This window comes from Pedobacter sp. MR22-3 (assembly GCF_026240075.1).
In the GTDB taxonomy this organism is placed as follows: Bacteria; Bacteroidota; Bacteroidia; order Sphingobacteriales; family Sphingobacteriaceae; genus Pedobacter.
Genome location: NZ_JAPIVF010000004.1, coordinates 519,043 through 634,385, shown reverse-complemented (window position 1 = coordinate 634,385; position 115,343 = coordinate 519,043). Strand labels below are relative to the sequence as shown.

Genomic DNA, 115,343 nt, shown 5'->3' with positions numbered 1-115,343 from the left:
CCCTCAGCCTAGTCGTCATTCCAACCCGCAGTGGAGAAACTTTTCAGGTTGAAGAACGGTATGATTCAAAGATCTCTCCATTTCGCTACGCTCCAGTCGAGAGGACGGTGGCGCGATGGTTGTAGCTCCATCATCAGCATCGTCGTCATTCCGACCGCAGTGGAGGAATCTTTTCAGCTTGAAGAATGGTATGGTTCAAAGATCTCTCCATTCCGTTGCACTCCAGTCGGGAGGACGGTGGCACAATGGTGCTCACTTCGTCATCAGCATCGTCGTCATTCCGACCGCAGTGGGGGAATCTTTTCAGGTTGAAGAATGGTATGGTTCAAAGATCTATCCATTCCGTTACACTCCAGTCGAGAGGACGGTGGCGCGATGGTTGTAGCTCCGCCATCAACCCGGTCGTCATTCTGACCACAGTGGAGAAATCTTTTAAAGTTGCAGTTTGCATGGTTCAAAGACATAGCTGACCAGCTTAGCATTATTGCCCGAAGATTTCCGGTTTAGTTTTCTGCTTTAAGCTTTAAATAATATCTTTGTATTTTATGAAATCGAAGTATCGACAATTATCTCGATACATGATACTCACTACTTGATACTTACAAATGAAAATATCCTATAACTGGTTAAAACAATTCGTTCAGCTAAACAAAACGCCTCAGGAGCTTTCCCTGATCTTAACCGATATTGGCCTGGAAGTAGAAAGTGTAGATAAAGTGCAGCCTGTAGTGGGTGGATTAGAGGGCCTGGTGATTGGCGAAGTTTTAACCTGCATGACCCATCCTAATGCCGATCGCTTGCGCATCACTACCGTAAATATTGGCGGAAAAGAAAATCTTCAGATTGTTTGCGGCGCGCCAAATGTAGGTGCCGGTCAGAAAGTAGTGGTTGCCCCGGTTGGCACTACTGTTTATCCACTGGAAGGTGAGCCTTTTAAAATTAAAGAATCTAAAATCAGGGGAGAGGTTTCGCAGGGCATGATCTGTGCTGAGGATGAAATTGGTTTAGGAAAGTCTCATGATGGAATTATGGTTCTGGCTGAAGATACTGAAATCGGAATCCGCGCCAAAGACCATTTCAAAATGGACGATGATTTTGTTTTCGAAATTGGTTTAACACCAAACCGTGCCGATGCGGCTTCTCATCTAGGTGTAGCCAGAGATTTGGCTGCTTATTTCAGAAGCGACTATGAAATGCCCGACCTTTCTGCCTTTAAAACCGATAACGAAAATTTAGTGATTCCGGTTGAAGTGGAAGATATGGACGCCTGTCCGCGTTACAGCAGTGTAACCATTTCTGGTGTTACCGTTGCAGCGTCTCCGGATTGGTTAAAAGATAAATTAAAAGTAATTGGCCTCCGCTCGGTTAATAATGTAGTGGATATTACCAATTACGTTTTACATGGATTAGGTCAGCCTTTACATGCTTTTGATGCAGATAAAATTGCTGGCGGCAGGGTGATCGTAAAGAAAGTTGCCGAAGGAACACCTTTTGTAACCCTTGATGATGCAGAGCGTAAATTGAGTGCAGACGATTTAATGATTTGCAACACTGAAGCACCGATGTGTATTGCCGGTGTATTTGGTGGAAAAACTTCGGGCGTTGATGCCGATACGAAGAACATATTCCTCGAAAGTGCCTACTTCAATTCGGTTTCAGTCCGTAAAACAGCAAAACGCCATGGTTTAAAAACTGATGCCTCTTTCCGTTTTGAGCGTGGAACCGATCCGGAAATTACGGTTACGGCCTTGAAATACGCCGCTATTTTAATTAAAGAACTGGCCGGGGGAGAAATTTCTTCATCAGTTTCTGATATTTATCCTGAGCCCATTCGTCCGTTTGAATTTGAAGTAAGCTACACCAATATCAATCAATTAATTGGCGCACAGATTCCTGCTGCAGAGATTAAACATATTATTACCGCTTTGGGTATTACGGCCACCAGCACTTCTGATGATACACTGGCTTTAAGGGTTCCGTCGTTTAAGGTGGATGTAACCCGGGAGTGTGATATTACCGAAGAAGTATTGCGCATTTACGGCTATAACAATATCGAAATTCCATCGAAGGTAAATGCATCATTGTCATATAGTGTGAAGCCGGAGAAAGAAAATACGCAAAATGTAATTGCAGATGTATTAACGGCTAACGGATATGCGGAAATCATGTGTAACTCGTTAACTAAATCAGCCTATTCAAAACAACCAGATGAGGCCGTATTTATTTTAAATCCTTTAAGCAGTGATTTGAATGTGATGCGCCAGGAGTTATTAATGCCAGCCCTCGAAAGCGTTGCGTATAACCAGAACCGTAAAAATGCTGATGTGAAGTTTTACGAATTTGGTAAAACCTATCATTTGATCAATGAACGCTATGTAGAGCGGCAACGGTTATTGTTGCTGATTTCTGGTGCAAAACAAAGTGAGCAGTGGAATCATCATGCCAAACCAGCTACCTTTTACAACCTGAAGGCAGCGGTTGATGGCATCATATCCCGTTTAGGCATCTCGGGTTATCAGACAGATACTTTAAATGATGTGCACTTTGCCTATGGTATTAAATATTTCCGTGGAGATAAAGCCATTGTAAGTTTTGGTGCTGCCACAAAAGCCGACCGTAAGCTGGCCGATGTTCATGCAGAAGTTTTTTATGCCGATTTTGACTGGGCTGCTATTTTAGATATCGTCAAGAAAAATAAAATAGTGAATAAGGAGCTGTCAAAATACCCGCAGGTGCGCCGCGATTTGTCTTTATTGATTGATCAGGCAGTAACCTTTGATACTTTAAAAGGAATTGCCTTTAAAACCGATAAAAAGCTGATTAAAGAAGTAGGGGTTTTTGATGTGTATGTGGGAGACAAATTGCCTGAAGGTAAAAAATCTTATGCCTTGAATTTCATTTTGCAGGATGAGGAGCAAACTTTAACTGATAAGCAAATAGAAAGTACGATGCAGAAGCTCATTGCAAATTTAACGCAGCAAGCAGGGGCAGAAATTAGGAAATAAAATATAAATTCGTATTTTTAGAAATAAATTCATGACTTCTGTTGCTGATCAATTAGATAAGGTATTACAAAAAACGGCTCGTTTAATCGAGTTATGTGATGCCTTACAGGAAGAAAATGATTTATTAAAGCTTGAAAATCAATCGTTAAAAGTAGCCGTTGATACTTCGAAAGCAAAGACCGTAGATCTTGAAGAAAAATTAAGAGTTACGAAACTGGCTAAAAGTATAGAAGGGGCGAGTGAGAAATCACTTGATATTAAACAGAAAATTAACGATTTTGTGCGGGAGATTGATAAAAGTATCGCATTGTTAAAAAAATAAATGATGCGGAGAAATCAGAAACTAAGCTAACAAATGGGAGAAATCTCGATTAAAATAACCATTTCCGACCGTATTTACCCTTTAAAGGTGAATACAGAAGAGGAAGAAATTGTGAGACGGGCAGCTAAAATGATCAATGAGCGCATAAAAGATTATCAGGATAATTATGCGGTTAGGGATAAGCAGGATCTTCTTTCTATGGCTGTATTGCATTATGCAACGGCTGTATTAAGAACGGAAAACCAGGTGCAAAACCAGGATACTGCAGTTGCCGATAAAGTTGAAGAGTTGGATATTTTACTTAATGGTTTTTTCAAAAAATAAAGGATCGTTCTTTGGCGATTCGTCGCGCTGAACTTGTTTCAGTGCCTTTTTAACAAGATTCTGAAATAGATTCAGGATGACGAGTCTCTATCATTAGCATAAAGACATAGCCGCGGCTAGTTTTTGAGTTTCAAAATTTATAAAACTTAACACTTCAATATCTATGGGGTTAAGAGGGCGTATTTCATCTGCTTTAAGCACCTGAAAATGGCTTAAATCCCAATTATGCTTAGTTGAGGTTTAAAATAATGAGGCTTTAAAAATTAGTTGCGGTTTTTTTTTACTTAAAAAACAAAATGGAGATAACGGAAATTCTAGGATACATATTTGCCTTAATAGCAGGCTTAGGTATCGGTATAGCGGTAGGGAGGTTCCTACTACGCAACTTGCTTAAAGGGCAGGAAGTTGCCGCTCAAAACAAGGTTAAAAAGATTTTGAAAGACGCAGAGAATAATGCGGAAATCTTAAAGAAGAATAAACTTTTGGAAGCAAAAGAGAAATTTTTGCAATTAAAAGCAGAGCATGAGCAGGAAGTAAATGCTAAAAACAATACCATTAACCAGCGCGAAAACACGATGAAACAGAAAGAACAATCTGTTAATCAGCGCATGGAAAACTTCAACAAAAAAGAGCAGGAGCTGGATAAGCAAAAGGCAAATCTTGAAAAACAAACCGATTTAGCTGTTAAAAAGCAGGAAGAAGTTGAAGTATTAAAAAATCAGCACCTGAAACAACTGGAAACCATTGCCGGACTTTCTGCTGAAGAAGCGAAAGAACAATTGGTAGAAAACCTGAAACAAGAGGCCCGCACGCAGGCCATGATGCAGGTCAAAGATATTGTGGATGAAGCAAAATTGACGGCGAGTAAAGAAGCCAAAAAGGTGGTTATTCAAACCATTCAACGTACGGCAACTGAAGCGGCAATTGAAAATTCAGTTTCGATTTTCCATATCGAAAGTGATGAGATTAAAGGCCGTGTAATTGGTAGAGAGGGTAGAAATATCCGTGCTTTAGAGGCCGCTACCGGTATCGAAATTATTGTGGATGATACACCGGAAGCAATTATTTTATCTGGTTTTGATCCGGTAAGAAGGGAAATTGCCCGTTTGGCTTTACACCGTCTGGTGACAGATGGACGGATTCACCCGGCCCGTATTGAAGAAATTGTGGCGAAGACCAAAAAGCAAATTGAAGATGAAATTGTAGAAATTGGTGAGCGTACCGTCATTGATTTAGGCATTCATGGTTTACACCCTGAACTGATTCGTATGGTTGGACGGATGCGTTACCGCTCTTCTTATGGTCAGAACTTGTTACATCACTCGCGCGAGGTGGCTAATTTCTGTGCGACCATGGCAGCAGAATTAGGCTTAAATGCAAAGATGGCTAAACGTGCAGGACTGTTACATGATATCGGTAAGGTGCCTGATGACAATCCGGAATTGCCTCACGCCATTTTAGGGATGCAACTGGCAGAAAAATATAAGGAACATCCTGAAATTTGCAATGCCATTGGTGCCCACCACGATGAAATCGAAATGACTTCAATGATTTCGCCGATTATTCAGGCTTGTGATGCCATTTCTGGTGCCCGTCCGGGTGCCCGTAGGGAAGTGGTGGAAAGCTATATTAAACGTTTAAAGGATTTAGAAGAACTGGCTTTATCTTATCCGGGAGTAGAAAAAACATTTGCAATCCAGGCTGGTAGAGAGCTGCGGGTAATTGTAGAAAGTGAAAGAATTACAGATGCACAGGCTGAATTACTGGCTGCTGATATCTCTACTCGTATCCAAACGGAGATGACTTATCCGGGTCAGATTAAGGTTACCGTAATTCGTGAAACCCGTTCTGTTGCCTTTGCAAAATAACTACAATGATTGTGCAGATTTACACTAAAGTGTTTGATTAAATAGATTAAACTAAAGTAATTTACACTAAAGTGGTTGATTACACAGATTAAGGATGATACAGATTATATTAAGCGATGGAATATCCATCGCTTTTTTTATTTTTACATCATGAGCAAGCCAACCATACCTGTAGAGCCCAAGCGCCCTGTTGATGTCCTTTTTGATCAATATGCAGAAAGTCATCAAAACCATACCAATAAGATGGTGCACTGGATTTGTGTTCCTTTAATTGTGTTTAGTTTGCTTGGTCTGGTATGGCAGATTCCTTTTCCGCATATTGGTTTTCTGGGGAGTTATAATGGATTTTTCAATTGGGCTTCATTTCTGCTGGCTTTTAGTTTATATTATTACTTTACACTTTCACCCGTATTATTTTTTATGATGATCTGGGTGGTGGGTTTAATGAGTTATGTCATTGTTAAGATTGAACAGGCCGTGGGTTTAGGCAGTGGAACGGCATATGCCATTTATGCCGTTATTTTTATTGCAGCCTGGATCGGGCAATTTATCGGGCATAAAATTGAAGGCAAGAAGCCTTCTTTTTTAGATGATGTTAAGTTTTTGTTAATAGGTCCGATCTGGTTATTGCACTTCATCTGCAAGAAAACCGGTATCCGTTACTGACATAAAAAATCAGTTAACTTTTAGTTAACCTTAAAGTAAAGGAATGTTAATTAACACCTAACCTGCGGTTAACACTGTGGTAATAGCTTTGCCCTTATCAAATAAAGGCAAATTGGACTTACTAAACTCTTTTAAAAGAGCAGCACTTACTGTGTTCGCTTTGACGATCAGCATGCTCTCGTATGCGCAGACAGGAAAAATTTCTGGTAAAATAACGGATAAAACTACGGGGCAAACCTTAGTTGGGTTATCAGTATTAATAGAAGGCACATCGATCGGTACAACGAGTGATGCAGACGGGAATTATATTCTCAATACCGTAAAGCCTGGTACTTACAGGATAAGCTTTTCGTTTATTTCTTTTAAGAAACAAATTATTCCAAATGTAAAGGTTACTCCAGGAAAAACAACAGTTGTAGATGTTGTCATGGAGGATGATCAATCCACACTTAACGATGTTGTAGTAACCGGCTCCAGAAAAACTGGTACTGAGGTTTCATTGCTCGCAGAATTAAAAAAATCTCAGTCAATAGCAAATGGCGTTTCGTCTCAAACCATTCAAAGATCTGGTGATACGGATGCCGCACAAGTAGTGAAACGTGTTCCGGGCATTACCATTGTTGACAATCGTTTTATTAATATCAGGGGGCTAGCTGAGCGATACAATAATGTTCAACTCAATAATGTCACTGCTCCAAGTTTGGAAACTGATGTCAGATCTTTCTCTTTTGATTTAATTCCAAGCAATCAAATTGATCGGGTATTGGTTTATAAAAGTCCTTCTGCAGATATTCCTGCGGATTTCGCAGGAGGTGTGGTAAAGGTTTTTCTCAAGAGTATTCCCGATGACGACCGGTTAACTATTGATTATGGAACGAGTTATCGCCAGAATGCAACATTTAAAGATTTCAAAAGAACCAATACCGGAAGTTTATACTTTACTGGTTTTAATACAGGTGATAATGATCTGCCTGTAAATTTCCCTTCCAATTTGAATAGTGTCAGTGCGAGCAAGTTAAACGCAGCAGGTCATGCACTTAGAAATAACTGGTTACCAGATGTAAATACGGCAAATCTGGATCAGAAGTTAAATATTTATGGTAGTAAACGCTTTAACATCAACAATAAATTATTAGGAAATATTACAGCAATCACTTACAGTAACAGCAAGACAAATAACGCGGTTTTTAGAGGGAATTATGAAGTTTATGATCCTGTTTCGCAAATTGCTGAGGAAAATTACAGATATAATGATGATCAGTATACCTATAATGTACGTTTAGGCATTGTTCACAATTGGGCTTTCAAGTTAGATAATAACAATACATTTGAATTTAAAAATCTTTATAACCAGTTAAGTACTTCTCAGTATGTAAGCCGCTTTGGTTCTGAAAAGCAACAGGATTATGCCAATTTTGCTTCTAACGTGCTATACCGGGGGATTTATTCTGGTCAGTTATCCGGCGTGCATAAATTCAATAACGAGCATACTAAGTTTGATTGGGTTTTTGGTTATAGTAAATCTTTCAGAGATCAGCCCGATTATTCACGTTACAGAACATTGGCTAATGGGGATGGTACTTTTAACATTTTCGTGCCAACAGGTGGTGCTCAGCCAGAATTTTTGGGAAGATTCTTTTCTAAAATGAATGAAGACATTAAAACAGGTGCATTTAATATTGAACAAGCACTTGCCCCAAAATCAGAAGGGTTTAAACCTTCATTAAAAGTTGGTGGTTATTATGAGGATAAACAAAGAACCTTTACTTCGAGAAACATTGGTTACGTACGGGCAAACTCATTAAATTTTGATCAATCCTTGCTGAAAGGTACTATAGAAGAACTTTTCGATTGGAAAAATATCAATACGACCACAGGAATTAGATTGGATGAAAAATCAAATCCATATGATAACTATGATGCTTCAAATAAATTACTCGCAGGGTTTGCAAATTTTGTGCTACCTTATAAAGATAAGCTAACCATAGTTGCAGGTGCGAGAGTTGAAAATAACGTTCAAAAATTAAATAGTTTTGATACTGATGGGCCTGTTAATGTAAACAACGATATCACGAGAATACTCCCTTCTGCTAACGTACAGTTTAATGTGAATGAAAAATCTTTATTCAGATTGGCTTATGGTAAAACCCTGAACAGGCCTGAATTCAGAGAGATTGCACCTTTCTCATTTTATGATTTTGATCAGAATTTCAATGTGGCTGGTAACCCTAATTTAAAAACAGCAAAGATTGATAATTTTGATTTAAAATATGAATTCTACCCATCGTCAGGCGAATTGATTAGTATTTCAGGTTTTTATAAAAAGTTTAAAGATGCGATTGAGATGACGGCGATACCAGGGTCTAATGCGCAGTCTTTCAATTTTAATAACGCCCAAAAGGTCAGAAACGTTGGCGTAGAATTGGAAATGCGTAAATCATTGGCAGGTTTAAGTGAAAGCCAGTTCTTAAATGATTTGACCGTCTTATTAAATGCATCTTACATCAATAGTAAAGTAATGTTTGATGGTGCAAGTGCAATAGGGCAATCCAATAATCGTCCAATGCAAGGCCAGTCGCCATATATCCTTAATGCGGCTATATTCTATAATAATATCAAATCTAAGTTCCAGGTTAACCTCCTTTACAATGTGGCAGGCAAGCGCATCGCTTTTGTAGGTACTGATCTGATCAGGGATATTTATGAGATGCCTAGAAATGTTGTGGATTTGGTCGTTACTAAAAATTTTACCAACAAGCTCTCCTTAAAAGCAAACTTCAATGATTTGCTGAATCAGAATTTTACCCTGATGCAGGACGGAAATCAAGATGGAAATTTTGATCAGTCAGTTGAACAGGTTACGGCGCAATTTAAAAGTGGCCGTCAGTTCGGATTAACACTTTCATACAAATTATTTTAATCAATAATAAAAAGACATAAAAAACAAGAAATGAATATGAAAAAGCGCTACAAACCAAAATTTGGTACTAACGGACTTAAAGCAATGGCATTTGTTTTGGCAGGAACATTAATTTTTAGTTCATGCAAAAAAACAACTGTGATAGAATATAATGAAGCTGGATACAATTCAGGTAATGGAGGTGGAACCACTCCTAATCCAGCTACCGGGTTTACCAAGCCGGTTGTGGAAGTAGCAGCCGGCAGTATTACAACGAACACAAAATGGACCAAAGATAACATTTACAGGCTTAATGGCTTTGTGAGGGTTGGGAGAGATCCTAAAAATAAAGCTGGTTTAGCAGCGGTTGAGGGCATTACCTTAACAATTGAAGCTGGTACAACAATCATCGGTGATCGGGAAACGAAAGGTACTTTGGTGGTACAAAGAGGCAATAAACTAATTGCAGAAGGAACAGCATCTCAACCGATTATCTTTACATCGGAACGAGCTGCTGGTTTGCGTGAGCCGGGAGACTGGGGTGGTGTTGTATTGTGTGGAAAGGCAACCAACAATCAATCTGGAGGCGAAGCAGAATTGGAAGGTGCTTATGAAGGATGGCATGGTGGAACAGTTGATACTGATAATTCCGGAATTCTAAAGTATGTTAGAATTGATTATGCCGGCACACCAATTAATCCAAACCAGGAGGTGAACTCTTTAACAATGGGTTCTGTTGGTTCCGGAACCGTGATTGATTATGTACAATGTTCATATGGTTTAGATGACGCTTTTGAATGGTTTGGCGGAACGGTAAATGCAAAACACTTAATTGCCTATCGTGGTCTTGATGATGATTTCGATGTTGATTTTGGTTTCCGCGGTACGGTACAGTTCGCGGTTGGTATTCGCGATGCCAACTCTGCTGACCAGTCTGGATCCAATGGTTTTGAGGTTGATAATGACGGTACCGGATCAAGTGTTGCTCCTTTCACGTCGGCTCAGTTTTCTAACGTGACGATTATCGGTCCAAAGAAAGATAGAACTAAAACCATTTCAACACAATTTCAAAATGCAATGCATTTGAGAAGAAACAATAAAATTAAGATCTATAATTCTGTATTTACAGCCTATCCAAATGGATTGTTCATAGATGGATCTACCACTCTTGCGAATGCAGCTAATGGTGAATTGGTGCTCAAAAATAATGTTCTTGCGGGTGTAGATGGTTGGGGAGCTAATGGTTACGGTACTGGTGGTACGACAACATTCCCAAATCCAATCGGAGTGGAAACAAAATCAACTGCTAATGTTGGTACTCAAACCATTGATGCCTGGTTCAAAACGGCTTCATTTGGAAACGAGACTTATGCCAAATGGGAAGATTTAGGTATTGACGGAAGTATTTTTGATTTAGGTGCTACGCCAAAATTCACATTGAATACTGGATCGATACTTTTAGCTGGTGCGAGTTTTACAGGTTTAACTGGTTTCGATGTGGTGAGTCACCGTGGTGCATTTGGCACTACAGATTGGACAGCAGGCTGGGCCAATTTCACACCACAAACTAATGTATACTAAGAGTTGATAGCTCAGTTTTAGAAAGGCCAGATAGCGATATCTGGCCTTTTTGCATTTTATTAATTATTTAAAAGTAAACTTAATTGTTAATAAATGTATTATTAATAATTATATGTTTACAGTGATTTAATATGTTAATACTATTATTGATCTATGGAAAATTTAAAAAGCAAAACACTCAAAATTACAATGATTGTTGTTTTAGGAGTTGCAACCTTTATGTTCGGTTGCAAAAAAGAAATTAAACCCATTTTAGCAACTGCCAACCTAAAGATACCTGATAAAATGGCAGTTATTCCAACTCATGTATTTGACTGGGAAACAGCTGATTATATGCCAACTCCATCTGGTTCAAGCCCTATTCTGGTTCCATGGGCATCTGGAAGTAATCAGTTGTTCCCCAATGAGATCGCTTTCGATTTTAAAAAGGCTGATGGCTGGAACTTGGTGTACAATACATTTAGTCCGACACAATTGACCACACCTAATTTTTTTGCACTTTATAATAAGTACAGAGGGATAATACGTTTTTACCTTTATCTCCCTCCGGGAAGCCCTTATGCATCCTCTTACTTCAGTGATGGATTAGGGATATCTGGAGAATTTCCATCTTCAATAATGAATTTTTCTAAAGAAATTATTGATCCTGAAAATGTTCAAAAATCTGTAACTAAAATTCAAAATTATCAAATTTTATCAACTGGCGCTTGGTATGCTTGTCAATACGAAGTAGCATATGATCCAACTATTGTGAATTCAAATCATGAGAATTTAAATTTCGTTTGGAATGTATCTTCAACGAATTTATCACAAATTGTCCTAAATGGAGTTTCTAACGGAACTCTAAACGGTACTGTAGGTACAGCTACATCTGGCGGATTTAATTTGGGTAGCCTATTAGGAAATTTAGGAAACACGGCTATACATGTTGCTGGTTTTAAAGCTATAGATAAGCTAAAATTACCTAAATCAAAAATATTTGGAACGGATGTAACAAAAGCTATAGAAGATGGCGTGAAAGGGGGATTATCAGGTGCGGTAAAAGGTTTTTTCAGCGCAATATTAGGAGGCAGTGCTACTAGTCCACAAGTTGTAGATTTAAAATTGAAAGTAGAGACAAATTTAACTGGATCAATAACAAGTAACAGTGGTATCGTAAGTACAACCTTGGCTATGCCCGGATCTGCAAATGCCAATACGCCAGGATACCTCCCTAGCTACAACAAAGTCTTAGGCGTAGTGGATTTTTCATTAGCCCCTGAACTATTTGTAACAAATCAAAAGGTAATAACGTATGAGTCTGGATCATCTAGCACAAATCCAAAATACATTGTTGATTACAGTGTTGCTTTACACCATGGATTGCTTGGATATCAACCACCAACAAATCCAGAAGTTACAAGCGATGGGACCACCGTCAAAGTTACCAGGATTGATGTACTTGTTCCCTACAAACAAAGATATGAAAGCAATGGCCCTCCCTCCGAAAAAACTACGATAGAGCGATTTTTGGATAGAACAGATCCAGCGTATGGCTTGCCAGAAAATTACGGAAAAGAAATTATCGGAGATGAAATCTATGCATATGGTAGCAATACTAGCACAGGAACTAAAACTTCGATCCAGTTTAAGGTTCAGCACCGTCAGGATTATACTATGGGAACAACCTACTATAATGCTAGCGATCTTGAGGGAATCCGAATTCGCTATACCATCTTAGTAACACCAAGCAACGGTTCCCAACCAGTAACCATAATAAAAACAGTTAAGCCAACCATAAATTTCGTTTAGTAGTTTTAAAGAAGTAATATTTCGTTATAATAGATGTTTACCTTATTGATTTCATAGATTATAAAATTAGTCTCATAATCTGTAAAGGAATATGAAATAAATATTGGCACTACTGCGACTATAGGTTTATGTTGGGATCTAAGAACTTAGGGGGGCATAAGTAATCAAGTCAACGTCTGATCTTAGATTATCAACTATTAAGACAAATATCTATTTTTAATTATTTAACAAATTAAATAAAAATCATATTTTAGAATTACAGAATCTCACTGAAAGAGGATTAGAAATAAATATGAATAATGCTATTTAATAGAGAGCAAGTGCTCTGAGTTTAAAGCCGAAACTTCCATGTTTCGGCTTTTTTTGTTCAAAGTGCAACATAAAAAGCTATCAAACCGAGATTTGGTTTTGATACTTTGGGAAAAATTCAATCTTCATGAAATCTTCATCTTTCAAAAGTAGTTTTAGTCCTTCATATAACCCGCTTTTAGGTCGCCCAATCGGGTGTTAAGAAACTGTGTCCCATGTATTTCTGAATTATTTATTTAATGTTAAATAAGACGTAATAATTAATTTTTAATTAACATTAGGTTAACATCACTGTTGTTGCTTTGTACCAAACAAAAACAACAGAAAATGAAATCGCGTTTACTATTTTTATTTAGTATTTTAGTGTTGTTTGTTACCGCTGCTCATGCACAGGTCACAACAGCCAGTTTAAATGGAAAAATTAAAGATGAGAAAGGGATTATTCCGGGGGCTACCATTGTGGTTGTTCATGTCCCTACCGGAACAGTCTCTAAAGCTTCATCAAATGAAACAGGGCTATACCGCATCGGAAACTTAAATCCCGGTGGTCCCTATAAAATCACCGTAACTTATGTAGGTTACAGTCCGGTAGTGAAAGACAATATCTATTTAGCGCTGGGTGCTGATCAGAAACTGGATATTGATATTCAGGAACAGGGCAGTCAGCTGGCTGATGTGAGTGTAAAAGGACAAAAAGGCCCGACAAAATCCGGTGCCGGTACTAGCATTGGTGAAGGTCAGATTAAAACAATGCCAACCATGAACCGGAGTTTACAGGATGTTACCCGGGTAACCCCACAAGGCAGTAAAGACAATACCTTTGGCGGAACCAATTTCAGGTATAATAACGTCACTATTGATGGTGCGATTAACAATGATGCCATTGGTTTTAGCCCATCTCTGGGCGGACAAAGTGGTAGTTCGGGCATGCCGGGAAGCAGTACCCGTACCAATCCGGTATCGTTAGATGCGATTCAGGATGTAACTGTACTTTTATCTCCTTATGATGTGAAAGTAGGTAACTTTTTAGGGGGAAGTATCAATGCCGTAACCCGTGGTGGTACAAATGATGTCACCGGATCTGTTTATGGTTATGGCCGTAATGCTTCATTAATCGGCAGAAATAAAATAGGGGATAACAGCAAAGAGCCTTCTGCTTTTCACGATTATCAAACTGGCTTCCGTGTAGGCTTCCCAATTATTAAAGATAAATTGTTCTTTTTTACCAATGAGGAAATTACCCGCCGTCAGGATCCGGTAATTTTAGGTGCAGGTTCTCCTGATGGTATTATTTCATTATCTCAGGCCCAACAAATTTCAGATCGCATGAAAAATGCATATGGTTTAGATGCTGGTGCTTATGGTGATTATAACATTTACTCTCAATCTAACAAGTTCTTTAATCGTTTAGATTGGAACATCAGTGAGAGTACACAGTTGACCATCAGAAACAATACCATCGTTTCAAAGGCAACCAATTTAGAAAGAGATCAGTCTAACTTCAGGTTTGGAGGAATTGATTTTAAACAGAACAATAATCAGAGTTCAACCGTTGCTGATTTAAAAACAAGGTTTAACAATTCTGCTACCAATAACCTGATTTTAGGTTATTCAACTGTACACGATTTCCGTACACCTCTTTCTGATCCTGCTATTCCACAAATTGAGATTGGCTCTAGTGGTGGTACTATTTTCCTGGGTACAGATAGAGAAGCAAGTATTTTTAATATGAAACAAAATACTTTTGAGTTAACGGATAACTATTCATTCAGCAAAGGCATCCATAATTTTACGGTAGGTACGCACAATGAATTTTATAAAATAAACTACGGTTTTGTGAATGCATGGAATGGTAGGGTAGCTTATGATACGGTTGACGACTTTCTGAATAACAGACCGAAAAGGGTTCGTACCAGCTTTGATTATGCTGATAACTCACGCGATAATATTATTGCCAATCCGACTGCTAAATTCAATGTTAATCTTTATAGCGCTTACGGACAGGATGAAATGCGTTTAAGTGATAAATTTAAACTTACCTTAGGTTTGCGTTTCGATATGGCTGATTTACCAACCATGCCAACTTTGAGTAATAAAACGACCAACTCACCAGTTGATCCAAATTATGGTACAACCTATACTTATACGCAACCCTCAGCCATTAATAACAAGTTTCTAAACAAAATTCAGATTTCACCAAGATTAGGTTTTAATTTCGATGCATTGGGTGATCAAAGCTTGATTGTACGCGGTGGTAGTGGTTTATTTACCAGTCGTGTACCTTTTGCCTGGTTAGGTTACGCTTATTACAATAATGGTGTAAATTATGGTGCTTATGATCTTAAACCTGCAAGCGGAAATAAATCTGTAACCCAGGTTGCAGGTAGTGATCCGATTAAAGATGCTTTAAACGGAAACGGCGAAGCCGGATATGCAGCCAAGCAGGGTGTAAATATCAATGATGCCAATGGTGCAACTCAGGTTGATTTAGTGGATAATAATTTCAAAATGCCTAAGGCCTGGAGAACTAACTTAGCCTTTGATTTCAAAACCCAGGATAACTGGAAGTTTACTGTAGAGGGTATTTACAGCAAGGTTATTCAGGATGTTGCTTTCCAGCAAATTAACTATGTAGATAATCCAACTTATATGGCTTATGATACACAGCACCAGCAGCCCATTTATTCCGGAGCAAAAATTAATTCAAAATATACAAACGCTTATCTATTGTCAAATACCGATAAAGGATATAAATATTCCTTAACTGGTCAGGTAAGTAAATCTTTACCTTTTGGTTTAGATGTAATGGTTGCCTACACTTATGGTCAGTCTAAAGATATTGCCAACGGTATCCGTAACTCCATGGAATCTAACTGGCAGTTAAATCAGGCCTTAAGTCCGAATAACCCAGGTTTGGCTTATTCTAACTTTGATGTACGTAACCGGATTATTTCAACCTTAAATTACAGGTTAGACTGGGCTAAAAACAATAAGTATGTAAGTAACTTCTCCATCTTCTTTAGTGCACAGTCCGGTGCTCCTTATTCTTTAGGATTTGTAAATGCTACGGTAAATAATACTGGACAAACAGTTGGTTTAGTTTATATCCCGGCTGTTGGTGAAACTTCGAAATTCTTTTCTTCAGCCAATCAGGCACAGGCAGCAGCATTTGATGCATACATAGACGGAGATAAATATCTGAGTACCCGCAGGGGCCAGTTCACAGAGCGTAACGGTGCACGTACACCATGGAACGTTCAGGCTGATTTCAGATTCTCTCAGGATATTCAGGTCGCACAAGGAAAACATCCTCATGTTTTAACCTTAACTTATGATATTGTGAACTTAACCAATCTGGTAAATAAGAATTGGGGTATCCAGTATTTCTCTCCGAATACATTCAATTCAATGGCGAATGTTGGATTATCTCTTGAGAAAGATGCTGCTGGAAAAGTAATTTCTGCAGGTAATGCAACTACTTATCCTAGTTACACATTTAATAAGGGGAACGTTACTTCTTATTCGAGAGACTTTTTTGCATCACGTTATCAGATGCAACTGGGATTGAGATATAGTTTCTAATAGCTGATTATAAACAAAAATGCCCTGCTGATTAAAACCAGCAGGGCATTTTTTATGCTTTTAATTCCGGCGCTTCCACTACCGGCGTTTTTATTTTTTTTGCTATGGCGGGCTTAACCGCTTTTTCTTTCACTACAACATCTACTTCTTCTTTTATAAATGGTTCGATCGAATCATCTGCAGGTTTCAGGTTGATTTTTTTTGAAAGACGTTTGGCGAATTTCTCTATTACCTGCTCCGTTTTCTTTGCCTTTCCAAACTGCGCCAGAACCTCGTTAAATGCAGTTGTTAGTTTAGTTTCTATTTCTTTACGTACTTTCTTGTTTGCCGAAATATTCTTCGACTTAGATTTGTGCTTTTTCATTTAACTTAATTAGGATTTATGCAAAGATAAAATATCGCTAAGTTAAATTAACATTATGATTATGTTAACAAAACCAGCTGAAGTTAACATGTAAAATATTTACTAAAGATTACTGAAAACCATTTATCGGCTCAGCATTAATACAAGAAAATGCGAAAAAATAATTAAAACTTGGTCCCTTCAGCGATACTGCCACCTAAATCCATCGTATTTTGAAAGGCGTCTAAATATCCTAATAAATGCCTTTCGGCAGTGGCATACGAGGTAAATGTAGAATTTGGAATATTTGCATCTGCACTACTATTGTTTTTAAAATGCAAACTGATTTGAAAAGTAAAGCTATTTTCATCATTCACTGGTGACATAATTCTTGCCTTAACCGGATGTTCATGGATGAGGACAAAAAACTCTTTTAGTATGTTATATATAATAGCCGACATTGCAATTAATTTAAGTAAGGGCTAAAGTAGATTAAAAGGCGAACAGTTCAGTCTTCTTAGTAATAAGATAACTTTGAGTTAACATAAAATTAAAGTTAATTTTATGTTGGTCTGCTTAATTAGCAGTTCTTTTTGGTTCATAAGCATATACAATTTCATATTTGCTATGCTTCAGACTGGAGGAAATCTGTCCGATTTTTAAATCCCGAATTTGCGGTGTAGGTTCACAAAATGAATACTGCCGGCCATTATAGTAAAGGGTATTGCCCACAGGCTTATCCAGGTTTACAGCAATGGTTAAATGTTCAGGATAAAGTACGGCCACCATGGGTAAGTTATAGATCTCTTTAACCAGGTAAAAGAAAAGGGCAGCCCGGTCATCACAATCACTGTATTGACTTAGCAGGGTTTGTTCAGGGGCATTGCGTTTCTCCTTTCCTAAATTTTCTCCGTCATCTTCATATAAAAATGCATAACGGGTAAAACGCATCAGGTAATCGATGCCGTTTTTTTGATCCATTTTCTTTAGGTTTTCCTTTAAAGTAGGAATTAAAGAACTATAGGTTTCTCTGCTTAACGGGATGTTAAAGTAACTTTCAAAATCTACGACGGGGTAATTCTTGAAAATGTTTTGTACTTCTTTGTTTACTTTTAATTTAAAGTGATAATTTTTTTGCCTGTAACTAAATTCGATGTTCTTATCCTCATAACCTTCCGGCTTGAAATCAGGCATCCGGGTTACTTTATATGAAAACTGATTTTTTGCTCCAGGGATTGCAATATCTATTGGTTTATAGGCATCAGCCTGTTTAAACAATTTCCCATAATCATGATAGTTTAAACACATATATTTTTTACGGTCGATCATAAAAAAAGGAATGTCACTGATGTCTTCCTCATTCCTGATATAAAATATTACCTGATTATTTCCTGTAGCCAACCGGGCGTCATAACCACATTTATTTAAAATAAACCATTTATATAATGTATAACGAAAATAGTTCTCTGATTTAGGACTGATTTGCTCAGCCACTTTACGGATGAGCTGGTAATAAATCCAGTCATTCAGGTGATGTTTTTCCTGGTAAGATTTAAGATTAGAAATTAAATCATCATAATGGGCTGTAGCTATCCTGGCGTAAAACTGCTTTACTTCGCCTGCTGAAGCCATTTCAGAAACGGGTACAGATAAAGAAGAATCGGCATTGAAATTAAAGGTGCCCTCATAAAAATCGAAAGAATAGTTTTGTCCCTTTACCGTAACGAGATTCATCGCAAGGCAAATGAACAAAAAGGTCTTTATAAAATATGTTGATATCCCGCTTTTCAAACCGCTCCATATTTGGTTATATTGAATTTACATATAATTAACCTAAAAGCAACAATTTCTTTATGTTAAACTGTTAGGCGAACTTAATAAGAAATTAATACAGGAATAGTTCAAGCATTTATTTATTCCCTTTTAAGGAATAAAGGCTGTTTCTAAGGTATTTTAATAATGAATGATTGCAATTTTTATAATCAATATCAATGAGTTTAATTGGTTTACCGATACTGATTTTTAATTGATGTCCGTTTTTATTAAATAATTCAGAGATGAGTTTAGCTGTTTGTAATGATGGATGGATTAATTTCAACAAGCTAAAGAAAATTCCATTATTACCATGAAAATAGATCGGTAAAACAGGAACATTTGCCTTCGAAATAATTTTGCCTACTACCGGATGCCATTCCTTGTCTGTAATTTGATTTTTTCTGAATTTATACGAAGAAACTTCACCTGCTGGAAAAATAGCCACCGGACTTCCATCTTTCAGCACTTTCAACGTTATTTTTAATCCGCTGATACTTGATGAATCCTGCACTTTTTCAAATGGATTAACAGCGATGATACATTTTTCCAGATTAGGTATTTTCTTTAGCAAAAAATTACCCATAAACATAGTGTCAGGGCGATGATTGGCAAGGGTACTTAATAAGGCTAAAGATTCTATCGCACCATATGGATGGTTTGCAATAGCGATAAAAGCACCATCCTTTGGGATATGCGCTAAATCTTCGTCACTCATTTGAATGCTTACCCCTAAAACATTTAGAATATGTTTAGCAAATTTTTCTCCTTCTAAAGAATTTGCATCCCTGATCATTCCATTGAAATTATTAATTTTCAAAAACCGCATTAAAAAGGAAGCAAGACCCGGAATAGGAACATTGCAAATGCCGGTTGCCTTAGCGAAATTTTCTTTTGAAATTACGTTCATAAATTACAGTTCAAAGTTTATTCAATTTGAAAACCAGATCTATAAAAATGATTTTTAATTTGAGCCATATAGAGGAAAAGGAACCCGTTATACTGATTAATAACTGGTTTAATCTAGCTCATGCAGCGTGATTAAAGATAGGAGAATAAGTGGGGTGATCAAGTTAATTCTTTGATAAGAAATTAATACAGCATATTTAATAAATAACATTTCATTAATACCAATTTAACAAGCCAGCTATACTTTTGTGATATAAATATTTGGTTAGTATTTATAAAGTTTAGGTTAGTTGATAATAAAAAACCCAGATGGATGTCTGGGTTTTTTATTTTATAAATTCTTTCCAAGTTTTTCAATCATCTCGGGTGGGATGTTATGGGTATCAACTACCAGGAAGCCATCTAAACAATCTGAAAATTTAGGATCAATATTAAAGGAGATAATTTTTGCATTTAAATTCATGTATTGCCTTAACAAAACCGGAATTTTAATGTGTGAATTTTCAATGTCGCCAATTATACTATCCAGGTCTTTAAAAGATTCGCTGCTATCCACCAAAGTGTCTGTAGAAATGGGTAAAAGATCTGCTTTAAATTTATTCCGTGGTTTTACATATTTGGCCATTTCATAATCGAAATGATTTTTAGTAATGTAATCCACAATCAAAGCTTTACTAAATTTAGAAAAGTTGTTGCTGATACTTACCGGACCAAACATATAACGGTATTGCGGATTATCCAGCAGGTATTTTAAAATCCCCTTCCATAACAAAAAGAGGGGCAGGGGTTTGCCCTGATATTCTTTTCTGATCCAGGATCTGCCCAGTTCAATACCCTGTTTCAGCATGGGATAAAACTGATCTTTTATTTTAAAAAGCTCAGAAAGGTAAAAACCCCGGCGACCCATGCTTTCTAAAATCTCATCGCCTTTGCCAATACGATAGGCACCAACAATATTTTCTAAATCGCGGTCCCAGATAAATAAGTGATTGTAATAGATATCATAGTTATCGAGATCTATTTTTTTGTTTGTCCCTTCTCCAACTTCGCGGAAAGTGATTTCCCTTAAACGCCCGATTTCCCTTAAAATATTGGGGATTTTAAGCGTAGGCACAATATAAACTTCATAATTTTTTTCAGTCCATACTTTAAAATCCTCAAGTGTTTCCACTTCGGCTTTAATTAAAACCCTGGAAGTTTCTTCGATCACTTCAGCAGGTTTCTTTCTAATTTTAAAAAGGTTGAGCGGATTAAAAAGTTTCTTTTCGGTATCCAACCCGATGCCCAGTGCATAAGTACGGGCCCTTAAAAAATCCATCAACTTATTGCTGCTGTTCATATGTGATACTTCAGCCGGCGCAATTGGTTTTCCGATTCTCACCTTAATGGTTAAACCTTGTTTATTTAAAAATTCTGATGGGAGCTTCGCTGTTCTTAAAGTAGGATGAATGAAACTCAGGATATTAAATAGGACACCGTTATTGCCATGAAAATAGATGGGAACAACCGGAACCTTTGCTTTCGCAATCAGTTTTCCAACCACAGGATGCCACATTCTATCGGTAACCTGCTGGGCATCCAGTTTAAAAGTTGATACTTCGCCGGCAGGAAAAATGCCGATTGGTGTGCCGCTTCTCAGTAAATCAAAAGTGGTTTTTAGTCCGCTGATACTTGATGAATGCTGTACATTTTCGAAAGGATTAACCGCAACGAAAAATTCATCGAGATTGGGGATCTTTTTTAAAATAAAATTAACCATAACCTTTGCATCAGGCCGAACGGTACATAACAATTTAACGAGTGCAAGTCCTTCCACACCGCCATAAGGGTGATTGGCAATGGCAATAAATGGTCCTGTTTTTGGAATGCAGTTTAAGTCATCTTCATCAAACTCAATGGCCACACCAATAGTTTCCAATATTTTATCTACAAATTCTAGTCCTTTAAAATGTTGATTTTGAGCAAAAACATCGTTAATGTCATTCAGTTTCATGAGTTCCATCATTAAGCCTGCTAAACCCGGCACACCGAGCTTATCGATCTTAGTTGCTTTGGCAAACTCAGATGTAGTTATGATCTTCATATAAAATATAGGTAGTTGACAGGCAAAATCCAAATTGTTTTGCGATCCCAAAAATAAGATTTATATTCAAATAAAAATGTCATAACATCAATCATCATGAGAATTTGGCTGAATAAGTATTTCGGTTTTAGTAAAAGCGAATTTAACGGATTGCTTTTTTTGCTGTTAATTTTATGCCTTATTAAAAGCATACCTTATATATATGATTATTTTAAACCGGTTGAAAAAGATCATCCCGGCCTGCTTGCACAGCTTCAGAAAATTAAACTAACCGAAGACAAAAAAATTGATGCCGGTAAATATGCGAATGGTGTTGAATGGAAAAAACGAAAGGAAAACCTCTTTAATTTTGATCCGAATACACTAAGTACGGATGGTTGGCAAAGCTTAGGTTTGTCGCTGAAACAGGCGAAATCTATTGTTAATTATACCCAAAAGGGCGGGAAGTTTTACAAACCGGAAGATTTACAGAAAATGTATGTCATTTCGCCGGAACGATATGCCAAACTCCTTCCCTTCGTTCAGATAAAAAAGAATGCTGTTGCTGATTTGCAAAAGAATATGGTTGATGAAAGAAAGGTATACGTGAAAAAGCCATTACAAATTATTGATATCAATACGGCTGATTCGGCCCAACTGGATGAGATTAAGGGGATAGGTGGCGTATTTGCCACGCGGATTTTAAAGTATCGGGAACGATTGGGCGGTTTCCATAAAAAGGAACAGCTTCTGGAAATATACGGCCTGGATTCTATTAAATACAATGAAATTAAAGATCAGGTTTCATTAAGCCGTATTGCTTTAAAAGTGGTCAATATCAATACTGCACAATTTAACGACTTAAAAACAAATCCATACCTTTCCTATAGGCAGATTAATGCCATCATTCAATACCGAAAACAACATGGCGACTATGCTGATATCTCCGATTTAAAAAAGATTGCGATTCTGAATCAAAAGGTAATTGATCAGATCACACCTTATCTATCCTTTTAATTTTTTGAATTTTGGGGATTAAAATCCTGTAAAACCAAAAAGCAGGTTTCAGATTTTATTTACCTGAACCCTGGATTTATCAGCTTATTTAGCCCGGGTTGTAAAATAATTAAAAAAACTTTTCCGCTTAATTTCAAGCTTTAAAATTCATCAATAAACAAATTGTACTAAATACCATTTCATTATGTAACAGCACAAATATTTAATGGTATTTAACCATCAGATATTTGTTTATCATTGCTGTAAACTAACTTAAATATAAACTCAATGAGTGTAAGCTTTAATTTTTCAGAGACAGAAACGCAGCAAAGTGTGAAGGCGATGGTTCGCGATTTTGCAGAGAAGAATATTCGCCCAAATATTATGGAATGGGATGAAGCGCAACACTTTCCCGTAGCGCTTTTTAAACAGCTTGGCGATTTAGGGTTAATGGGCGTTTTGGTTCCGGAAGAATACGGTGGTTCAGGTTTGGGCTACCAGGAATATGTAGATGTGATTGTAGAGGTGGCCAGGGTTTGTGGTTCTATCGGTTTATCATTGGCGGCACATAATTCACTTTGTACCGGTCATATTATGGCTTTTGCAAATGAAGAACAGAAACAAAAGTGGCTGCCAAAATTGGCTACCGCTGAATGGATTGGTGCCTGGGGGCTAACCGAGGCCAACACGGGTTCTGATGCTTTACGAATGATGACTACTGCCGTAGAAGATGGTGACGATTACATTATAAATGGTGCGAAAAACTGGATTACCCATGGAAAAAGCGGAGATATTGCGGTGGTGATGGTGAGAACGGGTGAGCAGGGAAGTTCAAAAGGAATTTCCGCCATTGCAGTGGAGCGTGGTACACCGGGTTTTTCTGCCGGGAAAAAAGAAAACAAACTGGGCATGCGGGCATCAGAAACCACAGAAATGATTTTTGATAACTGCAGGGTGCCTAAAGCCAATCTTTTAGGTCATGTGGGGGAAGGTTTTAAACAAGCCATGAAAGTTTTAGACGGCGGAAGAATATCTATTGCAGCATTGGCTTTAGGAATTGCAAAAGGTGCTTTTGATGCGGCCGTAGATTACTCCAAGCAACGTCAGCAATTTGGTCAGCCGATCTCCAGCTTTCAGGCGATTAGTTTTAAACTTGCTGATATGGCTACAGAGATTGAAGCAGCCGAGTTATTGATCCGGCAGGCAGCAGATTTAAAGAACAGGCATTTACCCATGACAAAGGAATCGGCGATGGCGAAATATTTTGCCTCAGAAGTTTCGGTAAGAGTGGCAACAGAGGCGGTACAGATTTTTGGTGGTTACGGCTATACAAAAGATTTTCCGGTAGAGAAATTTTATCGCGACAGTAAATTATGTACGATAGGCGAGGGCACGTCAGAAATTCAGAAGATTGTGATCGCCAGGGAAATATTATCGAGGTAGAGGGTTTGAAGGTAGAAGGTTTAGGGCCATATAGTGTTGAACCTTATCCCTAAGCCTTACGCTTTAAACCTTATTAATAAAAAGACCAAATATATAATACCTAATCCGGACGGTTTAATTACCTCCGGATTTTTTGTTTTTCTAAAACCAAGTTGCCTTCATCATGTTTTGGACTAAAGACTAAAGACTAAAGACTAAAGACTAAAGACTAAAGACTAAAGACTATTGCGGCATCTCTTTGGAAGAGATGATTCGATCAACGACATATACACTGAAACCTCGCCAAGGCAATGTGTTTTTATATTCTTTATAGTGCAGTTCATAAAACTTGCCGCTATTGGCCATCATCTGGTTCGCGATTTCATCGTTTGATATGGAGAACTCAAATTCATTGTTTTGAAGGGTGCCCATCTGTTTGGACCGGATGCCGCTCTGGATGAGTTTTCCTTCATACGTTTTAAAGAGGTAACCTTTTTTAACTACATAGTTTAGCTCACCTGCCTTCACGCCTTCTCCAAAAACGAAAAAATAGCGATAGTAGCAAATGGCTGCAATTACAATTACCAGCAGAACCCCAACAATAGCGATCACTTTTTTACCTGTTGTCATATATATCATGTATGTATAAATAAATGTAGTGAAACAAGGGAATAAATCACTGGCTAAAAAGAAATAAAATGTGATCAAAAATTTTCCTCATTATCAAATAATTACTTACATTTGCAACCCCGATAGGTAGGGGAAATTAAAAGACCACGAGAGGAGGTATTTCAGCGTTATGATCATTATCAACATTAAAGACGGCGAATCATTAGATAAAGCCCTAAAACGTTTCAAGAAAAAGTTTGAAAAAACTGGTGTATTGAGAGAACTGCGTAGTCGCCAGGCATACGAGAAGAAATCTGTTGCCCGTCGTACTGAAATTAAACATGCTGTTTACATTCAGAATATGAATCAAGACACAACTTCATAGTTGTTCAAGATATTTTTGTAAGAGCCTTTTGATGTTGCATCAAAAGGCTTTTTTTGTTTTATGGCCTTATTCATCATCTTATCTAAACAATTCATTAATCATTTCTTTATATCAAAACAATTTGTAACTTCATATTTATAGGCCTAAATGATGTGGAATGTTTATAGATAGTTTTATTACATATTTAACCCACGAGAAACGTTATTCCAAGCATACCGTTTCTTCCTACCTGGCTGATCTCAAACAGTTTGAATCTTATATCAGCATCACATACCAGTTAACGGTTCCTGAAATAAAATATAGTCATCTCCGGAGCTTCATGGTGGAGTTAATGGAAGAGAAGAGATCAGAAACCACCATTAACAGAAAAATATCGGCCCTGAAAAGTTTTTATAAGTTTTTGGTAAGGGAGGGGAAGCTGGAACAAAATCCCACGCTGCTGCTAAAAGCGCCGAAAATCCCAAAGCGGCTTCCTGTTTTTGTTGATGCGCTGAAAATGGATCAGCTGCTGGACTCTGAACATTATTTTGATGAAAGCTTTCCTTCTTTAAGGGATCACCTTGTGATAGAGCTACTTTTTGGCACGGGGATTCGTTTGTCTGAACTCCTATCACTGAAAGAAACAGATTTGGATGTTTATACAGGTACAATTAAAGTGTTGGGTAAACGGAATAAAGAAAGAATTATCCCTGTAAATAAACCGCTTATTAATCAGTTAAATACCTATATAGCACAAAAAAAGTTACAGGATTTTGATAACAATTTGTCAAACTTAATCGTTACCAATACAGGAGCTGCGGCTTATTCAAAATTAATATACCGCATTGTAACCTCATACCTAAACTACATATCCACCCATGAGAAAAGAAGTCCACACGTTCTGCGGCACAGTTACGCCACTTCTCTGTTAAATGCAGGAGCAGATTTAAATGCCATTAAAGAACTTTTGGGGCATGCCAGTTTAGCTGCAACCCAGGTTTACACACACAATTCAATCGAAAGATTAAAAACAATTTATAAACAAGCCCATCCAAAGGCATAAAAAAAAGGAGGAAAAATGAAAATCGGAGTTCAATCAATCCACTTCAGTGCAGATAGTAAGTTGTTAGCATTTATTCAGAAGAAAGCAAACAAGCTGGATCAGTTTTTTGACCAGATTATTAGCGGAGAAGTGTATTTAAAGCTAGAGAATGTAGAGGACGAGGCCAATAAAATCAGTGAGATTAAATTGATTGTGCCGGGGGGGACCCTCTTTGCTAAGGAACAATGTAAATCATTTGAAGAGGCTACCGATTTGGCAATTGAGTCGTTGAGGAAGCAGATTACGAAACACAAAGATAAAACGCGCGCAAAATTAAGTGAGCATAAAGCAATTTTAAGTGAAAGCGAAGCATCTGATTACTAAGTAAGTATTGCTTTAAAACATAAAATACAGAAATAGCGGACTAAAAAGTTCGCTATTTTTTTTCAAATTTATTTTGAACTGAAATATAAGTGTGTATATTTGCATTCCCTTTCGGAAACGGTGTTAAGCCAATCACAAAAGGGTTAGTTCTTTAAAAAGATAAACTTTTAAAAAAACACGTTAATAGTATGAAAAATGAAGATTTTTCGTATCATTGCACAAATTTAAAAGCCTCCTTAGCTCAGCTGGTAGAGCAACTGACTTGTAATCAGTAGGTCATTGGTTCGATTCCGATAGGAGGCTCTTTTTATTTTAAAGTGTTACATTTTAAGATAAAGTTGGGGAGATTCCAGAGCGGCCAAATGGGACAGACTGTAACTCTGTTATCGCAAGATTTCGAAGGTTCGAATCCTTCTCTCCCCACACCGAAAGGTTTGAATTTTGAATGAAAGATTGATAGAATGCTTGCCGTTCTTCATGGAGACATTCACTCATACAAGCATTTGGAAAAAGCGGAAGTAGCTCAGTTGGTAGAGCGATAGCCTTCCAAGCTATAGGTCGCGAGTTCGAACCTCGTCTTCCGCTCTTAAATAAGTTGAGTAGTTGGCAATTGGCAATTGGCGGTTTGCAGTTACTGTAACTGACGGCTGAAAACTGGGAACTAAATTAGCCGACTTAGCTCAGCGGTAGAGCACTTCCTTGGTAAGGAAGAGGTCATGGGTTCAATTCCCATAGTTGGCTCAGGTATAATAAAGCTTTGTTAAATCTGTTAAAGATACAGAAGAGGCAAGGTTTTTTGTGTTGGAAAAACAATAAATAAAAATAATAAAAAGTTAACCTACTAATTAGTTATAAATAAAATGGCAAAAGAAAAATTTGACCGCAGTAAACCGCACTTAAACATCGGTACAATCGGTCACGTCGATCACGGTAAAACAACTTTAACAGCAGCTATTACAAAAGTTTTGGCTGATGCAGGTTTATCTGAGGCACGTTCATTCGATTCAATTGACTCTGCTCCAGAGGAAAAAGAAAGAGGTATTACAATCAATACAGCTCACGTTGAGTATTCAACAGCTAACCGTCACTATGCACACGTTGACTGTCCAGGTCACGCGGATTACGTGAAAAACATGGTTACAGGTGCTGCTCAAATGGACGGTGCAATTATCGTTGTTGCTGCTACTGATGGTCCAATGCCACAAACCCGCGAGCACATCTTATTGGCTCGTCAGGTAGGTGTTCCTTCATTAGTTGTATTCATGAATAAAGTGGATATGGTTGATGATCCTGAATTATTAGAATTAGTTGAAATGGAAGTTCGTGAATTATTATCATTCTACGATTTCCCTGGAGATGACATTCCTGTAATCCAAGGTTCTGCATTAGGTGGATTAAACGGTGATGCTAAATGGGTGGAAAAAATTATGGAATTAATGGCTGCAGTTGATAGCTACATTCCAATTCCTCCACGTTTAACTGATCTTCCTTTCTTAATGCCTGTTGAAGATGTATTCTCAATTACTGGTCGTGGTACTGTTGCTACTGGTCGTATTGAGCGTGGTGTAATCAACTCCGGAGATCCGGTTGAGATCTTAGGTATGGGTGCTGAGAACTTAAAATCTACCGTAACTGGTGTAGAGATGTTCCGTAAAATTTTAGATTACGGTGAAGCTGGTGATAACGTAGGTTTATTATTACGTGGTATTGAGAAAACTGATATCCGTCGTGGTATGGTAATCTGTAAACCAGGTTCAGTAACTCCTCACACTGATTTCAAAGCTGAGATCTATGTATTATCAAAAGCAGAAGGTGGTCGTCACACGCCATTCTTCAACAAATATCGTCCTCAATTCTATTTCCGTACCACAGACGTAACTGGTGAGATTTCACTAGCTGAAGGAACTGAAATGGTAATGCCAGGTGATAACGTTACAATCACAGTTAAATTAATTAACGCGATTGCAATGGAAAAAGGTCTACGTTTCGCTATCCGTGAAGGTGGTAGAACAGTAGGTGCTGGTCAGGTAACTGAAATCTTAGCTTAATTTAAGCTAACAATAATATAAAAAGAGCTAGTTAAGGCTAGCTCTTTTTTATACACACGGGAATAGTTCAACGGTAGAATAGAGGTCTCCAAAACCTTTGATCAGGGTTCGAATCCTTGTTCCCGTGCTTAACATAATGATTGAGTTCTAGAATGAGTGAATGATTGAATTTGAAGGACAGCTTTCAAGACAATATCATTCACTCATTTACTCATTCTCTCATTCAATAATTTGATATGGCTAAAGTAGTTGAGTTTATAAAAGAATCATACGATGAAATGACCAGTAAGGTTACATGGCCTACCTGGGGCGAGTTGCAAAGCTCTGCGATTCTTGTTTTAGTAGCTTCTCTAATCATTGCATTGGTTATTTTTGCAATGGATAAGGGATCTACCTTTGTGTTAGATACTTTTTATAAATCACTTTCTAATTAATATTTACTAATGAGCGATCTAAAGTGGTACGTTGTAAGGGCGGTTAGCGGTAAAGAAAAGAAGGTAAAACAATACATTGATGCTGAGATCAGCCGTTTAGGTTTCTCTCATTTGGTTCCACAGGTGTTAATCCCTATGGAGAAATATTACCAGATGAAGGATGGGAAAAAGATTGCCAAAGAACGTAACTTTTATCCTGGTTATGTTTTAATCGAAGCAACATTAGATGGCGAGTTAGAGCACATCATTAAAGGGATTAATAGTGTGATTGGTTTCTTAGGTGATAAAGCTGGTAACCCAATCCCAATGCGCCAGGCAGAAGTAAACCGTATTTTAGGGGTGGTTGATGAAATGAGCGAACAGGGTGAAACCATGAATGTTCCTTATTATGTTGGTGAAGGTATTAAAGTTATGGATGGACCATTTAACGGTTTCTCTGGTGTGATTGAAGAAGTGAACGAAGAGAAGAAAAAATTAAAAGTGATGGTTAAGATTTTTGGTCGTAAAACGCCACTGGAACTTAACTATATGCAGGTAGAAAAAGAATAATAAGATTTACGATATAAAAAAATTAAACCTCCGGATTTATTTTCGGAGGTTTTTTTATGTAATTAGAGTTATTTATTTTTATTTAGATTAAATAAAAATGATAATTTTGAAAGAAAAATATGCATAGACATTATTTAAGCTTTAGAATAGTTTTAATTATAATTTGTTTTGCTTTTTATGGATGTAAAAAGGATGAAAATTATAAAGAAGAAATTATCAGAAATTCAAAAGCAAAATTTTTAAAGGAATTTAAAAATTTGCATCACAGAAAAGATTATTTAGCAATTGTAGACTGGAACAATTACCGGTTAGTAGAAAATGCTTACAGCAAAATTTATATATTTTCATTTAATAATGAAAGTATTGGAGTAAATTCATATTATTATTACAGTGTTGATTCAGATAATAATATAAGTGCTTTTGTTCGTATTGCTACGGCTATACTCAATTATGATAATATTGTTGGAATAATAAAAACTAGGCCAGATAGTTTAGTCCAGATTTACTCGACAGGCAAGTTTGGAATCTCTACATTTAATGTTTCGGGTAAAAATGGTAGACTAATGTCATTGAACGGAGGTATTCGTGATAATAAGATTAGTTTAGGCGGTTGGAAAGGAATTTCTTACTGTAATAACTGTCATAATGGAATTCCTTTAAATGATGTAATTATAACTGCCCCTGGAAATCCTGATCCCACTTGGAATCCATTTCCCGTAGTACCTCCTGGGCCAGGAGGAGGTACTGGTAATACAAGTAGTGTAGGTAATTTTATTATAGATAAATCAACACAGGATAAATATCCTAAATTTACTGATTTAATAAAGAGACTAGAAAGTTTTGTAGCTAATGATAAAAAAGTTATGGATGCTTTAATAAAGTGGTCAGGCTATAATCGGGAACAAATATTAGAAAAAGTAAAATTTGGTCAAGGCCCAACAATTACTGTTAAAGAATTGACAGGGAAATATGGTTATTTTGATAGAGCAGAAAATCCTGATGTGATAAATATTGATGCAAGTTGGGTAAGAGGTTTAGAAACTGCTAATTTACTTGAAACACAGGAAGCGACAGGTTTTTTACTTGCAGTTACTGCTTTGCATGAATTTGTGCATCAGTCGCGTGCTGCGAATGGATTAGATCGTAATTATGAATATGGTTATGGCTTTGAACAGTCTGCTTTTGGTTTAATAATTGAAAACGATGGAGCGGCTCCTTATAATTATAGATTTAGACTTTATAAAAAATGAGAAAAATAATCATATTAGATATTTGTTTTTGCCTAATAACCATAATTCTTTACTGTTCATGTAAGAGGTATGAAACGAAAAGCATAAATAATAGAGATTCAGTTTTAATACTAAATGTAGCACTAAATCACATTTTAAAACAGAATGTCTTACCAAAAGAATATTATAGTCAGCCTTTACAACTTATTCAACCTAAAGGATTTAATAAAGATGTTAAAATAGTAGTCAATGGAAAAGGGTGTGTCATGCTGCCTGAGGGTACTAAAATCATGGATATTTTAAGTAGAAAAAATATTTATAACCCTATTCCATTTACAGAGGTGATACAATTAGAACTTAAGAATGGGTTAATATACATAGAGATTATTTTCAGATCAACAGGACACGATTTTCAATTGAGAATAAAAAAGAAGGAAGACAGTGGTTTTGAGGTTATTGGAATAAATGAAAGAACTATCTAAGAATTAAAATATTATTTTACTTAATCTATTGTATGACTGCAAGATTATCCATATCTTTGCAGTCCTTTAAGCTTTATAGGAGCTTGAAGGAATTAAATGTTACATGCTTCCAATATTTAACATTGAGTTTTAAATAAACAAAAAACACAAAATGGCAAAAGAAGTCAGTGCAATGATCAAATTACAGATCAAAGGCGGAGCGGCAAATCCATCGCCACCAGTAGGACCTGCATTAGGTGCTAAAGGGGTGAACATTATGGAGTTTTGCAAACAGTACAACGCTCGTACCCAAGATAAAGCAGGTAAAGTATTGCCAGTTGTAATTACTGTTTATGCTGATAAGTCATTCGATTTCATCATCAAAACCCCTCCGGTAGCTATCCAGTTAAAAGATGCTACTAAATTACAGAGTGGTTCTGCTGAGCCTAACCGTAAGAAAGTTGGGTCGGTGACCTGGGACCAGATTAAAGTTATTGCTGAAGATAAAATGCCTGATTTAAATGCATTTACAATCGAATCTGCAATGAGTATGGTTGCTGGAACAGCACGCAGTATGGGAATCACCGTTTCTGGTGACGCACCCTGGAACAATTAATTAAAAAACAGTTTACAACAGTGGCGAAATTAACTAAAAATCAAAAAAAGGCACATGCTAAGATAGAAGCTGGTAAAGCTTATACTTTACAGGCTGCTGCTGCTTTGGTAAAAGAAATCACTACCACTAAGTTCGATGCATCAGTAGATATTGATGTATCTTTAGGTGTAGATCCGCGTAAAGCCAATCAAATGGTACGTGGGATTGCTACTTTACCACACGGAACAGGTAAAACTGTACGTGTTTTAGCTTTGGTAACTCCTGATAAGGAAGAAGAAGCAAAAGCAGCTGGCGCAGACTTCGTAGGTTTAGACGAGTATGTAGCTAAAATTGAAGGTGGTTGGACCGATGTAGACATTATTATCACGACACCAGCTTGTATGGCTAAGGTAGGTAAATTGGGCCGTGTTTTAGGTCCAAGGAACTTAATGCCTAATCCAAAATCAGGTACAGTAACTAACGATGTTGGTAAAGCTGTAACTGAAGTTAAAGCAGGTAAGATTGATTTTAAAGTAGACAAAACGGGTATCATACACGCCTCGATAGGAAAAGTATCATTCCCAGCAGACAAAATTTATGAGAATGCACTTGAAATTATTCAGGTGATCTCTAAATTAAAACCATCTGCTGCAAAAGGAACTTATTTTAAAAGCATTCACGTGTCTTCTACAATGAGTCCTGGAATTGCAATTGAAACTAAATCAGTAGCGGGGATTTAATCATGAACAGAGAAGAAAAAAACGAAGTAGTTTTAGAACTACAAGGACAAATGCAAGAGTATGGCAATTTCTATATTGCTGATACCTCTAGCCTTTCTGTTGAGCAGATTAATAACATCCGCCGCAAATGTTTCGAAGATGATATCATCATGAAAGTTGCCAAGAACTCTTTAATCCGCAAAGCGATTGAAGGTTTAGATGGCGATGCTTCTGAGATATACGAAGCCCTTAAAGGTTCATCATCATTATTATTCTCAAAAACAGCAAACGCTCCGGCTAAGTTGATTAAAGCTTTGAGAAGAACATCTGATAAACCATTGCTTAAAGCAGCATTTATAGATTCATCAGTATACGTTGGCGATGACCAGTTGAATAACTTAGTAAGCTTAAAATCGAGAGAAGAGCTTATTGGCGATATCATTGGATTATTACAATCACCAGCGAAAAATGTTGTATCTGCGCTTAAATCAAGTGGAGGCAAAATTGCAGGAATTGTTAAAACTCTTCAGGAAAGAGAAGGTTAACGAACACCTTAAGTTCGCAAATAAAACAAAATTATTTTACGTAAAAATTTAAAATCTTAATAAAATGGCAGATTTAAAATCGTTTGCTGAGCAATTAGTAAACTTAACCGTTAAAGAAGTTAACGAATTAGCTCAAATCTTAAAAGACGAGTATGGTATCGAGCCTGCAGCTGCTGCTGTAGTTGCTGGTCCTGCTGCTGGTGGTGATGCACCTGCTGCTGCTGCAGAAAAAACATCTTTTGATGTTATCTTAAAAGAAGCTGGTGGCGCTAAATTAGCAGTTGTTAAACTTGTAAAAGACTTAACTGGCCTTGGTTTGAAAGAAGCAAAAGACTTAGTTGATGGCGCACCAAAAGAATTAAAAGCTGGTGTTACTAAAGACGAAGCAGAAGCGCTTAAAAAACAATTAGAAGAAGCTGGAGCAGTAGTTGAAATTAAGTAATCACTTAATTTAGCTTAGCTAAAAATGTATTAGACACCGACTGAAAATGTCGGTGTCTTTACCTGTTTATAAACACCTCATTTTGTTTGGTTAATGAGAATGTTTCAAACCCGAACCAAGCAAATAGTTTATTCTTAAACTAAAATCTTTTAGTCCATTGGCAAAGACAGTCGAACAAAGAGTAAATTTTGCAACTAGTAAGCACATTATAGACTATCCGGATTTTCTGGATGTGCAATTGCAATCATTCAGAGAATTTTTCCAGATAGATACCACATCAGACGATCGCTCTAGCGAAGGTTTGTTTAAAGTGTTTGCTGAGAACTTTCCAATAACAGATTCAAGAAATATCTTCGTATTAGAATTTCTTGATTATTTTGTTGATCCGCCACGTTACGATATACACGAGTGTATTGAGCGTGGATTAACCTACAATGTTCCATTAAAAGCAAAGCTAAAGCTTTCTTGTAACGATGTTGAACATGAAGACTTTGAAACCATTATCCAGGATGTGTATTTAGGTACCATCCCGTATATGACACCAAAAGGTACATTTGTGATTAACGGTGCTGAACGTGTAATCGTTTCGCAATTACACCGTTCTCCTGGTGTGTTTTTCGGCCAAAGCCGTCACACTAACGGAACCAAATTGTATTCTGCACGTGTAATTCCTTTTAAAGGTTCATGGATCGAGTTTGCTACAGACGTAAATAACGTGATGTATGCTTATATCGATCGTAAGAAAAAATTCCCGGTTACCACTTTATTACGTGCCATCGGTTACGATTCTGATAAAGACATCTTAGAACTTTTTGATCTTGCTGACGAAGTAAAAGTTAGTAAATCAGGTTTAAAGAAATATATTGGTCGTAAACTGGCTGCTAGAGTTTTAAAGAAATGGGTCGAAGATTTTGTAGATGAAGATACAGGTGAGGTAGTTTCTATCGACCGTAATGAAGTGATTCTCGAAAGAGAAACCGTTCTTGAAGACGAACACATTGATATGGTAATTGAAGCGGGTGTAAAAACCATTATCCTTTCTAAGGAAGATGGTGCCAGCCAGGCCGATTATACCATTATTTATAATACATTACAAAAGGATACATCAAACTCAGAAAAAGAGGCTGTAGAAAACATCTATCGTGCTTTGCGTAACGCAGAACCACCTGATGAGGAAACTGCACGTGGTATCATTGACCGTTTATTCTTCTCGGATAAACGTTACGATTTAGGAGATGTTGGTCGTTACCGCATCAACCGTAAATTGAAAATGAATACTCCTGATGATGTAAAAGTATTAACAAAAGCGGATATTATCGCAATTGTTAAATACCTGATCAAACTGATCAACTCTAAAGAAGAAGTGGATGATATTGACCACTTATCTAACCGTCGTGTACGTACGGTAGGTGAGCAGTTGTACGCACAGTTCGGTGTTGGTTTAGCTCGTATGGCCAGAACCATCCGTGAGCGGATGAACATTCGCGATAACGAGGTTTTTACACCAACTGATTTGATTAACGCCCGTACGTTATCATCAGTAATCAACTCTTTCTTTGGTACCAATCAGTTATCTCAGTTCATGGATCAAACGAATCCATTGGCAGAGATTACACACAAACGTCGTTTATCAGCTTTAGGCCCAGGTGGTTTATCACGTGAAAGAGCTGGTTTCGAGGTACGTGACGTTCACTACACGCACTACGGTCGTTTATGTACAATTGAAACACCGGAGGGACCAAACATTGGTTTGATTTCATCACTTTGTGTGCATGCAAAAATCAATAACCTAGGTTTCATTGAAACACCATACAAACGTGTTGAAGATGGTAAAGTAGTTGTAGATTCAGACGTGATTTATTTATCTGCAGAAGATGAAGATGGTAAAACCATTGCTCAGGCGAATGCAGAATATGATGATAAAGGTAACTTCATTACACCACGCGTTAAAGCACGTTATGAGGGTGACTTCCCGATTATTGAGCCTGAGAAATTAGACTTGATGGATGTTGCGCCTAACCAGATTACTTCAATTGCTGCATCGTTGATTCCGTTCTTAGAACATGATGATGCGAACAGGGCTTTGATGGGATCGAACATGCAACGTCAGGCCGTGCCATTGTTACGTCCTGAAGCGCCAATTGTTGGTACAGGTTTGGAAGGTCGCGTTGCCCGTGACTCTAGAACGCTGATCAATGCAGAAGGCGACGGTGTGGTAGAATATGTAGATGCAAATGAAATCACCATTAAATATGAGCGTAACGAAGATGATCGTTTGGTTTCATTTGAAGGCGATAGCAAAACTTACCGTTTAATTAAGTTCAAAAAAACCAATCAGAATACTTGTATCAACTTAAAACCAATCGTTAAGAAAGGTCAGAAAGTTACTAAAGGACAGGTTCTTTGCGAAGGATATGCTACTGAAAATGGTGAATTGGCATTGGGTAGAAACCTGAAAGTGGCTTTCATGCCTTGGCAAGGTTTCAACTTTGAGGATGCGATTGTAATCAATGAGCGTATTGTTCGTGATGACGTTTTCACTTCATTGCATATTGAAGAATTTGAATTAGAAGTACGTGATACTAAACGTGGAGAAGAGGAATTAACACCAGATATCCCGAACGTTTCTGAAGAGGCTACAAAAGACCTTGATGAAAACGGTATTATCCGTGTTGGTGCTGATGTAAAAGAAGGTGATATTTTAATTGGTAAGATTACGCCAAAAGGTGAATCTGATCCTTCACCGGAAGAGAAATTACTACGTGCAATCTTTGGTGATAAAGCAGGTGATGTGAAAGATGCATCTTTAAAAACGCCTCCTTCCATTCAGGGTGTAGTAATTGATACCAAATTATTCAGCCGTGCTAAGAAAACAACAAAAGCGGAAGAGAAATCAGCGATTGAAAAATTAGACAAAGATTATAATCAGATCACTGAGAAGTTAAAAGCAGAATTAGTTGACAAGTTATTCACCATTGTAAATGGAAAAACCTCACAGGGTGTATTCAACATTTACAAAGAATTATTGGTGGCTAAAGGCGCGAAATTTACACAGAAAATTTTAGCTGATCTTGAATTTGCACACATTAGCCCTAACAAATGGACTACTGATGATGACAAAAACGAGATGATTAAAATGTTGCTCCACAACTACGGTATCCGTGTGAATGAAGAACTTGGCGCTTACAAACGCGATAAATTTGCGATCAGTGTAGGTGATGAGCTTCCTTCAGGAATCGTACAGATGGCAAAAGTTTATGTGGCTAAGAAACGTAAATTAAAAGTAGGTGATAAGATGGCAGGTCGCCACGGTAACAAAGGTATTGTTGCACGTATTGTACGTGATGAGGATATGCCTTTCTTGGCCGATGGTACACCGGTTGATATTGTGTTGAACCCACTGGGTGTACCTTCACGTATGAACTTGGGTCAGATTTATGAAACTATTCTGGCATGGGCTGGTCAGGAATTGGGTGTGAAATTTGCTACGCCGATTTTTGATGGTGCAACCCATGATGAAGTAGAAGAGTGGATCGCTAAAGCAGGTGTTCCGGCTTCCGGAAAAACCTACTTATACAATGGTTTAACAGGTGAGCGCTTCGATCAGACGACCACAGTAGGTATTATTTATATGCTGAAACTTGGTCACATGGTTGATGATAAGATGCACGCCCGTTCAATCGGACCATATTCATTAATTACACAACAGCCATTGGGTGGTAAAGCTCAGTTTGGTGGTCAGCGTTTTGGTGAGATGGAGGTTTGGGCATTAGAGGCATTCGGTGCTGCTAATATTCTTCAGGAGATCTTAACCGTTAAATCGGATGATGTGATCGGAAGGGCCAAAACTTACGAAGCCATTGTTAAAGGTGAAAACCTGCCAACTCCAGGTGTACCGGAATCGTTTAACGTATTGGTACATGAGTTACGCGGTTTAGGTTTAGATATTACGTTAGACTAATTGAATGAAAGAATGAGTGAATGAGCGAATGATGGGTAACTGTCATTCAATCATTCAATCACTCAATCCTTCAATCATTAAAGAAAGAGATATGTCTTACAAAAAGGATAATAAATTAAAAAGCAATTTCACATCAATCACGATTAGCTTATCGTCTCCGGAAATTATTCTGGAACGTTCAAGCGGTGAGGTGTTGAAACCTGAAACCATTAACTACCGTACTTACAAACCTGAACGTGATGGTTTGTTTTGTGAGCGTATTTTTGGTCCGGTAAAAGATTACGAATGTCATTGCGGTAAATACAAACGTATCCGTTATAAAGGTATTGTTTGTGATCGTTGTGGTGTTGAAGTAACAGAGAAGAAAGTACGTCGTGAGCGTATGGGACACATCGCATTGGTGGTGCCTGTTGCGCACATCTGGTATTTCCGTTCGTTACCAAACAAAATCGGTTATTTATTAGGTTTACCTACTAAAAAATTAGATTTAATTATCTATTACGAGCGTTACGTAGTGATCCAATCAGGCTTAATGGCTGAAGAAGGGATCAACTATATGGACTTCTTAACAGAGGAAGAATATTTAGATATCTTAGATAAATTACCTAAAGAAAACCAATACTTAGACGATAAAGATCCTAATAAATTCATCGCCAAAATGGGTGCTGAAGCATTAGAAGACTTATTGAAGCGTATTAACTTAGATACCTTATCTTACGATTTACGTCACCAGGCTGCTAATGAAACTTCTCAACAACGTAAAAATGAGGCTTTAAAACGTCTGCAGGTTGTTGAAGCTTTCCGTGGTGCCAATACCCGTATCGAAAATCGCCCTGAGTGGATGATTGTTAAAATCGTTCCGGTTATTCCACCAGAATTGCGTCCATTAGTTCCATTAGAAGGTGGTCGTTTCGCTACTTCAGATTTAAATGATTTATACCGTCGTGTAATTATCCGTAACAACCGTTTAAAACGTTTGATCGAGATTAAAGCACCAGAGGTAATTTTACGTAATGAAAAACGGATGTTGCAGGAAGCTGTAGATTCGTTATTTGATAACTCACGTAAAGTTAATGCGGTTAAAACTGAAGGTAACCGTGCTTTGAAATCACTTTCAGATATCCTGAAAGGTAAACAAGGTCGTTTCCGTCAGAACTTATTAGGTAAACGTGTGGATTATTCAGCCCGTTCTGTAATTGTTGTAGGGCCCAGCCTAAAATTACATGAGTGCGGTATCCCTAAAGATATGGCTGCCGAGCTTTACAAACCGTTCATTATTCGCAAGATGATTGAGCGTGGTGTGGTAAAAACAGTTAAATCTGCCAAGAAAATCGTTGATCGAAAAGATCCGTTGGTTTGGGATATTTTAGAAAATGTATTAAAAGGTCACCCGGTATTATTAAACCGTGCACCTACACTACACAGGCTGGGTATCCAGGCTTTCCAGCCAAAATTAATTGAAGGAAAAGCCATCCAGTTACACCCGTTAGTGTGTACCGCATTCAACGCCGATTTTGATGGTGACCAGATGGCTGTCCACTTACCGTTAGGTAATGCAGCAATTTTGGAAGCCCAGGTATTAATGTTGGCCGCACATAACATCTTGAATCCTGCAAACGGTACGCCAATTACAGTACCATCTCAGGATATGGTTTTGGGTCTTTATTATATTACTAAAGGCCGCAGAACAGATGAAACGAGGGTTGTAAAAGGTCAGGATTCAAATTTCTATTCTCCGGAAGAAGTGATTATCGCTTATAATGAGAAAGAATTAGACCTGCATGCTTTCATTAAAGTAAGAGTAAATGTGAAGCAAAACGATGGTTCCATCATTAATAAATTAACTGAAACTACTGTTGGTAGGGTATTATTTAACCAATTGGTTCCTGAAGAAGTAGGTTATATCAATGAGTTATTAACTAAAAAATCGTTAAGAGATATTATCGGTGAAGTAGTTAAAATGACTGGTATGGCCCGTGCTTCTCAATTCCTGGATGACATCAAAGAATTAGGTTTCAAAATGGCTTTCCAGGGAGGTTTATCGTTCAACTTACAAGACGTAAACATTCCGGTAGAGAAACATACTTTGTTAGAACAGGCAGCTGCTGAAGTTGAAGAGGTAAGAAACAACTATAATATGGGTTTCATTACTAACAACGAACGTTACAACCAGATTATCGATATCTGGACCCGTATCAACAACAGGTTAACTACTTTCGTTATGACTCAGTTATCGTCAGATAACCAAGGTTTTAACTCAGTTTACATGATGCTTGATTCAGGTGCACGTGGTTCGAAAGAGCAGATTCGTCAGCTTTGCGGCATGCGTGGTTTGATGGCGAAACCTCAGAAATCAGGATCAGGTGGTGATATCATTGAAAACCCTATCTTATCAAACTTTAAAGAAGGCTTATCGGTATTAGAGTATTTTATCTCTACTCACGGTGCGCGTAAAGGTTTGGCAGATACGGCGTTAAAAACGGCAGATGCGGGTTACTTAACCCGTCGTTTACATGACGTTGCACAGGATATGATTGTGAATGATAACGATTGTGGTACTTTAAGAGGTATGTATACTACTGCTTTAAAAGATCAGGAAGATATCGTTGAGCCATTATACGACAGGATTTTAGGCCGTACTTCATTACATGATGTGTATAATCCTCTGGATAATACATTATTAGTAGGTGCGGGCGAAGATATAAACGAGGAAGTTGCTAAATTGATCGAAGAATCGCCTTTAGAAGGTATTGAGATTCGTTCAGTATTAACTTGCGAGGCAAAACGTGGTGTTTGTGCATTATGTTATGGTCGTAACCTGGCATCTGGTAAACGCGTTCAAAGAGGTGAGGCAGTTGGTGTAATTGCAGCACAATCAATCGGTGAGCCGGGTACACAGTTAACACTTCGTACTTTCCACGTGGGTGGTACTGCATCTAACATTGCGGCAGAATCAAACATCGTAGCTAAGTTTGATGGTGTGATCGAATTCGAAAATATCCGTACTGTTGATACACAAACAGAAGATGGTACAGTTCAGGTGGTATTGGGTCGTTCAGGTGAGTTCAAAATTGTTGAACCAGGAACAGGGCGTATCATTGTAACCAATAATATTCCTTATGGTGCATTCTTATTCGTTAAAGAAGGAGATAAGTTATCAAAAGGCGACAAAATCTGTTCTTGGGATCCGTACAACGCGGTTATTCTTTCAGAATTTGCCGGTAAAGCACAATTTGATGCCATTATTGAAGGTGTTACCTTCCGTGAAGAATCAGATGAGCAAACTGGTCACCGTGAAAAAGTGATTATTGATACCCGTGATAAAACTAAAAACCCTTCTGTTCAGATTGTGGATAAGAAAGGTGAATTTATCAAAGGTTATAACATTCCGGTAGGTGCTCACGTTTCGGTTGATGAAGGTGAAAGCATCCAAACTGGTCAGATTATCGCTAAGATTCCTCGTGCTACTGGTAAAACCAGGGATATTACGGGTGGTTTGCCTCGTGTAACAGAGTTATTTGAAGCACGTAATCCTTCAAACCCAGCTGTAGTAACTGAGATTGATGGTGTGGTAACTTTAGGTGGCGTGAAACGTGGTAACCGTGAGATTACCATCGAATCTAAAGATGGTGAAGTTAAAAAATACCTGGTTCCATTATCTAAACACATCCTTGTACAGGATAATGACTTTGTAAAAGCGGGTATGCCTTTATCTGATGGTTCAATTTCTCCAGCGGATATCTTATCTATTAAAGGTCCGGCAGCGGTTCAGGAATACTTAGTAAATGGTATTCAAGAGGTTTACCGTTTACAAGGGGTAAAAATTAATGATAAGCACTTCGAGGTAATTGTTCACCAGATGATGCAAAAAGTTCACATTGAAGATCCGGGTGATACGATTTTCTTAGAAAACAATGCCGTTGACCGTTGGGATTTTGCTGACGAAAACGATGCGATGTATGACAAGAAAGTTGTGGAAGATGCAGGTGATTCTAACGATTTCAAACCAGGTCAGATTGTTTCATTACGTAGATTAAGAGATGAAAATTCTCAATTGAAACGTAAGGATTTAAAACAGATCACGGTTAGAGATGCAAGACCAGCGACAGCAAGTTCTATCTTACAGGGTATTACAAGAGCTTCATTGGGTACTAAATCGTTCATTTCTGCGGCTTCGTTCCAGGAAACTACGAAAGTATTAAATGAGGCGGCGATTGCAGGTAAACGCGATAATATGTTAGGCTTGAAAGAAAATGTGATCGTTGGTCACTTAATCCCTTCAGGTACTGGTGTACGTGGTTACGAAAGAATCATCGTGGGTTCTCAGGAAGAATACGATAAATTATTGGCTTCGAAACAAGAAGAAGTAGAAGCTTAAAATTTAAATACTTTAAATCAAGTCCTCCACCAAAAGTGGGGGACTTTTTTGTTTGGAATAGATTTTTTGTTTTCTATAAAAATAAAATAATGAGCGTAACAGAAATTCAACTCTTTCAGCTTTTAAAAGCTAAGCTTGGAGAACAGGAAGCTGAACAGTTGGTTTCTTTTGTGAAGGAAGAAGTTAGATCTGAATTTGATAATAAGAGAGAAACCTTAGCTACTAAGGAAGATATCGCAAATACAAAAGAATATATTTTACAGGTAAAATCTGAGCTTTCAAAATTTATTTACTTGGTTGGACTTATTCAATTTTTAGCTATTGTTGGTGCTGTAATAGGTTTCATTAATTTTATGATGAAATAAATTATAAAAGAACTTATTTTTAATATTACATTTAATTCCGCTATCAAGTAGCGGAATTTTTTATTTTTGATCTATTATGGAAGAACAACAAAACGAAAACCAACTAAATATAGAGCTATCAGAAGAAATTGCAGAAGGTATTTTCTCTAATCTGGCTATCATCACACATTCTAATACCGAATTTGTACTGGATTTTATCCGGGTAATGCCGGGCATTCCTAAAGCGAAGGTGAAATCACGTATTATTTTAACACCTGAACATGCTAAACGATTATTAAGTGCACTTGATGATAACATTCAAAAATTTGAAGCCATAAATGGCCGGATTAAAACACAGGAAGAGCCGCCATTTCCAATGGGCTTTGGCGGACCAACTGCGCAGGCTTAATATAATTTCTTATTCTAAATATTTGCTTGCTATGCCAGCATAATATATATTTGTGTATAACCATATATAAAAATGAAAAAAATTTTATTGAGCGTAGTACTTTCTGTCCCGCTGTGGGTGTTTGGACAGGGTTTCCAGGTTAACTTACAAGGGCAAAAGCAGATTGGTATGGCTGGTGCAGGATCTGCATTGGCTTTAGATGAAGCTTCAGTCTTTTATAATCCGGGGGCTGTTTCTTTTCTGGAAAAGAACTCTATTTCTGCCGGCGTAAATCCTTTGTTATTTAAATCGGCATTTAAACAAACGGGATCAAATATCACGGAGAACGTTAAAAATAAAATTGCCCCTCCTTTCGAAGCTTACGCTGTATGGGGTCCCAAGTCCAATAAATGGAAATTAGGATTGGGCGTTTATACACCTTTTGGTGGTTTGGTCGATTGGGGTAACGATTGGTCCGGAAGATATGCATTAACCTCTTTGAATTTAAAGGCCATATATTTCCAGCCGACCTTAAGTGTAAAAATTACAGAAAACATTGGTATTGGAGCAGGGTTTGTTTATAACCATGGAGAGGTAAATCTTCAAAGGGCATTACCCGTAAATTATCCTGACGGAAGATCTGGCCATGCAACATTAGAAGGCACGGGTAGTGGTTATGGATGGAATGCAGGTTTATATATTAAAACGCAAAGTAACATTACCTTCGCTGTCGTTCATAAATCAAAGGTAATTACAAAGTTAGAAGGAGGATCTGCAACATTTGATGTGCCTGAATCATTAAGGGGCGCATTTCCTGCAGGGAATACTTTTAATGCTGAATTGCCATTACCTTCTACTACGTCTTTAGGTATAGGTGTGCCTTTATCAAAAAATACTGTTCTGGCCTTCGATGCCAGTTGGGTACAATGGCATATTTATCAGGATTTAACATTTGATTATGCAATCAATACACCTCAGTTAACAGATAGACCTTCAGAAAGAAATTACCGTGACGGATCATCATTTAAATTGGGTATTAATCACCAGGCTTCAGAAAAACTGGCATTACGTGCAGGAGTGGGGTATGCATTTTCTCCCGTTCAGGATGGTTATGTTACACCGGAAGCACCGGATGCTGACCGTTATATCTTAAGTGCAGGTGTGGGTTATGCACCAACAAGACATTTTGAACTGAATGCATCATTCTTTTTTGAAGACGTTAAATCACGTCAGCAAAAGAACAAAGAAACCGGATTAGATGGTACGTTCAAAACATTGGTTTATGCACCAGGTCTTTCATTAACTTATAAATGGTAGGAGATATCAACATGAAAAAAATTATATTCAATAGTCTTGTTGCTGCTACCATATTGTTCGCAGCATCTTGTAAGCCTGAAATTGAAACACCAGCTGCAACAACAGCAGGTACAGCTAATTTTAGCAAGTATATTGCCATAGGTAATTCCTTAACCTCTGGCTATGCTGATGGTGGTTTGTATTTAGAAGGCCAGAAAGTGGCTTACCCAAATTTATTGGCAGCCCAAATGGCTACCGTTGGGGGTGGAAGCTTTACTTCTCCATTTTTTAGTGATAGTCAACCTAATGGCTCTGGTTATGCAAGTTTAACGGCACTAACCAATGGTAGTCCGACCATTAGCCAGGTTACTACTGGTACAGCTTATGTAGGGGCTGGCAAACTGGCTAAATACTCAGGAGAAATTCAAAATTTAGGTATTCCAGGAATGCGTTTGGATTTAGCTTTTGACCCGACATTTACCTTTAGTGCGGCAAATATGTTTTTTGAGCGTTTGCTTACGGATGCCCAGGTGGGTAAAGTAAATTATGCAGCTTATATTCAGGGCAGAAATCATACTTTTTTCTCTTTATGGTTAGGTAATAATGATGTGTTGGGTTATGCGCTGAATGGTGGTGTTACTACAGACGCGACAACTGTGCTTACTGAAAAAGCAACTTTCTCTTTCTTGTATACCAATATGCTTAATATTTTAACTGCTGGCGGACAAAAAGGTGTAGTGGCAACCATTCCGGATGTTACGGCTGTACCTTATTTTAATACGGTAACGCCTGCGGCTTTATTAGCTGCTGCCAAAGCCATTAACCCTGCCGCTGCAGCAATATATATTCGAACAGGTGCTGGTGCGGTAAGGGTTGCAACCAGTGAAGATTTAATCAGATTGCCTTTTCAAACTGCCGGATTGTTGGGTACCGGAAGTATACCCTATGGCTTACATCCATTAAATCCTATAGCTAATAATTGGGTGTTAGACAAAGATGAAGTGGCAAAGGTTAAAGATTATGTAAACAGCTATAACAGTACTATTAAATCACTGGCCAATAACAAAGGCTTAGCCATTGCCGATACCTATACTTATTTCAATACGGTGAAAGCAGGGATTAATGTTCAAGGGGTTAATATCAATGCTGCATTTATTACCGGAGGTGCTTTTTCTTTAGACGGTATCCATTTAACACCACGTGGAAATGCTGTCATTGCCAATGTATTTGTTGATGCCATTAATACGAAATATGGTTCAACCATTCCAAACATTGATATTACTAAATACAGAGGTGTGAAATTTCCGGATTCAAAATAAGATTACATCTAGATATTTTAAAGGGGTTTGCCATTTAGCAAATCCCTTTTTTATTTCATCACACTTTCAATATATTTAATGACCACTTGCTGTTGGTTTGGCTCAAACCACCTGATTTCCTCATCCCGCCTGAACCAGGTAAGCTGTCGTTTGGCAAACCTGCGTGTATTTTGTTTAATATTTGAAACCGCTTCTTCAATTGGCAGCTTTTGATCTAAATAATCAAATATTTCACTATAACCCACTGTATTTAGTGCATTATAAGATCTAAATTCAGTTAATGATTTCACTTCTTCTACCAGTCCATCATGTATCATCTTATCCACTCTGCTATTAATTCGATTGTATAAGGTTGCCCGCTCTGTATTTAAACCTATTTTGATGATGTTAAAAGGCCGTTCTTTCTTTGTGGCAGATAACATGGATGAAAGTTTTTGTCCGGTTGATAAAAAGACTTCCAGTCCGCGGATCATTCTTTGGGGGTTTTGCTGATCTACTTTGGCATAATATTCAGGATCATGTTTTGCAAGTTGTTCCCGGATAGGGGAAATCCCCTCTGTTTTGAAAAGATTATTGAGTTGATCTCTGACAGCCAGATCTATTTCCGGCATTTCATCCAGACCATTAATTAGCGCATTTACATATAATCCCGATCCACCCACCATAATGGCTAAATCATGCGTTTTAAAAATTTCATCCAGCACTTTTAAACCCTCGATTTCAAAATCTCCTGTACTAAATAATTGATTAACAGAATGGGAATTTATGAAGTGATGTTTTGCAGCTGCCAGTTCAGTTTGAGTAGGCTTAGCGGTACCTATTTCCATTTCTTTATAAAACTGTCGCGAATCTGCAGAAATAATTTCTGTTTGAAAATGATTAGCCAGTTCAATAGCCAGTGCAGTTTTGCCAATAGCAGTTGGCCCTACAATGGAAATTAATGTTTTTAAATTAGACATGAGGAGCTGTATAAAATAAAAGCTGCCAATTTTAATGTTTGACAGCTTTTATAATTGCATATAAGTTGGTATTAATTAATAATCATCTTTGGTATCGTCTTCAAAATGATCATTATCTGAAAATTCATCTCCAAATTCATCATCTTCAGATTCTTCATCATCGTCTCGTTCTTTCTCATTGATACCCATTTCACCCATCGCTTCGAGTTCATCTGTATCTTCAGGAACAAAGTTTAATTCGTTTAAAAAATCGAACTCACCTACAGCTGTAGCCGAATTTTCGGCATCATCAACACTCACTGCATTTTTTTCAAATATTTTGGGTGCCTCGCCTGAACTCTTGGCTAAAAATGGATATTCTATATTTGGATCAGCATCCAGAACGATTTTAACCAGTTCCACATGAAAATCAAAGGGGCGTTCAAAATTATAAATGTAATAGAATTTCTGATGCGGATCTTCTATAAAGCCACTTAGTTTAGAGTTTTCCATCAACACTACACGATCCTTTTTTCTCTCATTGGGTAAGTAGGCAATTTCGTCACCTTTTAACCAGTTATCTGTACTGACATAAAATGAAGAAGGTTTTTCAGCATTGTATCCTGTAGATTTATGGATAGCCTTGTGCAGGTCTTCAAATGTTTGGTTTGATTTAATGTCGATCTCTCTCACCACATCATCAAAATCTTCGAAAGTAATTCTAAACTTATAAATAGCCATTATTGTATTTTGGAAACCGTAAAAATAAAATTAATTATATTAACGACAAACATCATCTCTTCTCAGCAGCACCTCAAAGATGGTATTTGGTCAATTAAATTATTTAAGAACAGGATTTAATCCCATTTGTTTTGCCTGATTCAGCATAAAATCAAATGCTTCCTGGTAGTCATTTTTAATCTCTCCTTCCAGAATAGCTTCGCGAATGGCATTTTTAATCAAGCCCACTTCCTTGCCGGCATCAAGTCCAAAAGTAACCATAATATCGTTTCCGGTGATAGGAGGCTGCCAATTCCGGATTTTATCGCGCTCTTCTACATCTTTAAGCTTTTGTTTAACTAACTCAAAGTTGTTCCTGTATTTGGTTTTTTTGTATTCATTTTTGGTTGTAACATCGGCATTACAGAGCAGCATTAAGCTTTCTATTTCTTCGCCGGCATCAAACAAGAGCCTTCTTACCGCAGAATCTGTAACCGTTTCCTGTGCCAGCACAATTGGCCTTAGGTGTAACTGAACGAGTTTCTGAACGAATTTCATTTTTTCATTCAGCGGAAGTTTTAGTTGCGCAAAGATTTTCGGAACCATTCTGGCACCTTTATCTTCGTGCCCGTGAAAGGTCCAGCCATGGCCTTCCTCAAAACGTTTGGTTGCCGGCTTGGCAATGTCGTGAAGAATAGCTGCCCAGCGTAACCATAAATCATCGGTATACATACAGATATTATCCAATACTTCTAAGGTATGGTAAAAATTATCCTTATGACCTTTGCCTTTGATGATTTCGACGCCGTACAGCTGTGCCATTTGCGGAAAAATGATTTGTAACAGGCCGGTATCAAAAAGATGTTTAAACCCGATGGATGGTTTGGCGGATAAAATAATTTTATTCAGCTCATCGGTGATCCGTTCTTTGGATACGATGGCAATCCGTTCTTTTTGTGTTTTGATGGCATTTAATGCCGCCGGATCTATTTTGAAATCAAGCTGTGAAGCGAAACGAATTGCCCTCATCATCCTCAAGGGATCGTCAGAAAAAGTAATTTCAGGATCAAGCGGTGTGCGGATGAATTTACTTCTTAAATCTGTTAAGCCGTCAAAGGGATCCAGTAATTGGCCAAAATGAGCAGCATTGAGGTTAATGGCCAATGCGTTAATGGTGAAGTCACGACGCAGCTGGTCATCTTCCAGCGTTCCATCTTCCACTATTGGTTTCCGTGATTCTGACCTGTAAGATTCTTTCCGCGCACCCACAAATTCAACCTCTAAATCCTGGAACTTAATATTGGCTGTACCAAAATTTTTAAAAACAGCTACTTTGGTGTTCAATTTTTTAGCTACAGCCTCTGCATAGGTTATTCCGCTCCCTACCACTACAACATCAATATCTTTAGAAGGGCGGTTCAGAAAAAGATCACGAACAAAACCTCCAATGACATAAGCTTCAATATGGTATTGATCGGCTATAGCGGAAAGGGTTTTAAATATTGGATTTTGTAAGTGTTGTTGCATGGATATTTATAGTAGCTGTTAAAAGCATTTGTTTGTTATGAAACAAATCTTTAAAACCAGGATAAAAAAACAAAAGTAATAAAATTACTTACGAATAAATTCAAATTGCCCGCCAGCTGAAAGTTTCATGATGGTAGATGGCTTCTTGTGACTTCTGTTTTCCTGTTCGAAATCGACGACGTAATCTACTGCTGCTAAAATTTCAGGATCAATGTCGTCGAAATATTTTGGTGAGGGTTTTCCGCTTAAATTGGCAGAGGTGGAGACAATGGGTTTACGAAAACGCTGGAGCAATGGGGTACAGAAATCGTGTTTCACTATACGGATACCCACACTGCCATCGGCATTGATGACATTGGCTGCTAAATTCTTGGCGTCGGAGAAAATAATGGTAAGCGGATTTTCAGCGTATTCCATCAAATCATACGCCACATCCGGAATTTCCTTCACATAACTTTGAATTTTACTGTCCACATCGAGCAATACAATCAGGCTTTTTTCTGCCGGGCGGTTTTTAATTTTAAGTAATTTATCTACAGCTTCCTGATTAGTTGCATCGCAGCCTAAACCCCAGATGGTATCTGTAGGATAAAGAATTACCCCACCATTTTTCAGCACTTCCAACGCTTTATTAATTTCCTCTCTTAGCATATACAAAGGTAATTTTTTAGTTGAAATGTTAAATATTGATCAATCGTTAATTATTTAACATTTGCCTTAAAACTTTCTGTTTTATCACACGTTCTATCCAAACAATCTGATTGTAAAATTATACCTGTTTTAAAGAAATTAACATTAAATTTTATTATTTTTAATATCGGTTATTTAAATGAAACAACACAAATGAAAACAATTAAAAATGTATTAATGCTGTTTACTGTCGTAATCGCATTAGCCGGATGTTCGAGTCTCCGTACTGCATCTGATTATGATAAAAATGCTGACTTCAATCGTTATAAAACGTATAACTTTTATGATAAGGGAATCGCAAGAGTGAAATTAAATAATCTGGATAAAAGGCGCCTGATGGCTGCTGTAGAAACCGAGATGAATGCCAAAGGGTTTACAAAATCTGACCGCCCTGATATGCTGGTGAATTTAGTGGTTGTTGCCAGAGAAAAAACCGACGTTTACGGTCCTGCCTATTACGGTGGCTGGGGTTGGGGCGGCGGCTGGGGCTGGCGTGGTGGTTGGGGTTCTCCTTTCTGGGGTGGTGGCAACTATGTTAACCAATACATTGAAGGTACCATTATCATCGATTTCTTAGATCCGGCTAAAAAAGAGTTATTCTGGCATGGAAGAGGAAGCGGGTTTAATTTAGATAACTTAAAGAAAAGAGAAGAACGCCTGTATACAGGGGTTAAAGAAATTTTAGCGCAATATCCACCAAATGCATTGGCGGCTAAGTAGTGGAAGGGCTTAACAAATTGATATAGCAATCCATTAATTGCTGCGTAACATTAGGGCTGTTGAATTTTTGAACAAATTCCAGCCCTTTTTCTTTCATCTCTTTTTGTAGTGCAGGATTACCCAATACACAGTTAATTGCAGTGCTTAAGTCATTCACATTTGTTGGATCGACATAAATGCTGTCAGGGCCACCGGCTTCTTCCAAACAGGAACCTGTAGCAGCAATAACCGGCACACCTGAATATAAGGCTTCGATAATCGGAATGCCGAAACCTTCATAAAAGGACGGATAAACAAATAAATCTGCCAGTTGGTAAATGCCCGGTAAATCTGCAAAAGGAATGTTCTGTAGAAAAATGACCCTTTTGTTCAGGCCGAGTTTTTCAATTTCCTTTTTAACGGTTTTGAAATAGCCTGTCTTTTTTCCAATTACAACCAGCTTATAATCTTCATCCACATTTTTTAATGCCTGAACGATTAGGTTAAGGTTTTTACGTTCCTCAATTGTTCCTACATTTAAAATGAATTTTTCAGGAAGTTTATACTTTAAACTAATTCTTTTCAGTGTTGAATCATCAAATGGGTTTTTGAATATATCATCGCAGCTCTGATAAATTACCTCAATTTTATCTGGGTTGATGTTGTAAAATTCAATGATGTCGGCCTTTGTTTTCTCACTGATGGCGATGATCTGATCTGCCCTTTTGCAAGCAGATTTACTTTTCCATTTGTAGAGTTTACTGTCGATAAACTGATAGTATTGCGGGAAACGGAGGAAAATTAAATCATGAATGGTAACGACGGATTTAATCCGGGTATGCTGAATGGCGAAAGGTATTTCGTGACTTAAACCATGAAACAATTGTACCTGATCGCGGGCAAGGTCTTTAACAATATTCAGACTTCTCCACAGAAAACCACCATCTTGAGGTAGTTTTAGCCTAATGTTTTCTTTTTCGAGGAAGGTATCAATTTGACCGGCACTTTTTACTTTAGGGGAATAAACCAAATATTGATGCTCAGGATACTGGCGGGCAAGAGATTCAATTAAAGAACGGCTATAATTACCCAGTCCGGTTAAATTATTTGCGGCACGTTTACCATCGAAACCGATTTTCATAAGGGTGAAAGGTTTAAGGTAGAAGGCTTAAGGCTTTGGGTGTTGCCTTACACCCTAAACCCCATACCTTAAACCATTTTATACTGCTACATTATTTTCTCTCAACGCATCGTTAAGTGAGGTTTTCTTATCTGTACTTTCTTTACGTTTACCAATGATTAAAGCACAAGGAACCTGGTATTCGCCTGAAGGGAATTTCTTCGTATAACTACCTGGAATCACGACAGAACGTGCTGGTACCACACCTTTATATTCCACCGGCGTTGGACCAGTTACATCTATAATTTTAGTAGATGCGGTTAATACTACGTTAGCACCCAATACCGCCTCGCGCTCTACTTTAACACCTTCAACAACAATTGCTCTTGAACCTAAAAATGCATCATCTTCGATAATCACTGGCGCAGCCTGAACAGGTTCTAAAACACCGCCAATACCTACACCACCACTTAAGTGAACACGTTTGCCAATTTGTGCACATGAGCCTACCGTAGCCCAGGTATCAACCATTGTACCCTCGTCTACATAAGCGCCAATATTAATGTAAGATGGCATCATAATCACACCTTTTGCTAAATACGAACCGTAACGGGCACTGGCCATTGGCACCACACGTACACCGGTTGCTTTATAATCGGTTTTTAAATCCATTTTATCATGGTATACAAAAGGACCGCTCTTAATTTCCTTCATCTCACGAATCGGGAAGTATAGGATTACAGCTTTCTTTACCCACTCATTAATGCCCCATGAATTTAGAACTGGTTCAGCGACACGAATTTCACCTTTATCCAAACCCTGAATAATGGTTTCGATCGCTTCGCAATAATTGCTATATTTTAAAAGGGTTCTATCTTCCCAGGCGGCTTCAATTAATTTCTTTAAATCTGAATACATGATGTTTTTAAATTTTACGCAAAATAAATCAATTTTTGCTTATTAAAGGGCTAATTGTTTAAATTGTTTGTTCCTTGTTAAGGTGAAAGATTGCTAAATTGTCAGATTGTTGGAATTGCTGCCCAGGGAAAAAGATTTTAGAGGTTGTTAGCGTTAAGGATTTAACAATAAATCAATTTAACAATTTTACCGTATTTTTGAATTTTATGGGAGAGACAGAGAAACTTAGAATTGATAAATATTTATGGGCGATCAGGTTGTTCAAAACCCGAAGTCTGGCTACAGATGCCTGTAAGGCAGGGCGCGTAAAACTGAAAGGGCAAAATATCAAGCCATCAGCGATTGTTAAAATCGGCGATGTTTATCAGGTATCAAAAGGAATAGAAAAAAAAGTAATTGAGGTGGTAGACTTTTCTTATAACAGAACAGATTCTCCGACAGCTTTAACCAAGTACAAAGATTTAACTCCGGTTGAAGAAACCCATGCTTTTAAATCTGCCTTTCATGCGCCTAGCTTAAAGCGTGATCGTGGTGCGGGCCGTCCGACAAAAAAGGATAGGCGTGAGACCGATGATCTGATCAGTGGAATGTTTGAAGAAGAAGATTAGTTAGCCATCAGTCTGGAGTCCGAAATTCATAGGCATGAGACTAGGAAAATCAATTCCCTTTTGTGATTTTGAAATTGCTGGTTGGCTCATGACTTAAAGTTATAGACTGAAGATTAAAATAACGCATGCGATAACTCATCATGGCAGTTTTGCCCAGTTTCTCGATCAGTTTATAATTTGCAACTGCTCCAACTGCGGCACCAATAAAGGGTAACATCTGCGCCAGTTTCGCCAGATCAATATAGTCACGATATTGCTGTTGGAAGGTAAGCCAGTCAAATTCATCGATATTTGTGGGTAATTGATGCGCTTTATCGTCCCAGTCCTGCATTTTCAAAAATATGTTCATACTTTCTTCCTTACTGGAAAAAGCCAGTTGAAAGACGTGTAGAATGTACAGTCGTTCACGGTAATCTTTCACATCGTAGCCATACAAGGCAGCAATATCAAAAAGCATTTTCATTTTAATGCCCAATAGCAAAGGGAAATCAGCCAGACTCATTAAAAAGCCACCTGCACCGGTAATGCCACCTTCGGCAGCACCGGTTTTTTTGTAGGTGTCTATTTTCTGATTAATTAAGGCCTCACGGTGCATCAGTGTTAAATCGGTAACAGGCTTTGCGGTTGTAAAAGTTGATCCAAAAAGCACCGCCTTCACCATTTGTTTTATAGCCGTGGTAATGGCACTATGAATTTTATCCGGAATATAACTGTTGATCCTCTTCTGAACGGTATCCGTAACTTTATTCAAAAATGAAGATTTCTGTAAAGTTTTAAATTTCCAAAAATCCAGTTCACTGGTTATCTTTTGTTCGTAAGTCATGGGTCATATTTAATATTCAGACATTAACTGGCGCGAATTGTTTCTGTATCAGGTTAATATTTGATGCTTAGCGGTGAAGTTTCCCAAAGCTTAAATGCCTGTAAAGCTTCGTTGCGCATCATTTGAACCAATGGTAATGATCTTTTTTCCATTGGCTTATCCAGTTCTTCATAGATAAATTTATCGCTAAAACCGATATTTTCTGCGTCAGTTTTGGTATTGGCATAATAAATAGTGTCAATTTTTGCCCAGTAAATGGCACCTAGACACATGGGGCAAGGTTCGCAACTGGTATAAATGACACAGCCATCCAAATCAAAAGTATTGAGTTGAGCACAAGCCAAACGAATGGCAGAAACCTCGGCATGTGCAGTTGGATCATTGGTTGACGTCACTTTATTGGCTGAGCCTGCAATAAATTTTCCGTCTTTTACAATAACAGCACCAAACGGCCCGCCAATATTTTCTGTTACATTTTCAACAGATAACGCAATGGCCATCTTCATAAATTCTTCGTGTTTTTGATTCTCCATATTAAATGATGACACAAAAAAAATGCCCCGATTACCCGGAGCATTTTTTATTAGATATATTAGTAATTATTTTTTAGTGTATTCGGCATTCAATCCTTTAATTACATCAGAAGTAATATCAAGAGATTCATCTGCAAAAAGAATTGCACTGTTACCTTTAGAGTAAGTTAACACCATTTTATAACCTTTTTCTTTCGAGTAGGTTTTTAAGTAACCTGCTACTTTATCATAAAGTTTTTCAGTTTCTACAGCCTGCTCATTTTGTAAAGCACCGCCAGCATTTTGCTGATAAGCCTGTAATTCCTGACCTTTTCTGCCTAAACGCTCCTCAGTAGTTTTGCGCTGATCAGCTGAAAGTGTGCCTGCAGACTGTTGGTATTGCGTTACTTCACGTTGGTATGCTTGTTGTTTTGATTGCAGATCTGACTGCGCATCTTTGGTTTTTTTCTCAAATTTATTTTTAAGGTCTTTATAATATTCGTACTTGGTTAATAAAGAATCCTGGTTAACAAATACTATTTTTTCGTTAACAGAAACTGCTGCAGTAGTGCTATCTGTCTTTTTAGTTTCAGTGGTTTTAGTGTCTTTGTTTTGGCATGCAGAAAATGCTGTGATTAAAGCAGCTGTAGCAAATAAACCAAAGGTTTTAAAGGTTTTTCTTTCCATTATTGTTTAATAAATTTTAACAAACTTATAGAAATTAGTTTTTAAATGCAATTAAGAGTTATGTATAGGGCCAGCCGAATTAAATTAATGGCTAAAGATGATTTGGAAAGCAGGTATGTTTTTCCTGTTTCCGCTAATTGCTTTATGTTGCTCGTCAACTTTAAAAGGCAGGAGTGCGAGTTCGTTTTTACTGCATTTAGGTGCTTGGTTGAAGCTAATTGCCGGGCGTATCGCGGCTAAAATTATTTTTTAATGAGAGCTGAAATTTGAGGCGGAATTAAAGCATAGGTTAGTGCTTAAAAATCTGTTAACGGCTAGTGATAAGTAGGTTAAAGAAAATATTTATGATGTTGCACATTTGGATTTATGGATATATTCTTAGCTTTACTTTAAATAAAAAACAATGAAAACATTCTTCACCTTTTTGATTGCGCTGGGAGTGGGCATCTCTGTGCAGGCACAAACCTATAAGCCTGTAACCAGTAAAAACAAAACCTATTTGGCTACCGTAAAAGGATTAACTTATACTTATAAGAATGGGGTAGTCACTTTAAAAAATAACGGTCAGTATGATTTAGGTACGGTTAGTATTACTGCTACGTCTAAGACAGATCCAAACCTGTTTGGAATTGCCCTATTTGAAGATGGCCTTGATAAGGGGGTGGAAGTAAAGTCAGAAGTTTATTTCACCACAGTTAAAGGCGTCAAAACCATCGAAATTCCGTTAAATAAAATTGATCAGAAAAATTTGGTTTTCACCTTTGACAAAGCAACAAGGGCGCAACGCTAATTTGGTTAACACGCAATTTATAAATCTTTCCATATTACAAAGCTGAGTATACCGTATGAAAACAACATTTAACCTGGATACCATCATATTTTATGTACAGGATGTAGAAAATTTAAAGACCTTTTATTCTGCTATTTTTGGTTTTGAAGTGGTAGAAGCATTCGAATCTACCTGGGCACTGCTTTCTGCTGGAGATGGTAAAATAGGTCTTCATCAAATCGGAGCAGATTACCTGGATAAAAGTAAAGGCGCATTTAAGTTTGACAGCAATACAAAAATTGTTTTTAACATTGATCAGGATATTCATGCACTCCGAACTCATTTGATGGATCAGGGTGTGGAGATGAGGGAGGTTAAAACTTTTGATGCTTATGATTATTGGTTATGTGACGGGGTAGATCCGGAAGGAAATGTTTTCCAGTTGAAACAGCAGAAATAATCTGCCACGATGCTCATCTTCATCATCTGTGGGGGATATATGGGTTCATAAAACCTTTTTTAACTGAGGGTACATTTATCCACATATTAGTTTAAATGCCAAATATTCCGTATTTTTGATACTTATAGTTTTTAAATAAAATATGAGCGAAGAACAGGATTTAAAGTCAAATTATTCGGCAGATAATATACAGGTTTTAGAAGGTTTGGAAGCAGTGCGGAAGCGCCCTTCGATGTATATAGGTGATACGGGTGTGAAGGGTTTACACCACTTGGTTTACGAGGTTGTGGATAACTCTATTGATGAGGCTTTAGCCGGTCATGCAGATACAATCGACGTTAGAATTTTAGAAGGAAATGCCATCCGGGTTGAAGATAACGGTCGTGGTATTCCTACAGGAATTAATACAAAAGAAAATAAATCGGCGTTGGAAATCGTAATGACGGTTTTGCATGCGGGTGGTAAATTTGATAAAGATACCTACAAAGTTTCCGGTGGTTTACACGGTGTGGGGGTAAGTTGTGTGAATGCATTATCTACCGACTTAAAAGCCGAAGTACACCGTGAAGGTAAAATCTGGATGCAGGAATATAAAATTGGTGTTCCGCAGTATGACGTTAAAGAAGTTGGAACAACTGATAAACGGGGTACGATTGTAACTTTTAGTCCGGATCCAACTATTTTTACCCAGACAACTGAATACAAATACGATACTTTAGCCAGTCGTTTACGCGAACTGGCATTTTTAAATAAAGGAATAAAATTAACCTTAACGGATGAGCGTGAAGCTTTGGAAGACGGCACATTCTTATCAGAAGTTTTTCAATCTGAAGGTGGTTTAAAAGAATTTGTTTCCTTTTTAGATGGAACAAGAGCTTCATTCTTACCGGAACCGATTTATATCGATGGCATTAAAAACGGGGTTCCGGTTGAACTGGCTTTCCAGTATAATGACAGTTATTCAGAAAATGTGCACTCTTATGTAAACAACATTAATACACATGAGGGCGGAACACATATTGCTGGTTTCCGGAGGGGTTTAACCCGTACTTTAAAAAGTTATGCAGATAAGTCAGGTTTGTTAAAGAACCTGAAAATGGAAATTACCGGCGATGACTTTAGAGAAGGGTTAACAGCTGTCGTTTCTGTAAAAGTGCAGGAGCCGCAGTTTGAAGGGCAAACTAAAACCAAACTGGGTAACAGTGAGGTGATGGGTGCTGTAGATATTGCTGTTGGTGAGGCATTGGGTGCTTATCTGGAAGAAAATCCGAAGGAAGCTAAAATGATTGTTAACAAGGTGATTTTAGCGGCAACGGCTCGTGCTGCGGCACGTAAAGCCCGCGAGATGGTTCAGCGTAAGAGCGTAATGGGTGGTTCTGGCTTGCCAGGTAAACTTGCCGATTGCTCTGACAGTGATCCTGTAAAATGTGAAATTTACCTGGTAGAGGGTGACTCGGCGGGTGGTACTGCTAAACAAGGCAGAGATAGAAACATTCAGGCCATTTTACCGCTAAAGGGTAAAATTTTGAACGTAGAGAAGGCTATGGAGCACAAAATCTACGAAAACGATGAGATTAAGAATATGTTCACGGCCATTGGTGTGAGCATTGGTACGCCAGAAGATGATAAGGCTTTGAACTTAACGAAACTGCGTTACCATAAAATCGTGATCATGACGGATGCGGATATCGACGGATCACACATCACCACCCTGATTTTAACATTCTTCTACCGTTATATGAGGGCTTTGATTGAAGCCGGTTATGTTTATATTGCATCACCACCGCTTTATCAGGTTAAAAAAGGTAAAGAATTTGAATATTGCTGGAATGACATACAACGTGATGCGGCTGTACAGCGTTTAAAAGGTGCAGGTAAAGAAGATAGTGTGCACATTCAACGCTATAAAGGTTTGGGTGAAATGAATGCCGAACAACTTTGGGATACCACTTTGAATCCGGCTACGCGTACCTTGTTGCAGGCCACCATTGAAAGTGCTGCAGAGTGTGATCATACTTTCTCTATGTTGATGGGCGATGAAGTGGCCCCACGCAGAGAATTTATTGAGCGCAATGCAAAATATGCAAAGATTGACGCTTAACAAGAGCTGAAAGCTTAGACATAAAACTGATAAAACCCTCTTCAAGTTAAAACTTGGAGAGGGTTTTTTATTTATCAGGCGCTATTAAAATAAATTGGCAACGATAAATGCAAGAACTAAATTGATTTCCAATCTGTTCCCTGCATAGCGGTAAGAAACGTTGTTCTCGGCTCTAAATTTAAATAGGGATAAGTAACCTTCGAGAGGTATAAGCCGGTGGGATGTGCCGGATTTAATGTTTTAGGTGTTTCCAGGTTGATTAAAAGACTTTCGAATTCATCCAGACTCAATTCACCTTTGCCAATTCGGAGTAATTTACCCATCAAGATTCTAATCATTTTGCTCAGGAAACGGTTGCTTGCAATATGAAACCGAATGCGATCGCCCTTTGCGTTCATGAATAAATCTGCCTCCATCACGTTGCAAATGGTATGTTCGTATTTATTCGGCTGGGTACAAAAAGCCCGGTAATCCTTATAAATTGGTAATAAACTAACCGCCTTTTTCATGCTGAGCAAGTCAAGGTTTGATTCTAAATAAAGAGAACTCTGATTAGCCAGGAAAGGATCTTTGTACGTGTGGATAAAATAATCATATCTACGCTGAACGGCATCAAAACGGGCATGCGGCAAACCTTCCATTTTAAAAATATCAAAAATGGCAATGTTTTGTGGTAAGGCTTTATTCAGACGATAGGCCAGATCAAATTCAAATTCCTGTTGAATATCTGCATGAAAGAAAAACTGACTGGCATGTACATGGGCATCCGTTCTTCCACAACCAATTATGGCGATAGGGGTTTTGAAAATTTTCAGCAGTGCCTTTTCAATTACCTCTTGTACACTAATGGCACCCGGCTGTTTTTGCCATCCATTATAGTGTTGTCCCTGGTAGGCAATATGGAAGAAATATCTCATTTTTACATTGCAATTTTAATCAAATTTTATCAGAGCAGGTATTAAAATCCTAATTTTGCAATTCACATTAAGTTATGAATGTTATAAAATGCCCTTGCAGTAGTGGCCTGGATTACAAAAACTGTTGTCAGCCTTATCATCTCAGGGCTGTTGCGGCACCCACCGTAACGGCTTTAATGCGTTCGAGATATGCTGCTTTTGTATTGGCTGATGCAGATTATCTTTTTGAAACGACACACTTCAGTAAACGTAAAGGGAATTCAAGAGATTCCTATCTGAAAAGTGCAAAAAATACCAAATGGGTGAAACTGGAAATTATTGCAGCTGATTCTACTACTGTAGAATTTAAAGCTTTCTATCTCAATAAAAGGTTTCAAACAGCCGTGCTTCATGAAAAATCAAGCTTCAAATTAGAAGATGGGAAATGGTATTATGTTGATGGAATTTTCTATTAATACATCTTTCAGTTATTTTTCTCCTAATGTCCATTGAATAGCCTGCGCTTTGGTTGCTTTAAAAATGCTATCATGCTGTTCATCGGGTTCATCAGCATAATGCCATTTCAGGTGCCTGTAATTTTCAGCCTTTAACAAAGCCGCCAACTTTCGCGTATTTTCAGCAATGCCTTTCGTGCCTGAGCCTGCAAACCATAACCTTTTTTCAGGCCGTGTTAATTTGCTTAAACGATTGTCTGCCATCCTGATCAGGTATTGGTTATTCCACCAGAATGAAGGATCAAAGGCAATATAATTATCAAACATTTCAGGTTTAAGCATTAATGTTTCCATCACAAATAAGCCGGCAAGCGATTCGCCCATTATTCCTCTTTTGCGGGATATGCGATATCGTTTAGCGATTTCAGGAAAAAGCTCATCCTGAATAAAGGCCCTGAATTTTTCAGCACCACCTACAACAGTTGCAATTGTTTTATCTTCTGCAACCTCTGTAAAACCGGTCAGGTCTCTTCTTCTCTGTGTGTTTTCAATCCCAACAAGAATAGTTGGGGGTATACTTTTGGCTTTGATCAGTTTGGCAAATGTTTCCGCTATATGCAGAAAATCTTCCTTTATACCACCGTCTGCCATGTACATCACCGGGAGGTAATCCTTTTTTTTAGTATAGCTTTCAGGAACCCAAACATTAATGGTTCTGGTTTCTCCCATCTTCTCTGTTGTTATGGTGAAAGTATCATGGATGGGAACGGAGTCTCGGAGCAACGAAGCTTTTACATGGCTGATCGGTAAAATGATGATCAGAAAGGTGTAGTAGAAAAATTTCATCTTTATTGATAAGCGTAATGCTGAATATTTAAGCGTCTATATCTAAAGTAATTTCAATTTTTCCGGTAGCTGTTTTGTAAATGTCTAAAGCCACCAGATCTACATTATGGCCCTTGAAAGATTCATTTTCCTGATCTGAAAGTTCCAGAAACTTCTCACGGATTTCGATTAACAATAATTTTCTGGAAAAACCGATGGATGAGTACAAATGAAAAGTCTCAGGATGTTGAAGCGGATAATCTATAGAAATTGCAATATCATGTTCAGGAATTACAATTTCATCCGCATCTGCCAGGTTCAGAATCTCCTCATTTGCACGCAATATATTCACCCATGGAACAATGCCACCAGCTAGGCTTTTCGTATCTGTAACATTGAAAGTGATAATATTCACCAGGTTTCCAGGTGTTGGATGATCATTAAATTCAGGATTCATATCTATAATTTCTTTGCTTCATTCCAATAAATGTCCATCTCAGCAAGTGTCATTTCGGCCAAAGCTTTACCATTTTCTTTGGCTTTATTTTCCAGATACTGAAAGCGTTTAATGAATTTTTTATTGGTTTTCTCCAGGGCATTTTCCGGATTGATGTTTATAAACCGGGCATAATTAATGAGGGAAAAAAGTACATCACCAAATTCTGATTCAGCCTTTTCAATATCTATTGCCGTGTGATCGGTTACATTAAATTCTGCCTTAAATTCCTGAAGTTCTTCTTCTATTTTTTCCCATACCTGGTTTTTATCTTCCCAGTCAAAACCTACTCCGCGTGCTTTTTCCTGAATACGGGAAGCTTTTACCAAAGCAGGAAGTGAAGCCGGAACACCCGCGAGGACAGATTTATTTCCCTCTTTCAGCTTAATTTGCTCCCAATTGCGTTTTACATCTTCTTCATTCTGTACTTCAACATCACCATAAATATGCGGATGGCGATTCACCAATTTATCACAAACCCCATTTAAAACGTCAGTAATGTTAAAGGCACCGGTTTCTGATGCAATACGTGAATAGAAAACCAGGTGCATCATCACATCACCCAGCTCTTTTTTAATTTCATCCAGGTCACCTTCTAAAATGGCATCACTTAATTCATAGGTTTCTTCTATTGTTAAATGACGTAAGGTTTCCATGGTCTGTTTCTTATCCCAGGGGCATTGTGTACGCAGTGTATCCAGTACGGTAAGTAATCTGTCGAAGGCATCGGCCGGTGTATTAGCCGTTGCAGGAATGGGATGATTTGGCATATTGGTTTTTATCTGATGCTAAAGTACCAAACCCAGGCGATTAAGAAAAATTGAAATGGAATTCTAAACCATAAATATTTAATCCCTGGGCCAGACTTAAATAAATTTTCGTAATTAATCCGGTTTTTAGCTGCATAAATATTGGCTGGCAGAATGGTGAACAAAAATATAACTAGTACGATGCCTGTGTACTGGCGGGTACTTTCTACACTTAAACCAATGGCAAATAAAATTTCCAGCACGCCTGTAAATATCACGATTTCTACTTTTTTCGGGATAAATAGCGGAATCATGGCGGCCATAGCCGTTTTAAATTTAAAATGCCCGATAGCCGTAAAGAACAGCATGACCGACATAGCGATATTTCCTGCAAAAATATTTCCTTTATCGAAGGTGGCATGGCCATTAAATGCTAATATGGCCACGTATACCACTATTAAAACAAATAAGGGTTTCATTCAGTAAGTTTTACAATTAATCTTTTTCCTCTAGCTTAATCTTTTTTGTGATCTGATACACGCGCTTTTTCTTTTCAGGCTTATGCTCTTCACCCATTAAAATTCCCCAGGCCTTGAGGTTGTCTACCCGGTCAAATATAATCTTTAACATGGCCAGGTATGGAATACATAAAAACATGCCGGAGATACCCCAGATCATCTCGCCCACAATAATACCAAGAAAAGCAAAAAGGGCATTGATTTTTACTTTGGAGCCTACAACCAATGGCATCAGGATGTTACCATCGATGGCATGGACGCCGATAAATGCAATTAAAACCAGTAAAACTTTACCTGCACCTGCCGTGGCGAAGGTGATTAAACAGCTGACCAGCAAGGCAAAAAAGATGCCCAAATAGGGAACAACATTGAATATGCCTGCCACTAAGCCCAATAGAACTGCATATTTAACGCCCAATAAACTTAAAATGGCAATCATCAAAACGGTTACAATAAGCATTTGCAAAAACAAACCAATGATGTATTTTTTGATGATGTATTGAATCTGACTTACAATTTCAGTTACTTTTTCCTTGTGTTCTTCTTTAAAAACCGAGGTTAAAAAAGTAAACAATACCCTGCGGTAATTTAAAATGAAAAAGGTAAATAATAAGGTAAAGCCTAAAAAGAGCAGGGTAGAAGATAAAGTAGCCAGTGTAGTGGCTACAATCGTTGCGCTGGTGGCCAGTGCTTTTTCTGTACTGTCATTCAGATAAGCCAGTTGCTTTTCTGTATTCACGTGAAAAGTGGTGGAAATCCAATGCTGCAATTCATGAAAAGAAACATTAGCCTTTTGTTTAAGTAAAGGCCAATCTGCCCACAAATCACTTAATTGATTTCCAAAGAAATAAATAATCCCGCTAATAACGGCAATCATCAGAATTACGGCCACTACAGTAGCCAAACCTCTTTTAAGCCTGAACTTATGTTCTAAAAAATGACCAACCGGAAGCAGGAGGATTGCCATCAGGAAAGAAAAAAGTAGAGGTGCCAGAAGCGATTGTCCCAAAATCGCAATATAGGTTAGGCTGATCAGGCAAAAGAGTACCAGGGCCAGCTTAGGCAGAAAGGTAAGTTTTTCTTTCATCGTGTTTTAAATTCAGTTTAATACAAAATGCCCGATTAATTGTTTTGATTAATCGGGCATTTAAATATAAAGGATTATTTATTAATAAACACTTGCCTTGTTCAGCAGGGAAATATCCTCAGGCATCAACTTCAGATTGGCTGCTGAGGTAAAAGATTTTAACTGATTCAGATCCGTTACACTGGCAATAGGTGCAGTGATGGAAGGATGATGGATAAGCCAGGCCAAAGCCACGGATGCCTGCTCTGTGTGGTATTTATCTGCTACCTGATCCAATGCATCCAGAATTTTAAAGCCTCTTTCATTTAAGAATTTCCTGACGCCGCCACCACGCTGGCTTTTCTTCAAGTCTTCTTCATTGCGGTACTTTCCGGTGAGGAAACCACTGGCCAGAGAATAGTAAGTGATAACACCTAAGTCGTTTTCCAGGCAGATCTTTTCATGATCGCGTTCAAATTCTGCCCGGTCAAATAAATTATATCCGGGCTGGTAAACTTCGTAACGTGGAAGATGATGTTGCGCAGAGAAAAGCAGGGATTCTTTCAACCTTTCTGCAGAAAAGTTAGATGCGCCAATCCAACGTACTTTTCCGTCCCTGATTAAGGTTTCGTAAGCACTCAGCGTTTCTTCAACAGGTGTGCTTTCATCATCAAAATGTGAAAAGTATAAATCAATATAATCCGTTTGCAATCGGGAAAGCGAATGTTCAACTTCATTGATAATATAATCTTTTTTTAAAGACTTGCCTTGCCCCATGTCTGAACCTACTTTTGTGGCAATAACTACATCATGGCGTTGATTGCGTTTTTTCAGCCAGTTGCCTATAATTGTCTCTGATTCTCCTCCTTTATTTTCAGGTACCCAGCGTGAATATACATCAGCCGTGTCGATAAAGTTGAAGCCGTTATCTACAAAATGATCCAGTATCTCAAATGATTGCTGTTCGTTGATGGTCCAGCCAAAAACGTTTCCTCCAAATACAATGGGCGCAATATTTAAATCTGTTTTACCTAATATTCTTTTTTCCATGATATTTGTTTTTATAAATTAACAAACGAATAGAAAGGTGGTTTTGGCATGCCGTCTCCTTTTTGTCAGATTTTTATTGCCCGAAGCATTTCACGTTTACCGGGTGCACCAGGAAGTTTTTCGATATTGAAACCAGCTGCTTTAACCGCACGTTTCAGGTTTCCTGTGATGGCATAGGTAACGAAAACACCGCCAGGCTTTAAGAAATTACAGGCATGGGCAATGATTTCATTTGTCCACATTTCAGGCTGGTGCTGTACGGAGAAGGCATCATAATAAATCAGGTCAAATCTTTTTTCTGTGGTAAAGTTATCCAGTGTTGTATGTGGAATTTCAAGCATACAGTATTCAGATAGAATTTTTGGTGTTTCTAATGCCTCATCATAATTTTTAATAAAGCTATCCCAGATTTCTGATGGAACAAATGCCGAATAACCCGTCTGATTAATGACGTCACTGGTAAGTGGAAAAGCTTCAATACTCGTGTAACCTAAATCAATATTATGCTGCGTGCAATAATCATAACTCAGGATAAAGTTTAAACCTGTTCCAAAACCAACTTCCAGAATGGAAATATCTGATTTTCTTGCTGAAGCAAATTTTAATCCGGCATCAATAAAAACATGTTTACTTTCTTGCAAAGCGCCATGTTTGCTATGGTAATGTTCGCCGATGGTTTCATTGTAGAGGGTGTTTGAACCGTCGGCAGTTGGGGTGATAATATTCATGGTTTGGATGATGTGGATTAACGAGTTTAAGATAATAGTTCAAAATTTATTATTTTCGTAAATCAAAAATTTATGATCATGCAAACATAGTACTTCTATTCTAGTTTCACCTAACCACCTAACCACCTAACCACCCCATGAACATTGAATCTTTTAGAGAATACTGCTTAAGTTTGCCTGGTACAACTGAGGGAATGAAATGGGATCATTTGTGTTTTATGATCGAAGAAAAAATCTACATCATCATTGCCATTGATGAGGGATGCCGGTTTTCGATTAAATGCAACCCTGAAGATTTTGATGAATTAACGGCAAGAGATGGAATTGCACAAGCTTATCATCTGGCAAAAAGACAGTGGATTATGGTTGAAAATCTGGAGGTTTTTAATGATCAGGAACTAAAAGCGAGGGTTGCCGATTCACGTGCGATGGTTTTGGCTAAGCTGCCCAAGAAAACGCAGGCAAAATATAGTTAACTTAAACCCGTTTTTTAAGTGCCCTGATGTAACCAGTGTGCATGCCTTCGTGAAAAGGATACAGTTGATGGCATGTTCAATGGTTTTTAATTTTATTTCATCGCAATAGAGATCAAGTTTATTGCTTCGCTGCGTCTTTCTTCGTTTCGTCTTTCTTTATTCCTTTATCTGCATTCAACTCTTTAGATTTCATAATATTGAAATTGTACATTTCTTCAATTCCTACAAGTTTTCTGGTGCACTTTTCAATATCCGTGCCTTGTTCCCACAGATAAGGCCTGAAACTGTAAGTTTTGGTATCGGCTAAGTTGCCAATAAACTGATCCCAAGAGCTCCAGCGTAAACCTTTATAAAATTTAGAAAGGTCACTATCGAAGCAAAAAATCAGAAATTCACCGTAGCCGGCACCAAGTGGCTGCCAGGTTAGCGTATTGGGTTCCAGGTAATATACGTTTTTAACATCAGGGCCTAAGCCACCATAATTAATAGCGAAGAAACCACCTACGGCATCATCTGCAATTAACAGATAGGGAACGTTGTCTCCGTATTCTTTAATGGTTTTCCCTTTATTCCATTCGGCAATGTTGCGTGTTAACCTTTCGCTGCCTGAACCCAGGATCCTGATCCAGCCATTATCTACCATAATACCGCCAGTGTTGTAAATGACTGATCCGAGTGTAGCATATGTCGTCATCTGTGCATTATACAATACTTCTTTCGCTTTGGATGAATCAACAGGCAAAACTTCCACTTTATTTTTAGCAGAATCAATCCACTTTTGAACCAATGGCCAGGCAGGGTCAGTTTTATTAATGAGTTTGTCTAAACTGATCAATTTATTCTGCGCGGAAAGATTAAATGAGAACAGGCTTAAAGCGATTAATGAAACTAATTTGATTTTACCTTTCATGGTTGAAGATGGATGCATTTATTTTATCAAAGATATAATGATTCTCATGGATTTTAGTTTTACCTAAATTAAATCTCCATGAATAATAAAGCGAAACGCTCCCATGATTATAGGAGCGTTCGCAATAATATATGAATGAATAGCGTGGATAGTCTTAGTTCAAATGAGGGATAGCCTTAGGTTTTCTACCTTTCAGTTCTTCACCTGAATTTACCACATTCTGATTCTGTCTTCTGGTTTTTTATATAATTTATCACCAGGTTTTACGTCAAACGCCGTGTACCAGGCATCCATGTTAACTGGTGCACCAATGGTACGGTAAGGACCGGGTGAATGCGGATCTGTTTTGATCAGCTGTGCTGCAGTTTCAGGTAAGATGTTACCTCTCCAAACCTGCGCCCATGAAAGGAAGAAACGCTGATCTGGCGTAAAACCATCAATTTTCTCATTGCCCTGACCTTGTTTGGTCATTTTGAAGGCTGTATAAGCAGCGTTTAAGCCGCCTAAATCGCCAATGTTTTCACCCATGGTTAATTTACCGATTACATGAACAGTGTCTAAAACCGTATAAGCATCAAACTGCTCGCCCAATGCTTTGGTTTTTGCATCAAATTTAGCCTTGTCTTCAGCAGTCCACCAGTTTTTCAGGTTACCCTGAGCATCATACTGGCTTCCGCTATCATCAAAACCGTGGCTCATCTCGTGTCCGATTACGGCACCAATTCCACCATAATTTACAGCATCGTCAGCATTAGGATCGAAAAATGGAAACTGTAAAATTCCTGCCGGGAAAGTAATATCATTCATGGTAGGGCTATAGGAAGCATTAACTGTAGGAGGTGTCATCCCGAAACGGTTACGGTCAACTGGCTTCCCTAATCTGTTTATATTTTCATTATAACTCCAGATGCTTGCATTGCGTAAATTCTGGAAATAAGTATCTCTTTTAATATCTAAGCCGGTATAAGTTTCCCACTTGGTGGTATAACCTACTTTTGGTTTAAATGCCGCAAGTTTTTCCAAAGCTTTTTGCTTGGTTTCTGCGCTCATCCATTCCAGTCCGTTAATTCTGATTTCGAAGGCCTTGCGCAGGTTCACAATCATGGCATCCATGCGGGCCTTTGCCTCAGGCTTAAAATATTTCGCTACATAAAGCTGACCTAAAAGCTCACCAATGGTACCATCTGTTAGAGATGACATGCGCTGCCAGCGTGGGGTCTGTACTTTCTGGCCAGTTTGTGCCTGTGTAAATGCGAAACTGGCTTTTACAAATGAAGAACTTAAGCTGCCTGCAGAATTTTTCAATACATTCCACTGTAAATAAGTTTTCCAATCTGCCAATGGAACCGATTTAAGCATTCCATCTAAACTGGTTAAAAATTTAGGTGAGGAGACTAAAACGGTATCCTGTGCTTTAATTTGAAATTTTGGTAAAAAGGCAGCCCAGTTAATATCAGGTGTTTTTTTATTAAGGTCGCTTACGGTAAGTTTATTATAAGTAGCATATGGATCACGCATTTCCATCCGGCTCATTTGTGCTTCTGCCAGTTGTTTTTCAATTTTGAAAACGGTAGCAGCCTTTTGTTTTGCCGCTTCTGCATCACTTCCGGTTAAGCTAAACAGGGTAGTCATATAAGTGTTGTAAGCCTCACGGATTTTAACACTTCTGGTGTCATCTTTCAGATAATAATCACGATCTGGCAAAGTGGTACCGCCCTGACCGATGTTTACCATATATTTGCTCACATTTTTGCGATCCTGGCCTACGCCTACACCAAACATCGGACTAGCAATGCCACTTACTCGCATGTAAGCCACTTGGTCAAGAACGCCCTGAATATCTTTGATCTGGTTGATTTTCTCCAGATCTGCCTTTATAGGCGTATAGCCCAGCTTTTCAATGGCTACAGTATCCATAGCAGCGGCAAAAAAATCGCCCACGCGGCGTTTAACTGAACCCGCAGGTGCAGATTTATCAGCGGCTGCATCTTCTACTAAAGTTTTTACGGCATTGATATTGAAATCGCGAAGTTCATTAAAAGAACCCCATCTTGTTTCTTTGGCCGGAACAGGGTTGTTTTTAATCCAGTTGCCACTCGCATAGGTATAAAAATCATCGCCTGGTTTTACAGATAAATCCATATTTGCCGGATCAATAAATTTTCTGGTGGTTTGTGCGTTGGCAGAAAGGCCGGCAGCAACTATACCCAGGGCGGCAAAATATGTTTTCAGATTTTGGTATTTCATTCGCTTTAATCAGTTAGTTATTACTGCGAAATTTATGAAATACTAATTAATCCTGAAACAATATACCAAGAATATTACTTGTTAAACCAATAATAAATTTTTGCGAGACCCAGACGTCGGATAATTTCGGATGCTGAAAATGTGATTTTAATAGATTTCATGATTTTCAATCTTTTATACAGTATTAACATTTTTTAACATTATTTATTGTGTGCTTGTCAAAAAAAAACACTATCTAGAATGATTCAGCATAAAGCATTTAATTTTCTCTAAATTTGGTTGCCGGTTGTTGAAAGATATGAAATGGAGGTTTACGAGACATTATCGTTTGTTGTTACCCATATCTTTTTTGCAGGCATTAACATCAAGATAAAATAATAATGAGTCATATCCACGATCATGAAGATAGTTGCTGTAGTAGTAAAGCCAAGTCTAAACCCCGCCACGATCATGATCACTTGCCTGAAGATGGTGATGATCATAATCATGATGGCGATGCCTCTGCATTTAAGACTTATCTGCCAGCTATTGTTACGCTGGTGATGTTGCTTAGCGGCATTGCTTTCGATAATCTTTTTAAAGTAGAGGCTTCTCAGATCATTCGTCCTTACTGGTACATCGTGGCTTATTTGCCCGTAGGCATTCCTGTGTTACGAGAGGTTTGGGAAACATTTAAAGCCGGGGATTTTTTTACAGAGTTTTCACTCATGTCTATCGCCACCATCGGTGCCTTTGCCATTGGTGAATATCCCGAGGGTGTTACCGTTATGCTTTTCTACACCATAGGTGAGTTGTTTCAAATGGCTGCGGTAAATCGTGCAAAAAGAAATATTTCTGCTCTGCTGGATGTTCGTGCTGATATTGCACATGTGTTTCGGAATGGAAAATATGAAAACATTGATCCTGAGAAGGTGTTGGTTGGCGAAACCATTCAGATTAAAGCAGGTGAAAAGATTCCTTTGGATGGAAAAATGCTGACCGAAAAAAGCAGCTTTAATACGGCGGCATTAACCGGGGAGAGCAAACCAAAAACCATTTATAAAGGGGAAAGCGTTTTGGCCGGCATGCTGAATCTGGACATGGTAATTGAGATCACCGTTACCAAAATTTTTGCTGACAGTGCACTTTCACGGATTTTAGAGATGGTGCAGAATGCCACCGCCCGCAAAGCAAAAACCGAATTATTCATCAGAAAATTTGCGAAAGTTTATACCCCAATTGTTTTCTTTTTAGCCCTTGCTTTGGTGCTTATTCCTATTTTAATTTTAGGGAATGCCTATCATTTTCAGACCTGGCTATATCGTGCATTGGTTTTTCTGGTTATTTCCTGTCCCTGTGCATTGGTTATTTCTATTCCGCTTGGTTATTTCGGTGGTATTGGTGCCGCCTCATCTCATGGGATTTTGTTTAAAGGCTCTAATTTTCTGGACCTGATTACAAAATTAAACACGGTGGTGATGGATAAAACCGGAACCCTCACTAAGGGGATTTTTCAGGTTCAGAAAATAAAATCAAGCCTTGCTGAGGAAGACTTTTTGAGTTATTTAGTGGCGCTGGAAGCAAAATCTACGCATCCCATTGCTAAAGCAATAGTAGCTTATGCCGGTGCAAAAGAAATTCGCCCTGCAGAAAGCATTGAGGAAATTGCCGGAATGGGATTAAAAGGACGGGTAAACGGAAGTGAAGTTTTGGCCGGGAATGTTAGGTTGTTAGAGAAGTATCACATCGCTTTTGATTTGGAAATAAAAGCCATTGAAGAAAGTATTGTACTGATGGCCGTAGATGGAAAATATGCCGGCTATGTTGTGATTGCAGATGAAATTAAGGAAGATGCCGCCGAAGCGATCAAACAACTTTACGCCAATGGCGTAAACCAGGTGGTGATGCTGAGTGGTGATAAAATTTCAATTGTAAAAAATGTAGCAGGCCTTTTAGGTATAAAATCTTTTTATGGTGATCTGCTTCCTGAAGATAAGGTCGCCAGGCTGGAAGAAATTAAAAAAGATAAAACCAGAACAGTGGCGTTTGTAGGCGATGGAATCAATGATACACCTGTTTTGGCCATTAGTGATATTGGTATTGCTATGGGGGCAATGGGTAGTGATGCGGCTATTGAAACGGCTGATGTAGTGATTCAGACTGATCAGCCTTCAAAAATTGTAACTGCTATAAAAATTGGTAAGGCAACCAAAAATGTAGTTGTTCAGAATATTACATTGGCATTTGCAGTTAAGGCATTGGTGTTAATTTTAGGTGCAGGCGGTATTGCAACCATGTGGGAAGCTGTTTTTGCGGATGTTGGAGTAGCTTTGCTGGCCATTTTAAATGCCGTCAGGATTCAGAAAATGAAGTTTTAATTTACTATAAAAATTAGTATATTTGGTTATGAATAAGCCAGTTCCATATCCGGATTTACATGATAAGCCTGTCCATGAACTCAATGATATTGATGCATCATTAACGTATAGCTACGCGAATTATTTAAACTGGCTTTTTCATGATCGGGTAGAGCTCATTAAAGGTAAAATCTTTAAGATGAGTCCTGCGCCATCACGCATACATCAAAAAATATCAATCAGGATTTCTAATCCATTGGTGAATTTTTTAAAAAATAAATCTTGTGAGGTTTATGCTGCACCTTTCGACGTCCGATTTCCAAAGGAAAGTAAAGAAGATAAAGATGTGTTTACCGTATTGCAGCCAGATATTTGCGTGGTCTGCGATAAAAGTAAACTGGACGATCGGGGTTGTATCGGTGCACCTGATTTGATTGTAGAAATCCTTTCTCCCGGAAATACCAAGGTAGAGTTATTGCATAAATATCAGGTTTACCAGGAGTTTGGTGTAAAAGAATATTGGGTGGTGAGCCAAAGCGATCAAAGTATTTTGATCTATACCCTAAATGATTTAGGTAAATTTCAACCTTCTAAGCTATTTACTTTAAGCGAAAGAGTCACTTCAACAGTTTTACCAGGCTTTGAACTCGAATTGGATGATGTGTTCCACGACCTGGATTAACCCATTAAAAAACAACAGGAGAAAACTGAAAAGCACTTTCATTATTTTTTTGCATACTACAAATTTTAGTATATTTGGTTATGAATAAGCCTGTTCCATATCCAGATTTACATGAAGAGCCTGTTCATGAACTCAATGATATTGATGCATCATTAACATACAGCTACGCGAATTATTTAAACTGGCTTTTTCATGATCGGGTAGAGCTCATTAGAGGTAAGATCTTTAAGATGAGTCCTGCGCCTTCAAGGGTTCATCAGGAAATTTCCGGAAATATTTTCAATCCGATTGCTAATTTTTTAAAAAGTAAATCGTGTAAAGTTTATGCTGCACCTTTCGACGTCCGATTTCCAAAGGAAAGTAAAGAAGATAAAGACGTGTTTACCGTATTGCAGCCTGATATTTGTGTGGTTTGTGATAGAAGTAAATTAGATGATCGGGGTTGTATCGGTGCACCTGATTTGGTTGTAGAAATTCTCTCTCCCGGAAATACCAAGGTAGAGTTATTGCATAAATATCAGGTTTACCAGGAGTTTGGTGTAAAAGAATATTGGGTAGTGAGCCAAAGTGATCAAAGTATTTTGATCTATACCTTAAATGAGTTTGGCAAATTTCAACCCTCAAAAATATATTCTCTGAGCGAAAAAGTATTTTCATCGGTTTTGCCAGGCTTTGAACTGGCATTGGATGATGTTTTTGGTGATTTGGATTAATCCGAAGTCTAAAGATTTAATCGTAATATTGTATTGCAATCACTTAATTTTCCTTTTCTCTGATAAGAATTAATTATTTCGCTTTCTAAACTCATCAACTGCTTCTTTTAATGTCTTTCCTTCGTTCTCTTTGAACCAATTCATAAAGATTCGATTGTTTTTCCAGTTTTCTCCAAAATGTGACTGGAAATAACGCCTTACGTTTTGTGTATTTTTAAAATCTTTCGTAATTATCGTTTGATCAGTTAAGGTTTCGGAATGCCAGTTGAATTTACTCATTCACAAAATTTCTAAAATTTATTGAGATTTTAAGCAGGTTATAATGATTTGAACTAGTAGAAAATGAATTTAAATATGAAGTTTTCAGTTCTTGTTTTACACGATTTCACTTATAAAGAAATATTTTTTAATGAAGATCATGCGCTGTAACTCAGTTTCTGCATTTATCTTTCCGCTTTAATCTTTTAGCTTTGCGCTTAATTAGCTATTTTTGGGCTTTTATATTAATTTTTCATGAGCATTTCCACTAAGTATAATCCTGCAGAAACAGAAGATAAATGGTATAGCTACTGGTTATCGAAAAAATTTTTTCATTCAGAGCCTGATGAACGCGAGCCTTATACCATTGTCATTCCGCCACCAAATGTGACTGGAGTATTGCACATGGGGCATATGCTGAACAATACGATTCAGGATGTGCTGATTCGTAAAGCACGTATGCAGGGCAAAAATGCCTGCTGGGTTCCTGGAACAGATCATGCATCTATTGCTACCGAGGCGAAAGTTGCAGCCATGTTAAGGGAACAGGGTATTGATAAAAAAGACCTTTCACGCGAGGAATTTTTAAAATATGCCTGGGAATGGAAAGAAAAATACGGAGGCATTATCCTGGAGCAACTGAAAAAACTTGGTGCAAGCTGCGACTGGGACCGTACACGCTTTACCATGGAAGAAGATCTTTCTGAGGCTGTAATTGATTCGTTTATCCATCTGTACAAAAAAGGCTGGATTTATCGTGGCATCCGTATGGTTAACTGGGATCCTGCTGGTAAAACTGCCGTATCTGATGAGGAAGTGATCCGTAAGGAGGTTAATCAAAAGCTGTATTACATTCGCTATACTATTGTTGATGACAAGACTTCAGACTCAGGACTGTCGACTCCCGACTATCTGGTTGTTGCCACTACTCGTCCGGAGACGATTATGGCTGATGCGGCCATTTGTATTAATCCTAACGATGAGCGTTTTACACATTTAAAAGGGAAAAAAGTTTTTGTTCCACTGGTTAATCATGAAATTCCAGTAATTGAAGATGATTATGTAGATATTGAATTTGGTACCGGTTGCTTAAAAGTTACTCCGGCACATGATTTAAACGATTACGAACTGGGTGTAAAACACCATTTGCCGGTTACCGATATTTTAAATGATGATGGTACCTTAAATGAACTGGCCGTGATCCTGGTAGGTGAAGACCGGTTTGTAGCCCGTAAAAAGATTGCCAAAATGCTGGAAGAGGCGGGGCATCTGGATAAGGTTGAAGATTATAAATCGCAGGTAGGCTTTTCTGAGCGTACTGATGCCGCCATTGAGCCTAAACTTTCCATGCAGTGGTTTGTAAAGATGAAAGAAATGGCGCAGCCGGCATTGGATGATGTTTTAAATGGCGAAGTTAACCTGATTCCGAATAAATTTGAAAACACGTACCGCCACTGGATGGAAAATGTTCGCGACTGGAATATTTCCCGTCAGCTTTGGTGGGGACAACAAATTCCGGCCTGGTATGATGACAAAGGAAACTGGGTGGTTGCCAAAACCAAAGACGAAGCTTTAGAAGAGTTCTGGAAGAAAAAGCATTTAGATGATGGGGGTGTGGAAGCAGATAAGGCTGGTTTTAAACATCAGCTGGAGCCGTTTATTAAACAGGATGAAGATGTCATGGATACCTGGTTTTCTTCCTGGTTATGGCCGATTTCTGTATTTGACGGGTTTAAAAATCCTGAAAATAAAGATATCAATTACTATTATCCTACCAATGACCTGGTTACCGCCCCGGAAATTTTGTTCTTTTGGGTGGCCCGGATGATCATGGCCGGACATGAGTTTATGGGTAAAAAACCCTTTACCAATGTGTACTTAACGGGGATCGTTCGCGATAAGTTAGGTCGTAAAATGTCTAAATCATTAGGTAACTCTCCTGATCCGATTGGGCTGATTGAAAAATATGGTGCCGATGCCGTTCGTGTAGGGATGTTGATGTCATCACCGGCAGGTAACGATTTAATGTTTGATGAAAGCTACTGCGAACAGGGGCGTAATTTTGCCTCTAAAATATGGAATGCCTTCCGCCTGGTGAAAGGCTGGGAAGTGGATGAAAATTTAGAAAATCCCAATACACAGGCGATTTCCTGGTTCGAAAATCGTTTCAACGAAGCTTTGGTAGAGATAGAAGCCAACTTTAAGCAATACCGTTTATCGGAAGCTTTAATGATCACCTATAAACTGGTTTGGGATGATTTCTGTGCCTGGTATTTAGAAATGGTTAAGCCGGCTTATCAGCAACCCATAGACGCGGAGAGTTATCAGGCTACTGTTGCCTTCTTTGAACAGATTATCAAATTACTGCACCCAAATATGCCTTTCATTACCGAAGAACTGTGGCATGATGATTTATTTGCTGAACGCGGTGAACTGGATTGCTGCATCGTGGCTGAATATCCAAAAGGTGGCCATATTGATGAGAAATTGCTGAAAGATGCGGAAGTGATTAAAACGGTGGTTGCCGAAATCAGAAATGTACGCAACCAGAAACAAATCTCTCCGAAAGAAGCATTGCCATTGTGTTTAAAAGTGAATTCGGATATCGACTATGAGAAATGGCTAAATATTGTTTTCAAACTTGCCAATGTTGCTGAAGCTGAAATTGTAAATGATAAAATTGCCGGCGCAACAGCATTTATGGCGGGTAAGGATGAGTTTTTTATTCCGCTTTCGGAAAATATTGATGTAGCGGCAGAATGCATCCGGCTAAATGCTGATTTGATTTATCTGCAGGGTTTCCTAAAATCAGTTGATGCGAAGTTAAGCAACGAACGCTTCGTACAAAATGCAAAACCAGAAATTATTGCGAATGAACGTAATAAAAAAGCTGATGCGGAAGCAAAAATTAAAATCATTGAAGAAAGCCTGGCCATGCTGGGATAGATAAAATAAACCGCTCAGGTTTAGATATGCCCTTTAGAAAATCATTTCTAAAGGGCTTTTTGTTTTACTAAAATGCCCAAGTAAAATCAGCAGCCGGAGCAGAGCAGATGCTTACTTTAATGCCCGTTTCTAAAATGTTACCAAAAGCTTTCCCAATCTCTGCTATAAAAGTCTTAAATTGGGGTCATTAAAAGGCTTTAGCTTTCTAACCAAATTTAAATCAGTACCTGCAATTTTATATTATTTTGTTAGCAGAATGATCAATTTAATAAAAATGAGATTGAAAAACTTAATCCTGTTGTTTTTTCTTGCGCCTGTCATATTCAGTTTTCAATCGGCTAACCAAACATTCATTCCACTAGGTCTTGTGGCCCCCATAGAAAAGGATAGTGTAACATCGGCCTCCGGTTTTAAATTGTTTGGTGAATCGGTGGGCAGAATGATCTCTCCGTCCTTATCCGAAGAAAAATTTAAGCAAAATCTCGAACTCATCAAAAAAGCCAAATGTAAGCTCTATATGTGTAATGTCATGTTTCCAGGAAAAATGAAAATAGCTGGTCCGGATGTTCAGGAGCAGGCGGTATTGGGCTATGTAGATAGTTTATTTTTTAGGGCACAGCAGGCAAAAGTGAGCGTAATTGTTTTAGGGAGTGGTGCCGCACGCAGGCTGCCCGATGATTATGATATTGATAAAGCAAAGAAAGAATTTGTTTTATTAGGAAAAAAAATTGCAGCAACCGCTAAAAAACATAACATTAAAATCGCGCTTGAAAACTTGCAAAGCAAAGAAACCAATTTTCTGACCAGCGTAAAATCTGCTGCGGAAATAGTCAGACGGGTTAATCATCCAAATTTTAGACTCAATGCAGATATTTTCCATATGAAGCGGGAAGGTGAATCACCGCAAAGCATTGTTGACGCCAAAGACTTACTGGTTCATTGTGAAATAGCAGAAGTGGCGGAGCGTACCTTACCCGGCATCAAGGGCGATGATTTCAGGCCTTATTTGCGGGCCTTAAAAACTGCAAATTACAAAGGCCCCATATTCGTTGAAGCAGGGAGTAATTATTCTGCAGCGCAAATGGCATTTTGCTTTCAGTATTTAACCAAACAAATTGAAGACGTTTATACCCATTAATCACACACACACTTGCAAAATATTTAACATTGTATGGAAAACTCCAGAAGAAAATTTATCAGGCAATCGGCCATTTTTGCTGCGGCTACCTATGCCGGCACAATGGGGATGAGCGCTAAAAGTTACGGACGAATTATTGGTGCCAATGACCGTGTTCGTGTGGGTGTGGTTGGTTTCTCTGACCGTTTTAAAGATACTTTACTGCCTTGTTTCCTAAATCATCACCAAGAATTAAACTTCGATATGGTCGGGCTTTCCGATCTCTGGAATTACCGCAGGGATTTAGGAATTGCGCATTTAAAAGAAAAATTCGGGCATGATATTAAAGCTTGCCGCAATAATGATGAGCTTTATGCGATGAAGGATTTGGATGCGGTGATCATCAGTACAGCAGATTTTCAACATGCCTTGCATACCATAGAGGCAGTGAAAGCCAATTGCGATGCCTATGTTGAAAAGCCCTTTGCTGAAACCATGGATGACGCGAAAGCTGCACTTAAAGCGGTAAAGGCAACAGACAGGATCGTTCAGATGGGCTCTCAGCGCAGGAGCGGAGAAAATTATGCCAATGCAGCCAAGTATATCCAGGATGGAAAATTCGGGCCTATCACTGCGGTGGATTTGGTGTGGAATGTGAATCAGCCCGGCAGGTGGAGAAGGCCTGATCTGGTATCGAAGCTTAAACAGGAAGATACCGACTGGAAACGCTTTTTATTGAATCGTCCTGCTGAAGCTTTTGACCCTAGGAAATACCTGGAGTATCGGTTATTCTGGCCTTATTCATCCGGAATGCCGGGGCAATGGATGTCGCACCAGATTGATACCGTGCACTGGTTTACCAATTTAAAACATCCACGCAGCGTGGTGGCAAATGGTGGCATTTACACCTGGAAAGACGGCCGCAGAAACTGGGATTCAATGGTGGCGGTGTTTGATTATGGCCAACCCGATTCAGAAGATGGTTTTCAGGTTACGTTTACTTCACGAATGCAAAATAGCGTGGGCGATGTGGGTGAAGTCTACTATTCAAATGGAGGCGAGTTAAACCTGATGACCAATAAAGTATCACCAAAGGGTGGGCTAAGAAAACAGGAAGCCGCAGCAATGGGAATGAAAGCCAATCTTTTACCTGAATTCGACTTGTCTAAAACTGAAATTAAAGCCGCAACCGGTGCCAATATGGGTGGTGATGGTTTAACATCAGGACATATGCGGAATTGGATGGAGTGTGTACGAAGCCGTAAAACACCAAATGCGCCTGTAGAAGCCGGTTATTCACACTCCATTGCCAACATCATGACCAATGCGGCGGTCAGAACCGGGGCAAAAGCAGTTTTTGATGAGGGCAGACAAGAGGTAATGGCAAACGGAAAAGTATTTAAATATTAAAATATAGTCGTGGCGAATAACAAAGTCATCTCTTCAGCAAGAAAGATCACTTCATTATTATTCTTCGCAATGACACTAAGATAAAACCCCTGAATCAACCATGTTAACACTTAAAAAATACAGCATTTTAGCCCTTTCCTTTATCAGTTTATCAGCCGCTGCGCAAAAAACCAAACCTTTGTTTGATGGAAAAACTTTAACCGGCTGGAAGGCCGTTGCCGGTGCAGCGTCTTATAAGGCAGAGAACGGGATGATTGTAGGCACCATGACCAAAGATACCCCCAATTCTTTCCTGATCACCGAAAAGGAATTTGGTGACTTTATTCTGGAACTTGATGTCAAGCTGGAAGGCGATAATACCAATTCGGGCATCCAGACCAGAAGTCATATCAAACCAGAAGGAAACAGGGGCAAAGGATTGGTTTATGGCAGGCAGGTGGAAATAGACCCTACAGCACGTGCCTGGACCGGCGGTATTTATGATGAGGCCAGAAGACTATGGCTTTATCCGCTGGGGCTGAACCCGGCAGCCAGATCGCTGTATAAAAAGAATGAATTTAACCATTACCGGATCGAATGCATGGGTAATGAAACGAAAACCTGGGTTAACGGCAAACCGGTTGCTTATGTAATTGATACATTGGATCAGTCGGGTTTTATTGGTCTGCAGGTGCACAGTATTGGCAATAATCTGGAAAATGATGGAAAAAAGGTTTATTTCAAAAATATTAACATTCAAACAGAGAACTTAAAACCGAAAGCTTTTCCAAAAGGAATTTATACCGTTAATTTAAATCCCAACAGTTTATCGGCCTATGAAAAATCAGAAGGGTATCAGTTACTTTTTGACGGAAAAAGCAGTAATGGCTGGGTGGGTGCACATCAAACTACTTTTCCTGAAAAGGGATGGAAAATCGAAAACGGCATAATCAGTGTGGAGCCATCAGGTGGGGCAGAGTCTACCAATGGTGGTGATATCGTCACCAAAGCAGAATATGCGGCGTTTGATCTGTCTTTTGAATTCAGGCTTACACCTGGTGCAAATAGTGGCCTGAAGTATTTTGTGACTTTAAATGAAAAAAGTAAAGGCTCTGCTATTGGTCTGGAATATCAGGTTTTGGATGATGAACTCCATCCTGACGCAAAATTAGGAAGAGATGGAAACAGAACTTTAGCATCTTTATATGATTTGATTACTGCTAAAAAAGAAGCCCGGTATTTACGTCCGATTGGCAGCTGGAACAATGCCAGGTTAGTGGTTTATCCGGATAAAAAGGTAGAACATTATTTAAATGGCGTAAAGGTTTTAGAATATGTGCGTGGCTCAGAAGAATTTAGGAAACTGGTTGCCATCAGTAAATATAAGGACTGGGAAAATTTCGGGGAGGCACCTAAAGGGCATATCCTGCTTCAGGATCATGGAAATAAAGTGGATTTCAGGACCATTAAAATCAAAACGTTGTAATGCATCGCAGGTCATTCTTAAAAAAGTCGGTATTGGTAGGGTCAGGTGTGCTGGGATCGGAAAAAGTATTGGCCGGCCTGACACTGAACCGCGATAAAATTATTAATGTGGCCATGATTGGTTGTGGCGACCGGGGCAAAGGTGTACTGTCTGTTATTAAATCGATGCCTTTAAAATTTAACATTGCAGCTTATTGTGATGTACTTGATTTTCGTTTGGAAGAAACAAAAAAATATGTGCCTTCCTCTGCAAAGGCTGTTAAGGATTACAGACAGATTCTGGATAATCAAAAGATTGAAGCCGTTTTTATTGCTACGCCATTGAGTGAGCATTTCAAAATTGCCAAAGATGCGGTACTGGCCGGAAAGCATGTATATGTTGAAAAAACCATGACCTACAACATTGCCCAGGCATTGGAATTGCGGAACCTGGTGTTAAAATATCCTAAACAGGTTTATCAGGTAGGTTATCAATACCGGTATTCGCCCTTGTATTTCAGGGTAAAGGATATGATCCGGAGCGGTTATCTGGGTAAGGTATCACAGGTCGATTGCCGTTGGGACAGAAACGGGAACTGGCGTAGAAAAGTAAATGATCCTAAGCTGGAGAGACAGATTAACTGGCGTATGTATAAGGAATATTCAGGCGGGCTGGCGGCTGAACTGCTTTCACACCAGATTGATTTTATCAACTGGGCTTTCGAAACCCAGCCTGATGAAATTACCGGAACCGGTGGAATTGATGTTTTTAAAGACGGGCGGGAAACTTATGATAATATCCAAGCAACGCTTCGTTATCAGCAAGCCGGCATGATCGGAAATTTCGGGGCAACCTGCGGGAATGCACATGATGGTTATCTTTTTAAAATCAAAGGTACCAAGGGTTCGGTTTCTTTACTCACCAATACGGGTATTTTTTATCCGGAACCGGAAACAAAAAAAGAATTGGGCATTGTAGACGGAGTTACCGGCGCATCAAAAATTGTGGTGAATACTGATGGCGGAATCCCGATTTTAGATCAGCCAACAATAGATGGTACCAATTATGCTTTGGAAGAATTTTATGAGTCGGTTATTACCGGTAAACTGCCGGCATCTAATGTAAAAACTGGTACGCAGGCATCTATTTGTGTTGCCATGTGTAATGAGGCTATTTATTCCGGGAACAAACAAAATTGGAAAAAGGAATATGCTGTTTAACGGTTTTTTTGTTAAATCGTCTTCCTGAATTTGATTAGCGTAATCCCATTAAAAAATCCGCCATGGAGAAACTGATTCTTCATCTGCTGAAGCAATCTTCTTCTAAGCATCTACAAAAAGGAGGTTGCTTCCCTAATAGTGGGGGCAGGCTGTCGTTCCGCCCCGCCATGACAATCATGCTAAAGGAAAGCTTTAAATTATCTTACAAATCCTGGTAATCCGGCATCTCTGGCGTGAAGGCAAAGCTGCCCTTCTTCAGATCCATTTTAGCATGAACATGCTGTAAACCATTTGTCAGAACTATCCATTTTGCCTGATGAATAGAATTATAACGCGATGCTTGTTCAAAAACTGCTTGCGTAATTTTTACTTTCGGGGCTTTGCATTCAATCAGCATCAGTTTTTCACCGGCCGTGTTATACACTAAAATATCACTCCGTTTTTGCAAATGATTTAACACCAAACCACCTTCAATCTGGATCAGTGTCTTCGGAAATTTTTTCTCCGCGATCAGCTGTTGTATAAAATGCTGGCGAACCCATTCTTCCGGGGTTAATACCAGGTGTTTCTTTCTCAGCTCATCAAAAATATACACTACATCATCTTTCCTGGTAATTTTAAAAGGATAAGACGGGAGGTTAAGCGGGGTAGGCGTGAACATTTTCGGTTGGCAATTTTTGGTCTGCAGTTAACAGTTGTATGTTTCTTAACAATGCAACAATAAAACAATTCAATTATTGCAGCTTCAAAGTTAGTTAATTTTAGGCTATGGTATAATGTCTCAAATCTCACATCTTTAATTTATAAACATTTATCTGTTTCCTAAATCCTAAGTTGTAATTTTACGGCTCATGACTGCTGCCGAAATTATCAAGGATTTAAAAGCCCGAAAATTTAAACCTGTGTATTTATTGCATGGTGAGGAATCCTATTATATTGATCAGATTACGGATTATATTGAGGACAAGCTTTTAAATGATGCTGAAAAAGGATTTAACCAGACGGTTTTGTATGGGAAAGATACCGATATGGCTACTGTTTTAGGTGCGGCAAAGCGTTACCCGATGATGTCAGACTTTCAGGTGGTGATTGTAAAGGAAGCACAGGACTTAAAATGGGGTAAAGAAGATGCAAACAGCAAGGAGGCAGAATTTGTACTCAACTATTTTGAAAAACCACTGCCTAGTACTATACTCGTACTGGCATTTAAATATGCTAATTTTGATAAGCGGAAAAAGATTTACAAGGCCGTACATAAATCGGGTTTAATTTTTCAGTCAGATCTTGTTCGTGACTATAAACTGGTACCCTGGATTGAGGAATTTATTAAGGATAAAGGCTATAAGATAGACCAGCAGGCGTCAGTTTTAATGGCAGAATATTTGGGTACAGATCTCTCCAAGATTGCCAATGAGATTGAAAAGCTGATGCTGAATGTTCCTAAAGAGGTGACCATTAATACGGATCTGGTTCAGAAAAATATAGGCATCAGCAAAGAATACAACGTTTTCGAATTGCAAAAAGCACTGGCCATACGTGATGTGCTGAAATGCAATAAGATCATCAGCTATTTCGCCAGTAATCCAAAAGCCAATCCAACGGTAATGGTGTTGGCCAACCTGGGTGGTTATTTTACCAAACTGCTCAAATACCATTACATCCCCAATAAAGCTGAGGCTGCATCAGCACTGGGAGTTCCGCCATTTTTTGTAAAGGATTATGAAGTGGCTGCCAGAAATTATAATACCGGAAAAGTTTTTCAGGTGATTGGTCTGTTGCGGGCTTACGATTTAAAAAGTAAGGGTTTAGACAGTTCGGGAAACGTAAGTGACGGAGAATTATTAAAAGAACTGGTTTTTAAGATTATTCATTAGCATGAAGCTAAAAAATCATCCGATAAATAGCGGTAAACCCGGTATTCATCGGATGACTTTACATTCACCGAATGGCTTCCAATAGCAGCCTCGCCCTACTTTATTTTTTACAGCGATGAACACACATTGCCTGTAAGTGTTGCCCCTGCGCCGTTTGATGCCGTTACGTTAGATTTTACGCTGGAGGCATTTAGTATAGTCAGGCTGTAAGGTGGCGTAAATGCATTTACACCATTACCTGAAGTATTTCCGGTGACAGCTGTAAAAAGGTTGTTTTTTGCCTGAACCGCTGTTGAGGTATTGTCCATCAGATCAATTGGGTTTTTCACATTCTCAAAAGCGTTTGATTCCACTAAAATGTTGGCTTCAAAGCCGGCCTGAATACAGCTTTTACTTACCGTACTGTTAAATAAATTATTTACAATATGCACTTTGCCAAATCTTACACGAGGCATCCTGGCTACAGCGCCCTGTGCCCACCAGCAACGTACAAATGTGATCCGAAAGCGGCCTCTATCTGCAGTGGCACCATCACTTGATCCGATCAGATTTGAGAAGCGGTGATCATCTGATCCGCCCGAACCGCCTGATTTTGGTGGTTTGAGATAAGAAAATTTGCAATAAGATACCGTGATATAATCTGAAATATTTTTGATGTCAAAATTGCCATCCACGCCATCCCTGAACTCGCAGTGATCAACCCAGATGTTATTGCAGGCATCAACGGTTATATTGTCTTGTCCGTCAACATCATAAGCACCAGGACCCTCAAAAATGATATTTCTGATGATGATGTTATTGCATCTTTTAACATACATAATCCCTGAATTATCCTTGGTTTGGTCAGCCGAAACTAATTTAGCTCCTGATGAACCGAAAATTGTTTTTCCATTCTGGTCCTGAAAGGAAATCCGTCCGCCGGATGGAATGGTGATGGTTCCGTTAACCTGGATCACCTTGACGCTGGTATTCTGAATGGCTGACTTCAATGCCGCATAGGTGGTTACTACAGTGGCCGTTACTTCGCCGCCACCGGTTGTTCCCCCGTTTTGTGACGCCCAGCCTTTTGATGGGCAAACCGCTTCGGTAACAGCCATTGGTGAAGTAACGTTTTTGTTCGTGATCTCGCTGCTTTCAGATTGATTGTTTTTTTTGCACGCGGGCAAAGAAAATGCCATGGCCACAGCCATCAGGCAGGTTAATAAATACTTGTTTCTCATGTTGAATTTAAATTTGGTTAGATAAATTGTATTGAAATCAGGCGTGCTTTCTCAGTGTATCGGAATATGTCAATCGGTATGTATTTGTTAAATTACATCTAATGAGGATATAATTGTCTTTTTGTGTTGAGTATATTTGTGCAATCGTTCACGGGATCGATTGCGGACACCATGATAAAATCAGGTAGCTATTTTTAAACCTCCTTATCGGAGGTGTCTTTTAAGAAGTATAGAAAATTTATTAAAGATTCAAGTGAACCTAGGCGGAAGGTTTTCCTTATGGTAGCTTATTTCAGGCAATCTTTAAATTTTCGCCCGATTGGCAACTGTTTGTCATCTGCCAAAAAAACAAATTGAGAATTGTGCGACTTCACCTGTTTAACGTGTACGATATAAGATTTATGAATTCTGACAAATCCCAGTTTTTCATTTTTATCGATAAAATCTGACAGGCGCTGTAAAACCATGTATTGTTTAAATCTGGTGATGATTTTCAGGTATTCTCCAAATCCCTCAATCCATAAAATATCTTTTAAAGGCAATTTATTCACCATATAATCAGATTTAAACACCAGGAAATTATTTTCCTGCTCTATTCCGGTAAATTTCAGGTAGTCTGCAGCCTTTTGCACAGCTTTTACAAAACGTTCCGGAAATACGGGTTTTACCAGATAATCAATTACATCCAGTTCGTAAGCCTGAGCAGCATGGGTGGGATCAGCAGTAATAAAAATGCACAGTTTGCCACTGGGCACCATTTCTACCATTTCCGTACCTGATATTCCGGGCATTTCAATATCCAGAATCAGCAATTCCACTTCATCCATCTGCTCATAAATAACCGCTTCCGCGGGATCCTGGAAACAGGCTAAAAGATCAATTTCATCAATGGTTTCACAATACTTGCGAATCAAATCCAGCGCCGGAGCCTCATCATCAACATAAATTGCCTTTATTGGTTTCATATGCGTATGATCAGTTTAGATAAATAAGAGGTGCCATTTTGGTCTGTCTTCATTTCATATTTTTCTCCATACTCACGGTCTAACATCATTTTCAATACCTTAAGTCCTGCGCCACGATAGCTTGAGGCATTATCTGTTATCTTCTTTTCGGATATGGTGTTGAAGAGATTAAACTCAACTTCAGCTTCTTTAAACAATAATGAAGCCGTAATCTGTGCATTTTCATCTCTGCCCATAGCTGAATATTTAACTGCATTTTCAAAAAGGGTCAGGTAAATGGTAGGGGGTATCTCAACAATAGCAGTGAGTTCGCTGGATTCAAAATTCATGACCAGATTTAATTTCCGGTTACTTTTCAGTTGATAAAGTTTACTTAAGGCGGCAATCATTTGCAGTTCGCGTTCAATAGGAATGGTTTTCTTTTCCATTTCGTAGGTAGTATACTGCATCAGAAGGCTAAGTTGTTTAATCAAATCGGCTGAACTTCCATCTGTAGCGTAACTATGAGAATAGATATTATTGAGGGTATTGAAAAGGAAATGCGGGTTGATTTTAGATTTCACCAGTTCCATATCGGCCTCTTTCTTTCGCAGGCTTAATGCCGATAATTCGCGCTCAGCAATGAGTTTGTATTTGGAAATACCCTGTACAGATGGAACCAGAATAATGATGGCCTGCATGAGATAGATCATAAACAGGTATTTACTGTCAGCAGACTTAAATGCCCTGAAAAGCTCAGGTTCAACCAGTATTCTCATCAGGCTGGAGATGACAAATAATGCCGCAGTATAACGAACATATTCACCATATCTGGCCTTTTGATAAAATTCAGGAATGAGTTTTTTAAAGCACAGGAGGTATACCGGAATGTTAATGGCCAGCATGAACAACATGGCTAATGCCGCCTCGGCAAGATTAAAGAAACTTACGTAAATGTAACTGCTGATCCCAATAAATGCCATCCAGAAGAGCAAATGCTGCACGGTAATGACGCCGGGCCATTTGCCATTTAATAAGAAATCCATCACTTTTTTATCAAACGAAAGACGAAGAATCAGCATCAGGAAAACAAGATTGATCAAAAGGATCATGGTATTTGGTTTTGTTTCTGTAGTTCGTTTATAATTTACGTCGTTTATTGATATAAATGTTTTTCAGCACTACTTATACCCATCTTTAATTTTCAGATATGTCTTTTTCATAGCTGAATTAACCAAATATAAACATAGGATTTACTATTTCAATGAATAGGCAACAATCAATGATGGCTGATCAATCTATTTTCTTCAATAAAAAAATTGTGCTAATCCATATTTTGCCCTTTATGGTTATTCTTGGCCTATGCAATGCTTTTTTCCATCCTGCATCTGCTCAGGAAAAAAAGCCAAATAAACCACTTGTGGCTTATTTGAATGATGATAAGACCCATTTTGTAAAATTTTCCGGCTATGCACAATTATGGGCGAGGTACACGGCGCTAAATCCGGGAAGTAAAGTAAATGAGAGTCTCCGCAAAAGTACTGCAGACTTGTCTTTAAGAAGGTTAAGGATGAAAATGACGGTTAACCTGATTGATCATCTAACTTTAATTTTTCAGGGTGGTACCACCAACCTCACTTATCTGGATGATAGCGAAAGTGCTTTTGATCTGCTCGATGCTTTCGGGGAATATAAATTTAGCAATAAACTGAGCATTGGTGCCGGCCGTTCCAATTGGAAAGGGCTTACTCGTTTTGCTTCAGGCCCTACATCGACCCTGCTTTACGATGTCCCGTTTCTGGATTTGGGCAATGTAAACCGAACGGATTTAACCTTGCGAAACCTGAATATTTTTGCAAAAGGTCAGTTAGGTAAACTGGATTACCGCATCATTCTGGCAAAGCCTTATATATCGGCCCCGACAAAACCTATCCAGCATATTTCCGGTTTTAATAATTTAAGCGTTAAACCCAATCTATCTGCTTATGTGAAATGGCAATTTTTTGAGTCGGAAAGTAATGCAGGTGCAACTGCTGTGGGGAGTTATCTGGGGAAGAAAAAGGTGCTTGCCGTAGGAATCGGGGCAGAAGTTCAAAAAGATTTAATGTGGCACCTGGCCGGAGCGGATACGGTACTGAATGATATGAAGCTGTATAGTGCAGATGTATTTTATGATACGCCGGTAAACGTAGAAAAAGGTACTTCCTTCAATGTTTATGCTGCCGTTTTTCACCATGATTATGGTCCTGGTTACGTTCGGAATTTAGGGATCAATACTATCGCCAACGGGCTTGATGCCAGTACAGCTTCCTTTAACGGTGCCGGCAACGCCTATCCCGTAGTAGGAACGGGAAACAGTTTTATTTTTCAGACTGGTTTTTCCCTTCCTTATTTTAATCAGCAGAAAAAGAAAGCCAGGTTAATGCCTGCTATCGGTATTCAGTATTCCCGGTTTGAGCGGTTAGCCGATCCCATGTTTACCTATGACCTCGGTTTGAATCTTTTACTCCGGGATCACGCCTCAAAATTTGTATTTAATGCCCAAAGCCGGCCAATTTATACCCTTCAGGGAAGTGAACTCAAGGTTTCTGAGCGGAAAATGATGTTCGTTCTGATGTACCATATCAATATAGATTAATAAAACAGCGTAATATGTTAGTGAACAAAAATCCTCAACCCGCAGCTCAGCAAACCAGGCTTGCCGGAAGCATTTGGATGCGAATTTTCTCCAACCTTACCTTTTGGGTGCTCATCGCCATTATTGCCGGTGCCATACTGGGTAGTTATGCCCCCGCAACAGCCGTCAGGATGGAAATTATAGGTAAAACTTTTATCGACATCATCAAGCTTTTTATTGCACCCATTATCTTTTTAACCATTGTGCTGGGCATCAGTGGTATGGGCGATTTAAAAAAGGTAGGTAGGATCGGACTTAAATCACTGATTTATTTTGAAGTGGTATCAACCATTTCCCTGGCGATCGGTATCCTGATGGCCGTCTTAATTAAGCCTGGAAATATTGATAAATCTCATCTGCAAATCCAGAATGCTTCCAGGTATACTTCAGCACCAGCCGGGGGCTTTGACTGGATCAATTTTTTCATGAGTAACCTTACCATTCAGGTTTTAGTGGTTGCCATTATAGCTGGCATCATTTTAAACTATTCCAGATACCGTGAAAAAGCAGTAAGGGGTTTAAGTTATGCTTCTAAAATTGTTTTTAAAGGCTTGAAGTACGTGATGTACCTGGCACCACTTGGCGCATTTGGCGGAATGGCTTACACCATCGGAAAATTTGGCTTGCATACATTAGTCCCTTTGGCTAAGTTAATGGGTACGGTATATCTGACGATGGGCCTTTTTATTTTCCTGATTCTTGGCAGTATTATGAAATACTATAAGATGAGCATCTGGAATTTTATCAAATACATTAAGGAAGAGCTTTTACTGGTGCTTGGAACCTCATCTTCAGAATCTGCATTGCCATCCATCATGCTCAAGCTGGAAAAAATGGGCTGTAGTAAATCTGTTGTGGGTTTGGTTATTCCAACCGGTTATTCATTTAACCTGGACGGAACGTCCATCTATCTTTCTATGTCCGTTATCTTTCTGGCCCAGTTATATGGCGTTCAACTTTCAGTGTGGGAAATGCTGAGCATCATCGGCATCTTAATGGTGACTTCCAAAGGCGCGGCGGGCGTTACAGGAAGTGGCTTTATTGTGCTGGCCTCCACACTGGCCGCTATTCATAAAATTCCGATTGAGGGGCTTGCCTTTTTACTTGGTGTAGATAAGTTTATGAGTGAAGCACGTGCTTTAACCAATATTATCGGTAACGGTGTAGCTACGATCGTGATTTCAAAGAGCGAAAATGAGTTTCATCCTGTTGTAGCAGAAGCCGCGATTCAACCGGAGGATAAACTGGCAAAACAAGAATTTGTATACTAAATCCAATCAAATGAATACTTCAGAAACATTCAATGAATTAAGGTTCAGCATGTATGGCAAGCAGGTGCATTACCAGTTAAGTGCAGAAGAACTGATCAGCCAAACGCTGGAACGCGGGCAAGGTTGTTTGAGTAACCGTGGTGCACTTTGTGTGGATACAGGCACTTTTACAGGCCGTTCTCCTAAGGATAAATTTACGGTAATTGACGATACGACAAGAGAAACCATCGATTGGGGAGACGTGAACAGGCCTATTGCTCAGGCTCACTTTTATGGCTTGTATAGCAAAATGCGGGCCTACCTGGCTGAAAGGGAAGTTTGGGTGAGAGATGCTTATGCCTGCGCCGACCCGAGATATGCCTTAAGCATTAGGGTGGTCAATGAAACACCCTGGGCAAATCTGTTTTGCCATAACTTGTTCTTAAGGCCAGAAATACAGCAGAAGACAGCTGGTGAAACGGACTGGCTGATTTTGCAGGCCCCCGGTTTTGAAGCCGATCCTGAACAAGATGGTACACGTTCTAAAAACTTTACGGTAGTGAACTTTACCCGTAAAATTATTCTGATAGGTGGAACGGCTTATACGGGAGAGATGAAAAAAGCGATTTTCAGCGTGCTGAATTATATTTTGCCGGAAGAAAAAGGCGTACTCAGCATGCATTGTTCTGCAAATGAAGGGATGGATGGCGATGTATCATTGTTTTTTGGTTTATCAGGAACAGGCAAAACAACATTAAGTGCAGATGCTGGTCGTGCATTAATCGGCGATGATGAACATGGTTGGTCTGACGAAGGAATTTTTAATTTTGAAGGGGGCTGTTATGCCAAGGCAATAGATCTTAATCCTGAAAAAGAACCTGAAATTTTTGGAGCCATTAAACCCGGCGCACTTTTAGAAAACCTGGTGATAAACCCATCCAACGGGGTGATTGATTTTTCTGATACCACTAAAACCGAAAATACCAGAGTGGCCTATCCCATTGATTTTATTCACAATGCCAAAAAGGGATCATCAGGCGGAACACCCAGGAACATTTTCTTCCTGACCTGCGATGCCTTTGGTATTTTACCTCCCATCAGCCGGCTGGATAAGGGGCAGGCCATGTATCATTTTATATCAGGATACACCTCAAAGGTAGCCGGTACAGAAATGGGCGTTTCCACACCGCAATCTACTTTTTCAGCTTGTTTTGGGAGAGTTTTTCTTCCCCTTCATCCGCTTAAATATGCTGAATTGTTAGGTCGCAAACTGGATGCTAATCCTGATATTAAGGTGTGGCTGGTCAACACCGGATGGATTGGAGGCGCTTACGGAACCGGAAACAGAATCAGTCTGAAATATACCAGGGCACTTATTGCCGCCGCCATGAAGGGAGATCTGCAACATGTTCCATACGAAAATCATCCGGTCTTCAAATTTGCTGTACCTCAGGATTGTCCGGCAGTTCCGGCAGATATCCTTAACCCCAGAAACCTTTGGGAAGATGTGCATGAATATGACCGGAAAGCAATGGATCTGGCGCTATTGTTTGAACATCATTTCTCTGGCTATGCCGAATTGGCCAGTAAGGTAATGAAAGATGCGGCCCCATCATTTGTATAGAAATATTGCTATATTGAAGATCAATCGAAATCATTTGAGGCTAATAGACAAAACAGACCTGGTTATTGATAAGCTAAACAAAACCCTTAGCTTACAAATATTTATAGCCATTATATTGGGTGCCCTGGCTGGTGTCTGCTTTCCGCATTTTGCGATCAGGTTGCAGTGGGTGGGAAGTTTATTTGTGCTGGTGATTGAGCCTTTTGTACCGCCTGTTATATTTCTAAGCATTGTAAGCGTGTTCGGAAGTTTGGAAAACCTTAAGCTGGCCGGAAGGATTACTGCAAAAGCGATTCTTTATTTTGCAGTGGTGAGTACACTGGCCATTATTTTTGGAATGTGCAGTGCATTGATAATTCACCCGGGAAAGATAGACCGTAGTTTAGTGGAATCTATTGAACCTGCAAAGGTAATGACCACTTATTATGAAGGCTGGCTTAAATTTGTGATGCAAAATGGTATGCTGCTGTTATTTGTTTTGGCCGTTGCCATTGGTATTCTAATCAACCGTTTAGCAAATCGTGACGCGGTGGTCAACATTTTTGAACACCTTAAATCCACGGTACTTCGGGTATTACGATACCTTTTTCTATTGGCGCCTGTCATTACCTTTAGTGGTATTGCCTATACCGTAGGGCGTTTTGGACTGGATACCCTGGTGCCTATCGGTAAGCTGCTGGCCGGAACCTACATTACGATGTTCTTGTTCATCGCACTGATTTTAGGATCTTTACTGGCAGGTTTGAAGGTAAATCTTTATACCTTTTTAGGGTTGATCAAAAATGAATTGCTATATGCCCTGGGGACATCATCTTCCAGTTCCGTTATTCCGTTGCTTCTCGAAAAACTGGAGAAAATAGGCTTGAAAACGCCAGTGGTGAGGTTGGTTACCGTTACCGGAAATTCGCTCAATCTGAATGGAACCTGTATTTACCTGGGGATGTCGGTCATCTTTCTCGCACAGCTTTACAATGTAAGTTTTTCCTTAACGGAGCTCGCGGGTATTGTGGTCATTATTTTACTCACCTCCAAAGGTGCATCGGGTATTCCCGGAACAGGATTTTTAGCCTTGGTAACTACGGTAGGCAGCATACATCAAATTCCGGTAGAAGGTTTAGCTATTTTATTGAGCATTGATCGGTTTATGAGTGAAGCAAGGGCCATTACCAATACAGTTGGACATGCCATTGCCGCGCTAATTATTTCAAAAAGTGAATCTTAACGTACGCGTTTAAAAATAAAAATGAATAAAAAGATGAAAAAATTAATCACATACCTGCTGATCCTGTTAACAGGTTTTAGTGTAGGTTGCAAAAATAAAAGTGCTGATGAAGAAACCGATGTGGTATTGGTTGGTGCCGGTGTAATGAGTGCAACACTTGGCGCAATGATGAAAACATTGAATCCTAAATTGAAAATCAATATTTACGAGCGGTTGGACCTGGTGGCTGCAGAAAGCTCAGATGCCTGGAATAATGCCGGAACAGGCCATTCTGCCTTTTGTGAACTGAACTATACACCACAACGTCCGGATGGAACCATAGAATTTAACAAAGCCATTTCCATCAATGAACAATTTGAAATTTCAAAACAGTTCTGGGCGTATATGGTCACTAAGGGTAAGCTGCCTGAACCCAAATCTTTCATCAATAATGTGCCGCACATGAGTTTTGTCTGGGGAAATAAAAATGTAGCATACCTGAAGAAAAGATATGATGTGTTGAGCAGGCAACTGCTGTTTAAAGGCATGCAATATTCTGAAAATTTTGATACCCTTGCCAAGTGGATGCCCTTGGTTATGACGGGAAGAAACAGAAAACAAAAGGTTGCTGCAACCTATATGGCTATTGGTACCGATGTTAATTTCGGAAGCTTAACAAGGGGCCTGGTGGCCTCATTGAAAAAGGAAAACGGGGTAAAGGTAGCGCTGAATCATGAGGTGAAAAATCTTAAACGCCTGGACGATGGTACCTGGCTGGTTACCGTATTGGATAATAAAACAGAGAAGGAGCGCAATATCAAGGCAAAATTTGTATTTATTGGTGCCGGTGGTGGTGCTTTAAGGCTGCTGCAGAAATCTAAAATTCCGGAAGGGAAGGGCTTTGGTGGCTTTCCGGTAAGTGGTGAATGGATGGTTTGCAACAATCAGGAGGTTATAGCGAAACACATTTCAAAGGTTTATGGCAAAGCAGGAGTAGGGGCACCACCTATGTCGGTGCCACATCTGGATACACGAATTATTAATGGTAAAAAAGCATTACTTTTTGGCCCTTATGCAGGCTTTTCTTCCAAATTTTTAAAACAAGGATCTTATTTAGATTTAACCCGCTCCATTACCTTAAAAAACATCTGGCCAATGATGTCGGCCGGAGCAGATAACATCCCGCTGACTAAATATTTAATTGGTCAGGTTACACAATCTGATGAGGAGCGTTTAAACGCCCTGAAGGAATATTTTCCAGCAGCAAAGGCTTCCGATTGGAAACTTGAAACTGCCGGACAACGGGTTCAGATTATTAAAAAGGATGAAAAGAAAGGCGGTTTACTACAATTTGGAACAGAAGTGGTCAGTGCAGAAGATGGTAGTTTGGCGGCCTTATTAGGTGCTTCTCCAGGTGCATCAACCTCTGTTGACATCATGATTACGCTGTTGAAAAAATGCTTCCCCCAGCAAATGGCTACGCCAGAGTGGCAATCAAGAATGAAAGAGATGATTCCATCCTATGAAAAGAAACTTTCAGAAGATAAAGACCTGGCAAATAAAGTTAGAAAGGCAAACAGCACTACGCTTGGGCTGCGGTATTTTACGATAGATTAGTGATTTTCTTTGCAGATAAATTTTTAAAGTTACTAACTCTTATTATTTTATTTTTAAATAGCATTAGTAACTTTTGAGGAGATTCTCCAATTGATTTGTCATGCTGAATTAGGTTCAGTACCTTTTAGCCTAACAGCTTACAAGAGCGTTGCTTATTGCTATATTTTCCCGATAATGACAGCAGTTTCTGCAGAAGCGGGACAGTAACATCTGCGTCATGTATCTGTACTTTTTAACTTTGGTTCTGTAGAAATACATTCAGGTCATCATCTTTTCCAAGCCCGAGCTTTTGTTTAATCCGGTAGCGGCTCATGCGTACACTTTTAGGTTCAATGCCCAAACGTGCAGATACCTCCTTATTTGATAATCCCATCAGCATGTAGGCGCAATATTTTAAATCAAGCCTGGTGAGGCTTTGGTTGGCCTGTTGTTGCAGGCGTTCAAAAAAAGCAGGATTGGTTTCAAAAAAATCTGTTTTCTGGGCTTCGAAATCCTTATCCATTTTCTTTTGCTGGTTCAGAATCCGTTTCATTTGCGCATCAAAAGAAAGGTGATTCGCTGCATCAACCTTTCCGGAGAGCTGTTCCAGCAATTCATTCTTCTCTTCAATCTGCAAGGTTCCTGCCAGCACTTCCTTTTGTAACCTATCCTGGCGCTCTTTCAGCAAAACCTGTTCGGTTTGCAATTGCATGGCCTCTGCCTCTTTGAGCTGTGCCCTTAATTCGGCGGCCGTTTTCTCCTTATCTATCAACTCCTGCTTTCTGATGGATGCCTTTAACTTAAAATTGTATGCGCGCAGCAGAAACAGCAGAACGGCTATCCCCATAATACCCAGCAGCACATAAAAGGTGGTCCGTTTTTTAGCAAATAAGGCCTCCTGATGCAAATAAGCGATTTCCTGTTCATTTTTTGCCGTCTGATATTGTGCCTCTACCCGGGTAATGCTGTTGATTTTCTCTTCATTAAAGGCCTTTTTATAAAATTCGAAATACTGTTTCAGGTAATTTAGCGCAAGTTTGGCATCTCCCTTTTTTTCGGCAATGCCTGAGAGGCCCTGGAAGATCCGGGCTTTAGTAAGAGGCATGCTCACTACTTCATTTGCCGTGGCATTTAGTCCGCTCAATAAAATCTTTTCAGCCTCGTCATAATGCCCGTCGCGCATGGCATATTCGCTTTTTAAGCCATAGCAATTAAGTAATACCTCCTGCAAATTGGTTTTGGTGGCAATTTCAATGGCCAGGTTCACATATTGCTCTGCGCTGTCGCGATACCGGTCGGGAAAATATTGAAAATAAATGTTGGCCGTATTCAGGGCAATGGCTGCTGTGTTGCTTCTTAAAACCAGGCGTCCTTCCTGCTTTTGGGCAAGCAGCAATGATTTTTTATAAATGGTTAAGGCAGAATCGAGCAGGTTGCGTTGAGCAGGCTGCTGTTTAAACCGGTCAAAATAAGTCTGCCCGATGGTAAAATAAGCATTGTTCAATTGGTCTACCTGTTGGCTCGCCAGTGCGGCCTGGTAGCATAAACCGGCATATTTTTGTTGCCTGGCCGGGTTGTTACCATAGCTATATATGCTGGCCAGGTAGTGGTAAGCCGTGCTTTCATATTCAGCAGCATCTTGTCCTTTAAAATAATCAATGGCTTTCAGTAGTTTACTGGCGGCCTGGTCATTCTGATCATTAACGAGGTCTAACCAGCCGTTTCTGAACCATACAAAACCCAGTGTTACCCGATCTTTTGTTTTGCGGGCATAATACATGGCACTATCACGACTGGCATAGGCATTTTTCAGCTCCTTTTTCCACACATATAAATGCACCAGTGTAGCGAAGGCCATGGCTTTTCCTTGCCCGTCAGGCAAAGTCCGGCTAATCTTCAGGGCTTCATTGGCCTGCTTAAAAGAAAGGGGCAGGTGCTGTTCAAAATTGGCTTTCGCCAGCTTACATAAAATATTTACACGCCTGGCCGGGGCGAGATCTTCCTGGTTCAGTAAATGGTTTAGTGAATCCAGATATATTTTCTGTCCTGATGCATGGGTAATGACAATAAAGAAAAAGGATATCATTAAGCATAATGATTTTACGGGAATCTGCATGCCTCAAAAATAGAAAAAAGAAATAATTCCGGAAAAAATCATATTCCGGCAAACGCTTGAATTCAAGTGATTTAAAGAAAGTTGTAGACGAATTGTAGACGCTAATTTTTTTGGCCGTAGTCGGGGAGTAGACACTGTTTTCTTGGTACAGGAAGCACTCCGGCCTAATTTTGTCCTATTCATTTACTTAAAAACACCATATCATGAAAAACAAGACCATGGCCATAGTAGCCTACATTACCCTTATCGGGTGGATCATTTCTTATCTGGAGTTTAAAAAATCTCCTGAAAAAAGCAGACTGGTGAATTATCATCTGGGCCAATCGCTGGGCATTATTATTACTTCCTTTGTGCTCAGTATTGCCAGCAGCATCATTCTGGCGATTATTCCTTCACTGGGTTTTATCTTTTATATTGTTTTATTGATTCCATTCCTGTTGTTATTACTGGGTGTTATTGCCGCAAACAATGAGGTGGAGAAACCTGTTCCGATTATTGGAAAAATATTTGAAGGAAGATTCAATTTTGCTTCAGAGAAACCAGGAAACATTTAAAAGAAAACAGCGATGAACCGGATATTCAGAACAGTACATGTTTGTACGGCGCTCAAATACTATGGCCATGCCATAGTATTTTTATTGCTGTTTCTGGGATCTGGCGCACAGGCACAAAGCCCTGAAGATGGCCAGACACCAGGTGTAAAAATAGATTTGAAAATTACTGATCAGGCTTCCAACACCACCCATCATTATAAGCTTTTGGGAAGCAGCTATTCTGTCAGCAAATCCTTCGCCCTGCAAAAAGAAGGAAAATTTGCAAACGATGGCAATTGTACCCTGATTTTGGAACTGGCACAAAATGCAGATGAATTTCTGCTGAAATGGGTGGCCGGAACAGTAAAGGGTGTAAAGGGAGAAATCAGCATTGTAGCCGTGAAAGCCGCAGATAAGCCGCGCATCATCACCTTTACCGACTGGGAGGTGACCTCGGCATCTGAAAGTTTTTACAGCACCAATGAAGCCATCTGGTGGCCTCACCTCAGTGTATATGTCAAAACCTTGTCGGTAGATGGCGTTCCGGTATTTCCTGGCCCAGCAAATGCTAAAAGGTAAATTTTAAAAACCTGATTAATAAATTATTCACTTAAAACACATGGACATGACAGGTTGGGAAATAGAAAATCCAGGAGAATATCTTTTATACGGTAATGATAAAAATCTGAGGGCGTTTTTGAAGAACTATCCCTTATCGGCACTCAGCCCTGACGGGCAAACGCTGTTCATCATCCGCCAATACCACCCCACATTAAACTGTTCGCCGGATGATCCTGTAAACCCTTCTGAAGCTTACAGGATGTGCCTGGCTTACTATACCTATAGCTCATACTTCTTTTTTGAGCTGCCTACCCATTTGCACTATAACATGTTATCGGTGAGGTATGATCAGCATATCCAGGATATAGCCATTACCATTTCCAGCAGGGAAATGACCCGGGTAACCAACGTGAAGGAATTGTTCGCCAGGCTGGAAAGTTATGCCCCTAAAACGGATGCAGAAAAAGAAGCCGCTTTTGCGGGCCTCAGCAATGAAATTCCACCGCAAAAGAAAAAAGTACCCATTACCCAGACTGAAGTGAAATCTACCGTGATTGGCGTATTGAAAAATGCCGACTTTGATGACTGGTGGGTATCAGCGCCGCAGAAAATAGCCTTTCTGGATCAGGAGGAAATGACCTTTACCATTACCGATTACAATCCAAATGAAGATGAAAAGCTGATGGAAGCAGCCGACGAAACCATCCGTAATTTTTTAGCCAAAACACCACAGGACCGGGAAGCCATGAGCACCTATGTTTATCAAAACTGTATGGATTTCTTAGATGCCGTAGGTTATGATGAAGCAGACCAGGCGCTGTGGGATATTAAAGACCCCCGCGACATATGGAATTATGTAACGCCATTGGAAATTTATGTGACCCGTGAGCCTTATGAAGATCAGGGCGTATACCTTCGTTTAATTTTCAGGTGTGAGTGGGAACAGGAACATGGCCTGCAACTGGTATTTAATCAAAAAGGTAAGCTGGTAAGGGTAAGTGACGACGATGGACATATCATGGGCTGGCAGGGCCACGGCATGATTACCGACTAATAACAGGATCGGACGGGCTACCCATGTGGCTACCGATCCGTTTCATAAGCAATTCATTCAAAACATGCTTCCCTTTTGCGGAAGATAAAAGCAAATGCCATGAATAAAGCAACATATCAACAACAATTTACAACAGAAGATAGCCCCGGCTGGCTGGCCATTGATGATCAACTTGATCAGATTTACGGCGATACAGAACCCCGCCATTATCCACCTTTGTGCGGGCTGCATTATGCGGCAGGTGGCAGCGATCCGATAGATGGTGCCAGTATTTACGACAGCAACCACCAGGAGTTTCACCGCCATATTGTAAGTTATGGCCTGAGTGAGCTGTATTATGACGAAGAAAAGGCCGGTGGCGAATTTAGCAAATGGGGTTTTGAGTTGACCTTCCGGTTGCTGCCTTTTCAGGATGATCAGCATGATCCCATCTGGGCCATACAGATAATGAATAACCTGGCACGTTACGTATTTACAAGTGGGAAGTGGTTTGAAGAAAACCATTTTGTGCCGGCCAACGGCCCCATCCGCCTGGATACAGAAACTGAAATCACCGGCTTTGTTTTTGCGCTTGATCCTGAACTGGGCAAAATCCAGACCCCACATGGGGAAGTGAGCTTTCTGCAAATGGTGGGCATTACCAATACAGAAGTAGAAAAACTCAAACAAAATCCAACTACAGATGCCGTAAAAGAACTGATTGACCATTTAAAAAAGGACAATCCATTATTGATTACTGACCTAAATCGAAAGTAGCCATGTCCATGCACGAAATTGAAGATCTGGTGGAAGAAACCACTTATCTGGCAGACCAGTCTTCCGATCATGATTTAATGGCCAAAAGGGATATTTTATTTAACCTGTACCAATTCGAAGCATTTTTCGATACCAGCTATACTCACTTCAGGGTAATGGATATCCTGTTAAAAAACCATTTCGTTTACCGGATCCCGGTGGCAGAATATCCCCAGCTGGGCATAACCGAAGCACAGCTGCCGGCGGATGAGGATGGCGATTGGGTATGTGATGAGGATCAAAATGCGTTAGCCTATGCACAAAGCGAAAATGGGGCCATGTACCTGTATGTTGATGCCGGCGAGATATTCTGGAAACGTTTATGTGAACTTGATATCCTGCCCAAAGCAGATCAACAGCCTCCGCAACAGTTTTCGATTCCTCAACTCGTGAAAATCGTTATGCTGGAAGCTGAAAAGCAACAGCAAACGGATGTGTTAAAGGAGTGGTATAATTTATTTGCCAATGCTGTTTTAGCGGGCGATTTCGGCGCAAGTGAAGGTATCTCCGATTCTTTTGAGGGTATTTTGAACGATCCCCATTTATCCGAACTTCGGGCTATCGCGGTACGCAACCAGCTGGACCGGCAGAAAGTGAGCCAGGCCAGTGGAGATTATTTATCGTTCCCCGGGGTGAAAACTAACCTGACGGGCACTGAAAGCCTGGAGGAAAGCTACAAGATCCGTTACCTGCTTGATTTTTCAAAAGATACCCTTCAGCTGGAAGCTGCATACCGTAAAGACCTGCGGGCAATGGAAGCAGGACCAGCGAAAACAGCCATGATACTACCCACCATTGATGGATATCTGGCTCCTTTGAACTGGACATACGTGGAGATCGCCCCTGAAAAAACCTGGCGCTGGTACCAGGACCTGGAAGATGATCAGTTTGGTGGCCCGGGACACCGCTGCTTTATTCAGCTTCAGCTGGACACGGAAGAAAATACCTTGTTCTGCCAACTTGCGCTGCAGCACAGCCTGATTTTAAAATGGCAGGAAAAGCAACCTTCACTTTTGCCGGAGAACTGGCATTTTTATCATGAGTTGTCTGGCTGGCTTAACGACGATTTTACTGAAAAAAACAGACATTTAAGCAGCTGGGGAAGCTGGAAATTCGATCTGAAACAATCGGAAAAAGTACTGAAAAGCCATCTGGAAAACCTGATTGCAGGACTAAAACAGAACAGCTATTTTGATTTCGTAATGGCAGAGTTTCCTGAAAAATTTTTAGCGCAGGACCCGCAAAGAATTGTACACCTGTTGGATGAGGGGGAAGATGGCACGGGCATTATTCCCAAATATGTATTGTTTGATAGCAAAATCACGTCTTTAATTGCTTTTGCCAAATGGGCGGCAGAAAAAAAAGATGAACGACAGGCCGCAAAAATAATGGATCAGATCATGGAGATGGCCACAACAAGTGAGGTGTCGGCACTTCAGCAAGAAGTGGTGATTGATTCTTTAGTGCGCGTTTGGCAGGAAAATAAGGTAATTATATTTCCGCCCGTCTGGCAGCTTTACCTGGTGAAATCACTTAGAGAAAAAAAGTAATCTCCGGCGGTATCGTTATTTGCTGGCGCATGCGTGTCGCGTGTGCATTTGTCTCGTCCTGAAATAGGTTTACAGTTTAGGTTGTTTAGTTTCGTTAAACCTATCTACAACTTTACGGTTTTTATTGTAATAATTCTTCCAAAGCCTTTTAGTCTTCAGATTTTTTTCGTGCACTTGGTTTGGAGTGTGCATGCCAAGGCTCAAATGGGGTCTTTCCCCGTTGTAAAGCTTAACCGCCTTTCTGAGGTTTCCCTTTGCCTGTCGGATATCATCGGTTTTTAGATGCCGTAGGTATTCACCCTTGATTATCCCATTTACACGTTCTGCAACAGCATTTTCCAATGGATCTCCATTTTCAGTCATGCTTATCCCTATACCATTTTTTTGGAGAAGTGCCACATAGTCGCCGGAACAGTACTGCACACCCCTGTCGGAGTGGTGGATAAGCTGATGGCTGTCACCCTTAAGTTTTTTGAGTGCCATTTCAAGCGCCTTCAAGGTCTCCACCGTTTCCAGTGTTCCGGCAACATGGTAACCGACTATCTTTCGTGAATGGGCATCGGTGACGAAGCTTATGTACAGGTGTTCTCCACAGACCTTCCAGTAGGTTATATCACTTACCCAGAGTTGGTTTATGCGAACCACATTGATGTTCCTGATGATATTGGGCCATTTTCTTAACCAATGGGCGGAATAGGTCGTAATGTACTTCCTCGATCTCCTGCGCACCTGTAGCCCGTTTGCCGCCAGCAGTCCAAACAAGGAATCCCTTCCCATCTTGATGCTGTGTTCCAGGAAGAATGGCTGTAACATCTCATAAAGCTTCCTTCCACCTATTTCAGGATGTTTAGAACGGAGTACTGATATTTTCTTCAGCACCAGTCTTTCCATGGAATGTGTGGAGCTCTGTCTGTGGAAATGTTTATAATAGGACTGACGGGACACACCAAGCAAGCAGCAGCAATGCCCGACGCTTATCTCGGGCAGGCTGTTCTTTATTTCAAGGATTACTTGGTACCTGACTTTTTTCTAATGTCTATGTTAAGTTCCCTTTCTGCAACCTCAACCATCCTCTTATAAAGTTCCTTTTCCAAAAGTGCATCTTCCAACTGTTTACGCAAGAGCTTCAGGGAAAGGTCTTCACCGGGGATGCCAACCTGTTTTTTCTTTGCGGACATGATGTCTAAAGGTAGGTAAATGCTTTTTCTAATCACCATACCATATTGTTTCAGCCAGGTAGTTAGCCTTGAGTTGCCGAGCCTGTGTTTTTTCTCCAGGGAACGTATGCCATCATTCCCGTTCATATATTCATTACAGATCTTCATCTTGAATTCCGTACTGTACTGGCTCTGCCATTTACTCTTGCATATTTTTGAATATCTCTCCATTTTGTTTACAATTGTGTAAACCTATTTCAGGACGAGACAAAATGTGGTAGCTTTTGTTTTCACACGCGGCACGCGTGCGCTAGCGAGGGCTAGTGAGGCTACTCAAATTAATTGATTTGAATTCTTTGTTTAAAAGCAGTATACCATTCATTACAGTCTGCCAACCAATCATAAATTATTTTATATGCAGCAGTAATTTCTGCAGAAAACTTTAAGGTTGCGCCTTCAAAATCATCTTCCTGAAAGATGTAAGCATTTAATCCATGATATAAGAGATCAGTATGTTGCTCCACCTCAAATTGGCCTACCGCCTGCAAGTGATAACCCAGGTTTTTGGAGTAATGCTGAAAAGCTTCTTCATTGGCCAAAGGTTTTGTTTTGGTGATCAGATGGATGATATTGTTTACATCATAAAGGGCGTTGGCAATGCTGATGGGCATATGTTTACCTGATCGCGGATCGGGCCCGATAGACGAACTGAGCATTTCGCTAAGGAGTTGATTGACATCTGATAAACTATTCATCTCGAAATAAGTGCCAATCAGTTTCCGGAACTCGTTTACAGCTGCTACCTGATCTGGGAGCTGTGTGTTTGGATTTTTACAATTGTTGTTCTGCATAACATTTGATAAAAAGTTCCTGAGTGCTGCAGAACAACAATTAACTCTTTTCAGAGATATTGAAAGATGCGGGTCTAAGCCGCTCACTCAGGAATATTGTGAAATTTTTAATTTATTTTATGTTTCTCTGATTAAGTTAAAAGATATTGTTAATTATTGTTCTGCATCGCTAAGATAAATACAATAAAATCATTCACGAAATATTTTTGAAGAATGGGGCATAAATGAGGGCGGTTTTATACTTGCAATCGACAGTTCAACCGTTACAATCGACAGTTCAGCCGTTGCAGTCGATAGTTCAGACTTTGCAGTCGATAGTTCAGACTTTGCAGTCGATAGTTCAGACTTTGCAGTCGGTAGTTCAGACGTTGCGGTCGACAGTTCAGCCGTTGCAGTCGGTAGTTCAGACGTTACAGTCGTTAGTTCAGACGTTGGGTCGGCAGTTCAGACGTTGCGGTTGATAGTTCAGACGTTGCAGTCGATAGTTCAGGCGTTGCAGTCGATAGTTCAGGCGTTGCAGTCGATAGTTCAGACGTTGCAGTCGATAGTTCAGACGTTGCAGTCGTTAGTTCAGACGTTGCAGTCGATAGTTCAGACGTTGCAGTCGGTAGTTCAGGCGTTGCGGTCGATAGTTCAGACGTTGCAGTCGGCAGTTCAGACGTTACAGTCGTTAGTTCAGAGGTTGCTGAAATAAATGTTAAGATGCACTTGCAGATACTGCTTATCTGATTCTCAAATATCCCATTTTCAATCAAGTTCTTTTTCTAAGGTGATAATTTTAGATATCTGCCTTTTGGTTTTTAAATGTGATTGGCCAAGCTCACCTTTTATAAGCAGACACTTTTTATCAAGAGCCACTAAACTGATATTTGTCATTTCCGAACTTTGTAATTGTAGCTTAGCAAGCTCTGCCAAGGCGTTGGAAGAAGGGATGCCTTTGAAATGCTGCTCAAAATATAGTGAGTTTGTATGAGCTTGAGCAACTTCGGAAATGAGGCTGTCAAGATGGGCCTTTATTGATTGATCGATTTCAACTTTTGAAACTCTCTTAACAAGAGTAGAGGTTGCAGACATTAAAGCACCTTTAATAAAATCTGGAGTAGCAAGAACCTCATATGCAATATCTTCATTAGATCCAATTAAATCAAGGTTTTCAATTTCTTTCTTGTATTCGTCAATCAAATCGTTGAGATCTTGATTAGCAAACTGTATAGAATCAGCTTTGTTCGAAATAGCGTTAATGTCCTTTGCTTTAATTTCTTTTAGTATCTTTCGGTTTGAGACTTGTAAGATGGCATTTGACTTTTCTATCGATGAACGAATCTGTTTAAATGAATCTAAGAATGGTGATCTGCATCCTACCATTAAAAAGATCAGTACAATTAACTTCTTGTCATCCATTTGTATTTGATTTTAGCTTTAATCATTCGTGAAAGCAGCTTAGTATAAATAATCAATAATATTCCATGCTCTGTCGCATGCATGCTGCGGGTAAAAAAAATATAAAGATGCACCAGTATCAAATGCTCAGGTGGCACGCCCATCGTCTGAAGGAAACTTCGTAAGCATTTCGGTCATCCGTACGGTCGAACGAATCGGATACTAAAATACTAAATCCAATGCTTTTCTTCTCTTGATTCATTTTGATTTTTTTTAAGCCAAAATGTGTCAAGTTTTTTCAGGAGAGGACATCCTTAACTTTTTACAGTTTTTTGTTCGTACTGTTATGATGTATTTCCTTTTTCAAACTATTGGTCTATTTGATTTGTTGGTTTTTTGTTTATTTTATTTATTTCGTTTATTTCGTTTGTGTTTTTTGTTTAACTTCGTAGAAAATTGCAGCATGATTTCAACTGATCAAACACGCCGTCCTTCCAAAACAGAGCAGAAGATGGCCATAGAATCTTTACCAGCTTTATCATCGATACTCTCCAACATCCATTCTGAACATACGGAGATTGAGATCGAGGAGACGGGCGAACGCATTAAGATACCCGCCAGGGCTTTGGTATTTCTTGGCGATATTTTAAAGGCTATGGGTGAAGGTAAGCCTGTTTCTATAGTTCCGGTGGCAACAGAGGTAACTACCCAGAAAGCAGCCGAGATATTGGGGTGTTCAAGGCCATATTTAGTAAAATTACTGGAAGAGGGAGCTATTGAGTTTATAAGGGTGGGTAAGCACCGCAGGATAAAATTCGAGGATGTTGTGGCTTACAGAGAAAAGATGAAGGCGCAGCAGAAGAACGATATTATCGACATCATGGGCGCTGACGAGGAACTCGGATTGTATGATTCATAGTGTAAGGTTTAAAGCAGTACTGGATACCAATGTCATTTATCCAGTTGTGATCAGGGACCTGCTTTTTTGGTTTGCTCATTATGATCTTTATACGCCCAAGTGGGGTACTAATATTTTCTGTGAGTGGAAAGAAGTGATGCTCAGGCATGGCGTGGAAGAAGGCGAAGCTGAAAAGCGGGTGCAAAAGGCAAACCAGGCTTTCCCAGATGCTTTGGTGGGTAATTATGAAGGTCTTATTTCGCAGCTTCAGCTACCGGATGAGGATGACCGTCATGTGCTTGCGGCTGCAATTAAAACGAACGCAAATGTGATTGTTACCAATAACCTCAAGGATTTTCCAGAGGAATATCTGGACACTTTCGGTCTAAAGGCCAAAAGTGCCGATGATTTTCTTACCGATATTATCGATCTGAATCAGGAGCAGGCGATTAAGGCTTTCCGCGAGATGGTGCTGAACCGGAAGAATCCCGCAATGGATGAATATCAAGTATTGGAAAGCCTGCGTAGGAATGGGCTTATCGATACTGCAAATTATTTGCATGCGCTATTGTAAAATCCCCGTACCATACTTATTAATTGAAGCGCAAGTCATCCTGCCTGCTTGCCAGGACACTAAGACTTGCGCTAGTATTGTCTTATAAGACAGCCTCTTGCAATGATCGCTATAATTAATTATTTAGCATAAGCATTTTCTTTAGTTCTGAAATCAAATTTGTTAACTGGTCCGAGACTCATGTTTAATACACTTGCAATTTGTTGCTTTGTATCATATTCAACTTTTCTATTATAGACATAAGATTTTACCCGTGCTTTTAATAAGTTTGTAGCAACTATATTTCCTTTTAATTCTGCTGAAATTTCTTTTAGCTCATTAATAGAAATCTTGCCGTAATATGAATTTATACCAAAGGAGACAAGTCTAGCAGCAGGTGTATTAATATCTTCAGCAACATTTTGATAGAGGTCTTTCATGTCCTTGTTGCCCACAGAAAACATTAGCTTGTTAAAGACTCCTAAGCATGTTTGAAGGCACATCATCTGAATTAACATATTAATTCTATTTGTAATTTCAGATTTAGATTCATTCTCTTCCGAATCATCAACAATGGTTGCTATAATGTCATTTTTGTCATTATTTAGTAGCTCGCTCACAAAACTTATAGTTCTAAAACCTGTGGTATAAATTTCTTTAGTCATTTCATGGAGCTGCTTCTTTGTTAAGGATCCTTTTCTATTTCTGATTATCTGACCAATTATTTCGATAGATCTAAAGGATTGCTGAAAAGGCACAAATTTGGATTTCACATCTTCTAAGTCTTCATTTGAATCATCAATCTTTCTTTCAGCTGCATCAACTTCCCTTTGATTTTCATCTCTTATATGCAGTAATTTTCGTCTTTCTTCTCGAGGATTTCGATTTATCTCTAAAACATCATGCTTAACTTCTTCAGCCAACTCCTGAATTACATTATAAAATGGATCATCTTTAAATAAAGTAATTGGAGCTATATTGTCTAAAACAATCATCGAATTCAACCTTGATTCTTCAATGAATGAAATATCTTTAGAGTGGTGAGTGACAAAAACTAAAATATTAGCATTTCTTTCTAAATGAACTTCTTGGAATAGCTTTTTGATGATATTTTGTCCTTCCGTTTTATGCAGTACATCAGAAATTTTCTTAGCTGATAGATAGTAAAGAATATATTTATAACCGAAAGCGACACAGTTATCCTTCTCCAAGATGACCTTTGATTTTAATAAAGTTCTGTGAATTACTTCGAAATTAGGGACTATAAAGTCTTTTTGATAATTGAAGTAAAATTCATCGTAATCTTTTCTAGTAATATGCTCAACATCTTTTTCAATGTTGAAATATGCAAGTTCTGTTAAGAAATTGAAATATGTATCAATGAGTTCATTTGAGACCCCTGCGTTATTCAAAGAGTAATGTATTAACGTTTGATAGCAGTAACCAAATGAAGTTTCTTGGTGTTGCATCGGTTTATATTCAAGTGCCTGTAAAATTGAAAGAATAAAAATAGGATATGACGGCATAAGTTTATTTCCCAATATATTTGAAACGTTATCATAAGAAAACTTAGTATATTCTAGAAATGATGTTTCGTTAAATGTTATTGGATCTTCTTTTAGGTAATGAAAGGTTTCAATTAAGTCATTGCGTTTCTTATAACCCAAAGGTTTAATGCTATAAAACTTCCAACTATCGAATTCAGACTGCATTGTTGGTAGCAAACTGTATGTCGATTCTATTGTAATGAGAACCTTGCCGAATTTCTTTCCTGCCTCATCTAACACACTTTTTGTCGATTGAGAGTTTAAAATTGTCTTATGATAATCATCAATTAGCAAAATGCGTTTACTACTGTCGATTTGCATAAATTTATCAAATTCGTTATGAGCATTTGCATATTGTTTCTGAAAAGCTCTTTTAACGATTTTATCTAAGTCAATCGATTTAAAATCTTTACCATCAACCAATATTGGGAAGAAGCCATCTCGGTATGACTTTAGAAATATTGCGGCTAGTAATGCGGATTTCCCAATTTGACTGTCCCCGTCTAAAATACAATTTACGAAATCAGTTTCAAGAAGTTTTTCTGAATCTATGTAACTTTCGAGTTTATCTATGTTTTTGCTTGCTGATGGTTCGATATCTGGGAAAATAAAAATATCCAACAACCGGATGTCTTTTCTGTTAAATAAGAGTGGGATTTTAGTATCATTAATTTCCTTATCAAATTCTTTTTTAATTTGAAATAACTTTCGTGTTTCATGAGCTAATGAAAACTCATTCATGTGGGTTGTTTTATAATGTTCTTCTTCCCAAGAATATTGTTTCAATATTGTATTGTGATCTTTTAATTCAATAACTGCTGTCTGAAATCCCGATTCATTTGGTTTCTTATCATCATGAAATAGCTTTCCTGACAATAAATGCGTGTTAAGATCTTTCTGCTTGTTTATAGATAAATGATGATCGTGCTCATGCTCATGACCAACAAAATGAATAGGAGCTATGGATTCTATGAAATTCTGAAACTCTTGCTTATTGTTTTCCTGTGTACTAGGAGTAAACCAATTAATTGGATGGTGCCAAGTAGCAATTTTTAAAGTTGATTTGTCATCTTTTTCTATTGAATTTCGATATCGATTAACAGGGTAAAAAAGCGTGCCAGAATCTTCTTTGAGTTGAGACATCCAAGCTGTGTTAAGACAGATAAAAGATATCTTTTTGCCACAAACGATATCTTTTAAAATATAAAACATTTTGTCTTCTGGAATTTTATGATAAAAACCATAAAACCCCCAAAAATAATTTTGCACACTTATAGACAAGTCTATGAAACTATTATCCTTTCCTATAGATTCATAATTTACGTTTTTAAGGATAGTATCTCTTAATCCTGGGCTTTGGGAAAAATTACAGTCATGATTTCCTGGAACTATAATAGGCATGACATCGATGCTTGGATGCATTTCTGCATAACCTTTTTTTAGATTGTCTACAAATGCTTTTGCTTTACCGTATTCCTCCTTTTGACCAGAAAATGCAATATCACCGCTTAAAATTATGTAGAGTTTATCGATATTGTGAAAGTCCAATAGCATTACTTTGTTTAAATGCGTAACTTTTGTATTGAAGTTAGTTGTCCTGGTTAAATGAATGTCCGTTAGATGTAGAATACCTATTTTCATATCTTTAAATTTAATTAAAAGCTGATGCTCTAGCAGTCTAGAAGATAGGATATTACGCCTGTATTATTTAGAAGTTTAATTTATCTTTAAACAAATCATACTTTGGATAATAGAATTCTAAGAATGAGAGATTATCTAGCTTAACAAATATAATGTAAAAGTTAGCAATTGCAAACCATTCTAGCGCGAGTCTTAGCGCTCGTAGTCTTAAGCCTTGGCTTGTGCTTTGGGTAGCATTGTTAAAATAAATTAAGGAGGCACAGTCAGCTTTAACATTATCCACCCATATTTAGCGCAAGTCTTAGTGCGCCTGGCCAGAGCATAGGCATAACTTGTACTTTGACAGGATTATCAAGATCAATAATGAAAGCACAAGTCATTTATCCCGTTAGCCTAGGCAATCAGACTTGTGCTAGTAATGGGCTTGTTTAATTACTTTTAGGTATTTTTTCAATTAATTTATCAATTCTATCTTCTACTTTTGAATAGGACTTTTCAAGTATAGATAGTGCTGGACTATTATAATCTTTAGAAGTCAAAGGTGATTTAAATAAGGTCTCTAAAGATTTTGTAATAAACTCTTGAGACTTATCGGTTTCATAGCTTTTAATCAATTCGTTAAATGCAAAAAGTGATGTGGCAGTGGAACTTTTAAATCTGTAATCTTCTACAATTTTATTTTTAAGATTGTATTGGGAAATAAAAAAAATATCAAGTAAAAGAATAGGAAGGATAATTAAAAACCTTTCTAGTAATAATTCTGTTGTTAAGGGTTTATCTAATAATTTATAATATGAAATGAAGATGATTACTATACTCGAAATGATAATTCCACAAAGCCATAGCCATAATTGCCATTCAATTTCCTTTCTTTTGTTTTCGTAAATGTGCGCTAATTTACTTGCGTTTGCTCCCTGCAAAAGCGTATTAATTTCAGCCTGTATAGTTTTATTTTTGTTTTCTATTTTTGATGATTCTAGATAGAATTTTTCTATAGCCTTATTATAATTCTCTTGATTTGATTTAATATTTCCTTCAGTTTTATTAGTAGAATTTTCGATTATCTTCTTTACTTTTTGTTCCGATTCAGTAACAGTCTTAGTATAATTTTCAACATTACTGAAGAAGCCTTTTATGCTAAAACGGAGTTCTTCAATTTCCAACTTTGCAGTCTGATAATAGCTATTATATTCTTCGAATTTAATTTGATTATATGTTGATTTTTCATGAGTGCTTTTAATCGAATTATAATATGAATTGATTTCTATTGATTTGTTTTCAATTTCTTTTAATGTTTCTTGGATTTGTGTATAACGCTTTTCAATTTTTCGATTATTATTTGCTTGATCTTTTATTGAAAGATTATTCTGATACAACTTGCTTTCTAAACCAGAAGATTCAATTATCATAATAAAATTATCTATTAAATCTAATATCTTTTCTCGTTTAATTTTATCTTTTAACCTATTTTCTTCAATTAATTGCTTGAGATGCTGCAAAATTTTTTCAATCTTGTCCTGTCTATATAATGTTATTTCTGATATCTGGTTTTTTGTTTCGAGATCAATTAAAAAAAGAATCCTCTCTTCAAAAGCTAGTATACTATCTTTAATGACATTGTCTAATTCATTCTCCGGATTTAATACTCTTTTAATAATATTATTTTCAAAATCATTTGCTAAATCAATAAGTTTATCCATAAATCTGACCTTAATTGCATAAACATCAATATATACACAATCTTTAATTTATGCAATAATTGACTTAAATATAAACCCTATATAATGATGTAAGTATAAATGGTTTAACATATTAAAATGTTAAAGTTATATTGTTGAAATTGAAAGTTATATTAGTTCGTTCTACAATATATTAATATTCATTCAAAATGATTTATGAAAAAAACTATCAATATTATATTTAAAGGAAGATTTCAATTTAGAAATTTGTTCCTTTCGCTGTCGTACGAGTATTGAATAACAATGAAAAGTGGGGCGGGAAGAAAGTTATTTTACCGCCCCGGTAAATCTAGATGGCTTAGTTAATACTGTACTAAGCGATTACTTCAAAAGCTTTCTTACTTGCTTAAGCACTTCAGCAACCGAGGTTAGAAAAAGACTTGAAACAAACAAAAAAACAACAGTTTTTAGAAAAAACATTCTTGTTAATGAGTTTTAGTACTTAAAATACTTATCTCTTTTTTTTGAATTATCTAGCACTAATCTGGATTTGACCAGTAGGACTGTAAAGGTAAAACTAATTAATATTTTAACCATAAATAAGACGAGAAATATTAATGTTTACATGTCTCTTTATTGAATTCAACTTAATTGTTCAATATAATATGTAAACTGGAATGTTCAATAAACCAGTGAGCCGATTTCGGCCATCTGCCGTTATCTGATACTCCTTTACATTGATGGAAGGCGCGGCAATTTCACTGATGGAGAGTTTACCACCTTGTTAAATATTCCGTGAATATTTCCACGCTAATTGCAATATGCAATATTAAACCAAGTGTCGCCACCCTTACTTTGCTCGGTACTATCTTTAGATGAAATATATTCTATTCCTTCTATTCCACATCTTGAACATTTTGGTCCTGATTTAAATTCTATATCTGCCATTTTCTTTGAATATTTTTGTCTTTTAAATTTATTCGGTTTTCTATTAGTGACATCTCACTAATCGCAATTTAACAACGAATAGCCACATTGTGATCATATTTAACTATAACTTCCGTCGATAGCTATTTCCTAATCCATTCCCTTTTCTTAGTTTTGAGGGGAAAATAATCGAAATAAATACAAATTAGCATGAACCATTGGTTAGTAAAATCAGAGCCTTTTAAATACAGTTGGGAAAAATTTAATGAAGATGGCCGTACCTTTTGGGGTGGCGTTCGCTGTTTTTGAACCGTTTCTGCATTTGGTTCAAGCTGATTTCTTCTTGCAATTCCCACTGATTTTGTCCTAAAATCGCTAATTTTTTCTCGTTTTGTCGGCTGTTTTGTCGCCAATTTGAACTCAATTTAATTCAGTATTTTCTTTGTTTAAAGAATTTAAAGTTATATTATTGACAAGCATAGCGGAGTTAATAATATGTTATTTGTCGCTAAGTTAATCAAATCATTCCATCATCCGCAAAACTGTAATAGTGATAATTGGTAACTATCAAATGGTCATAAACCTCAATATCTAATAGCTTTCCGCCCTCCAATAACTTTTGGGTTAGTTTCTTGTCAGCCTCACTTGGGATTGTGTTAGAGCTTGGGTGGTTATGTGCTAATATTATTTTACTGCTATTTGTCTTCAAAGCGACAGAAAATATGATCTTCGGATCTGCAAATGTTCCCTGTACTCCACCCGTGGATATATCGACGATTCCCAGTACTCGGTTACTGGTATTAAGCAGTATCACTTTGAACTCCTCTAATAGCTCAATCTTGCCCAATTGCCAATGTTGCATTAATAGTTGGTAAGCATCCTTAGAACTGTTAATTTTTGGTCGTTCTGTAATGTTGTAGTTTGATCTGTAGCTTACTTCAACTTCAGCCACTTTGAATGGGTTTTGTTCTTGTACCATAAGATTTGAATTAATTATGGTACTTATGGAAGCTTTAAGCTCAACTAAGCAAAGGAGGAACGGATATAAATAGACTGTGCGGATGCCATGTGAGCGTTTATGCCGTAGATCCTTTAACCGTGTTGAGATTACAAGCTTAAATTTGTGTAATGATTAATTATATATAATGGTAATTCAAATATTTTAGGACAAAAATTAATCATATTGTAACCCTTAAAGTAAATTGTCTTTTTTAGTGGGATCTATATTCAATCATTATATTATTCGTAAGTGTTTCAAATTGTTCTTTAGCGTAGTAATAATTTCTTTTCTATATACCGGAGGTTGCATTCCATCAAAACAATTTATTATAGCGTAAATAGTAGCCTTTTCAAAAGGAGAAAAACAACTCGAACTAAAGTCAAACGTTGCATCATTAATCTCGAAAGTTAATACTATACTTTCTCCTCTAAGAGCAGAAATATACTTTAGAAAAAATATCAACGCCGTCTCAACATCCCTTTTGTAATTCTCATGATATTTTATTATTTCTGCATCACTAGCATTCCATATTATTTTACTTCTTCCAGATTCGTCAGATATAGCCATATACATTTTTAAAGCAATGAATGCTTTACTGCGAGGCTTGTTATAAAACCCTTCTCCAACGACAGGTTGGAAATCCCATCGCAATATTTGGCTATTTACCCTATTTAGTAAACTTGAGGTAAATACTTCAACATTTATACCTTGGGTTTTCATGTGGATACTTTATCAAAACAAGTTAATATTCAAAGTTATGCATTTAGGTTATTAAATATTTATAATCTAATCCTAATAAAAAAGTGCCTTACTATTAAAAGATGAAACAATATCCTCAGAGAATTTCACTAATTGCTAATTAATACTTCAATTCTTTGTAGTAATGCCTGATATTTGACGTTCAAATCCCTTTCTGCACTTAATTCTTTTTCATACTGTTCTATGCTGAAATTGGCCTGTTCTAATTCTAGCTTCTTCAAATAATATTTATAGAACACTTCAGCTTCCTTTACCGTTTGGCAATTTTCATCTAATTCTAGGGCAAAATCCCAAAGCATTTGCATTGAGCGAAATTTGGTTGCACTATCAAAATAGAATGTAAATACCTGCCTATAATCATTTATCATTTCAAAAGTTGCACCGGAGATCAACTCACAAGCAAATATTTTAATGTCACTTAATTTCCAATTAGAAAGAGGAATAAACGAAAAATACGATTCATTATTAGTGTTTTGATAATCAATAATGTAAGCATCCTTTCTTAAGCCATAATGCATATACTGATGCACATAGGCGCTCAAAATGTAAATTGGGTTATCCGCTGTTGCCTGACTTGGAACTCCACTCGTCTTAACCTGACCATTTTGGTAAATTGACCAATAATAAGATGTTACTGAAATATTTTCCCTGTTAGCAATAAAGTTGGCTCTTGCAAGTTCGTATTTGCTTTGTAAGCATTCGATTCGTATCATTTATCGTTTTTCGATTTCTTTTTAATTTATTCGAATGACCATTTTACTCTTTTCTTGTATTGACCATTGGACTTGCCACACCCTTCCATCAATTTGGTCAAGTAAAATGAAGTTATACATATTTTGAGTTGGATAGAGGAAAAATCGGCCATTTTTCTCTTCTTCTTTTGTAACACGCGTTATTAGGCTCAAGGGGTCTTCTCTATTGTATTCCTCTAAACTATATTGAACTTGCCACATTTGTCCATTTCTAGTATTCAATTTGATAAAGGTCCACTTATTTCGAGTAGAAAATAGCCTATACACAACAGCGCTATCAGTTGAGATATTCTGAATAGGAGTTTCTGAGGTAGTTTGAGCAAAAGCTGTAATTGATGTTAGATTAATAATTAAAGAAATCAATATTCTTTTCATATCTGTTAGGTTTATGTTGTTAACAACAATACTATAGCCCAAACTCCATTATCAATTTAACTCTTTCTTTTTCTTTATCTGTCAAATCTCTTAAGACGTGAGGAAAAGCATTTAAGTATATGTGCTTCATTTTTTCATGAACATCATGAGAAACTGTTTCTTTTGATAATTGATTTAAATATGCCATAATGCTCTTAATAAAAAGAGTTGGGATCAAAAGGTCATCAATATCGTTCCATCCTGCATTTTCAAGCCCTTTTTTCCTGTATGCATAATCTAGCCTATTATCGCAGTTCCCCTTACAGCTGTAATAGACATCTTGTTCCTCAACAAAGCTGTCTCCATTTTTACCAATTCTTTCTTTCCCATCTGACCACACAACAAAAAGTCCATTTTTAGTTTTTAAAAGATCTTTACCGCAAAACTGACAATTCAGTTTTGGTTCTTCTTGAAATATCTTTGCAGGCTTTGGATTTTGCAGTAAATGTTTTGCAATTGAAGTAGGGAAAAATCTGTTTGCAAGCTTTATCCTATCAGCGCTTTTCAAAAGTTCCCTTTCAATTCTTTCTTTATCGAAAACGATATATTCTAATCTATCTTTGTATCCTCTTAGTTTATTGCTTAGCGACGTTGCGGGTAAAGTAGAATAAAAACCAATGAAGCCGACGCATTTATGTGCTGCAACGCGATCTATAATATCAGGTTCATCAGTATCACTGACAGATTTACCAGAATGAATATAATGCTTACAACTAACAAGCCATTTTATAACAGTTTCGCCTCCTATACCACTTCGAGTTTCACTTACTATCAAATCTTTTTTTCCGTCTGCTCCTCGGTCGGGATGTTCAATTGTTGTGAACCCCATTGCTTCTAAAAATTCACGTGAGAATAATTCGAAAGTGTCTTGTAGTCCGCTTCCTAAATTTGCTTGGGGTATTTCTTTAAAATTAATTATCATTACTTAGGTATTTTTATCGCTTAATATTTCAAAATTAAATTAACTTGTAGCAATATTGCATTTTTGAAAGCATTGACCTTAACATGTTTTCTTATTAAAGAAATGCTGGATTCGTCAGTAAATAACTTCCCCAGTTTTCTAAAACTTCATCAATTGATTTTGCAATATCCGATAATAATAAATTTAACACATCGGAATCATTCACTTTTGATTTCTCCATTTGGATACTCCTCTCATAGAATCGACCACTGAAGATATTGTCTCTTAATAACTGCAATGACTCAACGAGTTTCATTACAGAGGTAATTTGACTAATTTTTTTGTTTAAAATTAATAGTGGATGCTTTGTTATCTCAGTTAATTCTTGGGTCTTCTCCGTTAAGAACATCTCTGTTTCTAATATTTTAATTTCAATATCTTCATCAATGCCAGTGTGCAATTTTTCAATTACATCGTAAAACACATCAACACCCAGTAGACTCTCTCTGATATTAAAAACTGAATTGAAATGATTAACTATGGAAAGTAATATATGATCAATTCTAAGCTTAAAGATTTGCGTTATGTCATCGTATTCTGCTTGATTTTCCTGAATTAAGGGGATTGCAAATCCAAGAATACCAGTAAGTAAATCCGCACGTTTTGTTAAGTTATCACTTTTATCTAAGTTATAATCCTTCTCTGCTTAATATCAAATGGAAGTTGTTCAATCTTTCCAAACGCTTTATTGTGAATACAAATTACATTATCCCAACCAAGAGTGTTTACGGCATATCCCAATTCAATAAGCACGTTGGGATTTGGAATCCCCTTTTCTCTGAGCTTAGTAATTGGTGTTATATCTGCAATAAATATGCTAGATTTTGCAATTTTATTAAATATGGAATCAACAATATCGGGACTTCCAGGTAATGCTCTAGTTGCTTGATCTAGTGTAAATTTAATATACTTATCTTTTTCATTGATTTCTTTTATGGAATCTTGAATACATTTTTCTATAAACTTCCAATTATATTCATGCTTCAAATCACTCTGCCAAGAGTAAAATATTGTTTTTTCAATCATTTTGTGCAGTTATGTCTCTTTAATTGCTGATTAGCTTGGACTTTGTATATTCTGAATAGTCAAAACTTACTTTCTCAAATTCAACTTAAAAATCATTAATTATTCTTTCACAAGAAAGTATTCTAGTGGTTAATCGATCAATTTCGTGCATAGTGTAAGTCTTTCCTTTGACGTGTCGAATGTGAGCTATTATCTCTTCAATTTCACTCTCTTCTTTGACGATAATATAAAGTATTTGATTAGCATTGAAATACAACCTTTCATCAATTAATCTTGCATTGATAGTTCTTTTTTTCGAAGGAGTATCGTATTGGTTTTTGCCAATCCATGCAAGAAAAGCATCATTAAAGGGAGGAACATATCTCCATTCCCTCTCGTCAGAAAATCTATATTTTTCAATTGTTTTGCCTTTTCGGATCAAAGGCCCCTCATAAACCTTTGAGTATCTAATTACATCAGCATTATTAACTCTCTCACTTCTTGGAAGATTCAAGTCTTGCGATGTTATTCTAAGACTATCTATAAGATTAGTAGCGAAATCAGAAGAGCTATTAAGATATATAACCGGATTTAATCCCTTTTCAACAGCCCATTCCTTGCTAAGTCCGATTCCGTATTGCCCATATTTTTCAATGTGCTCAGTAATCTCTGAAATCCTAATGTCACAAAATGATACCATTGGTATAGCAAT

Annotated in this window: 103 protein-coding genes, 5 tRNA genes and 1 pseudogene (1 of these 109 running past the window's edge); 63 read left to right on the top strand and 46 right to left on the bottom strand. The window is 38.3% G+C overall.

Annotated elements, in window-relative coordinates:
* Positions 1-605: 605 nt before the first annotated feature.
* The 9 genes from pheT to OQ267_RS12515 all read left to right on the top strand — a co-directional run bounded on the left by pheT (position 606) and on the right by OQ267_RS12515 (position 16,347).
* The gene (gene pheT, locus OQ267_RS12555) at positions 606-3,005 is read left to right on the top strand and encodes a phenylalanine--tRNA ligase subunit beta (RefSeq protein WP_265836178.1); all 2,400 of its coding nucleotides are present in this window, start codon (positions 606-608) and stop codon (positions 3,003-3,005) included.
* A gap of 31 nt (positions 3,006-3,036) precedes the next feature.
* Positions 3,037-3,327 carry a hypothetical protein gene (locus OQ267_RS12550; RefSeq protein ID WP_088302949.1) on the top strand — a complete coding sequence of 97 codons (291 nt, stop codon included), beginning with the start codon at positions 3,037-3,039 and terminating at the stop codon, positions 3,325-3,327.
* A gap of 33 nt (positions 3,328-3,360) precedes the next feature.
* A complete protein-coding gene (locus OQ267_RS12545; protein ID WP_088302948.1) occupies positions 3,361-3,651 on the top strand; it encodes a cell division protein ZapA in 291 nt (96 codons plus the stop codon).
* A gap of 296 nt (positions 3,652-3,947) precedes the next feature.
* On the top strand, positions 3,948-5,519 hold the full coding sequence (gene rny, locus OQ267_RS12540) for a ribonuclease Y (RefSeq protein ID WP_088302947.1): 1,572 nt from the start codon (positions 3,948-3,950) through the stop codon (positions 5,517-5,519).
* Positions 5,520-5,669: 150 nt separating this feature from the next.
* On the top strand, positions 5,670-6,185 hold the full coding sequence (locus OQ267_RS12535) for a DUF962 domain-containing protein (protein ID WP_265836177.1): 516 nt from the start codon (positions 5,670-5,672) through the stop codon (positions 6,183-6,185).
* Between the two features lie 112 nt (positions 6,186-6,297).
* Entirely contained in the window at positions 6,298-9,105 is a 2,808-nt protein-coding gene (locus tag OQ267_RS12530; RefSeq protein ID WP_265836176.1) for a TonB-dependent receptor, read from the top strand.
* Positions 9,106-9,135: 30 nt separating this feature from the next.
* The gene (locus OQ267_RS12525) at positions 9,136-10,665 is read left to right on the top strand and encodes a hypothetical protein (RefSeq protein WP_265836175.1); all 1,530 of its coding nucleotides are present in this window, start codon (positions 9,136-9,138) and stop codon (positions 10,663-10,665) included.
* Positions 10,666-10,818: 153 nt separating this feature from the next.
* Entirely contained in the window at positions 10,819-12,456 is a 1,638-nt protein-coding gene (locus OQ267_RS12520; RefSeq protein ID WP_265836174.1) for a hypothetical protein, read from the top strand.
* A gap of 636 nt (positions 12,457-13,092) precedes the next feature.
* Positions 13,093-16,347: a TonB-dependent receptor gene (locus OQ267_RS12515; protein ID WP_265836173.1), complete on the top strand. Its 3,255-nt coding sequence runs from the start codon at positions 13,093-13,095 to the stop codon at positions 16,345-16,347.
* Between the two features lie 52 nt (positions 16,348-16,399).
* On the opposite strand, the gene OQ267_RS12510 is transcribed toward OQ267_RS12515, so the two are convergent.
* From OQ267_RS12510 to OQ267_RS12490, 5 genes are all read right to left on the bottom strand, one after another.
* A complete protein-coding gene (locus OQ267_RS12510; RefSeq protein ID WP_265836172.1) occupies positions 16,400-16,711 on the bottom strand; it encodes a hypothetical protein in 312 nt (103 codons plus the stop codon).
* 164 nt (positions 16,712-16,875) lie between these two features.
* Positions 16,876-17,151: a hypothetical protein gene (locus OQ267_RS12505; RefSeq protein WP_265836171.1), complete on the bottom strand. Its 276-nt coding sequence runs from the start codon at positions 17,149-17,151 to the stop codon at positions 16,876-16,878.
* Positions 17,152-17,266: 115 nt separating this feature from the next.
* Positions 17,267-18,424 (bottom strand): hypothetical protein, encoded by a 1,158-nt coding sequence (locus OQ267_RS12500; protein WP_265836170.1) that lies wholly within the window; start codon positions 18,422-18,424, stop codon positions 17,267-17,269.
* 175 nt (positions 18,425-18,599) lie between these two features.
* On the bottom strand, positions 18,600-19,412 hold the full coding sequence (locus OQ267_RS12495) for a 1-acyl-sn-glycerol-3-phosphate acyltransferase (protein ID WP_265836169.1): 813 nt from the start codon (positions 19,410-19,412) through the stop codon (positions 18,600-18,602).
* 330 nt (positions 19,413-19,742) lie between these two features.
* The gene (locus tag OQ267_RS12490) at positions 19,743-21,494 is read right to left on the bottom strand and encodes a lysophospholipid acyltransferase family protein (RefSeq protein ID WP_088302938.1); all 1,752 of its coding nucleotides are present in this window, start codon (positions 21,492-21,494) and stop codon (positions 19,743-19,745) included.
* Positions 21,495-21,590: 96 nt separating this feature from the next.
* On the opposite strand from OQ267_RS12490, the gene OQ267_RS12485 reads away from it, so the two are divergent.
* Entirely contained in the window at positions 21,591-22,490 is a 900-nt protein-coding gene (locus tag OQ267_RS12485; RefSeq protein WP_265836168.1) for a ComEA family DNA-binding protein, read from the top strand.
* 267 nt (positions 22,491-22,757) lie between these two features.
* The gene (locus tag OQ267_RS12480; protein ID WP_265836167.1) at positions 22,758-23,912 is read left to right on the top strand and encodes an acyl-CoA dehydrogenase family protein; all 1,155 of its coding nucleotides are present in this window, start codon (positions 22,758-22,760) and stop codon (positions 23,910-23,912) included.
* A gap of 222 nt (positions 23,913-24,134) precedes the next feature.
* On the opposite strand, the gene OQ267_RS12475 is transcribed toward OQ267_RS12480, so the two are convergent.
* Positions 24,135-24,521 carry a hypothetical protein gene (locus OQ267_RS12475; protein WP_088302935.1) on the bottom strand — a complete coding sequence of 129 codons (387 nt, stop codon included), beginning with the start codon at positions 24,519-24,521 and terminating at the stop codon, positions 24,135-24,137.
* 169 nt (positions 24,522-24,690) lie between these two features.
* On the opposite strand from OQ267_RS12475, the gene rpsU reads away from it, so the two are divergent.
* The 23 genes from rpsU (at position 24,691) to OQ267_RS12360 (ending at position 44,998) form a co-directional block, all read left to right on the top strand.
* Positions 24,691-24,885 (top strand): 30S ribosomal protein S21, encoded by a 195-nt coding sequence (rpsU, locus tag OQ267_RS12470; RefSeq protein WP_010601088.1) that lies wholly within the window; start codon positions 24,691-24,693, stop codon positions 24,883-24,885.
* 157 nt (positions 24,886-25,042) lie between these two features.
* Positions 25,043-25,927 carry a tyrosine-type recombinase/integrase gene (locus OQ267_RS12465; RefSeq protein ID WP_265836166.1) on the top strand — a complete coding sequence of 295 codons (885 nt, stop codon included), beginning with the start codon at positions 25,043-25,045 and terminating at the stop codon, positions 25,925-25,927.
* Between the two features lie 15 nt (positions 25,928-25,942).
* Positions 25,943-26,290 carry a ribosome hibernation-promoting factor, HPF/YfiA family gene (gene hpf / locus OQ267_RS12460; protein ID WP_088302933.1) on the top strand — a complete coding sequence of 116 codons (348 nt, stop codon included), beginning with the start codon at positions 25,943-25,945 and terminating at the stop codon, positions 26,288-26,290.
* Between the two features lie 230 nt (positions 26,291-26,520).
* A tRNA-Thr gene (locus OQ267_RS12455) sits at positions 26,521-26,593 on the top strand.
* A gap of 37 nt (positions 26,594-26,630) precedes the next feature.
* Positions 26,631-26,713: transfer RNA gene (locus OQ267_RS12450), tRNA-Tyr, on the top strand.
* An 89-nt stretch (positions 26,714-26,802) separates the two neighbouring features.
* Positions 26,803-26,875 (top strand) — tRNA-Gly (locus OQ267_RS12445).
* Between the two features lie 84 nt (positions 26,876-26,959).
* A tRNA-Thr gene (locus tag OQ267_RS12440) sits at positions 26,960-27,031 on the top strand.
* Positions 27,032-27,150: 119 nt separating this feature from the next.
* Complete coding sequence (gene tuf, locus OQ267_RS12435) at positions 27,151-28,338, top strand: elongation factor Tu (RefSeq protein WP_029283239.1); 1,188 nt, start codon at positions 27,151-27,153, stop codon at positions 28,336-28,338.
* A 56-nt stretch (positions 28,339-28,394) separates the two neighbouring features.
* Positions 28,395-28,465, top strand: a tRNA-Trp gene (locus OQ267_RS12430).
* Positions 28,466-28,574: 109 nt separating this feature from the next.
* Positions 28,575-28,772 carry a preprotein translocase subunit SecE gene (secE, locus tag OQ267_RS12425; RefSeq protein ID WP_010601092.1) on the top strand — a complete coding sequence of 66 codons (198 nt, stop codon included), beginning with the start codon at positions 28,575-28,577 and terminating at the stop codon, positions 28,770-28,772.
* Between the two features lie 9 nt (positions 28,773-28,781).
* Complete coding sequence (gene nusG / locus OQ267_RS12420; protein WP_029283241.1) at positions 28,782-29,321, top strand: transcription termination/antitermination protein NusG; 540 nt, start codon at positions 28,782-28,784, stop codon at positions 29,319-29,321.
* Positions 29,322-29,440: 119 nt separating this feature from the next.
* A complete protein-coding gene (locus tag OQ267_RS12415) occupies positions 29,441-30,571 on the top strand; it encodes a hypothetical protein (protein WP_265836165.1) in 1,131 nt (376 codons plus the stop codon).
* Complete coding sequence (locus tag OQ267_RS12410; protein WP_265836164.1) at positions 30,568-31,032, top strand: hypothetical protein; 465 nt, start codon at positions 30,568-30,570, stop codon at positions 31,030-31,032. The genes OQ267_RS12415 and OQ267_RS12410 overlap by 4 nt, the downstream gene beginning before the upstream one ends.
* A 151-nt stretch (positions 31,033-31,183) precedes the next feature.
* Entirely contained in the window at positions 31,184-31,627 is a 444-nt protein-coding gene (gene rplK, locus OQ267_RS12405; RefSeq protein ID WP_010601094.1) for a 50S ribosomal protein L11, read from the top strand.
* Between the two features lie 20 nt (positions 31,628-31,647).
* Positions 31,648-32,346, top strand: a complete 699-nt coding sequence (gene rplA, locus OQ267_RS12400) for a 50S ribosomal protein L1 (protein WP_029283242.1) — start codon at positions 31,648-31,650, stop codon at positions 32,344-32,346.
* 2 nt (positions 32,347-32,348) lie between these two features.
* A complete protein-coding gene (rplJ, locus tag OQ267_RS12395; protein ID WP_088302929.1) occupies positions 32,349-32,870 on the top strand; it encodes a 50S ribosomal protein L10 in 522 nt (173 codons plus the stop codon).
* Between the two features lie 64 nt (positions 32,871-32,934).
* A complete protein-coding gene (rplL, locus tag OQ267_RS12390; RefSeq protein WP_029279312.1) occupies positions 32,935-33,312 on the top strand; it encodes a 50S ribosomal protein L7/L12 in 378 nt (125 codons plus the stop codon).
* A gap of 157 nt (positions 33,313-33,469) precedes the next feature.
* Positions 33,470-37,273: a DNA-directed RNA polymerase subunit beta gene (rpoB, locus tag OQ267_RS12385; protein ID WP_088302928.1), complete on the top strand. Its 3,804-nt coding sequence runs from the start codon at positions 33,470-33,472 to the stop codon at positions 37,271-37,273.
* A gap of 91 nt (positions 37,274-37,364) precedes the next feature.
* Entirely contained in the window at positions 37,365-41,651 is a 4,287-nt protein-coding gene (gene rpoC / locus OQ267_RS12380; protein WP_265836163.1) for a DNA-directed RNA polymerase subunit beta', read from the top strand.
* Positions 41,652-41,740: 89 nt separating this feature from the next.
* Positions 41,741-42,016, top strand: coding sequence for a hypothetical protein (locus OQ267_RS12375; protein ID WP_265818750.1), 276 nt, complete (start codon positions 41,741-41,743; stop codon positions 42,014-42,016).
* A gap of 76 nt (positions 42,017-42,092) precedes the next feature.
* Positions 42,093-42,404, top strand: a complete 312-nt coding sequence (locus tag OQ267_RS12370) for a DUF3467 domain-containing protein (protein ID WP_029283255.1) — start codon at positions 42,093-42,095, stop codon at positions 42,402-42,404.
* 72 nt (positions 42,405-42,476) lie between these two features.
* On the top strand, positions 42,477-43,700 hold the full coding sequence (locus OQ267_RS12365) for an OmpP1/FadL family transporter (protein ID WP_088302926.1): 1,224 nt from the start codon (positions 42,477-42,479) through the stop codon (positions 43,698-43,700).
* 11 nt (positions 43,701-43,711) lie between these two features.
* Positions 43,712-44,998 carry an SGNH/GDSL hydrolase family protein gene (locus OQ267_RS12360; protein WP_265836162.1) on the top strand — a complete coding sequence of 429 codons (1,287 nt, stop codon included), beginning with the start codon at positions 43,712-43,714 and terminating at the stop codon, positions 44,996-44,998.
* Between the two features lie 50 nt (positions 44,999-45,048).
* Here the strand turns inward: OQ267_RS12360 and miaA are convergent, their stop codons facing one another.
* The 4 genes from miaA to OQ267_RS12340 all read right to left on the bottom strand — a co-directional run bounded on the left by miaA (position 45,049) and on the right by OQ267_RS12340 (position 48,834).
* Positions 45,049-45,957: a tRNA (adenosine(37)-N6)-dimethylallyltransferase MiaA gene (miaA, locus tag OQ267_RS12355; protein ID WP_265836161.1), complete on the bottom strand. Its 909-nt coding sequence runs from the start codon at positions 45,955-45,957 to the stop codon at positions 45,049-45,051.
* A gap of 75 nt (positions 45,958-46,032) precedes the next feature.
* Positions 46,033-46,677: an IS1096 element passenger TnpR family protein gene (locus tag OQ267_RS12350; RefSeq protein ID WP_088302923.1), complete on the bottom strand. Its 645-nt coding sequence runs from the start codon at positions 46,675-46,677 to the stop codon at positions 46,033-46,035.
* A 99-nt stretch (positions 46,678-46,776) separates the two neighbouring features.
* A complete protein-coding gene (locus OQ267_RS12345) occupies positions 46,777-48,183 on the bottom strand; it encodes a CCA tRNA nucleotidyltransferase (RefSeq protein ID WP_088302922.1) in 1,407 nt (468 codons plus the stop codon).
* An 84-nt stretch (positions 48,184-48,267) separates the two neighbouring features.
* A complete protein-coding gene (locus OQ267_RS12340; protein ID WP_265836160.1) occupies positions 48,268-48,834 on the bottom strand; it encodes an L-threonylcarbamoyladenylate synthase in 567 nt (188 codons plus the stop codon).
* 192 nt (positions 48,835-49,026) lie between these two features.
* Here OQ267_RS12340 and OQ267_RS12335 point away from each other — a divergent pair, with 192 nt between their 5' ends.
* Positions 49,027-49,593, top strand: a complete 567-nt coding sequence (locus OQ267_RS12335) for a DUF4136 domain-containing protein (protein ID WP_088302920.1) — start codon at positions 49,027-49,029, stop codon at positions 49,591-49,593.
* Here the strand turns inward: OQ267_RS12335 and OQ267_RS12330 are convergent.
* Both OQ267_RS12330 and OQ267_RS12325 read right to left on the bottom strand, forming a co-directional pair.
* Complete coding sequence (locus OQ267_RS12330; RefSeq protein WP_265836159.1) at positions 49,586-50,713, bottom strand: glycosyltransferase family 4 protein; 1,128 nt, start codon at positions 50,711-50,713, stop codon at positions 49,586-49,588. The two genes, OQ267_RS12335 and OQ267_RS12330, sit on opposite strands and share 8 nt — an antisense overlap.
* 78 nt (positions 50,714-50,791) lie before the next feature.
* On the bottom strand, positions 50,792-51,610 hold the full coding sequence (locus OQ267_RS12325; RefSeq protein ID WP_029283273.1) for a 2,3,4,5-tetrahydropyridine-2,6-dicarboxylate N-succinyltransferase: 819 nt from the start codon (positions 51,608-51,610) through the stop codon (positions 50,792-50,794).
* A gap of 206 nt (positions 51,611-51,816) precedes the next feature.
* Between OQ267_RS12325 and OQ267_RS12320 the strand changes: the two genes are divergently transcribed.
* Complete coding sequence (locus OQ267_RS12320; RefSeq protein ID WP_265836158.1) at positions 51,817-52,218, top strand: RNA-binding S4 domain-containing protein; 402 nt, start codon at positions 51,817-51,819, stop codon at positions 52,216-52,218.
* A gap of 49 nt (positions 52,219-52,267) precedes the next feature.
* Here OQ267_RS12320 and OQ267_RS12315 read toward each other — a convergent pair whose 3' ends face one another.
* The 3 genes from OQ267_RS12315 to OQ267_RS12305 form a co-directional block, all read right to left on the bottom strand.
* On the bottom strand, positions 52,268-53,041 hold the full coding sequence (locus OQ267_RS12315) for an EcsC family protein (protein WP_265836157.1): 774 nt from the start codon (positions 53,039-53,041) through the stop codon (positions 52,268-52,270).
* Positions 53,042-53,094: 53 nt separating this feature from the next.
* Positions 53,095-53,574 carry a nucleoside deaminase gene (locus tag OQ267_RS12310; protein ID WP_265836156.1) on the bottom strand — a complete coding sequence of 160 codons (480 nt, stop codon included), beginning with the start codon at positions 53,572-53,574 and terminating at the stop codon, positions 53,095-53,097.
* Between the two features lie 66 nt (positions 53,575-53,640).
* Positions 53,641-54,240 carry an OmpH family outer membrane protein gene (locus OQ267_RS12305; protein ID WP_088302915.1) on the bottom strand — a complete coding sequence of 200 codons (600 nt, stop codon included), beginning with the start codon at positions 54,238-54,240 and terminating at the stop codon, positions 53,641-53,643.
* Positions 54,241-54,643: 403 nt separating this feature from the next.
* Between OQ267_RS12305 and OQ267_RS12300 the strand changes: the two genes are divergently transcribed.
* The 3 genes from OQ267_RS12300 to gyrB all read left to right on the top strand — a co-directional run bounded on the left by OQ267_RS12300 (position 54,644) and on the right by gyrB (position 57,570).
* The gene (locus OQ267_RS12300) at positions 54,644-55,030 is read left to right on the top strand and encodes a hypothetical protein (protein ID WP_265836155.1); all 387 of its coding nucleotides are present in this window, start codon (positions 54,644-54,646) and stop codon (positions 55,028-55,030) included.
* A gap of 55 nt (positions 55,031-55,085) precedes the next feature.
* Positions 55,086-55,469, top strand: coding sequence for a VOC family protein (locus tag OQ267_RS12295; protein WP_265818740.1), 384 nt, complete (start codon positions 55,086-55,088; stop codon positions 55,467-55,469).
* A gap of 142 nt (positions 55,470-55,611) precedes the next feature.
* On the top strand, positions 55,612-57,570 hold the full coding sequence (gene gyrB / locus OQ267_RS12290) for a DNA topoisomerase (ATP-hydrolyzing) subunit B (RefSeq protein WP_088302911.1): 1,959 nt from the start codon (positions 55,612-55,614) through the stop codon (positions 57,568-57,570).
* Between the two features lie 116 nt (positions 57,571-57,686).
* Here the strand turns inward: gyrB and truA are convergent, their stop codons facing one another.
* A complete protein-coding gene (truA, locus tag OQ267_RS12285) occupies positions 57,687-58,487 on the bottom strand; it encodes a tRNA pseudouridine(38-40) synthase TruA (RefSeq protein ID WP_265836154.1) in 801 nt (266 codons plus the stop codon).
* Positions 58,488-58,561: 74 nt separating this feature from the next.
* On the opposite strand from truA, the gene OQ267_RS12280 reads away from it, so the two are divergent.
* Positions 58,562-58,942 (top strand): YchJ family protein, encoded by a 381-nt coding sequence (locus tag OQ267_RS12280; protein ID WP_265836153.1) that lies wholly within the window; start codon positions 58,562-58,564, stop codon positions 58,940-58,942.
* Positions 58,943-58,954: 12 nt separating this feature from the next.
* On the opposite strand, the gene OQ267_RS12275 is transcribed toward OQ267_RS12280, so the two are convergent.
* The 7 genes from OQ267_RS12275 to mnmD form a co-directional block, all read right to left on the bottom strand.
* Positions 58,955-59,767 carry an alpha/beta hydrolase gene (locus OQ267_RS12275; protein WP_265836152.1) on the bottom strand — a complete coding sequence of 271 codons (813 nt, stop codon included), beginning with the start codon at positions 59,765-59,767 and terminating at the stop codon, positions 58,955-58,957.
* A gap of 28 nt (positions 59,768-59,795) precedes the next feature.
* Positions 59,796-60,203, bottom strand: coding sequence for a hypothetical protein (locus OQ267_RS12270; RefSeq protein ID WP_265836151.1), 408 nt, complete (start codon positions 60,201-60,203; stop codon positions 59,796-59,798).
* A 2-nt stretch (positions 60,204-60,205) separates the two neighbouring features.
* On the bottom strand, positions 60,206-61,012 hold the full coding sequence (gene mazG, locus OQ267_RS12265; RefSeq protein WP_265836150.1) for a nucleoside triphosphate pyrophosphohydrolase: 807 nt from the start codon (positions 61,010-61,012) through the stop codon (positions 60,206-60,208).
* Between the two features lie 8 nt (positions 61,013-61,020).
* A complete protein-coding gene (locus OQ267_RS12260; protein WP_265836149.1) occupies positions 61,021-61,470 on the bottom strand; it encodes a hypothetical protein in 450 nt (149 codons plus the stop codon).
* Positions 61,471-61,486: 16 nt separating this feature from the next.
* The gene (locus tag OQ267_RS12255; protein WP_088302905.1) at positions 61,487-62,596 is read right to left on the bottom strand and encodes an AI-2E family transporter; all 1,110 of its coding nucleotides are present in this window, start codon (positions 62,594-62,596) and stop codon (positions 61,487-61,489) included.
* Between the two features lie 81 nt (positions 62,597-62,677).
* Positions 62,678-63,625, bottom strand: coding sequence for an aldo/keto reductase (locus OQ267_RS12250; RefSeq protein WP_265818733.1), 948 nt, complete (start codon positions 63,623-63,625; stop codon positions 62,678-62,680).
* 65 nt (positions 63,626-63,690) lie between these two features.
* Positions 63,691-64,353, bottom strand: coding sequence for a tRNA (5-methylaminomethyl-2-thiouridine)(34)-methyltransferase MnmD (mnmD, locus tag OQ267_RS12245; RefSeq protein ID WP_265836148.1), 663 nt, complete (start codon positions 64,351-64,353; stop codon positions 63,691-63,693).
* 137 nt (positions 64,354-64,490) lie between these two features.
* On the opposite strand from mnmD, the gene OQ267_RS12240 reads away from it, so the two are divergent.
* On the top strand, positions 64,491-64,829 hold the full coding sequence (locus tag OQ267_RS12240) for an MmcQ/YjbR family DNA-binding protein (protein WP_088302902.1): 339 nt from the start codon (positions 64,491-64,493) through the stop codon (positions 64,827-64,829).
* A 118-nt stretch (positions 64,830-64,947) separates the two neighbouring features.
* Here the strand turns inward: OQ267_RS12240 and OQ267_RS12235 are convergent, their stop codons facing one another.
* On the bottom strand, positions 64,948-65,739 hold the full coding sequence (locus OQ267_RS12235) for a DUF2625 family protein (RefSeq protein WP_265836147.1): 792 nt from the start codon (positions 65,737-65,739) through the stop codon (positions 64,948-64,950).
* Between the two features lie 210 nt (positions 65,740-65,949).
* Positions 65,950-67,986, bottom strand: coding sequence for a M13 family metallopeptidase (locus tag OQ267_RS12230; RefSeq protein WP_265836146.1), 2,037 nt, complete (start codon positions 67,984-67,986; stop codon positions 65,950-65,952).
* A gap of 380 nt (positions 67,987-68,366) precedes the next feature.
* On the opposite strand from OQ267_RS12230, the gene OQ267_RS12225 reads away from it, so the two are divergent.
* From OQ267_RS12225 to OQ267_RS12215, 3 genes are all read left to right on the top strand, one after another.
* Positions 68,367-70,343: a heavy metal translocating P-type ATPase gene (locus OQ267_RS12225; protein WP_265836145.1), complete on the top strand. Its 1,977-nt coding sequence runs from the start codon at positions 68,367-68,369 to the stop codon at positions 70,341-70,343.
* Positions 70,344-70,371: 28 nt separating this feature from the next.
* The gene (locus tag OQ267_RS12220) at positions 70,372-71,004 is read left to right on the top strand and encodes a Uma2 family endonuclease (RefSeq protein WP_265836144.1); all 633 of its coding nucleotides are present in this window, start codon (positions 70,372-70,374) and stop codon (positions 71,002-71,004) included.
* Positions 71,005-71,084: 80 nt separating this feature from the next.
* Complete coding sequence (locus OQ267_RS12215; RefSeq protein ID WP_265836143.1) at positions 71,085-71,717, top strand: Uma2 family endonuclease; 633 nt, start codon at positions 71,085-71,087, stop codon at positions 71,715-71,717.
* A gap of 69 nt (positions 71,718-71,786) precedes the next feature.
* On the opposite strand, the gene OQ267_RS12210 is transcribed toward OQ267_RS12215, so the two are convergent.
* Positions 71,787-71,996, bottom strand: a complete 210-nt coding sequence (locus OQ267_RS12210) for a DUF6434 domain-containing protein (RefSeq protein ID WP_088302898.1) — start codon at positions 71,994-71,996, stop codon at positions 71,787-71,789.
* Between the two features lie 234 nt (positions 71,997-72,230).
* On the opposite strand from OQ267_RS12210, the gene OQ267_RS12205 reads away from it, so the two are divergent.
* The 5 genes from OQ267_RS12205 (at position 72,231) to OQ267_RS12185 (ending at position 80,112) form a co-directional block, all read left to right on the top strand.
* Positions 72,231-74,921: a valine--tRNA ligase gene (locus tag OQ267_RS12205; protein ID WP_265836142.1), complete on the top strand. Its 2,691-nt coding sequence runs from the start codon at positions 72,231-72,233 to the stop codon at positions 74,919-74,921.
* A gap of 274 nt (positions 74,922-75,195) precedes the next feature.
* Positions 75,196-76,059 (top strand): sugar phosphate isomerase/epimerase family protein, encoded by an 864-nt coding sequence (locus OQ267_RS12200; RefSeq protein WP_265836141.1) that lies wholly within the window; start codon positions 75,196-75,198, stop codon positions 76,057-76,059.
* Positions 76,060-76,092: 33 nt separating this feature from the next.
* Complete coding sequence (locus OQ267_RS12195; RefSeq protein WP_265836140.1) at positions 76,093-77,448, top strand: Gfo/Idh/MocA family protein; 1,356 nt, start codon at positions 76,093-76,095, stop codon at positions 77,446-77,448.
* A 100-nt stretch (positions 77,449-77,548) separates the two neighbouring features.
* Entirely contained in the window at positions 77,549-78,913 is a 1,365-nt protein-coding gene (locus OQ267_RS12190; protein WP_265836139.1) for a 3-keto-disaccharide hydrolase, read from the top strand.
* A complete protein-coding gene (locus tag OQ267_RS12185; protein ID WP_265836138.1) occupies positions 78,913-80,112 on the top strand; it encodes a Gfo/Idh/MocA family protein in 1,200 nt (399 codons plus the stop codon). Before OQ267_RS12190 ends, OQ267_RS12185 begins: the two co-directional genes overlap by 1 nt.
* Before the next feature lie 202 nt (positions 80,113-80,314).
* Here the strand turns inward: OQ267_RS12185 and OQ267_RS12180 are convergent, their stop codons facing one another.
* Positions 80,315-80,773 carry a type I restriction enzyme HsdR N-terminal domain-containing protein gene (locus tag OQ267_RS12180; RefSeq protein WP_265836137.1) on the bottom strand — a complete coding sequence of 153 codons (459 nt, stop codon included), beginning with the start codon at positions 80,771-80,773 and terminating at the stop codon, positions 80,315-80,317.
* A gap of 190 nt (positions 80,774-80,963) precedes the next feature.
* Between OQ267_RS12180 and holA the strand changes: the two genes are divergently transcribed.
* Entirely contained in the window at positions 80,964-81,986 is a 1,023-nt protein-coding gene (gene holA / locus OQ267_RS12175) for a DNA polymerase III subunit delta (protein ID WP_265836136.1), read from the top strand.
* Positions 81,987-82,093: 107 nt separating this feature from the next.
* Here the strand turns inward: holA and OQ267_RS12170 are convergent, their stop codons facing one another.
* The 3 genes from OQ267_RS12170 to OQ267_RS12160 form a co-directional block, all read right to left on the bottom strand.
* Positions 82,094-83,206, bottom strand: a complete 1,113-nt coding sequence (locus OQ267_RS12170; protein WP_265836135.1) for a pectate lyase family protein — start codon at positions 83,204-83,206, stop codon at positions 82,094-82,096.
* Between the two features lie 287 nt (positions 83,207-83,493).
* Complete coding sequence (locus OQ267_RS12165) at positions 83,494-84,171, bottom strand: LytR/AlgR family response regulator transcription factor (protein ID WP_265836134.1); 678 nt, start codon at positions 84,169-84,171, stop codon at positions 83,494-83,496.
* Positions 84,168-85,262 (bottom strand): sensor histidine kinase, encoded by a 1,095-nt coding sequence (locus OQ267_RS12160; protein ID WP_265836133.1) that lies wholly within the window; start codon positions 85,260-85,262, stop codon positions 84,168-84,170. The genes OQ267_RS12165 and OQ267_RS12160 overlap by 4 nt, the downstream gene beginning before the upstream one ends.
* A 152-nt stretch (positions 85,263-85,414) precedes the next feature.
* On the opposite strand from OQ267_RS12160, the gene OQ267_RS12155 reads away from it, so the two are divergent.
* From OQ267_RS12155 to OQ267_RS12135, 5 genes are read left to right on the top strand one after another with little or no spacing between them, the layout of a single operon-like run.
* Positions 85,415-86,788: a hypothetical protein gene (locus OQ267_RS12155; protein ID WP_265836132.1), complete on the top strand. Its 1,374-nt coding sequence runs from the start codon at positions 85,415-85,417 to the stop codon at positions 86,786-86,788.
* Positions 86,789-86,802: 14 nt separating this feature from the next.
* Positions 86,803-88,098 (top strand): cation:dicarboxylate symporter family transporter, encoded by a 1,296-nt coding sequence (locus tag OQ267_RS12150; protein ID WP_322974866.1) that lies wholly within the window; start codon positions 86,803-86,805, stop codon positions 88,096-88,098.
* A 10-nt stretch (positions 88,099-88,108) separates the two neighbouring features.
* A complete protein-coding gene (gene pckA / locus OQ267_RS12145) occupies positions 88,109-89,701 on the top strand; it encodes a phosphoenolpyruvate carboxykinase (ATP) (RefSeq protein ID WP_265836131.1) in 1,593 nt (530 codons plus the stop codon).
* Between the two features lie 34 nt (positions 89,702-89,735).
* The gene (locus OQ267_RS12140) at positions 89,736-90,923 is read left to right on the top strand and encodes a cation:dicarboxylate symporter family transporter (RefSeq protein WP_265836130.1); all 1,188 of its coding nucleotides are present in this window, start codon (positions 89,736-89,738) and stop codon (positions 90,921-90,923) included.
* Between the two features lie 33 nt (positions 90,924-90,956).
* On the top strand, positions 90,957-92,519 hold the full coding sequence (locus OQ267_RS12135; protein ID WP_088302953.1) for a malate:quinone oxidoreductase: 1,563 nt from the start codon (positions 90,957-90,959) through the stop codon (positions 92,517-92,519).
* 232 nt (positions 92,520-92,751) lie between these two features.
* Here OQ267_RS12135 and OQ267_RS12130 read toward each other — a convergent pair whose 3' ends face one another.
* Positions 92,752-94,584: a LuxR C-terminal-related transcriptional regulator gene (locus OQ267_RS12130; protein ID WP_265836129.1), complete on the bottom strand. Its 1,833-nt coding sequence runs from the start codon at positions 94,582-94,584 to the stop codon at positions 92,752-92,754.
* A 233-nt stretch (positions 94,585-94,817) separates the two neighbouring features.
* Between OQ267_RS12130 and OQ267_RS12125 the strand changes: the two genes are divergently transcribed.
* From OQ267_RS12125 to OQ267_RS12105, 5 genes are all read left to right on the top strand, one after another.
* Complete coding sequence (locus OQ267_RS12125; RefSeq protein WP_265818711.1) at positions 94,818-95,168, top strand: DUF4870 domain-containing protein; 351 nt, start codon at positions 94,818-94,820, stop codon at positions 95,166-95,168.
* A gap of 12 nt (positions 95,169-95,180) precedes the next feature.
* Positions 95,181-95,726, top strand: a complete 546-nt coding sequence (locus tag OQ267_RS12120) for a hypothetical protein (protein ID WP_265836128.1) — start codon at positions 95,181-95,183, stop codon at positions 95,724-95,726.
* A 46-nt stretch (positions 95,727-95,772) separates the two neighbouring features.
* The gene (locus OQ267_RS12115; RefSeq protein WP_265836127.1) at positions 95,773-96,762 is read left to right on the top strand and encodes a DUF6985 domain-containing protein; all 990 of its coding nucleotides are present in this window, start codon (positions 95,773-95,775) and stop codon (positions 96,760-96,762) included.
* Positions 96,763-96,861: 99 nt separating this feature from the next.
* The gene (locus OQ267_RS12110) at positions 96,862-97,518 is read left to right on the top strand and encodes a suppressor of fused domain protein (protein WP_265836126.1); all 657 of its coding nucleotides are present in this window, start codon (positions 96,862-96,864) and stop codon (positions 97,516-97,518) included.
* Positions 97,519-97,520: 2 nt separating this feature from the next.
* Positions 97,521-99,107, top strand: coding sequence for a hypothetical protein (locus tag OQ267_RS12105; protein ID WP_265836125.1), 1,587 nt, complete (start codon positions 97,521-97,523; stop codon positions 99,105-99,107).
* A 69-nt stretch (positions 99,108-99,176) separates the two neighbouring features.
* Here the strand turns inward: OQ267_RS12105 and OQ267_RS12100 are convergent, their stop codons facing one another.
* The 4 genes from OQ267_RS12100 to OQ267_RS12085 form a co-directional block, all read right to left on the bottom strand.
* The gene (locus tag OQ267_RS12100) at positions 99,177-100,094 is read right to left on the bottom strand and encodes an IS3 family transposase (RefSeq protein ID WP_265836213.1); all 918 of its coding nucleotides are present in this window, start codon (positions 100,092-100,094) and stop codon (positions 99,177-99,179) included.
* 20 nt (positions 100,095-100,114) lie between these two features.
* Positions 100,115-100,495, bottom strand: coding sequence for a hypothetical protein (locus OQ267_RS12095; protein ID WP_265836124.1), 381 nt, complete (start codon positions 100,493-100,495; stop codon positions 100,115-100,117).
* 107 nt (positions 100,496-100,602) lie between these two features.
* On the bottom strand, positions 100,603-101,115 hold the full coding sequence (locus OQ267_RS12090; RefSeq protein ID WP_265836123.1) for a hypothetical protein: 513 nt from the start codon (positions 101,113-101,115) through the stop codon (positions 100,603-100,605).
* Positions 101,116-101,862: 747 nt separating this feature from the next.
* Positions 101,863-102,516 (bottom strand): hypothetical protein, encoded by a 654-nt coding sequence (locus OQ267_RS12085; RefSeq protein WP_265836122.1) that lies wholly within the window; start codon positions 102,514-102,516, stop codon positions 101,863-101,865.
* Between the two features lie 490 nt (positions 102,517-103,006).
* Here OQ267_RS12085 and OQ267_RS12080 point away from each other — a divergent pair, with 490 nt between their 5' ends.
* Together OQ267_RS12080 and OQ267_RS12075 are read left to right on the top strand one after the other, a co-directional pair.
* Positions 103,007-103,414: a helix-turn-helix domain-containing protein gene (locus OQ267_RS12080; protein WP_265836121.1), complete on the top strand. Its 408-nt coding sequence runs from the start codon at positions 103,007-103,009 to the stop codon at positions 103,412-103,414.
* The gene (locus OQ267_RS12075; RefSeq protein WP_265836120.1) at positions 103,404-103,967 is read left to right on the top strand and encodes a PIN domain-containing protein; all 564 of its coding nucleotides are present in this window, start codon (positions 103,404-103,406) and stop codon (positions 103,965-103,967) included. The genes OQ267_RS12080 and OQ267_RS12075 overlap by 11 nt, the downstream gene beginning before the upstream one ends.
* Positions 103,968-104,086: 119 nt before the next feature.
* On the opposite strand, the gene OQ267_RS12070 is transcribed toward OQ267_RS12075, so the two are convergent.
* The 3 genes from OQ267_RS12070 to OQ267_RS12060 all read right to left on the bottom strand — a co-directional run bounded on the left by OQ267_RS12070 (position 104,087) and on the right by OQ267_RS12060 (position 109,761).
* Complete coding sequence (locus OQ267_RS12070; RefSeq protein ID WP_265836119.1) at positions 104,087-107,134, bottom strand: metallophosphoesterase family protein; 3,048 nt, start codon at positions 107,132-107,134, stop codon at positions 104,087-104,089.
* A 428-nt stretch (positions 107,135-107,562) separates the two neighbouring features.
* Complete coding sequence (locus OQ267_RS12065; protein WP_265836118.1) at positions 107,563-108,834, bottom strand: hypothetical protein; 1,272 nt, start codon at positions 108,832-108,834, stop codon at positions 107,563-107,565.
* Between the two features lie 789 nt (positions 108,835-109,623).
* Positions 109,624-109,761 (bottom strand): hypothetical protein, encoded by a 138-nt coding sequence (locus tag OQ267_RS12060; RefSeq protein ID WP_265836117.1) that lies wholly within the window; start codon positions 109,759-109,761, stop codon positions 109,624-109,626.
* A 189-nt stretch (positions 109,762-109,950) separates the two neighbouring features.
* Here OQ267_RS12060 and OQ267_RS22450 point away from each other — a divergent pair.
* Positions 109,951-110,040 (top strand): annotated as a pseudogene (locus tag OQ267_RS22450) (EVE domain-containing protein); the annotation flags it as partial.
* Positions 110,041-110,257: 217 nt separating this feature from the next.
* Here the strand turns inward: OQ267_RS22450 and OQ267_RS12050 are convergent.
* The 8 genes from OQ267_RS12050 to OQ267_RS12015 form a co-directional block, all read right to left on the bottom strand.
* A complete protein-coding gene (locus OQ267_RS12050) occupies positions 110,258-110,719 on the bottom strand; it encodes a JAB domain-containing protein (protein ID WP_265836116.1) in 462 nt (153 codons plus the stop codon).
* Positions 110,720-110,974: 255 nt separating this feature from the next.
* Positions 110,975-111,460 (bottom strand): hypothetical protein, encoded by a 486-nt coding sequence (locus tag OQ267_RS12045; protein WP_265836115.1) that lies wholly within the window; start codon positions 111,458-111,460, stop codon positions 110,975-110,977.
* A 128-nt stretch (positions 111,461-111,588) separates the two neighbouring features.
* On the bottom strand, positions 111,589-112,212 hold the full coding sequence (locus OQ267_RS12040) for a hypothetical protein (RefSeq protein ID WP_265836114.1): 624 nt from the start codon (positions 112,210-112,212) through the stop codon (positions 111,589-111,591).
* 21 nt (positions 112,213-112,233) lie between these two features.
* Positions 112,234-112,626 (bottom strand): hypothetical protein, encoded by a 393-nt coding sequence (locus tag OQ267_RS12035; protein ID WP_265836113.1) that lies wholly within the window; start codon positions 112,624-112,626, stop codon positions 112,234-112,236.
* A gap of 31 nt (positions 112,627-112,657) precedes the next feature.
* Positions 112,658-113,587, bottom strand: a complete 930-nt coding sequence (locus OQ267_RS12030; protein ID WP_265836112.1) for a restriction endonuclease — start codon at positions 113,585-113,587, stop codon at positions 112,658-112,660.
* A 94-nt stretch (positions 113,588-113,681) separates the two neighbouring features.
* Positions 113,682-114,050, bottom strand: a complete 369-nt coding sequence (locus OQ267_RS12025) for a hypothetical protein (RefSeq protein WP_265836111.1) — start codon at positions 114,048-114,050, stop codon at positions 113,682-113,684.
* A 200-nt stretch (positions 114,051-114,250) separates the two neighbouring features.
* Positions 114,251-114,652 (bottom strand): hypothetical protein, encoded by a 402-nt coding sequence (locus tag OQ267_RS12020; RefSeq protein ID WP_265836110.1) that lies wholly within the window; start codon positions 114,650-114,652, stop codon positions 114,251-114,253.
* Positions 114,653-114,737: 85 nt separating this feature from the next.
* Positions 114,738-115,343, bottom strand: partial view of an abortive infection system antitoxin AbiGi family protein gene (locus OQ267_RS12015; protein WP_265836109.1) — the 3' portion only. Its footprint extends 126 nt past the window's final position; 606 of the gene's 732 nt are visible here — the last part of the coding sequence; its start codon lies beyond the right edge, outside the window; its stop codon occupies positions 114,738-114,740.

What these genes read in the sequence shown, in the direction of transcription:
- pheT (WP_265836178.1), top strand. Translation starts at nt 606, where the DNA reads ATGAAAATATCCTATAACTGGTTAAAACAATTCGTTCAGCTAAACAAA.
- OQ267_RS12550 (WP_088302949.1), top strand. Translation starts at nt 3,037, where the DNA reads ATGACTTCTGTTGCTGATCAATTAGATAAGGTATTACAAAAAACGGCT.
- OQ267_RS12545 (WP_088302948.1), top strand. Translation starts at nt 3,361, where the DNA reads ATGGGAGAAATCTCGATTAAAATAACCATTTCCGACCGTATTTACCCT.
- rny (WP_088302947.1), top strand. Translation starts at nt 3,948, where the DNA reads ATGGAGATAACGGAAATTCTAGGATACATATTTGCCTTAATAGCAGGC.
- OQ267_RS12535 (WP_265836177.1), top strand. Translation starts at nt 5,670, where the DNA reads ATGAGCAAGCCAACCATACCTGTAGAGCCCAAGCGCCCTGTTGATGTC.
- OQ267_RS12525 (WP_265836175.1), top strand. Translation starts at nt 9,136, where the DNA reads ATGAATATGAAAAAGCGCTACAAACCAAAATTTGGTACTAACGGACTT.
- OQ267_RS12520 (WP_265836174.1), top strand. Translation starts at nt 10,819, where the DNA reads ATGGAAAATTTAAAAAGCAAAACACTCAAAATTACAATGATTGTTGTT.
- OQ267_RS12515 (WP_265836173.1), top strand. Translation starts at nt 13,093, where the DNA reads ATGAAATCGCGTTTACTATTTTTATTTAGTATTTTAGTGTTGTTTGTT.
- OQ267_RS12510 (WP_265836172.1), bottom strand. Translation starts at nt 16,711, where the DNA reads ATGAAAAAGCACAAATCTAAGTCGAAGAATATTTCGGCAAACAAGAAA.
- OQ267_RS12505 (WP_265836171.1), bottom strand. Translation starts at nt 17,151, where the DNA reads ATGTCGGCTATTATATATAACATACTAAAAGAGTTTTTTGTCCTCATC.
- OQ267_RS12500 (WP_265836170.1), bottom strand. Translation starts at nt 18,424, where the DNA reads ATGAATCTCGTTACGGTAAAGGGACAAAACTATTCTTTCGATTTTTAT.
- OQ267_RS12495 (WP_265836169.1), bottom strand. Translation starts at nt 19,412, where the DNA reads ATGAACGTAATTTCAAAAGAAAATTTCGCTAAGGCAACCGGCATTTGC.
- OQ267_RS12490 (WP_088302938.1), bottom strand. Translation starts at nt 21,494, where the DNA reads ATGAAGATCATAACTACATCTGAGTTTGCCAAAGCAACTAAGATCGAT.
- OQ267_RS12485 (WP_265836168.1), top strand. Translation starts at nt 21,591, where the DNA reads ATGAGAATTTGGCTGAATAAGTATTTCGGTTTTAGTAAAAGCGAATTT.
- OQ267_RS12480 (WP_265836167.1), top strand. Translation starts at nt 22,758, where the DNA reads ATGAGTGTAAGCTTTAATTTTTCAGAGACAGAAACGCAGCAAAGTGTG.
- OQ267_RS12475 (WP_088302935.1), bottom strand. Translation starts at nt 24,521, where the DNA reads ATGACAACAGGTAAAAAAGTGATCGCTATTGTTGGGGTTCTGCTGGTA.
- rpsU (WP_010601088.1), top strand. Translation starts at nt 24,691, where the DNA reads ATGATCATTATCAACATTAAAGACGGCGAATCATTAGATAAAGCCCTA.
- OQ267_RS12465 (WP_265836166.1), top strand. Translation starts at nt 25,043, where the DNA reads ATGTTTATAGATAGTTTTATTACATATTTAACCCACGAGAAACGTTAT.
- hpf (WP_088302933.1), top strand. Translation starts at nt 25,943, where the DNA reads ATGAAAATCGGAGTTCAATCAATCCACTTCAGTGCAGATAGTAAGTTG.
- tuf (WP_029283239.1), top strand. Translation starts at nt 27,151, where the DNA reads ATGGCAAAAGAAAAATTTGACCGCAGTAAACCGCACTTAAACATCGGT.
- secE (WP_010601092.1), top strand. Translation starts at nt 28,575, where the DNA reads ATGGCTAAAGTAGTTGAGTTTATAAAAGAATCATACGATGAAATGACC.
- nusG (WP_029283241.1), top strand. Translation starts at nt 28,782, where the DNA reads ATGAGCGATCTAAAGTGGTACGTTGTAAGGGCGGTTAGCGGTAAAGAA.
- OQ267_RS12415 (WP_265836165.1), top strand. Translation starts at nt 29,441, where the DNA reads ATGCATAGACATTATTTAAGCTTTAGAATAGTTTTAATTATAATTTGT.
- OQ267_RS12410 (WP_265836164.1), top strand. Translation starts at nt 30,568, where the DNA reads ATGAGAAAAATAATCATATTAGATATTTGTTTTTGCCTAATAACCATA.
- rplK (WP_010601094.1), top strand. Translation starts at nt 31,184, where the DNA reads ATGGCAAAAGAAGTCAGTGCAATGATCAAATTACAGATCAAAGGCGGA.
- rplJ (WP_088302929.1), top strand. Translation starts at nt 32,349, where the DNA reads ATGAACAGAGAAGAAAAAAACGAAGTAGTTTTAGAACTACAAGGACAA.
- rplL (WP_029279312.1), top strand. Translation starts at nt 32,935, where the DNA reads ATGGCAGATTTAAAATCGTTTGCTGAGCAATTAGTAAACTTAACCGTT.
- rpoC (WP_265836163.1), top strand. Translation starts at nt 37,365, where the DNA reads ATGTCTTACAAAAAGGATAATAAATTAAAAAGCAATTTCACATCAATC.
- OQ267_RS12375 (WP_265818750.1), top strand. Translation starts at nt 41,741, where the DNA reads ATGAGCGTAACAGAAATTCAACTCTTTCAGCTTTTAAAAGCTAAGCTT.
- OQ267_RS12370 (WP_029283255.1), top strand. Translation starts at nt 42,093, where the DNA reads ATGGAAGAACAACAAAACGAAAACCAACTAAATATAGAGCTATCAGAA.
- OQ267_RS12365 (WP_088302926.1), top strand. Translation starts at nt 42,477, where the DNA reads ATGAAAAAAATTTTATTGAGCGTAGTACTTTCTGTCCCGCTGTGGGTG.
- OQ267_RS12360 (WP_265836162.1), top strand. Translation starts at nt 43,712, where the DNA reads ATGAAAAAAATTATATTCAATAGTCTTGTTGCTGCTACCATATTGTTC.
- miaA (WP_265836161.1), bottom strand. Translation starts at nt 45,957, where the DNA reads ATGTCTAATTTAAAAACATTAATTTCCATTGTAGGGCCAACTGCTATT.
- OQ267_RS12350 (WP_088302923.1), bottom strand. Translation starts at nt 46,677, where the DNA reads ATGGCTATTTATAAGTTTAGAATTACTTTCGAAGATTTTGATGATGTG.
- OQ267_RS12345 (WP_088302922.1), bottom strand. Translation starts at nt 48,183, where the DNA reads ATGCAACAACACTTACAAAATCCAATATTTAAAACCCTTTCCGCTATA.
- OQ267_RS12340 (WP_265836160.1), bottom strand. Translation starts at nt 48,834, where the DNA reads ATGCTAAGAGAGGAAATTAATAAAGCGTTGGAAGTGCTGAAAAATGGT.
- OQ267_RS12335 (WP_088302920.1), top strand. Translation starts at nt 49,027, where the DNA reads ATGAAAACAATTAAAAATGTATTAATGCTGTTTACTGTCGTAATCGCA.
- OQ267_RS12330 (WP_265836159.1), bottom strand. Translation starts at nt 50,713, where the DNA reads ATGAAAATCGGTTTCGATGGTAAACGTGCCGCAAATAATTTAACCGGA.
- OQ267_RS12325 (WP_029283273.1), bottom strand. Translation starts at nt 51,610, where the DNA reads ATGTATTCAGATTTAAAGAAATTAATTGAAGCCGCCTGGGAAGATAGA.
- OQ267_RS12320 (WP_265836158.1), top strand. Translation starts at nt 51,817, where the DNA reads ATGGGAGAGACAGAGAAACTTAGAATTGATAAATATTTATGGGCGATC.
- OQ267_RS12315 (WP_265836157.1), bottom strand. Translation starts at nt 53,041, where the DNA reads ATGACTTACGAACAAAAGATAACCAGTGAACTGGATTTTTGGAAATTT.
- OQ267_RS12310 (WP_265836156.1), bottom strand. Translation starts at nt 53,574, where the DNA reads ATGGAGAATCAAAAACACGAAGAATTTATGAAGATGGCCATTGCGTTA.
- OQ267_RS12305 (WP_088302915.1), bottom strand. Translation starts at nt 54,240, where the DNA reads ATGGAAAGAAAAACCTTTAAAACCTTTGGTTTATTTGCTACAGCTGCT.
- OQ267_RS12300 (WP_265836155.1), top strand. Translation starts at nt 54,644, where the DNA reads ATGAAAACATTCTTCACCTTTTTGATTGCGCTGGGAGTGGGCATCTCT.
- OQ267_RS12295 (WP_265818740.1), top strand. Translation starts at nt 55,086, where the DNA reads ATGAAAACAACATTTAACCTGGATACCATCATATTTTATGTACAGGAT.
- gyrB (WP_088302911.1), top strand. Translation starts at nt 55,612, where the DNA reads ATGAGCGAAGAACAGGATTTAAAGTCAAATTATTCGGCAGATAATATA.
- truA (WP_265836154.1), bottom strand. Translation starts at nt 58,487, where the DNA reads ATGAGATATTTCTTCCATATTGCCTACCAGGGACAACACTATAATGGA.
- OQ267_RS12280 (WP_265836153.1), top strand. Translation starts at nt 58,562, where the DNA reads ATGAATGTTATAAAATGCCCTTGCAGTAGTGGCCTGGATTACAAAAAC.
- OQ267_RS12275 (WP_265836152.1), bottom strand. Translation starts at nt 59,767, where the DNA reads ATGAAATTTTTCTACTACACCTTTCTGATCATCATTTTACCGATCAGC.
- OQ267_RS12270 (WP_265836151.1), bottom strand. Translation starts at nt 60,203, where the DNA reads ATGAATCCTGAATTTAATGATCATCCAACACCTGGAAACCTGGTGAAT.
- mazG (WP_265836150.1), bottom strand. Translation starts at nt 61,012, where the DNA reads ATGCCAAATCATCCCATTCCTGCAACGGCTAATACACCGGCCGATGCC.
- OQ267_RS12260 (WP_265836149.1), bottom strand. Translation starts at nt 61,470, where the DNA reads ATGAAACCCTTATTTGTTTTAATAGTGGTATACGTGGCCATATTAGCA.
- OQ267_RS12255 (WP_088302905.1), bottom strand. Translation starts at nt 62,596, where the DNA reads ATGAAAGAAAAACTTACCTTTCTGCCTAAGCTGGCCCTGGTACTCTTT.
- OQ267_RS12250 (WP_265818733.1), bottom strand. Translation starts at nt 63,625, where the DNA reads ATGGAAAAAAGAATATTAGGTAAAACAGATTTAAATATTGCGCCCATT.
- mnmD (WP_265836148.1), bottom strand. Translation starts at nt 64,353, where the DNA reads ATGAATATTATCACCCCAACTGCCGACGGTTCAAACACCCTCTACAAT.
- OQ267_RS12240 (WP_088302902.1), top strand. Translation starts at nt 64,491, where the DNA reads ATGAACATTGAATCTTTTAGAGAATACTGCTTAAGTTTGCCTGGTACA.
- OQ267_RS12235 (WP_265836147.1), bottom strand. Translation starts at nt 65,739, where the DNA reads ATGAAAGGTAAAATCAAATTAGTTTCATTAATCGCTTTAAGCCTGTTC.
- OQ267_RS12230 (WP_265836146.1), bottom strand. Translation starts at nt 67,986, where the DNA reads ATGAAATACCAAAATCTGAAAACATATTTTGCCGCCCTGGGTATAGTT.
- OQ267_RS12225 (WP_265836145.1), top strand. Translation starts at nt 68,367, where the DNA reads ATGAGTCATATCCACGATCATGAAGATAGTTGCTGTAGTAGTAAAGCC.
- OQ267_RS12220 (WP_265836144.1), top strand. Translation starts at nt 70,372, where the DNA reads ATGAATAAGCCAGTTCCATATCCGGATTTACATGATAAGCCTGTCCAT.
- OQ267_RS12215 (WP_265836143.1), top strand. Translation starts at nt 71,085, where the DNA reads ATGAATAAGCCTGTTCCATATCCAGATTTACATGAAGAGCCTGTTCAT.
- OQ267_RS12210 (WP_088302898.1), bottom strand. Translation starts at nt 71,996, where the DNA reads ATGAGTAAATTCAACTGGCATTCCGAAACCTTAACTGATCAAACGATA.
- OQ267_RS12205 (WP_265836142.1), top strand. Translation starts at nt 72,231, where the DNA reads ATGAGCATTTCCACTAAGTATAATCCTGCAGAAACAGAAGATAAATGG.
- OQ267_RS12200 (WP_265836141.1), top strand. Translation starts at nt 75,196, where the DNA reads ATGAGATTGAAAAACTTAATCCTGTTGTTTTTTCTTGCGCCTGTCATA.
- OQ267_RS12195 (WP_265836140.1), top strand. Translation starts at nt 76,093, where the DNA reads ATGGAAAACTCCAGAAGAAAATTTATCAGGCAATCGGCCATTTTTGCT.
- OQ267_RS12190 (WP_265836139.1), top strand. Translation starts at nt 77,549, where the DNA reads ATGTTAACACTTAAAAAATACAGCATTTTAGCCCTTTCCTTTATCAGT.
- OQ267_RS12185 (WP_265836138.1), top strand. Translation starts at nt 78,913, where the DNA reads ATGCATCGCAGGTCATTCTTAAAAAAGTCGGTATTGGTAGGGTCAGGT.
- OQ267_RS12180 (WP_265836137.1), bottom strand. Translation starts at nt 80,773, where the DNA reads ATGTTCACGCCTACCCCGCTTAACCTCCCGTCTTATCCTTTTAAAATT.
- holA (WP_265836136.1), top strand. Translation starts at nt 80,964, where the DNA reads ATGACTGCTGCCGAAATTATCAAGGATTTAAAAGCCCGAAAATTTAAA.
- OQ267_RS12170 (WP_265836135.1), bottom strand. Translation starts at nt 83,206, where the DNA reads ATGAGAAACAAGTATTTATTAACCTGCCTGATGGCTGTGGCCATGGCA.
- OQ267_RS12165 (WP_265836134.1), bottom strand. Translation starts at nt 84,171, where the DNA reads ATGAAACCAATAAAGGCAATTTATGTTGATGATGAGGCTCCGGCGCTG.
- OQ267_RS12160 (WP_265836133.1), bottom strand. Translation starts at nt 85,262, where the DNA reads ATGATCCTTTTGATCAATCTTGTTTTCCTGATGCTGATTCTTCGTCTT.
- OQ267_RS12155 (WP_265836132.1), top strand. Translation starts at nt 85,415, where the DNA reads ATGAATAGGCAACAATCAATGATGGCTGATCAATCTATTTTCTTCAAT.
- OQ267_RS12150 (WP_322974866.1), top strand. Translation starts at nt 86,803, where the DNA reads ATGTTAGTGAACAAAAATCCTCAACCCGCAGCTCAGCAAACCAGGCTT.
- pckA (WP_265836131.1), top strand. Translation starts at nt 88,109, where the DNA reads ATGAATACTTCAGAAACATTCAATGAATTAAGGTTCAGCATGTATGGC.
- OQ267_RS12135 (WP_088302953.1), top strand. Translation starts at nt 90,957, where the DNA reads ATGAAAAAATTAATCACATACCTGCTGATCCTGTTAACAGGTTTTAGT.
- OQ267_RS12130 (WP_265836129.1), bottom strand. Translation starts at nt 94,584, where the DNA reads ATGATATCCTTTTTCTTTATTGTCATTACCCATGCATCAGGACAGAAA.
- OQ267_RS12125 (WP_265818711.1), top strand. Translation starts at nt 94,818, where the DNA reads ATGAAAAACAAGACCATGGCCATAGTAGCCTACATTACCCTTATCGGG.
- OQ267_RS12120 (WP_265836128.1), top strand. Translation starts at nt 95,181, where the DNA reads ATGAACCGGATATTCAGAACAGTACATGTTTGTACGGCGCTCAAATAC.
- OQ267_RS12115 (WP_265836127.1), top strand. Translation starts at nt 95,773, where the DNA reads ATGACAGGTTGGGAAATAGAAAATCCAGGAGAATATCTTTTATACGGT.
- OQ267_RS12110 (WP_265836126.1), top strand. Translation starts at nt 96,862, where the DNA reads ATGAATAAAGCAACATATCAACAACAATTTACAACAGAAGATAGCCCC.
- OQ267_RS12105 (WP_265836125.1), top strand. Translation starts at nt 97,521, where the DNA reads ATGTCCATGCACGAAATTGAAGATCTGGTGGAAGAAACCACTTATCTG.
- OQ267_RS12095 (WP_265836124.1), bottom strand. Translation starts at nt 100,495, where the DNA reads ATGGAGAGATATTCAAAAATATGCAAGAGTAAATGGCAGAGCCAGTAC.
- OQ267_RS12090 (WP_265836123.1), bottom strand. Translation starts at nt 101,115, where the DNA reads ATGCAGAACAACAATTGTAAAAATCCAAACACACAGCTCCCAGATCAG.
- OQ267_RS12085 (WP_265836122.1), bottom strand. Translation starts at nt 102,516, where the DNA reads ATGGATGACAAGAAGTTAATTGTACTGATCTTTTTAATGGTAGGATGC.
- OQ267_RS12080 (WP_265836121.1), top strand. Translation starts at nt 103,007, where the DNA reads ATGGCCATAGAATCTTTACCAGCTTTATCATCGATACTCTCCAACATC.
- OQ267_RS12075 (WP_265836120.1), top strand. Translation starts at nt 103,404, where the DNA reads ATGATTCATAGTGTAAGGTTTAAAGCAGTACTGGATACCAATGTCATT.
- OQ267_RS12070 (WP_265836119.1), bottom strand. Translation starts at nt 107,134, where the DNA reads ATGAAAATAGGTATTCTACATCTAACGGACATTCATTTAACCAGGACA.
- OQ267_RS12065 (WP_265836118.1), bottom strand. Translation starts at nt 108,834, where the DNA reads ATGGATAAACTTATTGATTTAGCAAATGATTTTGAAAATAATATTATT.
- OQ267_RS12060 (WP_265836117.1), bottom strand. Translation starts at nt 109,761, where the DNA reads ATGGCAGATATAGAATTTAAATCAGGACCAAAATGTTCAAGATGTGGA.
- OQ267_RS12050 (WP_265836116.1), bottom strand. Translation starts at nt 110,719, where the DNA reads ATGGTACAAGAACAAAACCCATTCAAAGTGGCTGAAGTTGAAGTAAGC.
- OQ267_RS12045 (WP_265836115.1), bottom strand. Translation starts at nt 111,460, where the DNA reads ATGAAAACCCAAGGTATAAATGTTGAAGTATTTACCTCAAGTTTACTA.
- OQ267_RS12040 (WP_265836114.1), bottom strand. Translation starts at nt 112,212, where the DNA reads ATGATACGAATCGAATGCTTACAAAGCAAATACGAACTTGCAAGAGCC.
- OQ267_RS12035 (WP_265836113.1), bottom strand. Translation starts at nt 112,626, where the DNA reads ATGAAAAGAATATTGATTTCTTTAATTATTAATCTAACATCAATTACA.
- OQ267_RS12030 (WP_265836112.1), bottom strand. Translation starts at nt 113,587, where the DNA reads ATGATAATTAATTTTAAAGAAATACCCCAAGCAAATTTAGGAAGCGGA.
- OQ267_RS12020 (WP_265836110.1), bottom strand. Translation starts at nt 114,652, where the DNA reads ATGATTGAAAAAACAATATTTTACTCTTGGCAGAGTGATTTGAAGCAT.